Source organism: Nicoliella sp. ESL1120, assembly GCF_058508515.1.
This window is the reverse complement of sequence record NZ_CP196384.1, coordinates 115,344-230,686: the sequence shown is the minus strand read 5'-3', so window position 1 is coordinate 230,686 and position 115,343 is coordinate 115,344. Positions and strand designations below refer to the sequence as shown.

Annotated in this window: 115 protein-coding genes, 5 tRNA genes and 4 riboswitches (2 of these 124 cut by a window edge); of the genes, 88 read left to right on the top strand and 32 right to left on the bottom strand. The window is 37.6% G+C overall.

All coding sequences use genetic code 11. The features are described 5' to 3' along the window. The 6 genes from ACSYTE_RS08030 to ACSYTE_RS08005 all read left to right on the top strand — a co-directional run. Positions 1-4,430, top strand: partial view of a DUF5776 domain-containing protein gene (locus ACSYTE_RS08030; protein WP_491717536.1) — the 3' end only. Its footprint begins 11,296 nt before the window's first position; only the last 4,430 of its 15,726 coding nucleotides appear in the window; its start codon lies beyond the left edge, outside the window; its stop codon occupies positions 4,428-4,430. A 109-nt stretch (positions 4,431-4,539) separates the two neighbouring features. Then, positions 4,540-4,860: a hypothetical protein gene (locus ACSYTE_RS08025; protein ID WP_491717535.1), complete on the top strand. Its 321-nt coding sequence runs from the start codon at positions 4,540-4,542 to the stop codon at positions 4,858-4,860. Continuing rightward, the gene (locus tag ACSYTE_RS08020) at positions 4,835-5,167 is read left to right on the top strand and encodes a DUF5776 domain-containing protein (RefSeq protein WP_491717674.1); all 333 of its coding nucleotides are present in this window, start codon (positions 4,835-4,837) and stop codon (positions 5,165-5,167) included. Before ACSYTE_RS08025 ends, ACSYTE_RS08020 begins: the two co-directional genes overlap by 26 nt. Positions 5,168-5,185: 18 nt before the next feature. Next, entirely contained in the window at positions 5,186-5,542 is a 357-nt protein-coding gene (locus ACSYTE_RS08015; protein WP_491717534.1) for a hypothetical protein, read from the top strand. 102 nt (positions 5,543-5,644) lie between these two features. Continuing rightward, complete coding sequence (locus tag ACSYTE_RS08010) at positions 5,645-6,484, top strand: hypothetical protein (protein WP_491717533.1); 840 nt, start codon at positions 5,645-5,647, stop codon at positions 6,482-6,484. Positions 6,485-6,637: 153 nt separating this feature from the next. Next, positions 6,638-7,126, top strand: a complete 489-nt coding sequence (locus ACSYTE_RS08005) for a hypothetical protein (RefSeq protein ID WP_491717532.1) — start codon at positions 6,638-6,640, stop codon at positions 7,124-7,126. Positions 7,127-7,275: 149 nt separating this feature from the next. Here the strand turns inward: ACSYTE_RS08005 and ACSYTE_RS08000 are convergent, their stop codons facing one another. Then, a complete protein-coding gene (locus ACSYTE_RS08000; protein WP_491717531.1) occupies positions 7,276-7,698 on the bottom strand; it encodes a MerR family transcriptional regulator in 423 nt (140 codons plus the stop codon). Between the two features lie 146 nt (positions 7,699-7,844). Between ACSYTE_RS08000 and ACSYTE_RS07995 the strand changes: the two genes are divergently transcribed. Together ACSYTE_RS07995 and ACSYTE_RS07990 are read left to right on the top strand one after the other, a co-directional pair. Next, positions 7,845-8,381 (top strand): NAD(P)H-dependent oxidoreductase, encoded by a 537-nt coding sequence (locus tag ACSYTE_RS07995; protein ID WP_491717530.1) that lies wholly within the window; start codon positions 7,845-7,847, stop codon positions 8,379-8,381. Between the two features lie 2 nt (positions 8,382-8,383). Beyond that, a complete protein-coding gene (locus tag ACSYTE_RS07990; RefSeq protein ID WP_491717529.1) occupies positions 8,384-8,668 on the top strand; it encodes a YciI family protein in 285 nt (94 codons plus the stop codon). Between the two features lie 51 nt (positions 8,669-8,719). On the opposite strand, the gene ACSYTE_RS07985 is transcribed toward ACSYTE_RS07990, so the two are convergent. Further along, positions 8,720-9,607: a hypothetical protein gene (locus tag ACSYTE_RS07985; protein ID WP_491717528.1), complete on the bottom strand. Its 888-nt coding sequence runs from the start codon at positions 9,605-9,607 to the stop codon at positions 8,720-8,722. Positions 9,608-9,748: 141 nt separating this feature from the next. Next, the gene (locus ACSYTE_RS07980) at positions 9,749-10,102 is read right to left on the bottom strand and encodes a LysR family transcriptional regulator substrate-binding protein (protein WP_491717673.1); all 354 of its coding nucleotides are present in this window, start codon (positions 10,100-10,102) and stop codon (positions 9,749-9,751) included. On the opposite strand from ACSYTE_RS07980, the gene ACSYTE_RS07975 reads away from it, so the two are divergent. Next, complete coding sequence (locus ACSYTE_RS07975; RefSeq protein ID WP_491717527.1) at positions 10,038-10,232, top strand: hypothetical protein; 195 nt, start codon at positions 10,038-10,040, stop codon at positions 10,230-10,232. The two genes, ACSYTE_RS07980 and ACSYTE_RS07975, sit on opposite strands and share 65 nt — an antisense overlap. 53 nt (positions 10,233-10,285) lie before the next feature. Here the strand turns inward: ACSYTE_RS07975 and ACSYTE_RS07970 are convergent, their stop codons facing one another. Then, positions 10,286-11,851 carry a PucR family transcriptional regulator gene (locus ACSYTE_RS07970; protein ID WP_491717526.1) on the bottom strand — a complete coding sequence of 522 codons (1,566 nt, stop codon included), beginning with the start codon at positions 11,849-11,851 and terminating at the stop codon, positions 10,286-10,288. Positions 11,852-11,996: 145 nt separating this feature from the next. On the opposite strand from ACSYTE_RS07970, the gene ACSYTE_RS07965 reads away from it, so the two are divergent. The 7 genes from ACSYTE_RS07965 (at position 11,997) to ACSYTE_RS07935 (ending at position 20,110) form a co-directional block, all read left to right on the top strand. Further along, the gene (locus tag ACSYTE_RS07965; RefSeq protein WP_491717525.1) at positions 11,997-13,211 is read left to right on the top strand and encodes a M20 family metallo-hydrolase; all 1,215 of its coding nucleotides are present in this window, start codon (positions 11,997-11,999) and stop codon (positions 13,209-13,211) included. Between the two features lie 12 nt (positions 13,212-13,223). After that, entirely contained in the window at positions 13,224-14,432 is a 1,209-nt protein-coding gene (locus tag ACSYTE_RS07960; RefSeq protein WP_491717524.1) for a pyridoxal-phosphate-dependent aminotransferase family protein, read from the top strand. A 187-nt stretch (positions 14,433-14,619) separates the two neighbouring features. After that, a complete protein-coding gene (gene allB, locus ACSYTE_RS07955; protein ID WP_491717523.1) occupies positions 14,620-16,008 on the top strand; it encodes an allantoinase AllB in 1,389 nt (462 codons plus the stop codon). Between the two features lie 16 nt (positions 16,009-16,024). Continuing rightward, complete coding sequence (locus ACSYTE_RS07950; protein ID WP_491717522.1) at positions 16,025-17,386, top strand: NCS1 family transporter; 1,362 nt, start codon at positions 16,025-16,027, stop codon at positions 17,384-17,386. Between the two features lie 209 nt (positions 17,387-17,595). Further along, positions 17,596-18,072, top strand: a complete 477-nt coding sequence (locus ACSYTE_RS07945; protein WP_491717521.1) for an FMN-binding protein — start codon at positions 17,596-17,598, stop codon at positions 18,070-18,072. Positions 18,073-18,075: 3 nt separating this feature from the next. After that, positions 18,076-18,852, top strand: a complete 777-nt coding sequence (locus ACSYTE_RS07940; RefSeq protein ID WP_491717520.1) for an FAD:protein FMN transferase — start codon at positions 18,076-18,078, stop codon at positions 18,850-18,852. Next, on the top strand, positions 18,839-20,110 hold the full coding sequence (locus ACSYTE_RS07935) for a ferric reductase-like transmembrane domain-containing protein (RefSeq protein ID WP_491717519.1): 1,272 nt from the start codon (positions 18,839-18,841) through the stop codon (positions 20,108-20,110). Before ACSYTE_RS07940 ends, ACSYTE_RS07935 begins: the two co-directional genes overlap by 14 nt. A gap of 56 nt (positions 20,111-20,166) precedes the next feature. On the opposite strand, the gene ACSYTE_RS07930 is transcribed toward ACSYTE_RS07935, so the two are convergent. Beyond that, complete coding sequence (locus tag ACSYTE_RS07930) at positions 20,167-20,703, bottom strand: NAD(P)H-dependent oxidoreductase (protein WP_491717518.1); 537 nt, start codon at positions 20,701-20,703, stop codon at positions 20,167-20,169. A gap of 149 nt (positions 20,704-20,852) precedes the next feature. On the opposite strand from ACSYTE_RS07930, the gene ACSYTE_RS07925 reads away from it, so the two are divergent. From ACSYTE_RS07925 to ACSYTE_RS07915, 3 genes are all read left to right on the top strand, one after another. Then, positions 20,853-21,329, top strand: a complete 477-nt coding sequence (locus ACSYTE_RS07925; protein WP_491717517.1) for a hypothetical protein — start codon at positions 20,853-20,855, stop codon at positions 21,327-21,329. A 17-nt stretch (positions 21,330-21,346) separates the two neighbouring features. Further along, positions 21,347-21,613, top strand: a complete 267-nt coding sequence (locus tag ACSYTE_RS07920; RefSeq protein WP_491717516.1) for a hypothetical protein — start codon at positions 21,347-21,349, stop codon at positions 21,611-21,613. A gap of 97 nt (positions 21,614-21,710) precedes the next feature. Next, positions 21,711-22,748 (top strand): zinc-binding dehydrogenase, encoded by a 1,038-nt coding sequence (locus ACSYTE_RS07915; RefSeq protein WP_491717515.1) that lies wholly within the window; start codon positions 21,711-21,713, stop codon positions 22,746-22,748. A 50-nt stretch (positions 22,749-22,798) separates the two neighbouring features. Here ACSYTE_RS07915 and lepA read toward each other — a convergent pair whose 3' ends face one another. The 3 genes from lepA to ACSYTE_RS07900 form a co-directional block, all read right to left on the bottom strand. Beyond that, positions 22,799-24,592 carry a translation elongation factor 4 gene (gene lepA, locus ACSYTE_RS07910; protein ID WP_491717514.1) on the bottom strand — a complete coding sequence of 598 codons (1,794 nt, stop codon included), beginning with the start codon at positions 24,590-24,592 and terminating at the stop codon, positions 22,799-22,801. Positions 24,593-24,902: 310 nt separating this feature from the next. Beyond that, a complete protein-coding gene (gene glyA / locus ACSYTE_RS07905) occupies positions 24,903-26,177 on the bottom strand; it encodes a serine hydroxymethyltransferase (protein ID WP_491717513.1) in 1,275 nt (424 codons plus the stop codon). A 334-nt stretch (positions 26,178-26,511) separates the two neighbouring features. Beyond that, positions 26,512-27,186: a YoaK family protein gene (locus tag ACSYTE_RS07900; RefSeq protein WP_491717512.1), complete on the bottom strand. Its 675-nt coding sequence runs from the start codon at positions 27,184-27,186 to the stop codon at positions 26,512-26,514. Between the two features lie 239 nt (positions 27,187-27,425). Between ACSYTE_RS07900 and ACSYTE_RS07895 the strand changes: the two genes are divergently transcribed. From ACSYTE_RS07895 to ACSYTE_RS07885, 3 genes are read left to right on the top strand one after another with little or no spacing between them, the layout of a single operon-like run. Continuing rightward, positions 27,426-28,184 carry a hypothetical protein gene (locus tag ACSYTE_RS07895; protein WP_491717511.1) on the top strand — a complete coding sequence of 253 codons (759 nt, stop codon included), beginning with the start codon at positions 27,426-27,428 and terminating at the stop codon, positions 28,182-28,184. 43 nt (positions 28,185-28,227) lie between these two features. Next, the gene (locus tag ACSYTE_RS07890; protein WP_491717510.1) at positions 28,228-29,082 is read left to right on the top strand and encodes a hypothetical protein; all 855 of its coding nucleotides are present in this window, start codon (positions 28,228-28,230) and stop codon (positions 29,080-29,082) included. A gap of 14 nt (positions 29,083-29,096) precedes the next feature. Further along, the gene (locus ACSYTE_RS07885) at positions 29,097-29,354 is read left to right on the top strand and encodes a hypothetical protein (RefSeq protein WP_491717509.1); all 258 of its coding nucleotides are present in this window, start codon (positions 29,097-29,099) and stop codon (positions 29,352-29,354) included. An 89-nt stretch (positions 29,355-29,443) separates the two neighbouring features. Here the strand turns inward: ACSYTE_RS07885 and ACSYTE_RS07880 are convergent, their stop codons facing one another. Then, on the bottom strand, positions 29,444-31,774 hold the full coding sequence (locus ACSYTE_RS07880; protein ID WP_491717508.1) for an MMPL family transporter: 2,331 nt from the start codon (positions 31,772-31,774) through the stop codon (positions 29,444-29,446). 123 nt (positions 31,775-31,897) lie between these two features. Here ACSYTE_RS07880 and ACSYTE_RS07875 point away from each other — a divergent pair, with 123 nt between their 5' ends. From ACSYTE_RS07875 to ACSYTE_RS07835, 9 genes are all read left to right on the top strand, one after another. Continuing rightward, entirely contained in the window at positions 31,898-32,416 is a 519-nt protein-coding gene (locus tag ACSYTE_RS07875; RefSeq protein WP_491717507.1) for a TetR/AcrR family transcriptional regulator, read from the top strand. 93 nt (positions 32,417-32,509) lie between these two features. Beyond that, positions 32,510-33,679, top strand: a complete 1,170-nt coding sequence (locus tag ACSYTE_RS07870; RefSeq protein ID WP_491717506.1) for an aminotransferase class I/II-fold pyridoxal phosphate-dependent enzyme — start codon at positions 32,510-32,512, stop codon at positions 33,677-33,679. Between the two features lie 257 nt (positions 33,680-33,936). Further along, positions 33,937-35,376 (top strand): amino acid ABC transporter substrate-binding protein/permease, encoded by a 1,440-nt coding sequence (locus tag ACSYTE_RS07865; protein ID WP_491717505.1) that lies wholly within the window; start codon positions 33,937-33,939, stop codon positions 35,374-35,376. After that, the gene (locus tag ACSYTE_RS07860; protein WP_491717504.1) at positions 35,373-36,101 is read left to right on the top strand and encodes an amino acid ABC transporter ATP-binding protein; all 729 of its coding nucleotides are present in this window, start codon (positions 35,373-35,375) and stop codon (positions 36,099-36,101) included. The genes ACSYTE_RS07865 and ACSYTE_RS07860 overlap by 4 nt, the downstream gene beginning before the upstream one ends. 228 nt (positions 36,102-36,329) lie before the next feature. Continuing rightward, positions 36,330-36,436: riboswitch (TPP riboswitch) on the top strand. A 105-nt stretch (positions 36,437-36,541) separates the two neighbouring features. Beyond that, entirely contained in the window at positions 36,542-37,846 is a 1,305-nt protein-coding gene (locus ACSYTE_RS07855; RefSeq protein ID WP_491717503.1) for a uracil-xanthine permease family protein, read from the top strand. 2 nt (positions 37,847-37,848) lie between these two features. After that, the gene (locus ACSYTE_RS07850; protein WP_491717502.1) at positions 37,849-38,982 is read left to right on the top strand and encodes a LuxE/PaaK family acyltransferase; all 1,134 of its coding nucleotides are present in this window, start codon (positions 37,849-37,851) and stop codon (positions 38,980-38,982) included. Next, on the top strand, positions 38,975-40,447 hold the full coding sequence (locus tag ACSYTE_RS07845) for an acyl-CoA reductase (protein WP_491717501.1): 1,473 nt from the start codon (positions 38,975-38,977) through the stop codon (positions 40,445-40,447). Before ACSYTE_RS07850 ends, ACSYTE_RS07845 begins: the two co-directional genes overlap by 8 nt. A gap of 14 nt (positions 40,448-40,461) precedes the next feature. Further along, positions 40,462-41,223, top strand: coding sequence for an SDR family oxidoreductase (locus ACSYTE_RS07840; RefSeq protein ID WP_491717500.1), 762 nt, complete (start codon positions 40,462-40,464; stop codon positions 41,221-41,223). 205 nt (positions 41,224-41,428) lie between these two features. Continuing rightward, positions 41,429-42,307 (top strand): DMT family transporter, encoded by an 879-nt coding sequence (locus ACSYTE_RS07835; protein WP_491717499.1) that lies wholly within the window; start codon positions 41,429-41,431, stop codon positions 42,305-42,307. 41 nt (positions 42,308-42,348) lie between these two features. On the opposite strand, the gene ACSYTE_RS07830 is transcribed toward ACSYTE_RS07835, so the two are convergent. From ACSYTE_RS07830 to ACSYTE_RS07820, 3 genes are all read right to left on the bottom strand, one after another. Then, positions 42,349-43,200, bottom strand: a complete 852-nt coding sequence (locus tag ACSYTE_RS07830; protein ID WP_491717498.1) for an aldo/keto reductase — start codon at positions 43,198-43,200, stop codon at positions 42,349-42,351. A gap of 17 nt (positions 43,201-43,217) precedes the next feature. Then, a complete protein-coding gene (locus ACSYTE_RS07825) occupies positions 43,218-43,637 on the bottom strand; it encodes a flavodoxin family protein (RefSeq protein ID WP_491717497.1) in 420 nt (139 codons plus the stop codon). A gap of 79 nt (positions 43,638-43,716) precedes the next feature. After that, positions 43,717-44,103 carry a MerR family transcriptional regulator gene (locus ACSYTE_RS07820; RefSeq protein WP_491717496.1) on the bottom strand — a complete coding sequence of 129 codons (387 nt, stop codon included), beginning with the start codon at positions 44,101-44,103 and terminating at the stop codon, positions 43,717-43,719. 148 nt (positions 44,104-44,251) lie between these two features. Between ACSYTE_RS07820 and ACSYTE_RS07815 the strand changes: the two genes are divergently transcribed. The 3 genes from ACSYTE_RS07815 (at position 44,252) to ACSYTE_RS07805 (ending at position 47,714) form a co-directional block, all read left to right on the top strand. Beyond that, positions 44,252-45,580 carry an MFS transporter gene (locus ACSYTE_RS07815; protein ID WP_491717495.1) on the top strand — a complete coding sequence of 443 codons (1,329 nt, stop codon included), beginning with the start codon at positions 44,252-44,254 and terminating at the stop codon, positions 45,578-45,580. A gap of 53 nt (positions 45,581-45,633) precedes the next feature. Next, on the top strand, positions 45,634-46,233 hold the full coding sequence (locus ACSYTE_RS07810; protein ID WP_491717494.1) for an NAD(P)H-binding protein: 600 nt from the start codon (positions 45,634-45,636) through the stop codon (positions 46,231-46,233). Between the two features lie 110 nt (positions 46,234-46,343). Next, entirely contained in the window at positions 46,344-47,714 is a 1,371-nt protein-coding gene (locus ACSYTE_RS07805) for a pectate lyase family protein (RefSeq protein WP_491717493.1), read from the top strand. Between the two features lie 78 nt (positions 47,715-47,792). Here the strand turns inward: ACSYTE_RS07805 and ACSYTE_RS07800 are convergent, their stop codons facing one another. Then, entirely contained in the window at positions 47,793-48,200 is a 408-nt protein-coding gene (locus ACSYTE_RS07800; protein ID WP_491717492.1) for a MerR family transcriptional regulator, read from the bottom strand. 262 nt (positions 48,201-48,462) lie between these two features. Between ACSYTE_RS07800 and ACSYTE_RS07795 the strand changes: the two genes are divergently transcribed. The 7 genes from ACSYTE_RS07795 to ACSYTE_RS07765 all read left to right on the top strand — a co-directional run bounded on the left by ACSYTE_RS07795 (position 48,463) and on the right by ACSYTE_RS07765 (position 56,524). Further along, on the top strand, positions 48,463-50,193 hold the full coding sequence (locus ACSYTE_RS07795; RefSeq protein ID WP_491717491.1) for a glycosyltransferase family 2 protein: 1,731 nt from the start codon (positions 48,463-48,465) through the stop codon (positions 50,191-50,193). 87 nt (positions 50,194-50,280) lie between these two features. Further along, positions 50,281-50,568: a putative quinol monooxygenase gene (locus ACSYTE_RS07790; protein WP_491717490.1), complete on the top strand. Its 288-nt coding sequence runs from the start codon at positions 50,281-50,283 to the stop codon at positions 50,566-50,568. 99 nt (positions 50,569-50,667) lie between these two features. Beyond that, positions 50,668-51,966 (top strand): Y-family DNA polymerase, encoded by a 1,299-nt coding sequence (locus tag ACSYTE_RS07785; RefSeq protein ID WP_491717489.1) that lies wholly within the window; start codon positions 50,668-50,670, stop codon positions 51,964-51,966. 13 nt (positions 51,967-51,979) lie between these two features. Further along, positions 51,980-52,357, top strand: coding sequence for a hypothetical protein (locus tag ACSYTE_RS07780; protein ID WP_491717488.1), 378 nt, complete (start codon positions 51,980-51,982; stop codon positions 52,355-52,357). 555 nt (positions 52,358-52,912) lie between these two features. Beyond that, positions 52,913-53,137 carry a transcriptional regulator gene (locus ACSYTE_RS07775; RefSeq protein ID WP_491717487.1) on the top strand — a complete coding sequence of 75 codons (225 nt, stop codon included), beginning with the start codon at positions 52,913-52,915 and terminating at the stop codon, positions 53,135-53,137. A 65-nt stretch (positions 53,138-53,202) separates the two neighbouring features. Beyond that, positions 53,203-55,332 (top strand): AAA family ATPase, encoded by a 2,130-nt coding sequence (locus ACSYTE_RS07770; protein WP_491717486.1) that lies wholly within the window; start codon positions 53,203-53,205, stop codon positions 55,330-55,332. Positions 55,333-55,474: 142 nt separating this feature from the next. Beyond that, positions 55,475-56,524 carry a hypothetical protein gene (locus ACSYTE_RS07765; RefSeq protein ID WP_491717485.1) on the top strand — a complete coding sequence of 350 codons (1,050 nt, stop codon included), beginning with the start codon at positions 55,475-55,477 and terminating at the stop codon, positions 56,522-56,524. Here the strand turns inward: ACSYTE_RS07765 and ACSYTE_RS07760 are convergent. Next, a complete protein-coding gene (locus ACSYTE_RS07760) occupies positions 56,521-56,970 on the bottom strand; it encodes a hypothetical protein (protein WP_491717484.1) in 450 nt (149 codons plus the stop codon). The genes ACSYTE_RS07765 and ACSYTE_RS07760 overlap by 4 nt on opposite strands. A gap of 238 nt (positions 56,971-57,208) precedes the next feature. Here ACSYTE_RS07760 and ACSYTE_RS07755 point away from each other — a divergent pair, with 238 nt between their 5' ends. Further along, positions 57,209-57,814 carry a zinc-ribbon domain-containing protein gene (locus ACSYTE_RS07755; RefSeq protein ID WP_491717483.1) on the top strand — a complete coding sequence of 202 codons (606 nt, stop codon included), beginning with the start codon at positions 57,209-57,211 and terminating at the stop codon, positions 57,812-57,814. Positions 57,815-57,863: 49 nt separating this feature from the next. On the opposite strand, the gene ACSYTE_RS07750 is transcribed toward ACSYTE_RS07755, so the two are convergent. After that, positions 57,864-59,264, bottom strand: a complete 1,401-nt coding sequence (locus ACSYTE_RS07750) for an FAD-binding oxidoreductase (protein ID WP_491717482.1) — start codon at positions 59,262-59,264, stop codon at positions 57,864-57,866. A 155-nt stretch (positions 59,265-59,419) separates the two neighbouring features. Between ACSYTE_RS07750 and ACSYTE_RS07745 the strand changes: the two genes are divergently transcribed. Next, a complete protein-coding gene (locus tag ACSYTE_RS07745) occupies positions 59,420-60,784 on the top strand; it encodes a glutamate--cysteine ligase (RefSeq protein ID WP_491717672.1) in 1,365 nt (454 codons plus the stop codon). A 50-nt stretch (positions 60,785-60,834) separates the two neighbouring features. Here the strand turns inward: ACSYTE_RS07745 and ACSYTE_RS07740 are convergent, their stop codons facing one another. Next, on the bottom strand, positions 60,835-61,758 hold the full coding sequence (locus tag ACSYTE_RS07740) for an AEC family transporter (protein ID WP_491717481.1): 924 nt from the start codon (positions 61,756-61,758) through the stop codon (positions 60,835-60,837). A 46-nt stretch (positions 61,759-61,804) separates the two neighbouring features. Further along, positions 61,805-62,785 (bottom strand): ketopantoate reductase family protein, encoded by a 981-nt coding sequence (locus ACSYTE_RS07735; protein WP_491717480.1) that lies wholly within the window; start codon positions 62,783-62,785, stop codon positions 61,805-61,807. 115 nt (positions 62,786-62,900) lie between these two features. On the opposite strand from ACSYTE_RS07735, the gene ACSYTE_RS07730 reads away from it, so the two are divergent. From ACSYTE_RS07730 to ACSYTE_RS07710, 5 genes are all read left to right on the top strand, one after another. Beyond that, on the top strand, positions 62,901-63,548 hold the full coding sequence (locus ACSYTE_RS07730) for a DNA-3-methyladenine glycosylase (RefSeq protein WP_491717479.1): 648 nt from the start codon (positions 62,901-62,903) through the stop codon (positions 63,546-63,548). An 18-nt stretch (positions 63,549-63,566) separates the two neighbouring features. Beyond that, on the top strand, positions 63,567-64,706 hold the full coding sequence (locus ACSYTE_RS07725; protein WP_491717478.1) for an exonuclease SbcCD subunit D: 1,140 nt from the start codon (positions 63,567-63,569) through the stop codon (positions 64,704-64,706). Next, positions 64,703-67,834, top strand: coding sequence for an AAA family ATPase (locus tag ACSYTE_RS07720; RefSeq protein ID WP_491717477.1), 3,132 nt, complete (start codon positions 64,703-64,705; stop codon positions 67,832-67,834). Before ACSYTE_RS07725 ends, ACSYTE_RS07720 begins: the two co-directional genes overlap by 4 nt. Positions 67,835-67,838: 4 nt before the next feature. Further along, a complete protein-coding gene (locus tag ACSYTE_RS07715) occupies positions 67,839-67,985 on the top strand; it encodes a hypothetical protein (protein WP_491717476.1) in 147 nt (48 codons plus the stop codon). 74 nt (positions 67,986-68,059) lie between these two features. Continuing rightward, positions 68,060-68,587 carry a hypothetical protein gene (locus ACSYTE_RS07710; RefSeq protein ID WP_491717475.1) on the top strand — a complete coding sequence of 176 codons (528 nt, stop codon included), beginning with the start codon at positions 68,060-68,062 and terminating at the stop codon, positions 68,585-68,587. A gap of 147 nt (positions 68,588-68,734) precedes the next feature. Here ACSYTE_RS07710 and ACSYTE_RS07705 read toward each other — a convergent pair whose 3' ends face one another. Then, on the bottom strand, positions 68,735-69,055 hold the full coding sequence (locus ACSYTE_RS07705) for a hypothetical protein (RefSeq protein WP_491717474.1): 321 nt from the start codon (positions 69,053-69,055) through the stop codon (positions 68,735-68,737). Between the two features lie 250 nt (positions 69,056-69,305). Between ACSYTE_RS07705 and ACSYTE_RS07700 the strand changes: the two genes are divergently transcribed. The 7 genes from ACSYTE_RS07700 (at position 69,306) to thiW (ending at position 75,921) form a co-directional block, all read left to right on the top strand. Continuing rightward, positions 69,306-70,979: a hypothetical protein gene (locus ACSYTE_RS07700; protein WP_491717473.1), complete on the top strand. Its 1,674-nt coding sequence runs from the start codon at positions 69,306-69,308 to the stop codon at positions 70,977-70,979. A 92-nt stretch (positions 70,980-71,071) separates the two neighbouring features. Further along, positions 71,072-71,365, top strand: a complete 294-nt coding sequence (locus ACSYTE_RS07695) for a hypothetical protein (RefSeq protein ID WP_491717472.1) — start codon at positions 71,072-71,074, stop codon at positions 71,363-71,365. Positions 71,366-71,476: 111 nt separating this feature from the next. Then, positions 71,477-72,664 carry an MFS transporter gene (locus tag ACSYTE_RS07690; protein ID WP_491717471.1) on the top strand — a complete coding sequence of 396 codons (1,188 nt, stop codon included), beginning with the start codon at positions 71,477-71,479 and terminating at the stop codon, positions 72,662-72,664. Between the two features lie 237 nt (positions 72,665-72,901). After that, positions 72,902-74,146 carry a M20/M25/M40 family metallo-hydrolase gene (locus tag ACSYTE_RS07685; protein WP_491717470.1) on the top strand — a complete coding sequence of 415 codons (1,245 nt, stop codon included), beginning with the start codon at positions 72,902-72,904 and terminating at the stop codon, positions 74,144-74,146. Positions 74,147-74,183: 37 nt separating this feature from the next. Beyond that, complete coding sequence (locus ACSYTE_RS07680) at positions 74,184-74,489, top strand: acetyl-CoA carboxylase (protein ID WP_491717469.1); 306 nt, start codon at positions 74,184-74,186, stop codon at positions 74,487-74,489. Between the two features lie 57 nt (positions 74,490-74,546). Beyond that, positions 74,547-75,176, top strand: a complete 630-nt coding sequence (locus ACSYTE_RS07675; protein WP_491717468.1) for a deoxynucleoside kinase — start codon at positions 74,547-74,549, stop codon at positions 75,174-75,176. Positions 75,177-75,237: 61 nt separating this feature from the next. Next, positions 75,238-75,330, top strand: a riboswitch (TPP riboswitch). A gap of 78 nt (positions 75,331-75,408) precedes the next feature. Then, complete coding sequence (thiW, locus tag ACSYTE_RS07670; RefSeq protein WP_491717467.1) at positions 75,409-75,921, top strand: energy coupling factor transporter S component ThiW; 513 nt, start codon at positions 75,409-75,411, stop codon at positions 75,919-75,921. Between the two features lie 76 nt (positions 75,922-75,997). On the opposite strand, the gene ACSYTE_RS07665 is transcribed toward thiW, so the two are convergent. Then, positions 75,998-77,698, bottom strand: a complete 1,701-nt coding sequence (locus ACSYTE_RS07665; protein ID WP_491717466.1) for a NosD domain-containing protein — start codon at positions 77,696-77,698, stop codon at positions 75,998-76,000. A gap of 361 nt (positions 77,699-78,059) precedes the next feature. On the opposite strand from ACSYTE_RS07665, the gene ACSYTE_RS07660 reads away from it, so the two are divergent. The 9 genes from ACSYTE_RS07660 (at position 78,060) to ACSYTE_RS07620 (ending at position 86,980) form a co-directional block, all read left to right on the top strand. After that, positions 78,060-79,145 carry an ABC transporter ATP-binding protein gene (locus tag ACSYTE_RS07660; protein ID WP_491717465.1) on the top strand — a complete coding sequence of 362 codons (1,086 nt, stop codon included), beginning with the start codon at positions 78,060-78,062 and terminating at the stop codon, positions 79,143-79,145. Then, positions 79,138-80,100, top strand: a complete 963-nt coding sequence (locus ACSYTE_RS07655) for a carbohydrate ABC transporter permease (protein ID WP_491717464.1) — start codon at positions 79,138-79,140, stop codon at positions 80,098-80,100. Before ACSYTE_RS07660 ends, ACSYTE_RS07655 begins: the two co-directional genes overlap by 8 nt. Next, positions 80,100-80,948, top strand: coding sequence for a carbohydrate ABC transporter permease (locus ACSYTE_RS07650; protein ID WP_491717463.1), 849 nt, complete (start codon positions 80,100-80,102; stop codon positions 80,946-80,948). The genes ACSYTE_RS07655 and ACSYTE_RS07650 overlap by 1 nt, the downstream gene beginning before the upstream one ends. 11 nt (positions 80,949-80,959) lie before the next feature. Beyond that, positions 80,960-82,324 carry an ABC transporter substrate-binding protein gene (locus ACSYTE_RS07645; protein ID WP_491717462.1) on the top strand — a complete coding sequence of 455 codons (1,365 nt, stop codon included), beginning with the start codon at positions 80,960-80,962 and terminating at the stop codon, positions 82,322-82,324. Between the two features lie 16 nt (positions 82,325-82,340). Next, positions 82,341-83,039: a glycerophosphodiester phosphodiesterase family protein gene (locus tag ACSYTE_RS07640; protein WP_491717461.1), complete on the top strand. Its 699-nt coding sequence runs from the start codon at positions 82,341-82,343 to the stop codon at positions 83,037-83,039. A 141-nt stretch (positions 83,040-83,180) separates the two neighbouring features. After that, positions 83,181-83,864: a C39 family peptidase gene (locus tag ACSYTE_RS07635; protein ID WP_491717460.1), complete on the top strand. Its 684-nt coding sequence runs from the start codon at positions 83,181-83,183 to the stop codon at positions 83,862-83,864. A gap of 190 nt (positions 83,865-84,054) precedes the next feature. After that, a complete protein-coding gene (locus tag ACSYTE_RS07630) occupies positions 84,055-84,552 on the top strand; it encodes a hypothetical protein (protein ID WP_491717459.1) in 498 nt (165 codons plus the stop codon). 208 nt (positions 84,553-84,760) lie between these two features. Continuing rightward, positions 84,761-85,573 (top strand): bifunctional hydroxymethylpyrimidine kinase/phosphomethylpyrimidine kinase, encoded by an 813-nt coding sequence (thiD, locus tag ACSYTE_RS07625; RefSeq protein WP_491717671.1) that lies wholly within the window; start codon positions 84,761-84,763, stop codon positions 85,571-85,573. 81 nt (positions 85,574-85,654) lie between these two features. After that, positions 85,655-86,980 carry an IS3 family transposase gene (locus ACSYTE_RS07620; protein WP_491716077.1) on the top strand — a complete coding sequence of 442 codons (1,326 nt, stop codon included), beginning with the start codon at positions 85,655-85,657 and terminating at the stop codon, positions 86,978-86,980. Between the two features lie 47 nt (positions 86,981-87,027). Here ACSYTE_RS07620 and ACSYTE_RS07615 read toward each other — a convergent pair whose 3' ends face one another. Both ACSYTE_RS07615 and ACSYTE_RS07610 read right to left on the bottom strand, forming a co-directional pair. After that, positions 87,028-87,558: a hypothetical protein gene (locus ACSYTE_RS07615; RefSeq protein WP_491717458.1), complete on the bottom strand. Its 531-nt coding sequence runs from the start codon at positions 87,556-87,558 to the stop codon at positions 87,028-87,030. A 49-nt stretch (positions 87,559-87,607) separates the two neighbouring features. Beyond that, a complete protein-coding gene (locus tag ACSYTE_RS07610; protein WP_491717457.1) occupies positions 87,608-88,057 on the bottom strand; it encodes a hypothetical protein in 450 nt (149 codons plus the stop codon). Positions 88,058-88,365: 308 nt separating this feature from the next. Here ACSYTE_RS07610 and ACSYTE_RS07605 point away from each other — a divergent pair, with 308 nt between their 5' ends. The 4 genes from ACSYTE_RS07605 (at position 88,366) to ACSYTE_RS07590 (ending at position 91,267) form a co-directional block, all read left to right on the top strand. Beyond that, positions 88,366-89,427 (top strand): C39 family peptidase, encoded by a 1,062-nt coding sequence (locus tag ACSYTE_RS07605; protein ID WP_491717456.1) that lies wholly within the window; start codon positions 88,366-88,368, stop codon positions 89,425-89,427. Between the two features lie 135 nt (positions 89,428-89,562). After that, positions 89,563-89,856: an ArsR/SmtB family transcription factor gene (locus tag ACSYTE_RS07600; protein WP_491717455.1), complete on the top strand. Its 294-nt coding sequence runs from the start codon at positions 89,563-89,565 to the stop codon at positions 89,854-89,856. A 324-nt stretch (positions 89,857-90,180) separates the two neighbouring features. After that, positions 90,181-90,612, top strand: a complete 432-nt coding sequence (locus ACSYTE_RS07595; protein ID WP_491717454.1) for a hypothetical protein — start codon at positions 90,181-90,183, stop codon at positions 90,610-90,612. Positions 90,613-90,622: 10 nt separating this feature from the next. Continuing rightward, positions 90,623-91,267 carry a class I SAM-dependent methyltransferase gene (locus ACSYTE_RS07590; protein WP_491717453.1) on the top strand — a complete coding sequence of 215 codons (645 nt, stop codon included), beginning with the start codon at positions 90,623-90,625 and terminating at the stop codon, positions 91,265-91,267. A gap of 27 nt (positions 91,268-91,294) precedes the next feature. On the opposite strand, the gene ACSYTE_RS07585 is transcribed toward ACSYTE_RS07590, so the two are convergent. Further along, positions 91,295-92,095 carry a DUF1003 domain-containing protein gene (locus ACSYTE_RS07585; RefSeq protein ID WP_491717452.1) on the bottom strand — a complete coding sequence of 267 codons (801 nt, stop codon included), beginning with the start codon at positions 92,093-92,095 and terminating at the stop codon, positions 91,295-91,297. A gap of 453 nt (positions 92,096-92,548) precedes the next feature. Between ACSYTE_RS07585 and brnQ the strand changes: the two genes are divergently transcribed. Beyond that, positions 92,549-93,913, top strand: a complete 1,365-nt coding sequence (gene brnQ, locus ACSYTE_RS07580; RefSeq protein ID WP_491717451.1) for a branched-chain amino acid transport system II carrier protein — start codon at positions 92,549-92,551, stop codon at positions 93,911-93,913. 43 nt (positions 93,914-93,956) lie between these two features. Beyond that, positions 93,957-94,439 (top strand): thioredoxin domain-containing protein, encoded by a 483-nt coding sequence (locus ACSYTE_RS07575; protein WP_491717450.1) that lies wholly within the window; start codon positions 93,957-93,959, stop codon positions 94,437-94,439. A gap of 46 nt (positions 94,440-94,485) precedes the next feature. Here the strand turns inward: ACSYTE_RS07575 and ACSYTE_RS07570 are convergent, their stop codons facing one another. Continuing rightward, positions 94,486-95,886, bottom strand: coding sequence for an MFS transporter (locus tag ACSYTE_RS07570; protein ID WP_491717449.1), 1,401 nt, complete (start codon positions 95,884-95,886; stop codon positions 94,486-94,488). A 128-nt stretch (positions 95,887-96,014) separates the two neighbouring features. Between ACSYTE_RS07570 and ACSYTE_RS07565 the strand changes: the two genes are divergently transcribed. The 3 genes from ACSYTE_RS07565 (at position 96,015) to ACSYTE_RS07555 (ending at position 97,702) form a co-directional block, all read left to right on the top strand. Continuing rightward, entirely contained in the window at positions 96,015-96,395 is a 381-nt protein-coding gene (locus tag ACSYTE_RS07565; RefSeq protein WP_491717448.1) for a hypothetical protein, read from the top strand. A gap of 112 nt (positions 96,396-96,507) precedes the next feature. Further along, a complete protein-coding gene (locus ACSYTE_RS07560) occupies positions 96,508-97,170 on the top strand; it encodes a nitroreductase (protein WP_491717447.1) in 663 nt (220 codons plus the stop codon). A gap of 19 nt (positions 97,171-97,189) precedes the next feature. Beyond that, positions 97,190-97,702 carry a type 1 glutamine amidotransferase domain-containing protein gene (locus ACSYTE_RS07555; protein WP_491717446.1) on the top strand — a complete coding sequence of 171 codons (513 nt, stop codon included), beginning with the start codon at positions 97,190-97,192 and terminating at the stop codon, positions 97,700-97,702. Positions 97,703-97,769: 67 nt separating this feature from the next. Here ACSYTE_RS07555 and ACSYTE_RS07550 read toward each other — a convergent pair whose 3' ends face one another. The 3 genes from ACSYTE_RS07550 to ACSYTE_RS07540 all read right to left on the bottom strand — a co-directional run bounded on the left by ACSYTE_RS07550 (position 97,770) and on the right by ACSYTE_RS07540 (position 99,778). After that, complete coding sequence (locus tag ACSYTE_RS07550) at positions 97,770-98,354, bottom strand: ECF transporter S component (protein ID WP_491717445.1); 585 nt, start codon at positions 98,352-98,354, stop codon at positions 97,770-97,772. Then, positions 98,351-99,055, bottom strand: a complete 705-nt coding sequence (locus ACSYTE_RS07545) for a TenA family protein (protein ID WP_491717444.1) — start codon at positions 99,053-99,055, stop codon at positions 98,351-98,353. The genes ACSYTE_RS07550 and ACSYTE_RS07545 overlap by 4 nt, the downstream gene beginning before the upstream one ends. Before the next feature lie 159 nt (positions 99,056-99,214). Continuing rightward, positions 99,215-99,309: riboswitch (TPP riboswitch) on the bottom strand. A gap of 58 nt (positions 99,310-99,367) precedes the next feature. Beyond that, complete coding sequence (locus tag ACSYTE_RS07540) at positions 99,368-99,778, bottom strand: hypothetical protein (protein WP_491717443.1); 411 nt, start codon at positions 99,776-99,778, stop codon at positions 99,368-99,370. Between the two features lie 207 nt (positions 99,779-99,985). Between ACSYTE_RS07540 and ACSYTE_RS07535 the strand changes: the two genes are divergently transcribed. Next, entirely contained in the window at positions 99,986-100,930 is a 945-nt protein-coding gene (locus ACSYTE_RS07535; protein ID WP_491717442.1) for a phosphoglycerate dehydrogenase, read from the top strand. Positions 100,931-101,019: 89 nt separating this feature from the next. Here the strand turns inward: ACSYTE_RS07535 and spxB are convergent, their stop codons facing one another. Next, positions 101,020-102,840: a pyruvate oxidase gene (spxB, locus tag ACSYTE_RS07530; protein WP_491717441.1), complete on the bottom strand. Its 1,821-nt coding sequence runs from the start codon at positions 102,838-102,840 to the stop codon at positions 101,020-101,022. A gap of 131 nt (positions 102,841-102,971) precedes the next feature. On the opposite strand from spxB, the gene ACSYTE_RS07525 reads away from it, so the two are divergent. Then, positions 102,972-103,613 (top strand): HAD family hydrolase, encoded by a 642-nt coding sequence (locus ACSYTE_RS07525; RefSeq protein WP_491717440.1) that lies wholly within the window; start codon positions 102,972-102,974, stop codon positions 103,611-103,613. A gap of 160 nt (positions 103,614-103,773) precedes the next feature. Here ACSYTE_RS07525 and ACSYTE_RS07520 read toward each other — a convergent pair whose 3' ends face one another. Then, complete coding sequence (locus ACSYTE_RS07520) at positions 103,774-104,232, bottom strand: hypothetical protein (protein WP_491717439.1); 459 nt, start codon at positions 104,230-104,232, stop codon at positions 103,774-103,776. 99 nt (positions 104,233-104,331) lie between these two features. Here ACSYTE_RS07520 and ACSYTE_RS07515 point away from each other — a divergent pair, with 99 nt between their 5' ends. From ACSYTE_RS07515 to tenA, 4 genes are all read left to right on the top strand, one after another. After that, positions 104,332-104,745: an acyl-CoA thioesterase gene (locus ACSYTE_RS07515; protein WP_491717438.1), complete on the top strand. Its 414-nt coding sequence runs from the start codon at positions 104,332-104,334 to the stop codon at positions 104,743-104,745. A 15-nt stretch (positions 104,746-104,760) separates the two neighbouring features. Further along, positions 104,761-105,684, top strand: a complete 924-nt coding sequence (locus ACSYTE_RS07510) for a lysylphosphatidylglycerol synthase domain-containing protein (RefSeq protein ID WP_491717670.1) — start codon at positions 104,761-104,763, stop codon at positions 105,682-105,684. A 78-nt stretch (positions 105,685-105,762) separates the two neighbouring features. Next, positions 105,763-105,858: riboswitch (TPP riboswitch) on the top strand. An 84-nt stretch (positions 105,859-105,942) separates the two neighbouring features. Continuing rightward, a complete protein-coding gene (locus ACSYTE_RS07505) occupies positions 105,943-107,220 on the top strand; it encodes an acetylornithine deacetylase (RefSeq protein ID WP_491717437.1) in 1,278 nt (425 codons plus the stop codon). Beyond that, positions 107,220-107,888 carry a thiaminase II gene (gene tenA / locus ACSYTE_RS07500; protein ID WP_491717436.1) on the top strand — a complete coding sequence of 223 codons (669 nt, stop codon included), beginning with the start codon at positions 107,220-107,222 and terminating at the stop codon, positions 107,886-107,888. The genes ACSYTE_RS07505 and tenA overlap by 1 nt, the downstream gene beginning before the upstream one ends. Positions 107,889-107,928: 40 nt before the next feature. Here tenA and ACSYTE_RS07495 read toward each other — a convergent pair whose 3' ends face one another. Continuing rightward, a complete protein-coding gene (locus tag ACSYTE_RS07495) occupies positions 107,929-108,492 on the bottom strand; it encodes a hypothetical protein (RefSeq protein ID WP_491717435.1) in 564 nt (187 codons plus the stop codon). 168 nt (positions 108,493-108,660) lie between these two features. On the opposite strand from ACSYTE_RS07495, the gene ACSYTE_RS07490 reads away from it, so the two are divergent. Next, positions 108,661-109,332 carry a DUF6198 family protein gene (locus ACSYTE_RS07490; protein ID WP_491717434.1) on the top strand — a complete coding sequence of 224 codons (672 nt, stop codon included), beginning with the start codon at positions 108,661-108,663 and terminating at the stop codon, positions 109,330-109,332. A gap of 27 nt (positions 109,333-109,359) precedes the next feature. Here ACSYTE_RS07490 and ACSYTE_RS07485 read toward each other — a convergent pair whose 3' ends face one another. After that, a complete protein-coding gene (locus ACSYTE_RS07485) occupies positions 109,360-109,872 on the bottom strand; it encodes a hypothetical protein (protein WP_491717433.1) in 513 nt (170 codons plus the stop codon). A gap of 173 nt (positions 109,873-110,045) precedes the next feature. On the opposite strand from ACSYTE_RS07485, the gene ACSYTE_RS07480 reads away from it, so the two are divergent. From ACSYTE_RS07480 to ACSYTE_RS07445, 8 genes are all read left to right on the top strand, one after another. Further along, positions 110,046-111,716 (top strand): hypothetical protein, encoded by a 1,671-nt coding sequence (locus ACSYTE_RS07480; RefSeq protein ID WP_491717432.1) that lies wholly within the window; start codon positions 110,046-110,048, stop codon positions 111,714-111,716. Positions 111,717-111,873: 157 nt separating this feature from the next. Continuing rightward, positions 111,874-111,956: transfer RNA gene (locus tag ACSYTE_RS07475), tRNA-Tyr, on the top strand. 7 nt (positions 111,957-111,963) lie between these two features. Further along, positions 111,964-112,034 (top strand) — tRNA-Trp (locus ACSYTE_RS07470). Between the two features lie 16 nt (positions 112,035-112,050). Then, positions 112,051-112,123, top strand: a tRNA-His gene (locus tag ACSYTE_RS07465). Positions 112,124-112,126: 3 nt separating this feature from the next. Further along, positions 112,127-112,198, top strand: a tRNA-Lys gene (locus ACSYTE_RS07460). Between the two features lie 6 nt (positions 112,199-112,204). Beyond that, a tRNA-Gln gene (locus ACSYTE_RS07455) sits at positions 112,205-112,276 on the top strand. Between the two features lie 68 nt (positions 112,277-112,344). Then, positions 112,345-113,085, top strand: a complete 741-nt coding sequence (locus tag ACSYTE_RS07450) for a hypothetical protein (protein ID WP_491717431.1) — start codon at positions 112,345-112,347, stop codon at positions 113,083-113,085. Between the two features lie 105 nt (positions 113,086-113,190). Next, positions 113,191-113,340, top strand: coding sequence for a coiled-coil domain-containing protein (locus ACSYTE_RS07445; RefSeq protein WP_491717430.1), 150 nt, complete (start codon positions 113,191-113,193; stop codon positions 113,338-113,340). Positions 113,341-113,381: 41 nt separating this feature from the next. On the opposite strand, the gene ACSYTE_RS07440 is transcribed toward ACSYTE_RS07445, so the two are convergent. Continuing rightward, positions 113,382-113,951, bottom strand: coding sequence for a hypothetical protein (locus ACSYTE_RS07440; RefSeq protein WP_491717429.1), 570 nt, complete (start codon positions 113,949-113,951; stop codon positions 113,382-113,384). 97 nt (positions 113,952-114,048) lie between these two features. Beyond that, positions 114,049-115,343, bottom strand: the 3' portion of a protein-coding gene (locus ACSYTE_RS07435) for a glutamate--cysteine ligase (protein ID WP_491717428.1). Its footprint extends 61 nt past the window's final position; 1,295 of the gene's 1,356 nt are visible here — the last part of the coding sequence; its start codon lies beyond the right edge, outside the window — the gene reads right to left on this strand; its stop codon occupies positions 114,049-114,051.

Here is a 115,343-nt window from a genome sequence, read left to right as displayed (position 1 = left end):
TAGTTGCAAGTAGTGCGGCTTCGGTTGCTCGTATTGCGTCCAGTGCTGCATCCAATGCTTACTCTAGTAATGATGCACAGGCAGGAAGTAGCTATAGTCGTCAAGCATCCGCTGCTGCCGATGATGCTAAGTCCGCAGTTGATCAAGCCGCTAAAGATTCAGCCCTTGCTAGCTCTGCGGTTACGGCAGCTGCGAGTGCTGCTGGTGATGCTAGTTCTGCATCTAGCATTGCTAGTTCAGCAGCATCGGTTGCTAAGTCAGCATTGGATTCTGCAGCCTCATCATTACCAGTGATCAGTAATGCTGCTTCGATTGCAAAGTCTAATGCCGATATCGCTTCTTCTGCAGTGGCTAGCGTTGCTAACGTCACGAATGCGAATGCCAATAGCGCTGATAGTTATGCTAAGGTCGCTAGTGGTGATAATTCTGGCGCATCGAGCTCTACTAGTGTTGTTAGTGCAGCGAATGGAATCGTTAATAGTTACGCCTCCGTATATCCTGATAATTCTGTTGTTGCTAGCGCCGCTACCACGATTAGTGTTGCTAGTTCAACGGCTGATTCTGCAAGTACGGTAGCATCCAGTGCCAATAGCGTTGCCGCTAGTGCTAAAGCTGATGCTGATTCTGCAGCTAGTGATGTTTCATTGCAAAGTTCAGTGGCTAGTTCCGCTGCTTCTTTAGCAACAGTTGCATCGAGTGCGGCTTCATTTGCTTATGTTACTGGAAACTCGTCAGCTGGAGATAGCTATAGTCGGCAGGCTTCATCTGCTGCAGCAGATGCCAGCTCTGCAGTCGTTCAGGCTAACAAGGACTTTAGTGTTGCTAATTCCGCAACAATCGTGGCATCAAATGCTGCTCAATCAGCCACGAGTGCATCTGGGATCGCTAGTTCTGCTGCATCCGTTGCGAACGATGCATTAAAAGATGCGATTTCCGCATTACCAACTAATAATAGTACGGCAGCTGTTGCGCAATCGAATGCTGCTTCTAACGCTTCCGTTGTTGCTGGTCTAGTTGCTCCAATTACCTCTAATGCAAGTAATGCTGATAGTTATGCAAAAACTGCTAGCGTTGCTAGTTCCGGTGCTGATGCTTCTACCAGTGCAGTTAGTGTCGCTAATGGAAGTGTGAATAGTTATGCTTCTGAATATCCTAATAATTCAGTGGTGGCTAGTGCGTCTTTGACGATCAGTTCTGCTAGCTCCGTTGCTAAATCCGCCAGTGCAATTGCTTTTAGTGCCAATAGCGTTGCTATGGGAGCTAAGAATACTGCTGATTCTGCTGCTAGCGATGTTAATAGTCAAAATGCGATTGCTAGTGCTGCTGCTTCTAAAGCCACTAGTGCATCCAGTGCTGCATCATCTGCCTATGCTGCGGGTGATTCACAGGCTGGTGATAGTTATAGTCGCCAGGCATCAATGGCTGCTGATGATGCCAGCGCAGCTGCGGTTCAAGCAGCGAATGATTCTAGCGTTGCTAGTTCAGCGGTCAATGCGGCATCGAATGCTGCTCAATCAGCCACAAGTGCATCAATCGTAGCCAGTTCTGCAGCTGCGGTTGCTAATGGAGCCTTGAGTTCAGCAGCAGCTTCGCTTCCTGGTAACAATAGTGCTGCTTCCGCTGCTGAATCGGCAGCTAGTGCAACTACAGGGGTTGCTAATGCGACAATATCAAACGCAAGTAATGCTGATAGCTATGCGAAGGTTGCTAGCGTTGCCAATAGTGGAGCTGCAAGTGCTACTAGCGTTGCAAATAATGATAATAGTCAATTAAGTAGTTATGCAACGCAATTCCCAGCTAACTCAGCAGTTGCCAGTGCGTCATCGGTTGTTAGTTCAGCCACTACGGTTGCGAACGTAGCTAATTCAGCTGCATCCAGCGCGAACAACATTGCGGCATCAGCTAAGTCAAATGCTGATTCTGCTGCCAGTGATGCGGTCAGTCAAAGTGCAATTGCATCCAGTGCTGCTTCCATTGCTAACAGTGCTTCCATAGCTGCTGCTTCAGCATATGCAAATGGTAATTCTCAATCTGGTGATAGTTATAGTCACCAAGCTGTTAGTGCTGCCAGTGTTGCTAACGCTGCCTTAGCAAGTGCAACCAGCGACTCGAACGTTGCTAGTTCAGCGGTGTCAGTTGCTTCCAGTGCTGCATTCGTTGCCACAAGTGCATCGGTCGTTGCTAGTTCTGCTGCCAACACTGCTAACTCAGCCGTTGCTAACATTTCAAATGCAAATAACTTTAATAGTGCTGCTTCCATTGCTACCAGTGGTGGAGTTGCTGCTGCGAGTGCCGCTTCCCAATTCGTTAGTCTAGCGAGTTCATCAACGAATCAAATTGCTACGATTGCTTCTCAAGCATCAACAGCTAACGGGCAAGCTAGTGCAGCTGCCTCTGCAGCTCCTGGGAATCCATTTGTTCAATCAGCTGCTGCGCTTGCATCGAGCGCCAATGTGATTGCTAGTTCAGCTTACGCAGGGGCTGTCAGTGCAACTACTAAGGGGCAGTCTGCTAACCAAGTTGCATCCAGTGCCGCTAGTACCGCTGCTTCAGCAAGTACTGCAGTGGTGAGTGCCGCTGTTGTAGCTAGCGTGCAAGCATCGGTTGCAAATAGCTTTGCTAACAACGGCAATTCTGCAGCCTTTATCAGCGCTAATGCGTTGGTTAATAGTGCTAATCAAGTTGCCAGTTCAAATGCGGTAGTTGCACAAAGCGCTTCTGTTGTTGCTGCTAGTGCCAATGCGGTCGCTTCACTTGCTTACGTTAGTGCTGCTAGTTACTTTGCAGTTGCTCAATCAGCTGCACAAACGGTGATTGCTGCCAATTCTGCTGCACAATCAGCAGCCACTGTTAGTGCTGGTGCTGGCTATATCGTAAATCCTACTACGAGTAGTCAAGCTATCTTGGCATCATCATATGCTAGCCAAGCAGCTTCTAATAACACCGTTGTTAATAGTGCAACATCATTAATTATTAGCAATAATAATCAGGCTGCTTACTACTCATCCGTCGCAAGTTCAAGCACTTCACAGGCATCACAAGCGGCTATAACTGCTTATAGTGTTGCTTCTGTTGTTGCTAATGTATATGCAAGTAATGCCAATGCCACTAATAATAGTTATGCGACCCAAGTTAGTTCTGCTACGGTTACAATTGGATCTGCATCTGCTGATGCAATTATGGCAAATAGCGTGGCAGCTAGTGCTTATGCTGCCGCAAGCGTTGCTTCAAGTGCTGCTAATAGTGCCTACGCAGTGGCCAGTGCAGCGAACGTGACTGCTAGTGCTGCATATCAATCTGCATCGGCAGCCTATGCCCGTGGCGATATAGCTGCAGGAGATAGCTACACTTCAGTTGCTGGTTCCGCTGCTAGCGTTGTCTCAGTTGCTGATGGTCAAATTACTTCTGCTAACGCTGCTGCTAGTTTGGCAACATCACAAGCTAGTTCGGCAGCTAATCGGGCCGCCAGTGATTATCAAATAATGATTTTAGCAGCTCGGATCGTCTTTTCTGCAGCCAGTGCTGCCGGAGTAGCAACGCCTGATATTGATCAAATTGGCGGAAGTGGTAATTCTGGATTGATCAATCCAGATGGAACTGCTGCTTCTGGGACCACCGTAGGGAACATTGATAATTACCAACGCGGGTTGGATGATGCTACCGATGGTTATAAGAGTGATCCAATCTACACTAACGATCCAACTTATACGGGGGCCTTTGATGGTTATTCTGACGCATACAATGGGCAGAGTGCCAAAACTGACTTTACTGGGAAGTCAGCTCTTTACCAATCTGATTATGCAAGAGCATATGATGCTGGTAGAACGGCTTACTTACGGGATGTTGCTAGTGGTAAGAAAGCTGCTGATAAGAAGGCTTATGCTGTGGAATCTTTGGATGGACAATCAGCTGGTTATAAGTATGGATATGTGACCGAATTCAACAACAAGTTGAAGAAACATCCACTATATGTATATAACAATCGGGCGCTTTATCTATATGACAGCAAGAACTTTTATGCTGCGGATCGAATCAAGAAGTATAATAAGACCATTCAAAGAAACATTAGTGAATTTAGGATTAATCGAATCGCTGTATCAAGTAGTGGTTTAATTCGTTACTATGTTAAGAGTCATTTAACTAATAATGTTAAGCATGGTTATCTTACTGCTAAGAGTGGCTATTTAGTCAATGCTTACTATCAAACCGCTGATTATAATGCTGCTGGTGAAAAGGTGGTTAAGGTTTTGAATCCACTTGGTGCCCGTGCTCATAGTACTAAGACTTTCAATTCTGATAAGGGTAAGTATTACAAGCCTGGAGCAGAGATTAGAGTTAAGCGAGTTGTGAAATATAAAGGATTAACTAGGTTCTATATTGGAAATGGTAAATATATTACTAGTAACAAGAAACTTGTTAAGTTTATTTAATTAAATAAAGTCAAAAAAACGTCACTTGATGAAGTGGCGTTTTTTTTGTTCTATAAATCGATTTTTAAAATTTAATCATGTATAATTACGAATGAATGGGGGTGAAATGATGCTAAAATGGATTAAAGAGTGGCACCGATTTATGAAATCTGGCGCATATAAAAATGAAAAATACCAAAAGCGTTATCATAAATGGCAGCAGGCAAATCAAAATCGTTATGGGAAGGGTGATCAGTACTATCAATATCATGGGAAACCCACAAATGATTTTCAACGCGGTTATGATCAAGCATGGCATGATAGTATAACCATGGAATATTTAGCACCACATAAGTTGATGACTAAAATTTTTAAATTTTATCAAAACAAACGTTATAAAAGGGGGGTGGAATATAATAGTGGCTATGAATCATTCTTTAATAACGATTAAAACTAATGGAAGTGTGTTACTCAAACGGGTTACTATGATTCTTTCAACAACTGGGTTAGCTATGTTTATGTTTGTTTCACCAGCTGGTGAGGCTAAAACAACTAATGCACCACTGGTTAGAACTTTACATAGGATCAATATCTACAGTCAAAAAAAGTTTAAAGATGCTAAATTACTGGGTTTTTATGCCAAAAACCAAAAAATTCCAATAATGAGGGTGGTTACAATTGGTGGAATGACCAGGTTTCAATTGTTGGATGGAAACTACATTACTGCAAATAAAAAATTTGTGGAATTAGTAAAATAATTTATGAGGAGCTAAAAAATGAATATTACAGATTATTTTCGAATGGGTTCTTCGTCATATCTGGTGTATATGATAGTCTTTGGGGTATTTTTCTGTATTTTTATGTACGGTGCAAGGCATTTGATTTATAGACATCGCAGGATTCAGGTACAAAAAGCAATCAAAGAGGCTCCTGAGATTGCTAATAGCATGACAGCAGGACAAACCGTCGTAAAAAACTTAATTACAATTGATGACGAAAAAATTTCTGAATTTTTAGCACCATTTACTGCTGATAAATTCGATGTTCATATTAGTAATAAACGGATTGGAAACAATGAAAGTAACCATTTAATAACGGTTGTAAAAATTACGAAGAAGGTCCATCCAAGATAAGATTTTATTTAAATCAATTGGCGGTGTTTTTATATACAATTTTAATGCAATGTGTGATAATGAAGTTGTTTTAACTAGGTTGTGACTTGGAGGTCTTTAAATATGAATAAGAATAGATTACATAACTTAAAAAAGAGTAAGAATGGATTGGTTTTAGGAGCGGTCACCTTAGGGGTTTTAACGGTCGGATATATGGATAATCAATATTCAGTGAGTGTCCATGCTGATACTAACAGCGTTGCTAGTAGCAATGCGGGGTTAGCTTCAGTTGCTAGTTATGGACAGGCTAGTTTGGCCGTAGCAGAGGGGGCCTTATCTTCTGCTAGCTCGGTAATCTCGACTGCGCGGAATCAATTTGTTAATAACGCTAGTTCAATGAATGATTATACCGATAAGCTTAGCGATGCATTTGCAAATGCTACTACTGCTAATCAAAATAAGTATGCTAGTTTAGCTAATAGTGCAGTGGAGCTTACCGATTATCAGAATTATACTAGTGAATATACTGATAGCTTTAATAGTGCTACTAGTGAGTATAATGCTGCTAATTCAGCTTTAAAAACGATTGTTGATCAATTTGAACAAATTACTAGCCAATCAAATGCTGCTTCGGTTTCCACTGCCAGCGCTGCTTCAGCTACTAACTCATTAGTTTCTGAGGGTTCAACCCAAGCTAGTGTAATTACTAGTGTGGCAAACTATACTAGTAGCATTGCTAGTCGTGTTCAATCCTATGCTGATGATTATAAAAACACTGTAAAGTCACTATCTAATGATCTAGCTGGTAAGGCTAAAACCAGTAAAAAGAGTGTTACGAATGCTAAAAAGGCCGTTAAAGATGCTAAAGCCCAGGTAAAAAAGGCTAAGGGGACTAAGGCTAAAAAGACTGCTCAAAAGGCATTGAAAAAGGCTGAAGCTGCTCTTAAAAAACTTGAAAAATAATTAATAATAAAAATGACGCTCGGTAATTGCTTCCGAACGTCATTTTTTTGCCTAAGTCAGATAGGTGGGTATTTGTTATAAAGGACGGCATTTCATCAATAATTGCATGGTATAATATGGCTATTAATTTATCCCACAGGAGGAAATCTTCAATTGAGAAAAAAAGCGCTTCACTTCAATGATCAAGATGAGTTCAACATTATCCAAACCCAAATCGCTAAACGGCTGCAGGGCCACTGTGAATCAATATCCGCACGATTTGATCCAAATCAACGAATCGGAGTGATCAACCTATCCGTTTGGAACGATATGGATAATAACTTCGGATTTCAAGAGTCGCTTTCGATGCGGCAAGCAGACGATTTGATCTTATTGACAGATAACGGCGATGCATATTCGATCGTCAGCGATATTTATCGTGATCAACATGGTCATGACGTTGATCCAATCATTGTTAAACGAATCTATAGCAAATCGATCGCTCAGTATCAACAATCAAGTGGTACGCACCCGTACCTTAACGATGACGAAGCAATTCCAGAAATTGTATTTCCGTTTCAGAAGCTCACCGAAGTGGCTGGGGCCTTAGAGCAAATGAACACTGTTTACTTTTTACTTGCCCGTAACACAAGCCAAGCATAAATAATAAAAAAAGAACGTTTTGTGGTGCCGAACGTTCTTTTTTATAACCTAGTTAATATATGGCAAAATTGTAAGAACCATCGGATATTCGTATATAAATCTAGTGTAATTGGCATTAGTAATTAAAAAACAAGCTATACTAGGACTTCCTAGTGCAACTTGTTTTTAATTTCGCGTTCAATTCCATATTCTTCGTAGTAACTACGGTTATTCTTGATTTCCCCACTTGCGTATAAATTAATTTTGTGGCGAAGCCTGTGAATTGATTTATTTAAGTTCGCCCGCTTATCCAGCAGTGCTTGTTCCTGTTCCCGCAGTAATTCCTCTCTTTGCTTTAGGGTGGCATCACCCTTTTTGATCATTGCCACGTATTGCTGAAGGACTTTGACTGCCACTCCTGAATGTCTAAGGCAAACAATCATTTCAAACCATTGTTGTAGATCCGAATCATAATAACGATTACCATGTTCATTTCTAGGGACGTTGGGGATTAGTCCGATGCGCTCGTAGTAGCGAATTGTTTCAACGCTAACCCCATATTTTTGGCATAGTTGTGTAATTGATAGACTCAACTGATCACTTCCTTAGTATTTATTATAGTAGCTGTAGTTAACTACATGTCAATTTATTTATTTATTCATTTGGGGTTGTGCTGGACCTCACTATAGGTGGTTTAATAGATAACGTTAACGATTACCAAAAGGAAGGAATTTCGATATTGAAAACATTAATTTTATTATTCCACCCCGATTTAGCACAATCACGCGTAAACAAAGCGTTAATTAAGGCGATTCGGGACGTAAATGACCCTAACGTTACCATTCGAGATGAGTACGCCGTTTATCCGAATGGCAATATTGACGTTCAAAAAGAACAACAACTTGCTGAGCAACATGACCGAATTGTATTCCAATTTCCAATCTATTGGTACAGCTCACCCAGCTTAATGAAGAAGTGGGAGGACTTGGTATTACTGCACGGTTGGGCATATGGATCAGCTGGAACGGTGTTGCACGGCAAACAACTGTCGTTAGCCGTTTCTACGGGCGCTCCTGCTGAAAATTATCACATTTACGGAGCATTCGGGCATACAATTGACGAAATGCTATCGCCGTTTAAGGCCACTAGCAACTTAATTGGGACCCATTTTACGAAGCCGTTTGTGACACAGGGAGTAATGCAGAGCTTAGACGACCAGCAACTTGCTACGCGGTCGGCAGAATACGCTAAATATATTATCGAAGGAGTGGATTAAAAATGAAGTTTATTGAAATTGCAACACCTAAAGCAGAACCATCTCAGTTGGATAAACAACAAATGAATCAGGTAATTGCTGAACACTTGGCATATCTGCGCAACCAATCCCAAATTGGCAATTTAGTGTTCGCTGGATCAACCATCGATAACGTGGGCGGGCTAATTGTATATCAAGCAGCGGATGAAGCTGCTGTTACTCCGTTAGTCCAAAATGATCCACTGTTTCAAGCAAATGCGATGAATATTCAAGTGCATCCGTTTAAAACGCTATCAGATTTAGAATAAATAAAATGACGTTCGAAAGTTACTTCCGAACGTCATTTTGCTTATTATTAACTATTTTTCAGCCTTTTTGAGGGTTGCCTTAGCTTTCTTAAGGGCCGCTTTAGCATGATCATATTTCTTTTTAGCATTTTGTTTTGCCTTTTTAGACTTATGCTTACTATCCTTTACATCTTGGGATGCTTTTTTAAGTGCCTTTTGAGCAGTTTTTACCTTTTGCTTAGCAGTTGTCACTTTATTACCATTGCTACTGGTTTGACCAGTACTGGAAGTGCTAGTTGATCCCGATGATTGGTCGCTAGAGCTAATTGTGGATGCGGTATCACTACTTGGATTGTCCGTTCGATTATTAATCTTATCAAGCGTTGTTTTAATTTTACTATCTTTTGGAATGATACCAGCTGATTCAAGGGCTAAAGCAGTCTGCATTACCTGAACATCGGCATCTGCATTGGGACTATGGGTACTATTATATTCCTCGATTTGTGAAATATAGTCTGGTAAATTATTAGTACCGTCGGCAACATCTTCTTCACCTAGTGTGCTAATTGTTACAACGTTTAGTGGCTGCATGGAGCTATCCTTTGCGTTGAATGTCATCGTGTCCATTTGGCCTACCCATCCGCCTGAATTAGGGCCAGTTAAATTGACCTGATTTTCATCTCTTATGTAAGGAGCCGTTGTAAATAAGAATTGTTGCTTAATGCTACTAACATTATTATAAACTTGCTGACCAGCATCAGTTAGGACAGCTCCTTCGATTGGATCAGATTGGACGTATTGAGCAGTTTGTGAATCTAGTGGTTTGAGTAAAATCCAAGCACCAGTACCGGCATGAGCAACAGTGGGGCTCAAAAAAGTATCGTTGACGGTATTTACTGCTGCAACTCCACCAGCAGAAAGGGTGGCTAATGTAGCTAGGTATATGATTGTCTTTTTCATTTAAGATCATCCTTTCGTTATTAATCTAAATTAGCATCAAAATTGATAACACACTTTATCTAACTTATTGTACATTATACACTAATCATTCCCAAATTGTTGCACCATAACATCTAATAGGTTGATCAACGGTTTAGTCAGCTAGCTTTCCTTTAGGGATACCAGCCCGATTCTGACTTTTAAAATGAGACTATTAATTTTTAATGGAACGATATTAGAATAATTCTTAGTGGTTAATACTGATTGGGGGATGAGGGCGATTGCGGCATCGTTTTGCTTAACAACGTTGATGCAGCTATCAAAACTACTCAGTTCAAATTGATAATTGGGAAACATTAATTGTTTTTGAAAGTATTGGTTGATTAGCTTTCGAAAGTAGAATGTACCACTGAGGGTGGCGATTTTTAATTTTGCAATCTCAGTCATCGAGATGGATGCATTACTACTGAGCGGACTCCCATCAGCAACTACGGCAATTACTTCATCGCTGAAAATGTATTGCGAAGTTAGTGATGGATCTTCAACTGGTAGAAATGTGACTCCGTTGGTTCAAAATGATCCGTTGTTTAAGGCTGATCTAATGAATATTCAGGTGCATCCATTTTTAAAACACTATCAGATTTAGGTTAAATAAAATGACGCTAGGGCAGGGTTCCCGAGCGTCATTTTTTGGTTAATTTATTGTTTATTTACAATTGAATATAGCTTAATGGCCAATGATAGTCTTTCGACTTCCTCTGGATTTTTAATACTGAGCTTTAATGTTTTTTCGACCTTTTTTAGTCGATAGACAGCGGTATTACGGTGTAAAAATAAGTTATCAGCGGCTTTGGATAGTGATTGATTGGCGATAAAGTACTGTTCTAATAGCTCAAGCAGTTGCTCAGACTCATTGGTCGGTAAGTTAAAAATGCCACTTAGGGTTGATTTAATGAACATATTCACTTCATTTTTAGGGATTAGACTTAAGATATCATCAACGTCATCGGGCCGAAATTCAACTGGGGTATCTGAATGATGACTTTTGGCTAGCTCTAATGCTTCTCTACATTCATTCATTAATTTTTGAAAATTGAATAATTGCTTTTGATAGCTAGTAAAACCGATCCTAATTTTGAAATCACTGAAAGTATCAATAATAAAGTTCTCTAGCTTTTTTAATATTTCAGTTAAGTTACCATCTGTCTTAACTAATACAAAGATTTTAAAATCCCAGTTAATGACAACGATTGGAATTTCGATTTTTTGAAAATACCAATAAATATAGTCAACAATTTTATGCATTGCTGCTTGATGATTTCCGGTATCCACTGAATTAGCTTCATCAATTGCAAACGCTTGGTAGGAGTCATTAATATCCAAGTCTTTAAAGCTCAGGGTATTTTTAAAAACTTCTTTAGACATTTTTTTGGAAAGTAGGGTTTCGAAGAATTCACTTTTTCTTTGCCGTTCATCATTAATGTTAATGCCGACCTGCATGTTTTCCAAACTGAGGAGGTTCACCATATTATCAATTAATAGGTGCTGACCAGATCCATTAATGCTAGTTAAGTTAAAAATGACGAATCGACTCGTTAGTTTATTGACCGTTTTTAACGGGTAAATGACGTAATTATCTAAAACTCGTTTAGAGTTCTTGAGTTTTAATAATTCAATTTTTTCAGAAATGAATTGAAATAGTTGATCATTAACTAAAGCCGCTTTGTTTTTAGCTTTAAGACGACCAAAAGTGTCAATGATGAACACATCACATTTTAATAATTGGGAAATGTGGTCCAAAATCTCGTTATCACTGCGTTCGGCCAAAATATACTTAGAAATGTATAGAGAGTCATTCATAATCTGGGTCAATTCATCGGTTTGTTGCTGTAGAACCGCATGGAGCAAATTTCTTACAACGACTGATAGACTAACGCTGTCTGGTAATAAAAGGATTGGAAAGTGGGCCTGATTGGCAACTTCAATCACACTCTTTGGAATTTCATTGAAGTATCTGCGATCCTTAATGCCAATCGCAGCTGCCCCTCTTTGGCGCATTGCAATAATGAGCTCGTTTAATCCTTGTAGGTTATTAATGAAGTGATACCCAGTCGTTACCAATAACTGTCCCTTGACCACGTAGTCAATAATGTCAGGAGCTTCCATCATGCCCACCGTTGTTAAGTTTGTAGATAGATCCGCATCCGCATTGATTAACTTAATTTTGCTAAATTGCGGACGGGCTAATAGTTCTGCTAGTTTCATATATAATCCCCACTTACATCTTTTAAAGATGAATTTGTATAAATTTACTAAAATCATACATTTAATTAGATGAAAATACAATGATAAAAATACATAAAACTGTAATAATTAACCTCATCAAATATTAAATTGTGAGATGATGTTTATGATTAATTCAGTGAAGAATAGCTCTTTGATGATATTACTAAATCAATTTAGCGAAATTGGTAAGGTATCGACCAATGGAGTTACTAGAAAGGTATATGACAGCCATTGGGTGAATGCCCAACTACAATATGCTAAACGTGCTAAACAGTACGGACTAAAAGTGTTTATGGATCAGATGGGAAACGTATATGCTTCTAATACTGATGATTTAACCAATAAAAAAGTTATCTTAACGGGCTCACATGTTGATACGGTTGAAAATGGCGGACGTTATGACGGAATATATGGTGACCTAGCTAGTCTGGTTTCAACTGGTGAATTATTTTTGAAAAATGGCGAATCACAAGTACCGATTGTTGCGGTATCATTTTCTGAAGAAGAGGGGTCAAGATTCGAAACGACTTTCTCAGGTTCTAAATTTACGACGAATCAATTTAATGAAAATGATTTATTACTTACTGATGAACATGGAATTGATTTTGAGACCGCTAGAAGTAAAGCCGTTTCAACTTTGAATAATTCAATTGATTTAGTGGATACTAAACTGGACATTCAAGAATACTTAGAACTACACGTCGAACAGGGTCCGGTATTGGAAAATCGAGCCGTTAATATTGGAGTTGTTTCTGGAATCACGGGGCAAATTAGATTATTAGTAACCGTTATCGGTAGACCAAACCATGCGGGAACTACCCCGATGGATATGCGAGACGATGCTCTTAGAAGCAGCACTAAATTGATGAGTCAAATTTACGATAGTCTTTCGCAAATTGATAGTCTGAGATTTACAATTGGTAAAATCAATGCTTACCCTAACGTTACGAATGTCATTCCTGGTAAGGTTGTATTTTCAATTGATATGCGTGATTTAGACCAATCCGTTTTAAGTTCAGCATTCCAACGAGTAAGTGATATTTGTAATTCTCAAAACGTAAAGATTGATATAACAACTAACGTAACACCATCAAAGATGGATCCTAAATTGATCGACGCAATCAATAAATCCACCAGTGAATTGAACTTAAGCGACTTATCGATTCCATCAGGAGCAGGGCATGATGCGCAGGTGCTTTCATACAAAGTTCCGACAGGGATGATTTTTGTCCCTAGCGTAAACGGGGTTAGCCATTCACCAGAGGAATTTACTGAGGCGAATGATCTTGAGAATGGATTGAATGTTTTAAAACGAACACTATATAAACTAGCATACTAGGGGGCAATTATTATGACATTAAAAATTACAGATAGATTAATTATGACACCAGGACCAACCATGGTAGACCCAAGGGTTTCCCAGGCAGCATCTAATCAAATTTTAGGGCAGTTTGATCCAGAATTTACTAAAATTATGAATGAAAATATGGAACTGATCAGAAAATCTTTTCAAACTAAGAACACCTGGGCATTTCCAATTGACGGAAGTTCTAGAGCAGGGATCGAAGCGGTTATCAGTTCCTTGGTGCAAAAAGGTGATAAAGTTTTGATTCCACGGTTCGGCAGATTCGGGAACCTAGCAGTCGAACTAGCCCGTAGAGCAGGAGCTGAAATAACCGTTATTGATGCGGAATGGGGACAAGTTTTTGATCAAGACCAAATCATTGAAAAAATGAACGAAGTTAAACCGAAGGCCATCCTGGTGGTTCATGGAGAGACATCAACTGGGAGATTACAACCATTGGATCAGGTAGGTCATGCAGCTAAGCAAGCGGGGGTATTTACCATTGTTGACTGTGTTGCTAGTTACATGGGAGTCAACATTCCAGTTGATGATTGGGAGTTAGATGCCGTAATTGGTGGAGCACAAAAATCATTATCAGCACCAGCGGGAATTACACCAATTACCTTTAACGACCGCTTTGCAGAAGCCATCTTGAAACGAAAACGTGTTGAAGAGGGGGTCGCAGATGACTCCTCAGATAAATCTGAAAACTACATCTTTTCTAACTACTTAGATTTAACCCAACTAATGGACTATTGGTCACCAGCAAGGTTAAACCACCATACTGAATCTACGATCATGAACTACGCTTTACATGAAGCGCTATCGATCGCGGTAAATGAAGAAGGGATTCAGAATCGGTTTGCGAACCAGTTGAAACACCAGACGGTCTTAAAGGAAGCATTACGGAAATTAGGGTTGACCATCTTTGGTGATGAAGAACATGAAATGCCTAACATGGTGGCCGTAGAGATTCCTAGTGGGGTTGATGGGGACCAATTCAGAGCGACCCTATTAGATGATTATGGGGTGGAAATTTCATCAAGCTTTGGGCCAATGAAGGGTAAGATTTGGCGAATTGGTTTGATGGGCTACGTTGCTCAGCAACACTATGTTCTACGTTTCTTGTCGATTTTTACCCACGTTTTAAAGGAATACGGGGTAACGATTGATGAGTCAGCAATGAACGAATACCTAAAACAAGCATATAAATAATTTAATTTGAAGGTGGGCAATCACATGATTGCCCACCTTTTTATATTAGAAAACAATTATAATGTTTGTCATTTTTCATCAAAATAAACGCCAGCTTTGTATTTTATAACGAATAAATATGCATTGAATTAATATATCATGTATATAACATATTAATTTGTTAAAAACTATGAAGGGTGTGCTGTTTATGAAGTACGATACATTAATTTACAACGGTAAGATTGTCACGCCAAACGAAGTGTTCAACGGACAAATTGGGATTAAAGATGGGAAAATCGTAGCGATCGGAAGCGACCTAGATGGTCAAGCGACTGAAAAAATCAATGCTAATAATAACTACGTGCTGCCAGGGATGGTTGATGGCCATGTGCACATTAATGAACCTGGACGAGGAGATTGGGAAGATTATAACACTGGTAGTAAGGCATTAGCAGCTGGTGGGACAACTAGCATGATCGTGATGCCTTTGAATGCACTGCCTGCCAGAACCACTAGTGAAGAATTTAAAACGCATCGTGAGATTGCAGCTGATAAGTCTTACATTGACTTTGCCTTGTACGGTGGATTAGTACCTGGAAATATTGATGAAATTAGTAAGATGGCAAACGATGGGGCTGCATCATTTAAGGCTTTTATGGCAACGACAGGATCTGATATTCCAGGTGAATTTCACAATGTTGATGATTACGAATTATACCGTGGAATGCAAGCAATTCAGAAAACGGGTTTGAAGTTATTATTACATGCGGAAAATCCAGTATTAACCGATCGCTTTGCCGAAGAAAAAATTAGTCAAGGCAAAACACAGATTCAAGATTACGTTGATTCTAGACCACCATTTGTAGAAGTCGAGGCCGTTAAAAGAGCGCTTTACTTCGGTAAATTGACTGGCTGCAAATTACACTTTGTGCACCTCTCAACAGGCGAATCAGTCAGAGAAGTGGTTAAGGCCCAAGAAGCTGGCCAGGATGTCACTTGTGAAACCTGTGTTCATTATTTAGTACTAACCCGTGACGACTTTGAAAAAATTGGTCCGCTTGCTAAGTGTTCGCCAGCATTGCGAAGCCAAGCGGTTCAAGATAGCTTATGGGATGAAGTCTTGAAAGGGCACGTAGATATGGTTACTTCTGATCACTCGCCTGCTCCTGAATCGATGAAGGAAAGCCCTGATAACAATATCTTTGATATTTGGGGTGGCATCAGCGGGGCGCAAAATAACGTTGATTTATTCTATGATATCGCTGTGAACAGTGGCAAGCTAAGCATCACCGAATTCTCTAAGTTGATTTCGGCTAATCCAGCTAAAATATTTGGACTGAAAGATAAGGGTACGATTGAAATTGGCAAGGATGCCGATATCACCTTCCTTGACCCGACTCAATCATATACCTTACAAAAATCAGACCTTTACTACAAAAATAAAATTTCTGCATATGAAGGATTTAAGATCAACTGTCGAATTACTAAAACGCTTCTTAGAGGTAAGACCATCTTTGACCTAGCAAATGGTTTTGATGATCAACCAACTGGTAAATTTTTAACTAATGATAGCGTTTTAAGAAAAGCAACGGAATAAAAAGGAGGAACTGCCAATGCAAAGTGTAGCAATCGAAAAAGAACCGCAACCACAAGCTCAATCAGATATTTCCGCAGATTTATTACCGATTCAAAATAGTAAAAGAAAAATTGGACGGCTGGCTTATATGTCAATGTGGCTAGGGGATGGCTTTAACATCGGAAACATTACCCTAGGTTCATCGATAGTGGTTGCTGGAGTAGCAACGATGAACCTATTTCAAACGTTATTAGCAGCTGCAATTGCAATTGTAATTGTTTCAATTATCTTTGCTTTTAATGATCGCTTTGGGTATCAGACTGGTGCTCCCTATGTAATGCAATTAAGATTATCATTTGGTCGGAATGGTGCTAAATTTTCTAGCTTATTTAGAGGGATTCCAGCGATCGTTTGGTATGGTTTTCAAAGTTGGACAGGGGCGTTAGCGTTAAATGAAATCGCTAAGATCTTAACTGGCAACGAATTCAATAATACTGGGATCTGTTTTGTGGGATTGATGATCGTACAATTAGCGTTATCCCTTCGCGGATTCCAATCAATCAAGACGGTAACTTCCGTGATTTCAGTTATTATGATGATCTCATTGACTGGATTATTCATCGTATTGTTAGCCAACCATGGGAGTATGATTAGCCAGAACTTAGTTCATGCTAAGGGTTCTTGGGGATTAACGTTCTTTGGCTTTATCGTTGCATTCTTAGGTAACTATACAGCGATCTTCGAATCGGCTGCTGATTACTCTAGAGAGTTAAAGCCAGGGCTTAGTAATGGAAAAAGAGGGATTTTATACTTTTTGCCAATTGCATTTTCATATGGGATTACCCTATTAACTGGGGCAATGTTGGCAGCCGTTACTAAAATTTCTAGTCCCGTAAACGCGATGGCACAAATTTTTAATAACAACTTAATCACAATCTTTGTTTCGATCTTCATTGTTTTAGGAGTAATTACAACGAATGCGGTTGCTAATATTATCCCACCAACCTACGTGTTGACTTCCATCTTCAAACTACCTAAGAAATTATCGTTAGCAATCATTACCTTATTATCAGTGTTTACCTTTCCATGGTTGTTGGTTAAGGACTCATCATCAGCTGGTTTAACGATGTTTATCCATGCTTACTCGATTTTCTTAGGACCAATGACAGCGATTATTTTGATCGAATACTATATTGAAAGAAAACAAGTCGTTGATCTCAAGGAATTGTACAGTAATCAATTGAGAAAGAATAACTGGCGTGCATTTGCAGCATTATTTATTGGGGCCATCGTTGCCTTAGTTCAGTTTGATCTTTCATGGTTGATCGGGTTCTTTGTATCAGCATTGGTATACCTATTTCTTAACAGAAATCGCCAGGCAGCTGTTAATAATCAATAGTTAATGATTCAAAAATTAACAATCTGATTGCTCTTACTCATTTTATAATTTGATTAACATATTTAAATCGTAGCTTAAAAAAAACGAACTGTTTTAGACGGTTCGTTTTTTTTTAGTGAAAAGTTATACTTAATTTTAGCAATAATTAACTTTTAAAGATTACAATGTAAGTATTATTAAAATGAAATCTAATTTAGGAGTTGACCGATATGTTAAAAAAAATAAGCGTTTTATTAATATCAATCGCCGTTTTATTGGCGGTAGTGATCGAAGGCTATACCGTCTTTTTCGATAAGAAGAACCAAACAGCGGCTACTAATGGCCAGTCACAAACCGTTAGTCAGAATAACACCAGTAGCCAAAGCGCCGGCAGTGCTAGTAATTCTAGCAGCGCTAACAGTGGGAAGTTCAAAAACGGGACCTACACTGGGGCATCGACCGAAACACAATACGGTGATGTTCAAGTGCAAATTAAGGTGCAAAATGGCAAAATTAGTCAAGTAACCGTCCTAAAGCATCCTGAGGGTGGCAAGTCTAGTGAAATTAATGAACAAGCGATTCCAATCTATACTAAGGAAGCTTTACAACAACAAAGTGCTGAGATTAGTCAGGTCTCTGGGGCAACCGTCACTTACGGTGGCTTCACCGGATCCCTTCAAGACGCAATTACAAAAGCGGAGAAATAAAATATGGAAACTAAGATTAAATCAGTCGTAATTGAATCAATGACGATTCCATTTGTGATTAGCATTGCGGGCAGCGATGAAGCAGTCCTGCAAGCCCAACTTCAAAAGTTAATGCAGCCCGTGAAGTTAGAATTAGAACGGATTAATCAACGTTACTCGACTTACTTAGCAGATTCGTTAGTAAGTAACTTTAGGAATGGTCAAGATGAGCTTTTAAACCAAGATGCAGAGTTTAAGTCTTTTTATGAAGCCTGCCTAAAGGCGCAACGCGACACCAACGGCTACTTTAATCCGTTCGATGATGCTAAGCGCTTCGAACCACTCGGCTACGTTAAGGGGTGGGCGATCGAAATGATATTTCAAAAGTTGATCCGCCCCTGCTTGGATTTACCGACTGTAAGCGGAGTGTGTTTCAACGGCGGTGGGGATTTACAATTTGCCAGTAGCGGTGATTTTAAATGGAATATTGGGATTGAAGATCCTACAGATCTGACAGAGTTAGTTGCTAGTTATCAATTGGCGAATGGTGGGATGGCCACTTCCGGTTACAGTAAACGGGGCCACCATATCCGCATTAACGGAGTGGCTGATTTACTGCAGGTCACCGTATTTGCTGATTCGTTGACCCGTTCTGACGTCTGGGCGACCGCCGGTTTGGCGGCAGGCGCAGCGGCGTTTCGGGAACTAATTCGCAAGCACCGCTTGACGGGCTGTTTTTTAGATCAAGCGCATCACTTAAGTTACTTTAATGGAGGAGAAATAATTGATGTTAAACAATAATCGATACCTGTTAGGGCTATCATGGATGGTAGCCATCGTTTTGATTCCCTTTCCGTTTGTTCAAACGCTGAGTGCGGGACTCCCGGCGTTATATAATCATGATAAAACGATGATCTTATTTGGGACGATCGCTTATTCGTGGATGCTGCTTTCGATGTATATTTCAACGCGGCCCAAGTGGTTGGACCGGTTGATCGGACTCCCCAATGCGTACATGATCCACGGAATCATTAGTTTAGCTGCGATCGTGTTGGCGTACCTGCATAAAAGCAACCTACAATCGGACGGCCTGATCAAATTAACTGGTGATTGGGCGTTATACCTATTCATCGGGTTGGCTATTTACTCAATGGTGTTCATGGCGGGCTGGTTAACCAGTCGGCTGCCGATTCTGTTATGGATCAAAAAGCACTTGGAGCACATTTTCAAACACGAAGTCTCAGTTTTAATCCACCGTTTAAACGTCGTCGCAACTGGGTTGGTATTCATCCACGTCCTTTTGATCCCCTACATTCGCCAGATTGTTCCATTTACGGTGTTATTCGTGGCGGCATCATTATTTGTATTTGGCTCGTATGCAATGACGTTCGTTCATAAAAAACGGGCCACTGCTACTTTGGTTGATAATGTTGAGATTAAGCCGAACGTAAGACAGTTGACGATCCAATCTAAGCACCATTTAAATATTTATCCAGGTGACTTTGTGTTTGCCTCATTTCCAGAAATTCGATTCATGAAGGAACCGCACCCATTTTCGATCGTCAACGCGCCAGATGATAGTAATAAGATTGTTTTAGCCATTCGGGGCGACGGTGATTTTACCCAAGAATTAGCTCAGGTGCCACTGGATGCGAAAGTCGTGATCAACGGCGGTTTTGGGATGTATCAGTCGATTATTAATGAAAACCATCCCGATAACCTGTTGATTGTTGCGGGGGGAATTGGGATCGTACCGTTACTTTCAGTGGTGGATGGGAATCCGAACCTCAATACGACCGTTTTTTACAACGCCAGCCATGAAAATAACCTATTATATCCAGAAAAATTTAAACAATGGCAAAAGCGGAATAATTTCCAATCGTTCCAACAGGTCGGGCGGTTCAACCAGACTGAAATCGCAGCGCATTTACCTAAGGATAAGCATAAAACGGTCGTTTTGATCGGGGGGCCTGATAAGATGGGCAGTTATTGGATTAAGAGTTTGCAGCAGTTAGGGATTCGCCGCTCGAAAATATATTACGAAAAATTTTCATGGTAATAAAACAACCAGCCATAATTGGCTGGTTGTTTTATTATCGTTTGATTTTAGGGACTCTAATTATCCTCATTTTTTACGTATTCAACGTATTCTTTGGCCCGCTTCTCTAATTGATCATCACTCAAGTTTTGCATAACGCCGGTGGTAATGAATGGTTTAGTGAACTTAGCGTCAACGAAATTACTGGTGGCCATAAATGGTGCCAAGATCTCATCGATAGTGTGGCCGAATGCCCCGTATTGATGGTATTTGTCATCTGGGGAACCAGCGGAGACTGCGATCGACATTTGCTTGCCGCGCAGTGAATCGCCATCTGATCCATATGCCCAACCGTATAGAAGGACTAGGTCTTCCCATTTCTTTAGTAGACTGGGCGAGCTATACCAGTATAGTGGGAATTGAAAGATAATGCGGTCGTGTGCTTCGACTAGCTTTTGTTCGTATTCAACGTCAATGTTACCATCTGGATAAACGGCATACTCGTCTCTAACCGTTACGTTCGGCACGTCCTGGGATTTTAGCTCCTCAAGCAACCGTTTATTTACGCGTGATTCTGCAATATTGGGATGAAATAATAGGATTAATGTTTTCATTATTAATCAACCTTTCCAAAAATTTTATTAGCTACCTACTATTAAACCATTGATAGTAGGGTGTAAGGCAAGTAAAATGCATTAAAAATGTTTTTATCCCTAAATCCTGATATGCTAAGGTTAATTAATTAATAAGGGATGACATTAAAATGAAACTATTTATTGCGTGGTTAGGGTTCTTAGGAGACTGGTTGTTATTTGTGTTCCCGCTCTTTCAAGGGATCTTAGACGTCACAGAGGGTAGCGAGATGTTAACAAAGGGTAACGCCACTGGCAAAAAACGGAGTGCACGTTTCGCCAGTCTAATGTGGCTATTGCCACCCATTAAAATTATGCTGGAAAGAAAACGGTTTCGGCAAATTTCCAGGGCGGCTTTGAACCACAATGTAGACTTTGATAAGGTTTATCGGAAACTAAACCTTGCGACCGCATGGGTCTATGTTTCACTAGCTGGGGTGTTAAACGGCGTCGTTGCGACGGAAGATCTGTTAGAACAATACGGCTATGGTGATAATTGGTGGCTTTTGTTAGGCGCTAGTTTCTTGATCATTTTTAGTGGAATCCAAGTTATTAGATACTATGCTAGCCCTGATCGCAAGCAACGCTTTTTTGATGAACTCAATTAATAACGGGGGCTGTACAGATGATCAATTTTTCAAAAACGGAGGCGCTGGTATTAAGCAACGCGTGTCGCGCCTTTAAGCAGACGATGCCAGCTGATAATCAACGGGGCCGTTCCGAGTTAGATCGCATCAGTGATCGGTTACTTGCCAAACAGAATCTCAATTCACTTGGGACGGATTTTACGCTGCTCAAATTGGCGTTAAAAAATTACCGTAAAATCGTTCAATCCACCAACGAATTAACATATATCAATAACCTTATAGTTCGCTTTAAAGACCGTTGTTAAGCGGTTTGTCAGGAGCGATATGTTTGACTTTTGAATAGTGAGCTTATATCCTTTAAAAAGAAACCGAATCTTTTTAAATTTAAAGGGGCCCTAAAATATGAGACAAACTCGATTTGTAAAAGCAGGTAAAGTAGAAGTTAAAGACGTTGAAAAACCGCAAATTGAAAAGGATGACGACGTGATTTTGCACGTTGTACAAGCCTGTGTCTGTGGATCTGATCTGTGGGCATATCGGGGGCTAGATAAAAAAGAACCAAATTCATTGAATGGTGGCCACGAAGCCATCGGAGTCGTAGAATCAGTTGGTAAGGACATCACGACTGTAAAGCCCGGTGATTTTGTGATCGCACCATTTACCCATGGTTGTGGCCACTGTGCTGCCTGTCGGGCCGGCTTTGATGGCAATTGTCAAAACCACGATGATAACTTCAGTCGTGGTTACCAATCCGAATACGTTCGTTACCAACACGCTAACTGGGCGTTGGTAAAGGTCCCTGGCAAGCCAGAAGACTACAGTCAAGGAATGTTGAACTCCTTCTTAGCACTCTCCGATGTAATGGCCACTGGTTTCCACGCAGCTAAGACCGCTAACGTGCAAAAGGGTGATACCGTTGTCGTAGTCGGTGATGGTGCCGTAGGCTTATGTGGTGTCATTTCAGCTCAACTCCTTGGTGCTAAGCGGATCATTGCCATGAGTCGCCATGCTGATCGCCAAGCGCTGGCTAAGGAATTTGGCGCTACCGACGTAGTTGCTGAACGTGGTGATGAAGCCGTGGCTAAGGTCATGGAACTCACCCACAATGCTGGTGCTGATGCCGTGCTTGAATGTGTGGGAAGTGAATTATCCACGAATACCGCATTAAAAGTGGCTCGTCCAGGCGCTCACGTGGGCCGGGTCGGCTTACCACACGGGAACGTAGAATTCCCATTGGCATTTGGGAAGAACGTGGCCCTATCAGGTGGGGTCGCTTCCGTTACCACTTATGACAAGGGTGGCTTATTACAAGCGGTCTTGGATGGGCAGATCAACCCCGGTAAGGTCTTCACTAACAGCTATAATATTGATGACGTTGATGATGCCTATAAGGCAATGGCAGAAAGAAAGGCCATTAAATCAGTTGTGACGACTGATTAATCATCATATATATAATAAAAAGAGGATGCCAGATGGCATCCTCTTTTTAGTTAGTCGTTTAAATTTAAGATACTGTTAAAGACCGACTGTGGTAATTCGATATTGCTTTTGGCAGCTTGACGTTTATTAACGCTTTGCCTCCGCAACAGCGCTTGTTTTTTAGAAACACTGTACTTATTGCCATTCACGGCAGCATTTTTTCTTAACGGTGGAATATCAACGCGGGCAATGACGCGTCCTTCGACAACTGCCTGGGCAGGCATGGGATAGAGGCGTCTTGGAATCGTATACTTTAGTTTATGCACTAATTCCTTGGTTTGAGTGGGTGCATCACTGCGGTGCGTAATAAATGTAAGTGCATCGACCCGTGAGTAGTTAATTTGTACTTCTACTTTCACGATGTCAGCCATTTCATAACCAGCTAGCGTGGTATTGAGGGATGCATAGCCATGGGAGACGGATTTGAGCTTATTAAAGAAATCATAGGCAATCTCAGATAACGGCATTTGATAGCTCAATTCTACTAAGGAGCCTTGGTTACCCATATCAACGAAAACACCCTTATGTTGATCAGCTAGTTTCATGACGGCATTTAATTCCTGCTCGTTAGTCGTGATGACGGCCCTTACAATTGGCTCCTCAACGAATTCGACTTTTTCGAAATCTGGAAACTGGACTGGATTGTCCACGATCATTGGTGCGGCTTGGCCTTTTAAGTGAACCCGATACGTCACGTTTGGCGCAGTGGTTAAAACTGCGATCCCAAATTCATCTTGGAGGCGTTCTCTAATAATTTGGAGGTGAAAGATTCCTAAAAATCCGCCACGAAACCCAGGACCGAGCGCATCAGAAACTTCAGGTGTTAATTGTAATGAAGAATCATTGAGTGCGAGCTTGTTCAGTGCTTCGGCTAGTTCGTTATAATCACCCTGGGGGTAAATCCCGGCGTACACCATTGGTTCGGCAGGTTTATATCCAGGAAGGGGATGGTCAGTGGGCCTTTGTTTATTCGTAAGTGTATCACCAACTCTGACTAGGTGGGGATCCTTGAGGCCAGTCGCGATGTAACCGACATCACCAGCCGATAATTCACGGCTAGCGATTCTGGTGGGTGAAAAGATGCCAATTTCCTTAGCAAGCAAATTTTGATGATTAGCCATTAGGAATAGTGATTGATTAGGTTTAACGCTCCCATCGATAATTCTGATCGATGCAATCACCCCTTTAAAACTATCGTATTCAGAATCAAATACCAACGCCTTAAGCGGTTTATTAATATTCCCATTTGGGGCCGGTAAAAAATGAACAATGGCTTCTAAGACCGCATGGACTCCCTGACCGATTTTAGCGGATATTTGTAAAATTTTGTCGCTAGTGAAGTTTGCATCTAACTCCATTAATTGGTTAGTAGTCATTTCAATTTGTGCATTGGGACTATCGACCTTGTTAATGACAGGTAATATTTTAAGACCCGCTTTAACTGCGAGGTGGTAATTAGCAACCGTTTGCGCTTGAATCCCCTGGGTCGCATCCACTAGTAAGATCACACCGTCACTAGCGGAGAGGCTTTTGGCAACTTCGTAGTTAAAGTCAACGTGTCCAGGGGTATCGATGAAGTTCAGTTCATAATCCTGACCATTATCAGCATGGTATTGATTACGGACGGTTCTTGATTTGACAGTAACACCATGGGCTTGTTCGACCTGCATGTCATCTAACAATTGGTCCTTACGATTTCTAGCAGCCACCGTTTGTGTTAACTCCATGATGCGATCTGCCAGGGTCGATTTACCATGGTCTATATGGGCAATGATTGAAAAGTTTCTAATATTTGATTGTTTCATTATTATTTCTCCATTCTATTTCTTAGTTTCCAGTAATTAGAATGGCTGTATTTTGGATTGGCCATTCAATTAGAATGTCCAACCGACTAGTAAAATTTTACGCATGATTTCACCTCATTAATTATAGTAGTTTTATTCTTAAATCTTATCATAATGGAACTGGATTTACTAACGAATGAGAAGTGAAATGTTAATTTAATTAACAAAAAGGCTTTTATTTACAATTAGTTAGTGGTAAACTTATTTTTGCGAAGAAATAGATATAGTAATAAAAAGCTCCTTCATCATCATTGATGAGGGAGCTTTCTTATTATCGATCAATTGGATGTTCGTCAACCAATTGTTGCACTTGTTTTTGGGCATTACTTAAAATCGATTCATTGTGGGGGTTTTCTAAGATGCTAACGATAATTTTAGCGACCTTAGCAGCATCTGCTTCGTTAAAGTGGCGACTTGTAATGGTTGGCGTTCCGATTCGAATTCCTTCCATAGTATCTCCGGATTCTAATGGGAGAAGTTCCTTGTTGGTTGCAATTCCTGCTTTGTATAGTAATTCAGCAGCTTGATCACCAGTCATGTGGATGGCGTTTAAATCCAGTGTCATTTCATGGTTTTCTGTTCCTCCTGAAACTACTCTGATCAGTTCACTTTGGTTGAATACATCTGCCATTGCTTTGGCGTTCTTAATAATTTGTTTGGCATAGTCTTTGAATTCTGGTTGAAGTGCTTCTTGATAAGCAATTGCCTTTGCAGCAATAACATGCTCTAGTGATCCACTTTGCGAGATTGGAAAGACTGCGTTATCTAATTGATCGGCATACTTAGCCTTAGCTAAGATCATTCCTCCCCTTGGACCACGAAGCGTTTTATGGGTGGTAGAGGTAACTACATCAGCCACTTCAACTGGATTGGGGTGGACACCAGCGGCAACTAATCCGGCAATATGAGCCATATCGACCATTAGGTAGGCACCAACTTCATCAGCAATCTTTCTGAATTGAGTCCAATCAATGATGTGACTGTAAGCAGATGCTCCGGCAATGATTAATTTAGGTTTAACTTCCCGCGCGATTTGTGCGATTTGATCATAGTCAAGTAACTCAGTTTCTGGGTCAACACCGTAGAAGTATGAGTGGTATAACTGTCCTGAAAAATTATGCTTTTGACCATGCGTGAAGTGGCCTCCAGCATGTTCACTCATTGCCAAAATTTTGTCTCCTGGGTTCAAGAATGCTGCATAAACAGCTTGGTTAGCTTGGGTTCCTGAGTGTGGATTAACGTTGGCATATTCTGCATGGAAAAGTTTTTTAGCTCTTTTCCTAGCAACGTTATCAACGATGTCAATTGCTTCGTTACCAGTGTAAACCCGTTTTTGAGGGTATCCAACGGCATACTTATTAGTTAAGATTGAACCTTGCGCTGCTCTTACTGCCTTTGAAGCAATGTTTTCTGAAGCAATCAACTCAATCACGTTGTCTTGACGACGGTTTTCCATTTGAATGGCATTCCAGATTTCTGGATCTTGAGCTGAAAAATCATACATAGTTGCTGAAGCTTCTGGGTCTTTAGTTTTATAATTGAACATAATTATTCCTCCTAAATTAGACAAAAAAGACGTCCTTGTACTTTTGTACAAGGGCGTCTTTAACACTGTTCCACCTTATTTTATATCAAGCTCACACTTGATACCTCTGAGTCTTAATGCGCATTAAGATATCGATTTCTATTCAAGTTAATTCTTGACTGCCTTCACCCAATACCCAGACATTCCATTTCACCTAACTGAATGTTCGCTAAACTGAGCTACTTGAATTACTACTTTCAAGTTGCCATTAGAATAAACCAAAAAAATATGGATGTCAAACATAAATTGAAAAAATATTTGTTCAAAAATTGAATCCTATTTTTATAACAAGGACTTAATCCTTTTCTGGTAAGGATTTATGATCATATATTTTGACGATAATTAAAATTAAAAATAATGGAATTAGGGTAAGCAAAATGGAAAATTGATCAGCCAATCTGGTCATTAGACTCATGGTGATCGCGCCACCAATAAAACTTAAAATAACTATACAGGTATCTAAAAAGAGTTGCTTAGCAGCTGAATCATGGTCCAAGATGGTCAGATATAAAGTGTTAGAAACTTTACTGAGGTTTCCAGTCATCATTAGGGGGTTAAACGCTTTTCCCCGCAACAGTTTAAATTCCTGTAGATGAGCCGCCGCAGACATATCCAATAAACCAATCGTAATTAAATTAGGAACCCAGTGAGCCGTGATTCCGGTAATGAGGAGGAGGACGACCTCATACTGAATAATCAACTTTTTACGATACTTTTCATCTGGAAAGTGTCTTTGAATGAACTTGACAACGATAATGCCAAAGATAAACAAAGCAATTGCAAAGCATAATCTAAATACGGGATAAAAGTTCAACCGGCCTAAATTAATGCTTAACAAGATGATGTTTCCGGTCTGTAAACCAGCAAACACCCCTCCATGCTCAATATAAGTATATGCATCAATGCTGCCACTGATGACAGCTAATAAAGAAGCGATGATGGGAGTCTCGAAACTATTTTTGAATTTCATGATCTCTACTTTCTTTAAATATTTATAATTTCATTTTATCACATAATGGCTTGCTTTTGATGAAGAGTAATTTAATGATTTAAGGTTAGCTTTTTGGAAAAAACCAGTGATAGCAAGTGATTCCACGATTATGACAAATTTAGTGGAGCTAATCGAAAAGCTGGTTAAGAATTGATAGACTGAACATAGTAAATAATTTTGATATTTAATTTGAAAACTTTTCTAGGGGGGACATGCAAATGAAATTAGAATCACAAGACGATATCAATAAGCAGCTCGCTGCTAATAACAAGCAGCTGTTGGACGCTAAAAACTTATTACATCAAAAAATTGCTAAATTATCCCAAAAAGTTGATAACGCCAAAGTTATGAAACAGCGTCTTATTTCTGAAATCAGCAGTACCATCATTAACATCAATGGCGGAAAAATTTTTGCAATTGATAAAGATGGTAATAAATCAGATATTACGGATGCTTTGGCTGATCATGAATCAACACCTGAAAGTCCGAAGGGGATGGTGGTTAAAAATTACGCTGGCAGCGAACTCGTTAAATACTTAGTTAATCAAATACTACTGCGGGCCCGCGGAAATGAGATTCAATTATTGATTAACTATCAACACATTAAGGAATTAGACTCAAAGTATGACAAGCTCTTTAAAGATAGCGTAAAGCAGTTGTACCTAAATGTGAATAAGGATACCGAGAGCGAATATATCGATGATATTTTAGCACCCACGATATTTGATGATCCTAGTTATGAACAGCACATCAAGCCGACATTGAAATATATCTACAAAGTGATGTATAACGAGGCCACGCGCCTACATAACTATGGCAAGGACTTATTATTATCAGGGATTTATTTAGTTAAGGCAAAACACTATGCCCCAGATTACGTGGCTAAGATGTTTCGGACACCATTTTTGCAAAAGCATCCAGAAATTAACATTGCCCAAATTACTAGTGAAGCCCAAGCCTGGTTAGCGATTAAATGATGATTGTAAAAATGAAAAGCAGTAATATTGTGGAGGTGCAATTATGATTGACAATTCGTTCAATTTAATTTTAGATGTTGATTTCAGTTTTCAAATTCCACTAGCGGATTTACCCCGGAATGATAACCAGATCGATTGCGTTTATTTTCAAAATGAGGGGCACGAACAAAGGGTGGCGATTGATCAAGCCGGCAACGGTAAGCTAACGCCATCATTGGCGAGGGCTTTGAATTTAGCTGCCTATTCCCCAATGGTGTTAACGGTAACCAATAGCGGGAAGTTGACCGTTACTAGTGGTGATGGTCAACTAGCTAATGACGTTCAAATGTTAGCGACTAAGTATGGGGTTTCAAATCCGCACCCCACGCACTACTTTACAACGGCAATCGAAGTGGCGTGGTATTTTTTAGGCCGTTCTGAAATGTCATTTTCGAAGTTGACTCTGTTATTGTACCTCTCCTACGCCCACTTTTTAGTTTTGAATAACGAGCCTAACGAGCGGTTATTTAACGTCGCCCTAGTTGCTACGATCAATGGTCCATGGTGTATTGATTATGAATTAAATTCTGCGATCAAGCGGCGTGGTGAAAATTCTGTAATTCATAAGATGGATTTTGAATGTACTGGCGTTCATTTTGATGGAAAGGTGCAAAGGACTTTGGATTTCATTTGGGCGACCTATGGTCAATTTAGTTATAGGCAGCTAAAAGAGCTAGCTTTACGGGATGGGGTTTGTGAATTTGCGTTCAACGATTTAAATGCAAAGGCCTCTGCCCAGGGATTTGAAATTTCTGATGTTGTATTATTGCAAAGGTATCAAAAGGCCCCTTTTTTTGATAAGGACAACATGCCCAAGGATGATTGCTTAAACGGTGATATTACTGATTTATTTTCATAGATGGAGGACAATAAATGATAGAAAAACAGGATTTTAAACGGTTAAAGTTAGAGAATGCATACCTAGTTGAACAAAATAAAAAGTTAATGGAACAAGAAAAGTTATTGAACCAATCAATGATGTCGATCGCTAAGGATGTTTTGCGGATTAAACAAATTAAGGCCCGTTGCAATGGTGAGGTTAGACGTGCGCTAGTAATTTTAAAAAATGATGCAATTGATGATAATGATATCGATGCCTTGGTCACCTATTTGGCAAAGCAGGGCCATTGATCGATTAGGACTAATTAAATAGCAAATTAAAAATCATCCCGAGCGGATTTACGCTGGGGATGATTTTTTAGATTGATTTAATGTTTGAACTACGATTGTTTATTTTGACCGGGAAAGACCCAGTTAGCCTTACCAAATAATTTAATCATGGATGGCACGATGATTAATCTAACCAGGAAGGCATCGAAGAAGATCCCGAACGCCAAAGATAAGCCAAGCGACTTGATCGTGGTATTGCTTGAGAGTGCAAAACTACCAAAGACGGCGATCATGATCAAAGCAGCGGTGATAATTACGGGACCACTGCTCTTTAAGCCGACCATAACTGAATGGGCATTGTCCCCAGTTTTTAGATATTCTTCACGGGTTCTAGAGACCATGAACACCTCGTAATCCATTGCGAGTCCAAATAAGATCCCAATGAAAATGACCGGGAGGAAAGATAGGATCGGCGCCCCCTTACTAATGCCTAGAATCGATTTGAACATCCCTTCTTGAATCGTAAGCGTCGTCAACCCGAACGAAGCTAATAATGAAAGGCCGAAACCAAGCATTGCTACTAACGGAATTAAGAATGATTTGAACATTAACATTAGTAAGATGAAGGCCAAGACGATGACGATGCCTGCAAAAAGCGGGGTCGCAGCGTTTAATCTATCAGTGGTATCAATGTTAACCGCGTTAGTCCCAGTTAGGATGATTTTAGTACCAGCCTCTTTTTGAACGGTCTTTGAATATGCTTTGACCCGATTGGTCAGTGCTTGCGTTTGCACAGCTTCGGCCCCATGCTTTGGAATTAGGATGAACATTGCGTATTTATGGTTCTTGCTAATTTGGGCGGGGATGCGTGCGATTGCCTTCTTTTTAGCCTCAGCTTGAGCCTGTTTTTGGTATTCGGCAGCATATTGTTGAGCTAATTGTTGTTGCTTTGTTTGATCAGTTGCAAGCGTGGGGTCGCTTTGAACGGCAGCTTGCACCTTTGCTTGGACCGCCGCTGTAATTTGTTGTTTGACCTTAGCTTGATAAGCGGGCTGTTTCATCTCGCGGACGGCCTTTTGATTAACAACTGGGACGATCATTTTAGCACCGTCCATTGCTTTGACCTTATTAGTAATTTTCTGAAGCGTTTTTTCCTGTTCGGCCTTAGATTGGTCCTGGTTCAATTCGACCACCCCAATTAATGGGGCGTTGATTCCTTCACCAAATTGATCTGAGATAATGTCATATGCTTGTCTTTGCGTGTTTTGCTTAGGCAGTGAACCGTTATAAGGCATCCCCAGTCGCATGTTGCGAGCGGGGAGGGCCATTGCTACCAAGATGACAATGCTGACCAATGCCGTAACAAGCGGGAATTTAGTAATCATTTTTACAAATATCCCAGGCTGCTCGGATGGTTGTTGACGCTGCGCTGGTGCTGTTTTAATGAACTTGCTGAGCAACGAGATCAAGGCTGGCAAGAACGTAATTGCTGATAAAATAGCGAACGCCACGGCAATTGCTGAGGCCAATCCCATCTGGGTCAAAAAGTCCATTCCAATGATGCTAAGCCCGGCCACGGCAATGATAACGGTCACCCCGGCAAAGATAACGGAGCCACCGGCAGTGGCAATGGCAATCCCCAATGCTTGATCTGGGGCATGCTCCTTTAGTTCATCACGATAACGGTGGACAATAAAGAGGGCGTAATCAATTCCTACTGCTAGACTAAGCATTGTTGCAAGGGTTTGGGCAACGTTGACGATGGTAAAAAACGATGTCCCAATCGTAACAAGCAACACGCCAGAGAGCAAGCCAACAATGGCACTGATAATTGGAAACCCAGCCGTAATAAAGGAGCGAAAGAGGATCAATAAAAGGATAAACGCAATTATAATTCCAATGATTTCTGATGAACCACCAATTTCAAATGGTGTGATCTGCACAGTCCCATCGTATGCGATCTTGGTCTGGGCGTGGTTGCTTACGACTTTGAACTGCTTTTCGACGGCTTTGATCTGAGCTTGGCTAACCAATTTGGCATCTTTATCAAACGTTACCGTTACATAAGTAGTGGATTGGTCCTTACTGACCAATTTGTTAGAATATGGATTTTCGACACTCTTGATGCCCTTTTCAGCTTTTATATTCTTCATTGCAGCTTCAATTTGACGTTTGAGGGACTTTTGATTTACGCCGTGTTTTTGGTCGTTTTTAATTACGACCTTCATAGTACCGGCGTTCACATCTTGGTTGAACTCGTGTTTCAATGTGGATTGTACATTGGTGGATGGCAGTCCCTTGATCGTAAAGTTTTGATTATAATTAGAGCCGAGTTTGCTGACCCCGACGATAAATGCCACTAGCACGAATAGCCATACTAATAGTGACTTGAATTTATTATGGAATGACCATTGGCCCAATTTGTTAAGCTTTTGATTCATTTTAACTACCTCTTTCTCAGATTTAATTGATAAAATAATTATAAGATAGACAAAAGTCATGTAAAATGGACAATATAGTGATAGTGCACAAAAAATAAACACAGGAGTAAAAATGTACAAAACATGGCGGACTTTAGAAAACAACGAACCAATTTAATTATCTTTCAAGCGTTGAATAACATGCTTGAAAACGAATTATTTACTAATATTACGGTTAATCAGATTGCTAAAAATTCATTAATTCATCGCAATACTTTTTATCATCATTTTGAAGATAAATACGATTTATTGCATCAATTTATTTTATTTGCAATTGATAATGCTAGTTCTGGAATTGATCAATCTGGATTTAGTAGCCAACCGTTTCATGTGATTCATGAACTATACATTTACAATGATTCTTACCAGCGATTGTTCAACTTACAAAGTCGCGATGAAGAATTTATGCAGATCTTTTCATCAACGTTCGTTGAAATTTTTGTGCAAGGGCGTAACGACGTTGATAATATTTGGACGATGGGTAAAATTTCGGCGATTATGACTTGGAATCGCTTGAATGGAAACCGTTACAACATGTTTGCTGATTATATTTTATTAGATCAAATTTTTACGACCCACCAATTTCCAAAAATTAGTAATTAAATATTTATACTAATCATTTGAAATCATTAAAATACGATGTTAAAATAATTAGAAAGATTATTAGTATTACTCTAAAACGAGGGGAAAATAATGATGGATTTAAAACAATTTATTAGTAAAAGTGCGAACGGAATTCAGCCAGATTTAATTTCTAGCTTTAATAGCCAAGTTGCTGGAATCAAGGGTTTGATCCCACTTACATTAGGTGAACCAGATTTTAATACTCCAGAACATGTTAAAGAAGCTGCGATTCAAGCGATTGAACAAAATGAAAGTCACTACTCTAATCCGCAGGGGATTTTTGCACTTAGAGAAGCGGCAGCCAATTATGTTCATGATAAATATGGTTTGAATTACGATCCAGAGACTGAGGTACTAGCTACGTCTGGGGTGAGTGAAGCGTTGCTGTGTACCTTTTTAGCAATTATTAACGCTGGCGATGAGGTAATCTTACCAACGCCAGCATTTCCAGTTTATGAATCTGTTATCAAGCTACCAGGTGGAAAGCCAGTCTATGTTGATACCTCTAATGACGGCTTTAAACTAACGCCTGCTAAGTTGGAAAAAATCTTAAAAGAACGTGGTGATAAGGTCAAAGCTCTGTTATTGAATTATCCAAGTAACCCAACGGGGGTTACTTACAGTGAAGATGAACTTAGCGCTTTAGCTGAAGTAATTAAAAAGTATGATATTTTAGTGATCAGTGATGAAATTTATAGTGAGTTAACTTACGACCACGCTCATTTTTCATTCGCTAAACTCCTTCCTGAGCAAACGATTACTTACAATGGCTTGTCTAAGTCCCATGCGATGACAGGTTGGCGAGTTGGGGTAGTGTTTGCAAAGCCCGCAATTTTATCAGAAATATTGAAGATGCACATGTTTGCTAGTTTCTGTCTTACTGCTAATGCTCAATATGCAGCCATCGAGGCATTTAATAATGGACGCGACGATGCTGAACCAATGAAAAAGGTTTATGAACAAAGACGTGATCTAGTTGTCAACGGTCTTAAAGAAGTTGGGATCAATAGTCCCACCCCAGAGGGGGCCTTTTATATCTTCGCTTCAATTCCTGATTCATACAAGAATGATAGTATGCAATTCTGTCTTGACTTAGCGAATGAAGCGCACGTAGGGGTCGTTCCTGGAGTTGGCTTTGGACCTGGTGGTGAAAATAGCTTTAGATTAAGCTATGCTGCTAGTACGGAAGAGCTAGAGGAAGCTGTAAAACGGATTCAGAATTTTGTGAAAAATCATGAATAAACATCAATAAATAAAAAAGTAACCATTTGGGATATTTTGACTAAATGGTTACTTTTTTATAATATTTACAAAAAAATCGTAAAATTTAAAAACCGCGCTAAATCAATGTTGGAAGCGATTTATTTATGCAAAACCACTATTTTTATGTGAGATGATGTAACACGAAATATATACAAATCTTAAAAAAACTGTTAAAATATAATTAATGAAAATTAAAAATGTGTAACCTATGATGGTCACACGAAGGGGATATTGTCATGAAAAAATTAAAGGGGTTCTTCGGTGCAATGGTAATAGCGCTATTTGCGTTATTGATTGGTACTGGCTTTTCAAGTCAGACTGCCCATGCAGAAAAGACCTATCAAATTGGAACGGATGTTACATTTCCTCCGTTTGAATTTGCCAATGATCAAAACAAGTATGTCGGAATCGACATCGATTTGATGAAGGCAATTGCTAAGGATCAGGGTTTTAAGGTAAATATTAAACCAATTGGTTTTAATGCTGCGGTTCAAGCAACCCAGTCAGGACAAATTGATGGTGTGATTGCTGGGATGAATATTACTCCAGAACGTGCACAGACCTTTGATTTTTCCAATCCTTACTACAAGTCTGGTGTTGTAATGGCTGTTAAGCAGGGGGGGAGTGTTAAAGACCTTAATCAACTCCGTGGTAAAAGAGTTGCCGTTAAGACGGGGACTTCTGGAGCTGCATACGCCAACAGCATCAAGAATAAATATGGTTTTAAGGTCGTAACCTTTGATGATTCTAGTAACATGTACCAAGATGTGTTAACTGGTAATTCAGCTGCCTGTTTTGAAGATGAACCAGTTATGAAGTACAGTATCAAGCAAGGTACTAAGTTAGCGATCGTTACTAAGCCTGCTGATAGTGGTTCGTATGGTTTTGCCGTTGATAAGGGTAAGAACAAGGTATTGCTTGCTAAGTTCAACAAGGGACTTGCTAACCTCCAAAAGAACGGTGAATATAAAAAGATTGTTGATCACTACCTAGAAAGCAAGGGAACCAATGCTGGTTCTAGTGACCATACCTTCTTGGGAATCCTTAAGCAAAACAAGGGTTTCCTTTGGAATGGGTTCTTACAAACCCTTTGGTTAAGTATCGTTTCGATTTTCTTTGCAACATTATTTGGAGTAATCGTGGGACTATTGGGTGTATTGCCTTACAAGTTCTTCCAAGACCTATCTAGTACCATTATCTATATTTTCCGTGGGTTACCATTACTAGTGTTGGCACTATTCATTTACACCGGGATTCCAACTTTAACTGGAACTAAGATTCCAGCGTTCATTGCCGGGGTCGTCACCTTAATGTTCAATGAAGGAGCCTATATTGCGGCCTTCGTTCGTGGGGGGATTAATTCCGTTGACAGTGGTCAAATGGAAGCAGCTCGGAGTTTAGGACTGCCATTCTCCAAGTCGATGTTTAAGGTTATTCTTCCACAGGGAATTAAGTTAATCATTCCATCATTCATTAACCAATTTATTATCACTTTGAAGGATACTTCAATCCTATCAATTATTGGAATTCTAGAATTAACCCAAACTGGTAAAATTATTATCGCAAGAAACCTTGAAGGATTTAAGGTCTGGACAATTGTTGCTTTGATTTACTTAATCGTGATCACGCTGTTGACCTGGTTATCTAAATGGGGTGAAAGGAGAACTAGATTATGATTAAAGTAGACGTTAAAAACCTAGTCAAGAACTACGGGAGCAACCACGTTTTAAAGAACGTTGACTTTCAAGTTCAAAAAAACGAAGTGGTCGTAATTATCGGACCATCCGGATCTGGGAAAAGTACGTTATTAAGAACCTTGAATAAGTTGGAAGAACCAACCTCTGGTTCCGTAATCATTGATGGGAAGGACATCGCAGACCCAAAGACCGATATGAATAAGGTTCGTGAAAACATCGGGATGGTGTTCCAACATTTCAACCTCTTTAACAATCTTTCAGTTGGTGACAACATCATGTTAGCACCAGTTGAGTTAAAGAAGGAAACTAAGGAAGAAGCTGCTGAACAAGCCAAGAAACTCTTGGAAGTTGTTAACCTTTCCCAAAAATTTGATGCAAAGGTGCAATCACTTTCTGGTGGTCAAAAACAACGGATCGCCATTGCCCGTGCTTTAGCCATGAAGCCAGACATCATGTTATTTGACGAACCCACCAGTGCCCTTGATCCAGAAATGGTTGGTGATGTTTTGCAAGTAATGAAGCGTTTGGCTAAGGATGGAATGACAATGGTGGTCGTAACCCATGAAATGGGCTTTGCCCGTGAAGTTGCGGACCGCGTGGTCTTTGTTGATGACGGTAAGATTTTGGAATCAGGAACGCCTGAAGAAATCTTTGATCATCCTAAAAATGCCAGATTACAATCATTCTTGGAAAAAGTGCTATAAAAAATAAATAATGAAATAACCATCTTGCGAATTTCGTAAGGTGGTTATTTTTTATGCTTTGATAACAATTTGGATGATGGCTAAATCAACTCTTTAGGAGGCGAATTGGTTGGTTCACTAAAAATAAAATAACTTTTTTGTTACTATAGTATCCACTATTTTTTGAAACATTTATCTAAAAATGTCACTTTTGCTTGTTGTTTGATTATGCTATACTCAAATTACTTAATTAACTGCAAGGGGAGCCGTTCGGCTGAGACTAGGTTAATCAAAACCTTGACCCTAATGAACCTGATCTGGTTAGTACCAGCGTAGGAATGCAGCGGATATTTATGAAAACTATCCAATTCTTTTTATGGTGGGTAAAAACTATCCAATTTTTTGTTGTGAATTGGGTTCTCAGTTTAATTAAGCCAAAATGCTTAAGGAGAGATGTTTTCATGAATAATGAACAGGAAAAGCAAAGTTTGGATCCCGCAAACTTAAAATGGGGGCAAACGTTTCTTGCAAGTATTCAACATATTTTTGTTTCAAATGTATGGTTAGATCCAATTTTTGTGGCTTCAACAGCTGGGTTATCACTGAGCTTATCGACTAATTTAGTTAATGCAATTTTTATTGCATCTGGGTTAGTAACGATTATTCAAGCCACTAAGTTAGTTCGCCTTCCAATTGTGCAGGGACCATCCGCAGCTTTTGATGCGTTGATGATCAATGCTGGAAAAACGGGGACGTTACCCGCAGCTGGCGGATCGATTTTACTAAGTGCGATCTTAGCCTTCTTTTTAGCGGTTACTGGTTTATTGTCCAAGTTAACTAAATGGCTTCGACCAGCAATCACTGGAACGATTATCTTTTTAGTGGGGGTCTCATTAGCTAGTTTTACACTAGCGGAATTTTTAGGTGGGGACCCGACTGCAGCATCATTTGCATCACCCAAGACCTTATTCGTAGCAATTGTAACCGCAGGAATCGTAGTCTTTTTATCGATTTTTGGAAAGGGTGCTTGGCATCGCTATTCATTTTTAATTGCATTGGTAGCTGGTGATCTGATTGCAGGATTGACTGGCATGATCAATCTATCAGCGGTTGGTTCTAAGCCACTGTTCGGTTTACCACACATCCTTCCTTATGGGATGTTGAAGTTTAATTGGACCATCTTCTTAACGTTCTTCATTGCCTACTGTGTGGCGATTATTGAGGCATTGGGAGTATATGAAGCATCGGCTGATGTAACTAATACTAAGGTGGACCAAAAGAGAATGGAAAAGGGAATTGCTGGTGAAGCAGCGGGATCAATCTTGTCATCACTAATTGGTGGGTTCCCAACCACAGCATTTGCTCAAAACTTAGGAGTAATGAAGCTGACTGGCATTCATTCTAGAAAACCAATCCTACTAGCTGGTAGTTTGTTAGTGGTATTAGGCTTTATTCCAAAGCTAGGGGCCTTTTTATCTTTGACTCCCGCTCCAGTAATTGGTGGGATGTTCCTACCAGCAGCGGCCACGTTAATTACAACTGGTTTTAATATTTTAAAACGTGCTGAAAATAATGATACGAATAACTTAATTATTGGTTTATCGATTATGCTTGCAATCGGGATTCCAGCTTATGCTTCTGGCTATAATGGAGCATTAAAGCCATTATTAACTAATAACATTTTATTAGGAGCAATTTCTTCAGTTGTTCTTCACATTATCCTAGTGGCAATTCCTAAAGCATTTAAAAAGCAGGAGGCGGAATAGCAATGGTGCTATCAACAGTTGAAATTCAAAGAGAAGTTTTAGCGTTTATTGATCAATATGCAGTTGCTGATGCGAACGAAAGCGCAGGTGCGTTTAACGAATTAGCGCTTAAAATATTTAACTATCAATTTGAAAATAACTTACCGTTTAAAAAATATGCCAAGAGTCAAAGAAAGACCCCGTTGTTAGTGCGGGATTGGACTGAAATTCCATTGATGCCAATTCAGGGTTATAAACGATTGACCTTATCTGCCACCCCGATTACGGATGATGAACCCGTGTTTATGTCGAGTGGAACGACCGATCCAACCCATCGGAGTCGTAATTATCACCCCACTTTTAAAACTTGGGATGCTTCGATGCGCTTTCCGTTCAAGAAATTTGTAATGCCTGATCATGATAAAATGCGGATCATTGGTCTATTTCCAGGTGAAGATATCAACCCTAATTCTTCACTGTCCAGATACGTTAGTAAGGCAGTCGAATTTTTTGGTGATGAGCAAAGTAAAATCTATGTGGATGAATCACAAATGGATTTTGCTGGCATTATTGCGGCCTTGCAAGCATCAATTAAGGCCAATCAACCAGTAATGTTACTGGGGGCCAGTTTTTCATATGTTCACTTATTAGACTACCTGAAGCAAAACGATTTACATTTCCAGTTACCAACCGATAGTCGGCTGTTTGATACTGGTGGTTTCAAGGGACAGTCCAGAAGTGTCGAATTTCAAACGTTGATGCAAGAAATCGAAGATACGTTTGGCATCGATCGTGATCACTATATTAACATGTACGGAATGACTGAAGTTTGTTCACAATGCTATGACCAAAACATTTATGATTTATATCATGATCAATCAATTAACTACGATAAGGCTGCGCCAGCATGGGTGCGGATCCAAATTTTAGATCCAGATCAATTAACGCCGGTTAAAAATGGTCAGGTCGGGCTAATTGCATATTACGATCTTTCGAATTGGAATTCCTGTGTGGGAATCTTAACCGAAGATATGGGTGTGCAAGATGAAGCAGGCTTTAAATTGTTAGGCCGGGTCAAGGGCGCTGAAGCTAAGGGGTGTTCGATCGCGGTCGACCAACTACTGGCTTCTAATCAAGCTGGTGATCAAATTGACTAAGGATCCCATTCAAATCATCCCGATTGACCTGTTTAGCCTTCCTCGTGAGGTGCAACCAGTTAATTTTAATTACTATTCAATTTCGGATGGTAATACGACATATTCTTTCCGTTATCCTGAGTTGACCGCTGCTGAAATTGCGCAGACTGCTCGGATAATTAAGCACCACCAACATAGTTACCTAACCAAATTAACGCTTGCTGAGATCATTAATGTAATCGATCAGGCGGTGCAAAAATGGACCCACCCAGAATACGAGCAGCGCAAATTGGCAATTAAATTGATTCCCAAAATTACGGGCTATAATCCAGAAACGGTGTTGTTGGAAATTAAGCGCTTTGTTCGGTTGTTTAGGAAAAAGGAGCTTTTGAGATTCGTTGATACTGAGTTAGATCAACCAGGGATTTTAGATGAATTTCATCCCCAAAGAAGCGGTAGCAACACGAAAGCGTTTGGCCCGGACGGCATTTTTCATGTCTTTTCTGGGAACATCCCAGCGCTGCAGTTGTGGCCATTGGTCATGGGGCTCTTAGTTAAATCAGCTAATTTGGGTAAAACGTCGCTTGCCGAACCACTGTTTCCAATCCTGTTCATGCAATCGATTGCTAGTGTTGATGCGCACATGGCTGAATGCACTGCAATCTTGCCATGGCACGGGGGCAACACTCAATTAGAGCAAGCGGCCATCAATAATACGGATGCGACGATCGTTTATGGTTCTAATCAAGCCGTCGATAGTATTCGACAAATGGTGCCGACTGACAAGAAGTTTTTACACTATGGCTATAAGATTAGCTTTTCAATGGTCGGCAAAGAAGCGCTGACTCCTGAATATTATCGCGAGACCGCACACAAGGCCGTCGAAGATGTTGCCGTTTATGATCAACAAAGTTGTCTTTCTGCCCAAACTATTTTTGTGGAAAGCGGCGGGGCAATCAGTCCGCGGTTATTCGCTAGGGTAATTGCCAACGAGTTGGCGGACTATCAACAAAAACGGCCGCGCGCCCAACTAACGAATGAAGAGGCGGCTGCGATCAATCGACTGCGCAATGAGTGTCAAATAACGCAAATTCAAAATGGATCCGTAGAGGTAATTAGTAGTGACCATAGTACCGATTGGACGGTCATATACCACGGGAAACCTGGGTTCGCTAATTCACCATTAAATCGGACGGTGCACATTTTTCAGATCGATGACTTAGCAGCTGTTACTAAGTATTTGGATGGCTACCATTCATTTCTGCAAAGTTGTGGGGTGGCGGTAGCCCCCACGCGCCTTTTTGAAATTGCTGATCAATTAGGCCGAATTGGGGTCGATCGAATTTCAGCACTGGGTGAAATGACTAGAGCTAAGCCTGGTTGGCATCACGATGGCGGCTTTAACCTGTTGAGCCTACTGCATTTCGTGGATATCGAAAGAAGTGCAGAGGACCTAGCAGAACGATACGATCCAGATGTTGAGTAGGGGGAACTTAAATAATGTTACTGAAGAATAAGGTGGCTGTCATAACTGGAAGTAGCCGTGGAATTGGTGCGGCAATTGCCAAACAGTTTGCTGAAGAGGGCGCGATTGTCGTCATCAACTACTTGCATAATCAGCAACGGGCCGAGCAGGTCGTAGCTGATATTAGAGCAAATGGTGGCAACGGCGTCGCAATTCAAGCGGACGTTCGGGATGCTAAATCGGTTGCTGCGATGTTTGCGTTAATTAAAGATCAATTTGATGAGGTTGATATCGTTGTGAATAACGCTTTGAATCACTACGTTTTTAATCCCAAGACCAGAAAGACCAGTGCGTCAATTGATTGGCAGGATTATCAATCGCAAATTGATGGGAGTCTAAAGGGGTCCTTTAATATTTGCCATTCTGCGATTCCGATGATTAGCCATAGTGGCCGCATTATCAATATGGTCAGCAATTTAATTGAATCACCATTGATTCCATATCACGACTATATTACGGCTAAAAGTGCGCTACTGGGCTTCACTAGATCCCTGGCTGCTGAAGTTGGAAACCTTGGAATTTTGGTCAATGCGATTGCGCCCGGGTTGACCTATCCAACTGATTCCAGTATTGAAACGCAAAATGATGTTCGTGAATCGATCATTAACATGACACCGACTGGCAGATTAACAGTACCAAAGGACATTGCAGGAACCGCTACTTTCTTAGCATCTAACTTGGCTAGTAACATAACTGGTCAATGCTTATACGTTGATGGTGGCTTAGTAATGCATTAAAAAGTTAAATAAAACAAGCCCGAGTAATTTTCTACTTGGGCTTGTTTTTTTATGGTCTAACTATTTCAATGTGTCCATATCGATCACAAAACGATATTTAAATTTGCTTTTTAAGATGCAATACTGATTCCACCATTCATGATTTTAACGATTTGGGATATTTTGATATAATAGATTAGGTTAAAACTAAAAATGGAGGGATCAAATGAACAGAAAAAATCTGTTTTTATTAATAATTTCAATTGTGGCCATTTCAGTTGCTGCCATCCTAGTGAAGCTGACCAGTGCACCAGCAACGGTCATTAGTATGTATCGGATGTACTTAGCGTGTCTGTTGTTATTGCCATTCGTGTGGCTTCATCGCAGTGACTTAAAAAAATTATCATTCTTACAATGGCTGTACCTAGCGATTGCGGGGAGTTTTTTGGGGATGCACTTTGGACTGTGGTTTCAGTCGTTAAAGTATACCTCAGTGACAAGTTCAACGATTATTTTATCATTACAACCAATTGTGGCCCTGGTGGGCGGCTTCATTGTTTATAAGGAACGGACGAACTTAAAGACCGTTGGAACGATCGTATTATCAATTATTGGGGTGGTGATCGTTAGTTCCACTGATTTGGGAACCAATAATTCAACCGCTTTAATTGGTGATTTAATGGCGTTCGTTAGTGTGATTGCATTAGTAACTTACTTGTTGATTGGCCAGGCAAAGGTGAAGGGGATTTCGTTTTGGGTTTATAGTTTTATCGTCTTTTTATTTGCCGGAATTGCCTTGAACGGCTTTAATTTGATTGCCAAGGTGCCACTAGTTGGGTATAGTCGATTTGACTGGTTAATGTTTTTATCACTAGCAATCTTCCCAACGGTTGCCCACGTCATCTACAATTACCTTTTGAACTACGTTAATACCACTACGATCTCAATTAGCACCCTTGGTGAGCCAGTTGGGGCGACCATCCTAGCGGTGATCCTTTTAGGCGAGCGGATAACGCTCATTCAAGTGCTTGGTGGCATCATCGTTATCATCGGGGTCTTTTTATTTCTTAAGCAACAAAATAGTCAATCTGAATTAGCAGAATAATAAAAGCAGTTGCCAACTTAACATCGGCAACTGCTTTTTAATTAGCGCTTAAAACTAGCGATTCTTCTAATTTGTTCTGGATCGGCGTGGTCAAAGAATTGACTCACGTTGGTATCTAATTGCTTAATTTGATCCATTTCATCATTACTCAATTCAAAGTCTAAGACGTTGATGTTTTCAGCCATCCGACTGGGTTTAACTGACTTAGCCAATGGGATGATGTTTCTTTGGAATAGCCATCTTAAGACGACCTGCCCGACTGATTTATCGTGGGCAGCCCCGATTGATTGCAAAACGGGGTTTTCAAAGAGGTGGTTGCGGCCTTCAGCAAATGGGGCCCACGCTTCAACTTGAATACCCTCGGATTGTAAGAATGTCACTTGATCATTATTTTGGAAGAACGGGTTAACTTCAACTTGGTTGGCGGCCGGCTTCACATCATTGAATTCGATTAAATTGGTAATCTGGGCGTTATCAAAGTTCGAAACCCCGATATATCTGACCTTACCAGCCTTTTGAGCATCTTCCATTGCCCGCCAAGCAGCAAAGACATCGTTGTATGGTTGGTGGATCAATAGTAAGTCGAGGTAGTCGAGGTTTAACTTCTGCAGGGATTTATCAATCGCACCGGCCGCGCGGTCAACGGTAACGTCTGATACCCATAGTTTGGTGGTAATGAATAACTCATCGCGGGTAACCAATCCAGCATCGATAACTTCCTGGATGGCTTCTCCGACCCCAACTTCATTTTGGTAGGAAGCGGCAGTATCAATTAAGCGGTAGCCAGCCTTTACGGCATCAATCACTGCGGCCTTAGCATCTGATTGGTCTGGGACTTGGAAGACCCCGAACCCTAATTTTGGTATTTCGTTTTGAATTTGCTTTTCTGACATTTTAAAAATTCCTCCTGTTAGTTGTGAGCAACTTGGACTAATTGCATATTAAAGCGTCGAGCAACGTGTTCCCAGACATGTTTGATGTGGGGGATGGCATCTGAAGGCTCCATCCCGTCAATGACGAGTGAGAGTTTTTTACCTGCAAACGGGTTGTTAGGCCCCATTACCTGGGTCATTCGGTCGATTAAAATTTTCATGTACGCCGACATTGACGACCAATAGACGGGGGTACCAACGATGATGGCATCCGCTTTCGCCACTTTTTGGCAAATTTCCTGAAATTGATCGCCAGGTCTTTGTTCCTGACCAAGCGGATAGATCAAGTAATCCACTAGGTTGACGGTTTCATAATTACTAATGTGCAGTTGTTGTTTGACCAGCGTTTCCGTTAAACCATGGGGATCCTTACTGGCGTTAATAAATAGTTGATGCATTGCGAAAACTCCTTTCATTTAGGATAGTTGCTATTTTAAACCTTTAAGTCGACTTGAATGCAAATGATTATACTTAGAATTACTCTAAATGTTTTAAATTATTTTTTTCATACTGCAGCAGGTGGGTACCGTAGCGTTCAATTTTATTGTGTAGGTAGTCACGGGTTTGGGTCAATTCGTTAATTTGTTGGTTGATTTTGTCCTCTTGGGCTTTTAGGATGGCCTTGCGTTTTTCGATCGAGCTATCACCCTTAAGGATCAAGCTGGTGTATTGCTTTAGCGTCGGGATCGAAATGTCCGCCCTTCTTAATGCAATAATAAAGTGAATCCATTCTTCATTGAATTGTGTGAAATTACGGTAACCATTTTGATCTCGTGGTACGGGTGGCATTACCTGTTCTTTTTCCCAGAACCGAATCGTCGCCTTATCAACATGGTACTTTTTACTAACCTCGTTTATGTTCATTCATAACACCTCAATTAAGTTTTAATCTTATTTTATTCCTTAAAGTGAACTTGAATGCAAGGATTTGAAATTAAAAATTAGTGCTTGCATTCAAGCAGACTTTAAGGTTTAAAATGTCCACATACTTAATTGATGGAGGACAATGATAATGAAAACGAAAAGCAAATTTGGCATCACTTTGCCAATTATATTGATTAGCTACTTTTTAATTTTACTTGATAATTCAGTGGTGTTTACAAGTACGGTCAAAATCGCTACTGATTTAAATATGACTAAGGCCGATGTGAGCTGGATCACTAACATCTACGCATTGATGTTTGGGAGTTTGCTACTGTTGGGCGGTCGGTTAGGTGATTTGTACGGTCGGAAGTTACTCCTTATTATCGGGATTGCAATTTTTACCCTCGGGTCGTTACTAGTCGGCAGCGCCACTTCTGGACCAATGATTATTTTAATGCGTGCCTTTCAAGGAATCGGTTCTGCAATTTTAGCACCGACAACGCTTGCGTTGCTGTTGGATAGCTATCAGGGGGAGACACGCCAAAAAGCAATCTCTTATTACGGAGTGACTGCTGGAATTGGTGCTAGTATTGGAATTATTGTTGGTGGGGTAATTACGACGTATATTTCATGGCGCTGGGGCTTTTACATCAACGTGCCAATTGGAATCGCGCTCATTATTTTATCCGTTATTTTTCTACCAAGCAGCACCACTAGGAAAGCGCACTTAGATTACTTAGGCTCATTCCTATCCGTAATTGGGCTATTCTTGTTAGTTTATAGCATTAACGGGGCTAGTTATCGCCTCTTGGCATTTGTTTTTGCAATCGTAGTATTAGCAATGTTTGGCATCGTAGAAAAGCGTAGGGCCAATCCATTACTACCATTTAAACTCTTCCAAGATCCTGAAAGAAGATGGGCCTATACCGCCCGCTTTTTATTTGCAGGGATCGCCATTGCTTATTTCTTCTTGGTGCCGCAAACGCTTCAACAAGTGTACGGCTACACGCCATTAATGTCGGCACTGGCGTTTATGCCCGAAACGATTCCGCAATTTATCGCTGGGTTGTTTCAATCCAAGTTGTCAGAAAACGTTGCTAATAGCACCTTGTTATTGATTGGAGTCACGATTACCGTTTGCGGGGTCATTTTACAACTGTTAATTGGCTTACAACACGGCTACTGGTTAGGAATTGCCGTTCCAATGGTTATTTTTGGAATCGGTCAAGGACTAGCATTTGGTCCGTTAACATCTGCGGGGGTGGCCCATGCTGATGATGAAATTGCTGGTGCAGCTTCGAGTGCGGTCAATGTCTTTCACCAACTAGGTTCATCTGTGATCTTATCATTGGTGGTAGCGTTATCAACGAGTTTATCGACTCCGATTGCACAATATCACCATGAGTTTGTAATGATTAGTTTGATTGGAATTTTAACTTTAATTGCAGCTATTTTCGTTAAAAAAGTAGCGCGTTAAAGTTGACTTAAAGTTCACTTTAACGCCTATAATGTGGTTAATGAGGTGATAAAGTGAAAAAGATACTAATTGTTGGTGCAACGGGTTCACTAGGTCGGACACTAACGAATCAATTAATTAATAATGATGATTATCAACTGACGCTGTTTGCGCGTTCTGCTTCAAGCTTAAAGCTAGCTGCTAGTAATGTTAGGCTAGTCGATGGCGATGTCTTGAACGCCACTGATTTAGAATCGGCATTCAAGGATCAAGATGCTGCTTTCGTGGCGCTAAGTGGTCAGATGGCAAAGCTAGCAACTGCAGTAGTGACAGCAGCTAAAAAGGCGCGGCTTGCCAAATTGATTTTTATTAGTTCGATGGGCATCTATAACGAAATTCCGGCATCCGTTGGGGCAAATGGGAATTTAAAGCACAATCCGTTTTTGCAACAATATCGCGATGCTGCTGATATCGTTGCTGCCAGTGGCTTGAATTACACCGTCATTCGGCCGGGCTGGTTCGATAATGGTCCCGATAACTATGAAGTAACGGCTCAAGACCAACCATTTGGTGGTCACGACGTTTCTAGAAATGCAATTGCTGATTTAGTAAAGCGATTGCTTGATGATTATGAATTATACGCAAGGACTAGTATCGGCATCAATAGGCCTTAATCTAAAGGGGTTCCAGCGAATTTATTTTGCTCGAACCCCTTTATTTTGTTATTGATTGGGCGTATATTTGTAGCGGTAATAAAACAATAAAGTTAGGGAGCGATAAATTTATGCAAAAATTTTCCAAAAAAATGACGGTGCTATTTTCAGCACTCGTCTTAGGTGGTTTCAGTGTTCAACCAATTTTAACGAACGCCAAAACGGTGCATCATCATTCAGTCAAAGTAAAGCACAGTAAGAAACAGGAGCACCATGCTAATAAGAGTAAGGAAAATAAGCATAAATCTAGTCAGAATAAACAAACCAATAAAAAAAGCCAAAAGCAAGCACAAGGACAAAATAATCAAAATGTAAATACCGTTTCGGGTGCAGTGGGCTACGGATCTAAGGCTACTGGGGGTTCAAATGCAACGAGTGCCAATACATTTCACGTAAGTAATATGCAACAACTAAGATCAGCCTTGTCATCTAAGGTTAGTGGCCCTAGAAAAGTCTATATTGATAGCAATATTGACGGGAATAGTGGCAATACAGAAGCTAGTTATGCTCAAGGAACGGGCTATGACTTAAATGCTTACCTAACTGCTTATAATCCAGCTACTTATGGAAAGACCAAGCCATCAGGGACCCAAGAACAAGCCCGCCAAAAGGCCGAAGATAATCAGGGCAAAAACGTTAAGGTAGCTGTTCCTAGCGACACTACGATTATTGGTGCGAATGGGGTCACACTTTCAAACATCAATTTCATGGTCGAAAGTAACAATGTAATCCTCCAAAATCTACACATGATTGCGCCAGTTGACTTCTTCCCTCAATGGGATCCAACTGATGGAAGCACTGGAAATTGGAATTCTCAATATGACGCCGTTTCTTTGAAGGGTGCCACCAATGTTTGGTTGACCCATGATCATTTTGAAGATGGCAGTACTTCCGATGCGACTGCCGCTACTTACTATGGGCGGCAATACCAACAACATGACGGCTTGGTTGACATTACCGATGGTTCAGATTATGTGACTGCGAACTACAATATCTTCGCTGATCACGATAAGACGATGTTGATCGGTAGTTCAGACAGCGATACCAGCGATAGTGGCAAGCTCCATGTAACGATTGCTGATAATTACTTCTTGAACGATATCCAAAGAATGCCACGGGTAAGATATGGAGTAGTGGACGTTGTTAATAATTACTATCAAAATGATGGTTCCAGTGCTTATAAGTTTAGTTATGCCATTGGTTCTGGATATAAGTCCACAATTCTAGCCCGCAATAATGTGGTTGATGCTAGTGGAATTGAAAGTCATCACTTTGTTGAAAATGACGGTGGTAATAATTTAACTAGTATTGGGAACGTCTTTAACGGCCAAACTCTTGCTACGACGCAGGGGAATGATAGTGCTGTTAATGATAATGTGACTGCAATTAGTACAGATCAAGTTAAAAATAACGTTTTGAACAATAGTGGAACTAGTAAATAATAAGGATTAATATTAAATCAAAATAACGGAGCTTAGGAATTCCTAAGCCCCGTTATTTTTGATTTTATAGTCCTAAACTTATTTGTCTTTAGAATTGCTGTTTCTCTCTAATTCCCGAAGCTCTTTTTCGGCCTCAAGCATATGATCATCAAAATGACTGATTTTATATGTTAGGTGATCAATGGCTGCTTGAATGTCATCCCGTTTTTCTTCCATAATCTCTTTTTGTTGCTTTAATAGATTAAGCTGTTCTTGCTCACTATCTTGGACTTGGTCGAATAGGTAAATATAATGCTTTAAAGTATCAATTTCCATTCCAGCGGCCCGCATTGTTTTTGCAAAGTTGATGCGTCGAATTAAGTGTTCATCAAAGTTACGAACTCCTGAATGATTTCGCTCAACTGATGGAATGATATGCTCCTTTTCATAATAACGAATGGTCGATGCTGGCACCTTAGTAATTTCACTTACTTGTTTAATATTCATAATCTGCTTCCTTTCTTTATTGTCAATAATACTCTTTAAACCTAACTTTAAGTCAACTTAAAAACAATGAATACTTTAAAGTGCGTGATTGAACCAATAATAAAAATAAATAATAAAGGCTAATTATTTAACAGTGTTAGCATAAATGATTAAAATTATAATAGTAATTTTTAGTTTGATGGTTCAGCATGATTATATACTACATAAAATAATAATCACCGAATTCAAATATTTATATTAATGATTGGAGGAGGTGCTTTCTTTGAATGAGGCACATTTACCCGTTAAATTAAACTTTAAACGGATTAGTTATGAAGATTTAAGCGGTAAGTTATATTGGACCATTATGACTTCATGGTTATTAATAATGACGGTTTTTGAATACTACACCATTTTAGACGGAATCATTCCTAATTTTAAGAGCCATAAACCCATAATGGCAATGTTATTAATTCTGAATCAAATATTTGTGGCGATTTTCTTTTATTATGGTTTGTCTAATTTATTTTTACCTCTATTTTACATGCGGGTGAAAAGGTTTGCGGTCGATCGCGAAAAGTATATTCAGTCAAAACCATTTCCGAGTGGTTTTAACCCACGGGTCCAGTTATTATACACGACTTATAATGATTTTATTCCATATGCTTTGAATCAATGCCTACAACAGACCTATGAAAATGTTCAGGCGGTCATTTTGGATAATTCGACTGAGCAAAAATACATTGATGAAATCGCTCAATTCGTTAAGGTTCATCCGTATGTTAAATGGGTCCGTGATGTTCCTAATTACCATGCTAAAGCTGGTAACTTGGATAACTATCTTTGCAATGAGGGGAAGGGGACTTATGATTATTTCGTGATTTTAGACAGTGATGAATTACTGGAACCCACCTTTGTAGAAAAGGCGCTTAAGTATTTTTTGTACAATCCCAATTTGGGGGTTCTGCAGGCTAATCACATTAGTGGACGGAATGAAAATAGCTTTATGCGAATGTTTTCTAACTCTGGAAATACTTTTTGGCCCGTTCAGAATACGGTTCGAAGCCTATATTCAGGAGTGAGAACCACTAATATTCAAAGTAAAAAGCGGCAACCAAAAATAGTTAAAAATGGTGATACCGTTTGTATCGAACTGGGTCATGGTGTGATGTTTAGTCGAGAATGCTTTGATGATATTGGTAAAATGCCATTCATGGTGGCAGAGGATCTATGTACGTCTTTTGAGGTGTTGCTTAAGGGATGGGACATTGAATTTGCGATTGCGCTTTATGGGAATGAAGAGTTCCCAGTAAATTCGGCCGCATTAATGGTTAGATCCAGTAAGTTTTGTTCTGCTAATTTCCAATTCATGCGGGTCTATGGGATGCGACTATGGAAGACTAAACTTTTTACGAGGCGTCAGAAATTAGATTTATTAACCTTTACTTTGTCAACGCCGATTTTCGCTTTTGAATACATTAGTTTGATTTTATGTAGTATTATCCTACCACTAGGCCATGCGCAAATGGGGTACCAATCGTTTATGGTAGTTCCAACACTAGTTTGTTATTTTAGTCAGATGTTACCCGATGCGATTTTTGAATTACAAATGGGAATGAAGTTATCCAAGGTTGTTAATTATGAATTTCAAACTGCACTACTATATGGATCAATGTATTATCTTACCGTGCGGTGCACCTATTTAGCATTGATTGGGAAACCCGCAAAGTTTAACGTAACCCCTAAGGAAAATGAACGATTTACACTTTGGGATGCATTAAAATTAAACGGTTCGGGAATGATATTTTCGATTATCACCATCTTAGCTAGCATTCTGTGTTCAAGTAGTTCGTGGGTGTTACTATCCTTTTTGCCAGGTTGTTTGGGTTTTATTATGACAATGAAGTCTAATTACCAAAATAATGATGATAAAAAGAAAATGGCACTTTTAACACGTGCTAACCATGATGCATTGACTGATGGAAGCAAGAAAGCGGTCCCTTGGACAACGTAGTTAAAGGGTTTCAATTGAGCGCTTAATGGTAATTTTGATTAATGAATATTGAATTATGATAAAATGGATTTGAGGAGATGAAGATTAATGATTGTTGTAAACGTTAGAATTACGATTGATCCCGCTAAGCGTGCTGAATACCTAGCCTTTATTAATGATTTGGTTACCAAGTCATTAAATGATGCAGGTAATTTAGCCTATGGGCATTATCAAGATCAAAATGATGAGAATCAGTATTTAATTTTGGAACACTGGCAAGATCAAGCGAGCTTGGATTCTCATTTGAAGACGCCCCATTTAATTAACTTTAAGGATCATATTGCAGAATATGTTACCAAACAACCAGAATTATTATTTTTAAATTCACAACAATAAAAATTTCAACGGTCGCCAGCTTTTTATGGCGGCCGTTTTAATTTTGATTGCGTTTAAGAACATTTGTTCGTATAATATGGATGAAAGGAGGGGAAAGCGATGGACTACAGCAAAGAACCGCATGGTGTTTTTATGGTAATTGATAATAAATCATTCTATGCGAGCGTTGAGAGTGTTAAATTGGGCTTAAATCCAATGAAATCAATATTAGTGGTGTTATCAGAAAATGATAATACCAATGGTGGATTAATTTTAGCAACGTCTCCAATGGCTAAAAAACTATATCACCTTAAAAATGTGGATCGTAAACGTGATTTACCCCATGATAGTCGAATGATTATCGTTCCCCCACGGATGAATTTATATATCGAAAAAAATCTGGCGGTGAATAATATCTTTCAGCGATTTGCAGCAGAACCAGACGTTTACCCCTATTCGATCGATGAGTCTATTATTGATATGACTAAGTCATGGCACTTATTTGGCAAGACCCATCAAGAAGTTGCTAGACGAATTCAGTTAGCGGTTAAGGCTGAATTGGGACTCTATACCACCGTTGGGATTGGTGAAAATCCAATGCAGGCTAAGTTGGCATTGGACATTTTGGCAAAGCATGATTATGAAATGATTGGTGAGTTGAGTTATGAAACATTTGGTCAAATGATTTGGCCGATTAAACAATTAAGTTCTGTGTGGAGCATTGGCAAAAGAACTGCTAAGCATTTAAATGATATTGGAATTGAGTCGATGTATGAACTAGCACACACGGATCCATATTACTTACAACAAGAATTTGGTGTGCTCGGAGGACAGCTATTTGCATTGGCTAACGGAATTGATCGAGCCCAATTAGATCAAATAGTAAAAACAAAGGCTAGTAGTGTTGGAAATTCACAAGTTTTAGCTCACGATTATCATCGCTCCGAAGACATCAAGGTTGTAATTAAGGAAATTGGGGAGCAAGTTGCATCCAGATTACGTCATCAAAAGAAACAGGCAACCAGGGTTTATCTACACGTAGGATTTAGTTATGCCGCCCAAGCAGATGGATTAGGGACTGGGTTTGCGCATTCTCAAAAAATTGATGTGACTGACAATACTAATGAATTAATTGGTTATTTATTACGAATGTTTGATAAGTATTGGAATGGTGAAAGTGTTCGGAATATTGCAATTAATTATGGTGGGTTAGTTGATGGATTTAGTGAACAAATGAACCTATTCGATTCACTAGATTCGCAGGTTAAGCACCATGACTTAGAAAGGGTAGTTGATGATATTCGGGATAAATTTGGAGTGAATTCAATTATGCATCCCTATGATTTAAAACGGGGAGCTACTCGAAAATCAAGAAGTAAACTAGTAGGTGGTCATAATGGTGGTAATGCTTTTAAGTAGGAAGGAGTATTAAATGATTAAGCATCCAGTAAGTGATGAAGTAGCGCAAAAGTTTATTGATAATGATTTTCATGATCGAGGGATGATGAAATGGCAGGGGTTTATGTTGAGTGACCATACTGCCTATATTGAAAATGAAAAGCATTCAAATGCATTGGTAACTCGTCGTCAACAATCAATTAATGTTATTCGAGACTTGATTATAAAATCGATTGATGAACACTTATTAGTAATCATTCAAGTTAACTCCATAGAGAATAGTTCCCCCTTTGAATTTCGGGGTCAAATCAAGGGAGTTCAGTCTGAACAATTGTTTATCCATACTAATAACGGAATTGAATCTTTTGCATTAGAACTAATTCGCAATATTAGGACTAGTTTAAATATGTGATACTTTTTTGAATTTGGTTTACAATTAGATAAGCGGATTAATTCAAAGAGAGGTGAATTTCGATGAGAAGGTATATACTATTGTCAATAGCACTGATTTCACCCTTTGTATCTTTATTTTTATTTTTTACTGCAAGGGTGGATTACAAGAACTATTATTATCTAAAGCATCTATACCCAGGTGATTTAGTGTCCCAAAATATTGGGACTCCATCGGAGAATGTTTTGAAAATGTGGGTGTCATTATTTTTTGCAGTTGTATTAATAATCATCTTTATCGTGTCACTTGTTAAATATTTAAAAATGAATTACGTTAAATAGCCTAATATGACAGTCTTTAATTTGAAGACTGTTTTTTTATTAAAAAAAATCATTTTTATGAGCTTTATATTTGTGTTATACGAAATAAGTGATATATTAGTATATGTAAATTAATTATAAACAAAAGCTAATAAAAAATATAATCAATTTACGAGAAAAAATTTAATAATTGCTGATTTACACTTGTGTTATGTGTGAAATATGTTATTGTATAGTCGAATCGAGGCGGATAATTATGAAAATAAATATCAAAGCATATCTAGACGATAATAAACTATCAATTTACCGGGTTGCAAAAGAGTCCGGCTATGGATACACAACACTGCATAAATCATTTAATAAGCATCAATCAAGTGCAACTTCTATAAATATTAGAGACTTGAATGCAATCGCTAGCGTTCAGCACCTAAAGATGTGGCAAGTTCTCAAAATTCTTGAGGAAAGTTATCTGAAAATGTAATCAGCAATTAAAACATTGTAAATTTAAATTAAAAATTAATTTTATATGAAATGAGGAATGTTTTTATGGCTAGATTTTCAAATGATCCATTCTCAAATGATGGATTTGACGATATTTTCAATCAATTTTTTAACAATCATAATGATGGTGATGTACAACGCCGTTACTCAGTTAATGGACAGGAATTAACTCCTGAACAATTCGCGGAATTACAAAAAAGCGGTCAACTAGGTCAACAACCACAACAAGGTGGTAAAGATTCTAAGGGAAGTATCCTTGATAAATTAGGAACTAACTTAACTCAAGAAGCTCGTGACAAGAAATTAGATCCTGTTATTGGTCGTGAAAAAGAAATTCAAGAAACTGCTGAAGTACTTTCACGTAGAATTAAAAATAACCCTGTACTAGTTGGTGATGCAGGAGTTGGTAAAACTGCGGTGGTTGAAGGATTAGCTCAATCAATTGTTAAGGGTGATGTCCCTGCTGCAATTAAAAATAAGGAAATTATTAGTATTGATATTTCTGGCCTTGAGGCGGGAACTCAATACCGTGGTAGTTTTGAACAAAACATTCAAAACCTAATCAAAGAAGTTAAGGCAAGGGGTAATGTCATCCTATTCTTTGATGAAATCCATCAAATTTTAGGAGCCGGAAATGCTGGAGATGAAAGTGGGTCGAAGGGCTTAGCTGATATTATTAAACCAGCTTTATCTCGTGGTGAAATCTCTATTATTGGGGCAACGACTCAAGATGAATATAGAAACACAATCATGAAGGATGCAGCTTTAGCACGTCGGTTTAATGAAGTACAAGTTAAGGCACCTTCAGATGAAATCACTTTCAGAATTTTGGAAGGAATTCGTCCACTATACGAAAAGCACCACAATGTTGAACTACCAGATAAGGTTTTAAAGGCTGCGATTGACTTTTCTAATCAATACATCCCACAAAGACACTTACCAGATAAGGCGATTGATTTAATTGATATGACTGCTGCTCATTTAGCTGCTCAACACCCAGTGGTTGATCAAAAGCAAATTGAAGCAGATATCAAGAAGGAAACCACCGCTAAACAAGCTGCTGCTGATAAGGAAGACTATGAAGATGCATTGAAACATCAAAATAAGATTGAATCTTTGAAGGAACAACTAGATAATAGTAGTGATGAAAAGAAGGTTACCGCTAGTGTCGATGATGTTGCTAAATCTGTTGAAAGATTAACGGGGATTCCAGTTGCTAAGATGGGTTCAAGCGACATTGAAAGATTAAAGACAATGGATTCTAGACTTCGTGGTAAGGTCATTGGCCAAGATGAAGCCGTTGAAGATGTTGCTCGTGCGATTCGGCGGAATCGGGCTGGATTTGACGAAGGCAATCGGCCAATTGGTAGTTTCTTATTCGTTGGGCCTACTGGTGTTGGTAAGACTGAATTAGCAAAGCAATTAGCTTTAGACATGTTCGGAAATAAGGGTGCAATCATTAGATTGGACATGTCTGAATACTCTGACACTACCGCTGTTTCAAAATTGATCGGTGCTAGTGCTGGGTACGTTGGTTACAATGACAATAATAATACTTTGACCGAAAAGGTACGGAGAAATCCTTATTCCATCGTATTATTAGATGAAATTGAAAAGGCTAATCCACAGGTCTTGACGCTCTTACTTCAAGTACTAGACGATGGGCGTTTGACTGATGCGCAGGGAAACACCGTTAACTTTAAGAATACCGTTATCATTGCTACTTCTAATGCTGGATTCGGAAATGAACAACTTACTGGTGATAAGCAAAAGGATGATGACATCTTAAAGAAGTTAGCACCTTACTTCAGACCAGAGTTCTTGAATAGATTTAATGCTATCGTTGAGTTCTCACACTTAACTAAGGAAGACTTGAAGAAGATCGTTAACTTAATGCTAGATGATGTTAATAAGACCTTGGCTAAGAAGGGAATGGATGTCCATGTTACCGACGATGCTAAGAATCTATTAATTGAACATGGTTATGATGAAGCGATGGGTGCACGTCCACTTCGGCGGGTCGTTGAACAACAAATTAGGGATAACATTACTGATTTTTATCTTGATCACATTGATGTTAAACACCTACTTGCATCCGTTAAAGATGGTAAGCTAGTTATCAGTGAAAGAACTGATGCCCAACCTAAGAAATCAACTGATAAGAATAATAAGTAATTAAGATTTAATTATTTTAAAAGGTACTGACTGTTAGTCAGTACCTTTTTTTACATACTACTGCGCATTTTTAATTAAAATGTAAAATGTTAAATCATTGAAAAGCGTATAATAAAGCGGTATACGTTTGGGAGATGAAGTAATGAAGCATATAAATGTGGGGTTGCTGTTTTTAATTGCAATTACTTTATTTATGGTAATTGATTGTCAGAATGTTTCTGCAATGACGATCCGAAATCAAAAGCAACCCGCTGTAACAAGGACAAACAAAGTAAAGATGGTTGATAATCCTAATATCACAAGGTTAGTCCCTAGGGTCTATTCGAATGGTTATTATCCTAATTCTGGGCGAATCAACCATATGCGAGTTACTGGCGGCGTTAAAAAGGTAACTTTTTCAACTAGCTATTTTTTATCACATAATAATTCATCCACGTGGGCTGCGCCACAAAGTGCTGCTAGGGTAGGGCGGTATGTCTATGTGATGTATAACTATAATGGTAGTCCTGATGATCGACGTGATTTTATCGTAAGGTATGATACTAAAAAAATTAAGCGACATGGAATTCCCTTATCCCATAAAGATTCGAAACTAGATGGTGTAAAAGTAGGTCCAGTATTTAGAGGCGGGCATGGCCAGTCATTAGCTTATAATCCTAAGAATAAGCAGCTATGGTTTATTAACGTTGGGCGGGGCTCTTATTATCATGCGAGTGCAGAGCGATTAAGTATCAAGACCCTACGTCCGAACTACAAAATTAATTTTAAGTTTGCATATAACAGTAGCTTTATTGATAATACGCTTGCCTTTGATAAGCATGGTCGGGCGTATACCTATGTGAGAAGTGGGGGTGGAAACGTTGTGAAGGGAGCATATAAAATTTACTATGGATCCATTTCTACGCACCGCGTTCATTTTCGATTAGCTAGACGTGCGATTCGCCACGCAGCTGGTCCAATTCCACAGGGGATGGGGTATAATCCAAAAAGTAATCGCCTTTATTTTGTATCAGATGGCTGTATTTTATCGATTCCTGCCAATAAAGTTAATACCCTCAAAAGACAAGATATTAAATATGTTCATGTTAAAACTAATCGAGAATTTGAAGGAATTACATTTGATAGAAAAGGGCATGGATTACTATTGGCTATGCGACCAGCTGAATTAATGAAGGTTTCAGGAAGCTTTTAATTATTCTTGAAAATATCACAAATGGTGATGATTAAGTTGGTAGCATCGACAAAAGCGCTTAATTGAATAAAATCTACCCCTGGCAATCCACTTTCTGATTGAATTAGGTAAAGATTTTCTGGAACTAATTCGGTATCCCTAATTTGTTCGGCAACTTCATGGTTTCTTTGAACGTATTGACTTCTGTTTTGTCGATATAGTTCTAAGAAGAATTGATCGTTATTGAGTAACGTAAAATGAACGTTATTTTTATTCTCTTCTTGTTGTTCTGCGATTAGTTTTAATTCAAAGTGGGATTTGGATAACTTACCTTCTAGCGTAATGTTAATTTCGGGATCAGATTTTGATGAGTCGATCTCAATTTCTCTTATTCGAACTAAGCTAAATTTAGTATTCATTTCTGATTGAACGATTTTAGCCATTTCAAATCCAGTGATTTTAGTCATATTGATAAACATTCCTTTTTGAATTGATAAATTGATGTCATGACGTCATAAGCATTATAATAGCTTATAACCATGGGGATTGATGCTCTTTAGAACTGATTAGGTTAATCAAAATAGATGTTAAATCAGGCAAAATGTAAATGGGAAAGGGATTTGACCAGTCCCATTTATTTTATTGTTAGTATCTAGTATGAACATGTTATCATTAAAATAATAATAGTAATAATGAAGGTGAACGATGATGATTAAAAATAAAAGGTGTCCTGAATGTGGGACAACGGTAACGGCTAATGATATGGTCTGCCCTAACTGCGGTTTTAGTTTTAAAGCGGTGAAAGCAATTGGTGCGGGGAGTAATTTTACTAATCATGAAAATAATTACAATCTAAGTGTTAAGCTACCAGAGATTATCTCTAGTAGCTTAGATGAAGATATCCAAGTTGACCAAATTTCATCATATAAGAAGGCCATGGGTTTTTCTGATCGAATTGACAATATTGTTTTCGCTCAAAATTATAATCGAAAACAATCGTTGGCTTTAATATGGGACTTATTAGTTGCTAAGTCATACATATTATCGTTCGAAAAGAATGGCATCTTATTTATAGGCATTGGGGCCTCAGGCCAATTAACTGGAAAGAATGCATATTTAGATGATGCTGAAATTAAAGAATTTGATTTTAGATACGGGTTTGGGAAAAGGGTATTAACAATTCGTTCAACTAGGGGCGTATTAAAAATGACTTGTCCCTTAACGATTAAACACAATACATTTCAAAAGAAAAATTTAGTAAATTTAGCTGAATTAACTGATCAATACAATACTTGGATTGATGAAAAATAACAGGATTATATAATTGAAAAAGCCACGATGATGAAGTGGCTTTTTTAATTTAGTTAATTTTTTGTTTTGGATTTAAAATGTGCATTGGATCTAATAGTGATTTAATCTGTTGTTGAAGGTAGTCAACGTTAGCGCCAAGTTGAATTCGAGTCCATTGATTTTTTAACAATCCCACTGAATATTCCCCAGTAATGGTACCATTTAATTCGATTGTCTTTTGGTAAAGTTTTTCAACCGCCATGATCACTTCATCAGGAATCTTAGGCGCATCTTTAGGCCAACCAATAATCGGATGGACTGTTCCATCACCAGCATATGCCGCTGTAAAAAGATTGACAGATAATTCAGTCCTTAACTTGTTTGCATAATCCATTAGGTTAGTAAATTGGCTTAGTGGGACGGTTAAGTCAGACATAAAAAATTGACTATTTTTATCGGAATAAATTGCCGGGAACATCGCCATCGCTAGTCCAGCAATTTTTTTAGCTTCATTCGGATTAGAACTAACTTGAATTTGTTTACCATCATACTGCTCAAAAATATTTGTGAGCATTTTTTCGGCTTCTTCGTTACTGCCGTCAATTTTAACGATCAACATGGTTTGTCCATCCTTGGTGTATTGGGATCCGTTTAATTTATCCATTGCTGTAAGGATGTTGACATCGAAAGCCTGCATTAATGAAGGATATACGCCTGATTTTCTCACTGCAGTGGCGACTGCATTTAAGGTCGATAGATCCTTGAATACTGCTGAGCCAGCCACTGTTCTTCCCAATGGAATGGGAAATAACTTCACGGTAATCTCAGTTACAATTCCAAGGGTGCCCTCAGAGCCAACGAATAAGTGGGTTAAATCATATCCAAATGAATTTTTATGGGTTTCGGTCCCAACATGAATCTCGCGGCCATCAGCTAATACAACGGTGAGCGCTAATACTGAATCCTTAGTTGTTCCATAGCGAAGGGCACTGGCACCACCTGCATTGGTGTTTGTATTGCCACCAATCGATGAGAACGTCCTTGAACCTGGATCAGGAGCATATAACATTCCGACCTTAGCAGCTTCCTTATTTAATTCATTATTAATTACCCCTGGTTGGACAACTGCAATTTGATCATTTGCATCAACTTTTATAATTTGATTCATCTTAGCAGTTGAGATCATAATTCCGTTTTCAACAGCATTGGAACCAGAAACAACGCTAGAACCAGTGGTCTTTGGGATAACTGGGAGGTGGTACTTTCGAGCAACGCTCAATACGTTTTTGACATCATCTGTACTAGATACGTTCACCAGTGCAATTAAATGATTATTGGTGGATACCAATCCATCAGAATCATTGCTTTGTGCCTTGAGTTTATCTGCATTGGTAATTATTTCAGAATCAGCAACGCTACTTTTTAAATCGTTGATAACATCACTTTTTGAAAAAGCTTTAAAAATTCCCATAATGTTCCTCCTAAAAATTAATTATACTTTAATTTTAATGCTTTTTTGATTTTGCACAATCAATATGCTCACATTGGTAGCTATCAATTGTAAGTCGTTGTTATCTGTTATAAAATTTACCTAATATAGTTATTGGATGAAAGTCGGTGAAGCAAATGTTTAATGAAATTGGAGACGCAATTATTAAAAATCAGTTAGTAGCTGAAGCTGCTAAAATTGGAACCGGAATCGAAGTAGAACGTGATCGAATTGATGAAAATGGTCATCTAAGTCAGGCACCATATCCAAAAAACATTGGAAATGAGGCTAGTAACCCCTGGATCACCAATGATTTTTTGGAAACGATGTCTGAGGTGGTTACGCCACCTGCTAAGGATGATTTAGATACGCTCCACTATTCGTACGCAATTACATTAGTCCTTAGAAAGGCGCTTGCTAAGGGAGAGTTATTGTGGCCATTGTCAATGCCTCCTGTATTGCCTACTGTAAAGGATGAATCATTATTAGCGAAAGCGAGCCCTAAGAAGCGAAAGTATATCGAGGGTTTGTATCATCGTTATGGAGTTTCTAGACAAACGCCCAGTGGTGTTCATATTAACGTAAGTTTAGCTCCGCAATTGCTTGATTTTTTGTTACATCACTTTAGTGACAAGTTTAATAGCAATGTCGATGTTCAAAACTATGTGTATCCAATCGTTGCGCAGGGATTTATTAAATATCGGTGGTTATTGACCTACCTATTTGGGGCTAGCCCAGTTGCTCAAGCCAACTATTTTGAAAATGGTGAGGGGCCTAGTCATCCGATTCGAAGCATTCGGCAAAGTAGTTATGGGTACCCAACTTCTTTTGCGGTTGATTATTCAAGTGTTGAAAAATATGCTGAAAAAATTATGAATGCTGTTAATGATGGTAAGATCATGTCAATTGCTGAATTTTACGGTGCGGTGCGGTTCAAGGGTAGTAAGGACTTGAACGAATTAGTTGAAAAGGGAATTAAATACTTAGAATTAAGAATGTTTGATTTAGACCCCACTACTGATGTTGCTTTGAGAACTACGACGTTGAGGTTTGTTCGACTATTAATGATGTATTTTGTGATGGTCAATCCAGTGAGTGCTGATGCTAACGTTGAAGCCGAATTGAAAAAAGCCCAGTTAATGAACGAGCATGTGGCAACCGAAAATCCTGCTAATAAGTGTGAATATGAAAATGAGGCACGTGAATTTATTGCTAATTTACGCCAATTTGTTAACTACTTGGAATTAGGCCCTGAGTATTTGGAAGTGCTTGATAGTGTGCAAGATAAGATTGATGATCCTAATCATACCCTTAATGGTTACTTAGTTACTAAAATTAAGGACGGATCCTTACTAGATTTTGGAATTCAAAAAGCAAAGCAATACCAAGAAGACGGCCTAGAAGCTGATTATTCCTTCGATGGATTCAAGGGGACTGACGGCAATGTTGATATCCATGAATTAAAACAAGGGTTATTCGATGGAAATTGGCAACCGAAATAAAAAAATCCCACTACTTGATAAAAGTAGTGGGATTTTTAAGCAATTCAGTTTTAGATACCTCTAATTAACATAATTGCTGCTAATGTGAAAATGGAAATAACGGTTGAGAAAAAGAGCGTAGAAACCATTTCTTGTTCAGCAACATGGTATTGATTAGCAAAAGTTGTAATAATTGCAGCACTTGGGATTCCAGTTGTAACTAAAATTTGAGTCATTACTGGTTGATTAGTATTTGTAAGGGTCATTAACAAGAACATGATGATTGGAACAATGATCAACTTTAGAAATACATTTTTAGCAACATTGAACGACATACTTGGCTTGAGTCGTTGTAGAATAATTCCTGATGAGAATAACGCCATACCACTCGTCGTCCCACCAAGAACGGTAAATACCCTAGCCCAGACTGGATCGATAGTAAAGCCTAGTAATACCAAGATAGAAGCAATAATGGGTGCAAAAACAACAGGTTTCTTAAATGCAGCAGCAAAGTGGCTGAGATAGTTAGTATCGCCACTTTTATCCATTGAAATTAAGATGATAGTAACAGGCATTTGAAATAGATTCAAAATAATTCCACCAAATGAGATAATGAGGGCACTTTCCTTTGGAAATACTGCTCCCAAAATGATTGGACCCACATAAACGATTGATGGACCATTAATTGCCAATGCTCTAATCCCAGCAATACTAATTGGTCTTTTAAGTAGATAGTGTGAAATGGCAAATGTGATTATATATCCACCAATCATGGCAACCATTACCCAAAAACCGACTGCAAGGTTATCAATGATTGTAGCACTTTTGATCGAGATGATGCTTCCAAATAAACTGAACGGAAGTGCATAGCCCAATATAAATGAATTGAACTTAGTGGCATCGTTTAAGTCGAATTTTTTTCGATAGGAAGCATAATACCCAACCAATAAGGTTACAATAATAGGACAAAGAGCACTAACTACTTTATTTAACATAATAATTTCCTCCTGTGTTGAACATTAGATTTTTTCAGAATATTAATTAGCTATTCTGGACATGTTCAACATAGGATGCAAGGTCAAAGTTTCCGGCAAATTCTGCAAGGTGAACTAAGTTACGTAAGAAATCATGAGTTGAAGCTTCATAGTGATACTTAACACCTAAATCATAGATGTAACCATTGATGTAATCAACTTCGGTTGGCCGTCCCTTTGAAAAGTCTTGGTACATTGATGGATAGTGAAGGGGATTTCCAACTTCACTAACGTACTTAACCGTTTCCCATTCATCTTCACGAGTCCCTAATAGTTTAATGTTTGCTCTTTCACAAACATCGTATGCTTCGTTAATTAATTGACGGGATAACTTTTCAGCAGTTGGTGATTGAATGAATTCACCCATTGGAATCTTCATCATCGTACAGAGGGTGTTAACAACTGAGTTAAAGATGATCTTTGATAATAAAGTCCCCATAAAGTTAGTGGTTAACGTTGGGTTTAAGTTCGCTTTTTGAAAATCATCCATAATTTGATGGGTAGTATCGTCAGGCTTTTCAGTTTGGTTAGCGAAGTGCATTGAACCCGCACCAGGCTTACCAATAAAGTCAACATCTCCAGGCTTGTTAAGAACGGTTCCGATTAGAGCAGTTCCACCGATCACCTTATCTTCGGCGAAGTATTTATCGAACTTTTCGATATGCCCCATTCCGTTCATTCCACTAACGACGTATTGCTTGTCTGTGAAGAAATGAGCACATCGTTCTAACATCTCAGACAAGCCCATTTGCTTAGTAAATACTATGTATGCATCAGGATTGCCCTTATATTCTTCAGGGAAGTAAATATTAACTGGGACTAAATGGCGGCCTTGACCATCTCTTGAGACATAAACGCCACCTTGTTCCTTAATTTTGTTTACTTCTGGTTCCCAATCATCGACAAAGTCAACTGGGAAACCAGCCTCCTGTAGTAAAACACCGATTCTTAATCCCATGGCTCCAGCGCCTAAAACTGTATATTTCATAAAAGTCACTCCAATCTAATTGATTTTTAATAATTTTATCACTTTCAAATTAAATTGCAACCTTTTTATTAGAATGAACTTTATATATAATAATTAAATAACGGAGGAATTGGTTATGAAATCTAATCAAATTGATTTAGTTAAGCACTTTTTTAGCAATCGGCCGACAGAGGCGATTACTGAAGATTGTCTGGGGCGTAAGTTAATTTATAACGGGCCATTTGGTATTGTTTCCGTATATATTGTTGAAGCTGAGGCGTACCTTGGTGAAAATGATTCTACTGCACACGCTTATCACGGGCGAAGGACGGCTTCTGTTGAACCGCTATATGGTGAGCCTGGAACTGTCTACATTTATTCCATTCACGGACGGTATTTATTTGATGTGGTTACCCAACAAAAGGACGTTCCACAGGGGATTTTGATTCGTGCTGGAGAACCATGTTCTGGGATCGATATTATGAATAAGAATCGAGCTAAACACGGTAAGGAATTAACCAATGGCCCAGGCAAGTTGATGGAAGCATTTGGAATTCAAGATATGAAAATGAACCAGTTATTTTTAAATGATTGTCCCATCAAAATCGATCTAAATGATCGAAAAATGCCACAAAAGATAGGAACGGGTGCTAGAATTGGGGTTAACCAAAATGGTCCATCCGCTAAGTTACCGCTTAGGTTTTATGTCGCTGGTAATTCTTATGTTTCTGGAATGTTAAAGCGGGATGTTTTACCTAATAACGGTTGGCAAAAAAATAAATAAATTAAGGAGAATTGATTAATGCGATTATTACACACTGCAGATTGGCATATCGGAAGGCGCTTGCATGGATTTGATCTAGAAGCAGAACAGCGCAATGCGTTTGCTCAAATTGAACAAATTGCAAGGGATGAGAAAGTTGACGGCATTATAATTGCTGGCGACTTATACGATCGTAGTTTACCATCAGAACAATCAGTTCAATTGTTGAACCAAATGTTGAAAAAGTTGAACCTAACCGATCAGTTTCCGATTTACGCAATTTCAGGAAATCATGATAGTGCAACACGTTTATCGACTGGTAGTGAATGGTTCAGAGATACTAATCTGTATATCAATACTAAGGTGGCTCAGGCTTTTTCACCAATTGAGTTTTCGGACGTGCAGTTATTTTTATTACCCTTTTTTGAACCGTTTGAAGTCCGTCAATATTTTAATGATGATTCAATTCAACATATTGATCAAGCTTTCGCTGCAATTATTGATGAGATGAAAAAAAGTTTTGCGCCTAATAAAAAACACGTCTTAGTTTCCCACTTCTTTGCTGCTGGTAGTGCGACCACTGATTCTGAGACTCGGTTAACCGTGGGGGGCTTAGCAGCAGTTCCGACTGCAATGCTTACCGATTTTGACTATGTAGCATTAGGCCATCTTCATGGGAAGGATGCAATTCATGAAGCACGGATTCAATATAGCGGGTCTCCTGTTAAATTTTCGCTGTCTGAAGCTAATCAACAAAAGGGAATATTTATCGTTGATACAAATGATGTAACCAACCGTCAGTTCTTTCCAATTTCACCATTGCATGATGTTAAACAGTTAACTGAATCTTTTGAAACATTAATGGATCCTAATTACTATCAAGATATAAATCGGGATGATTACATTGGGATTAGCATTACTAATCAAAATCAAATTGCAAATATGATGGCGCAGTTACGGAAAATTTACCCCAAAATTATTGAACTAAAACGTCAAAATGGTTATGAGATGGCCTTTAAATATAGCGGTGAAAGTGCTAAACAGATTAGATCCGCCGATCCGTTAGAATTGATGAAACGATTCTATCGTAAAATAGCTAAGCAGGAATTAACTGAGGATCAGTTGAAGTGGGCCCAAGCGGCCCTTAAGGATGTTCAAAATGGGGGTAAGGATAAATGAAACCATTAACTTTAAGATTAAAAAATTTTGGACCATATGAAGATGAATTGATTGATTTTACCCAACTGAATAAATCATTACTTTTTTTAATCTCGGGACCAACTGGTAGCGGAAAAACGACCATTTTTGATGCAATTACATTTGCACTCTATGGTGCTGGCGCTAGTGATGATCGCTCTGTTGAGCAAATGCGTTCTGATTTTGCTAATCCTAATTTAGAGACTTCTGTTGATTTTAAATTTGAGCATCAAGGAACGGTGTATTTAGTTCATCGCGAACCAAAACAGTTACGAAATAAGAAACGTGGAGACGGACAAAAAGAATACGGAGCGCTGGGGCGCTTAAAAATTTTTGAAAATGGCATTGAAAAAGCCGAGATTACTAAGCTACAACAAATTAACCTCAAATTAAACGACGTATTACAGATTAATCGCCAACAATTCATTCAAATTATTCTATTACCACAAGGAGATTTTAAAAATTTCTTAGATGCTGATAGTGCTGATAAAGAAACCGTCTTACGGCGGATTTTTAAGACGCAATTATATCAAAAATGGGGGGATAATTTAAAAGAACGATTAAAGGTTGAAGCTAATCAGAATAAAGAATGGGAATTAGCGATTGAAAAGGACCTTAGTAGTATTGATTGGCAAACTGCTGATAGTGAATTTCAGGAACTAAGTTTTGGACAAAAAATTGAAATTTTGAAGCAGCAAAGGACATCTGAATTGGGGAAACTTAATGATGATGAAGTTAAAATGCACAATGCGCAGTCGGATTATGATGATTTAAATCAGAAAATAAACGCTGCCCAAAAAATTAATGAACAGATTGAAGAATTAAATGATTATGAACAACAAAGAGTAGCCCTGTATGCTAAAAAAGACACTTTTATGCAAATAGAACAGCAAATTAGTGAATTGGAATGGGCTAAGAATCAACAACCTACCAATCAAAGAATCAAAGAAATGAAAGATCAGATTGATAATTTAAACCTGAAATTGGCTAGCGTAGATCAAGAACTAACAACGAAAAAGCAAGCACTAGTAACTCTTGATTCTGAAAGTCAAGAATTAGCTAATGATTTGCAAGCTCAAAAAAGACGAACTGATCAGCTTTCCATTTATAAACAACAAAGGCCACTTTTTGAAAAGCACCAATTGAAACAAAACGAGTTAAAATCAGCTTTGGCAGAAGCAACAAAAATCCAATCAAAGATTGATGAATTATCCGATCAGCAAAAAGATTTAACTCAAAAAAGGCAAGCTAATGCTGAAAAAACAAGTAAATTAAATACATTAAGGGAAAATCAACTCCGAATTGAAAATCGAATTAACCAATTAAAGCCGCTTGTTCCAAGAGTTGAGCAGTTAAATGCCCAAATTAACGATTTAAATCGTTTACAAAATGAACTCGACCATAATCAATCTCAAATTAAAGTTGCGCATACCAATGTTCAAAATTTAAAAGCCCATTACGAAGCATTGAATAATGATTTTATAACTAATCAAATCTTAGTTCTTTCTAGCAAACTAAAGGATGGGGTTCCCTGTCCAGTTTGTGGTAGTATTCAACATCCTCGTCCCGCTGAAGATGTTGAAAATAAAAATATTACTGAAGAGTTAGTGAATATTGCTAATGATGAGTACCACCAAGCTGAGCAGAAATTGACCGAACTTAAATCTAAGGTAAGCGAGCAAAGTGGTCAGGTTGCTAAGCAAAATGATGCTATTGGAAAAATTAAAAATGGAATAATTAGTGAAACTAGTCGGCTGACTACAATCCAGAATACTATCACTGGAACCGAGTTAGATACTGTAATCAATGAACAATTAAGGACAGCCCAGCAATCCCTTAATACCAATTTTGAACAGATACAGGAATTAGATCAATTAACTAAATTGGATTCTAAAATGCAAATAGAGCTTTTACAATTAAATGATGAGTATGATGAATTTGTGCAATCTAAAAATCAAAGTGATATGGAAATTCAAACTATTCGAACGCAATTAATTGATATTAATAGTAGTATGCCTAATGAAATTAAGGATTTAGATTCATTGGATGCTAAAGTAAGTGAATTAAAAATTTCCATTGATGATTATCAAAACAAAGTTAATCAGCTTAATCAAAGAAAAACTGATAATCGTGAATCAATCGTTTCATTAGAAACACAATTAAAAAAACTGCAAGATGATGTTGATGGTTTAAAAAAGGATTACCAAAGTAAAAAAGCGTATTTGGATGCGCAAATTTTAAAATATTTTAAGGATAATGATTATGACAAATTCATTCATTTGTTAAGCCAGTTAGATGAATTAAGTATGTTACAATCAAGGGTTACCAAATATCACCGTGACGTTGATTTGGTCGAAAATAACATCGTTACTTATCGAAAGCTAGTGGGGAATCAAAAAACCGTTGATTTGATTCAAGCGAATGCAAAGTTGACCCATTTAAATCAGATTGTAGTTGATTTAAAGAATCAATATCAGCAAAAACGGGATGCCTTTAACTTAAATGACACGCTTTTAAATCAAGTTATTAATAGCTATAACCAAATTGGTAGCCAAGCACAAAAACTAAATGAGTTGACCCTTCTTTCCGAAACTGTCAATGGGAAGGGGGATGCTAAGTTAAGCTTAGAACGATATGTATTAAGAGCTCAACTAGTAGAAATTTTATTAGTAGCGAACCAATATCTGGATGAACTAAGCTCGAATCGCTATCGATTAAATTTGCATGAAGGAATCGGTGCTAGTCAAAAAGATACGGGCCTTGAAATTGATGTGTTTGATGATAATGTTGGTCAATCACGTGGGGTTAGTACGTTATCCGGGGGCGAAAGTTTTATTGCGTCTTTGAGTCTGGCATTAGCATTAGGAGAAGTCATTCAAAATGAGTCTGGTGGAATTAGTATTGACACCTTATTTATTGACGAAGGATTTGGTTCTTTGGATCGCGAAACATTGCAGACAGCAATGGAAGCACTTGCAAATATTGAATCTTCAGACAGAACGATTGGGATTATTAGCCACGTTGCCACTCTTCAAGAACAAATTCCAGTTCAACTAAGGGTAACACCGCTAGGTCAGGGACGTAGTAAAACTAACGTTGTTATCCCGTAAGGAGATGAATACTATTAAATTGCTACTTTTCTTTAGGCAACAATTGCATGGCTATACGTTAGATGACCGAACATTATGGTTATTGACGGGGACGATCTTAATTGCTTCGATTGTTACGATCATCATTATTTTATTAAGGAATCGAAAATAGGCATTAATTTGTAACTACATTGAAACACTATTATTTAATGATTAGGATTAGAATATAATGGGGTGATTATATTAATGAAAACTAAATTGGTGTTAACTGTACTTGGAATGTCCATTTTATTAGCAGGATGTTCGAGTGAGAGTAGTGACGGTCAATTTTCTGGCCACTCAAAGGGGATTACAGTTGCAGTTAATCGTTCTAAAAAAGAGGCTAAAAGTCAGTCTGAAAGAAATAATAATATGCTTAGGACTGCTGATTATCAAAAAATTGATTCCGCAACGATTCAAAATGCGTTGAATAAAGATCAAATTGCTAGTGCCAAGGCGCAGATTGCCAATAAAAAATTGATTATCAATGGAGCGGTTAAAACCATTGGTAAGGTTAAGGATAACCAAAAATCAATGGTTATTACTTCTAAAGATCAAACATACCTAGTATATGGAAAACCAGTTGTTTTCAATAAGATTAAGCTAGGTGATCATGTTAAAATTTATGGGAATGGATTAGCTTTAATGAATAGTAAAGCTAGTGAGTTTGGGATTAGCTCTGAAAATATTAATAGTAAGACCCTACTTTTTGATGCTAATCAAATTAATAAATAAGTGATTTTATCTCCACTATTCTATGTATAAAATCCTTAATCCATACTTTGACTTTATGGATTAAGGATTTTTTGGTGAATATTTAATCATATTTTAAATGACTTTGTTCGCATTAACTTTTTTCAACATCAGTGGACCACTGAGAGGTTATTTTTCCTCGTAATTTTTAAATGATAGATACAATTGCATAATTGGGAACTTGATAATCGGAATCCCAACGGTAATTAAAATTATAAACATGCCCTCTAGTAATAATGGCTTATTAGTAAGAAATTTAACATGCACACTCCACAGGGCGATAAAGGCAATCGTTAGGATTAATGTTCCTAATAATTGGGCTTTCCAGAAGATCCAATTAAATTTTTGTATTTGATCAAAGCTATACCAACCGATGATGAGGTGAGAAAAACCAGCAGTTAACCAGATTGCTGAAGCAACAACGCACAGATTGATTATAAACATCCTCATAATCATTCCCCCCTTAAATTTACAATTTTTTTACATTTCATTGATTTAATTATAGTATGGATAATTGTATAATTAAATGATTGAGTTAAAAATAATGAAAGGAATCAATAACTTGCGATTAAAAAGTGGTTATCCATACATAATAATACTAATAATTGCATTAGTGATTTTGTACCCGCAAGTGCATTCACATGCTTTTATTTATGGAGTAGATTCTGCGTTTCATATGAATCGATTCTATGATACAGCAATGCAAATAAAAACGGGTCAATATAGTTATTTTCAATCTTTTTTTGGCTTTCAACAATCTGGTCGTGTTGTCAATGCTCTTTATGGTCCCTTATTTGCTTATTTTAATGGATTGCTATTGTTATTAGCAAAGACTTGGTATCATTACCAAATTTTAAGTTCCTTCCTAGTTTTATTTGTTAGCGGTAGTTTGATGTATCGTTTAGCAGTTAAAAATAATATTAAGAACTATGTTGGGATTTTCATTTCGGTAATTTATATGATGTCTGATCCAGTAATGGCGTGGATCGTTGGACAACAATTTACTGGATGGGGAGCAGCTATTTTGCCGCTATCTTTATTAATGGGCACTGAAATGGTTCGTAAAAGGCGAATATCAGTTATTAGATTAGCAATTGCAATGGCACTTTTATTACAGATCCATGTTATGACATCACTGATGGCAGCGTTAGCCTTGATTCCATTTTTCTTTGCGGCTTTGTATTTATCAACACAGCGCCTAAAGTTGATTTATCAGTTATTGTTATCCATTGGTTTAACACTAATATTAACTGCAAATGTTTGGGGTGGAATGTTAGAATTATCAACCTCTAATAATTTGCTACCAGTTGCACCTGGGATTAATGTAAGTGTTACTGCACCACGGATAGCTGGTCAATCACAGGCAGTATTGGCAAGTGCTGCTAGTACAGGGGTTGGTTCTGGTTTAAATACGCTTGGTGTTAGCGCAGCGTTTTTATTTATTTTAATATCGATTGGTTTATACTTAGTGTTTAATTTTAAGCGGGTGCAGGGCTTAGTATGGTTAGTTACGGGGAATGGAATTTTATTTTTGTGGATCGCTTCAGATTACTTTCCGTGGCACCATTTAGCGGATTGGATTCCTTCTGTTGACTATATCCAATTTCCATCACGATTTTTGGTAGTTGCAACGGTCTTATTATTACTAGCGTTTGGGATGTGCTTATCTAATCTGAATCATTCTATTATCGTTAATTGTGGTAAAGTTATTTTTGCAGTTTTTATTCTTATAACTTTCAATCGAAATGTGAACCATGAAATTCAAAACGGAGTGAATACCTATCGGTCCAAGCAAGTGGTATTGCCAGATCGTAATTTAACGGTTAGCCCCGATAAGCCTGCTAAACTTAGAGCCATGTTTAATGATGATAATTTATCTGATGCCATTAACGCTTTTAATAAACCCACTCCTGATTACCTACCGTTTTTTGTTAAGATTAGTCCAGATCAGTATTGGGTTTACCATCCATATCACCTTTATAAGTCACAAATTTTGACTAATCTATCCGTTCAAGATAAAAAAACTAAACAGAAGATGGCACCCATTAAAAAAACTGTAAACAATAATGCGCTAGATATTTCTTGGACCAATCCACTGGATCATAAGTGGTGGGTTTCCATTCCAGTTATCAAGTATGCTAATACGATAGTAGAAATGAATGGCAAGAAGGTAAGCGTTGATACATCAACGATCGGTAAAATATTTATTGATTCTAAGCCAGGGATTAATCATGCTAAAATTTATTATCAACCAACCACATGGTTCAACATGGCAGTGTTGATGATGGGATTCGGTTGGGTGGTTTTGATCGGCTATCTAATTTTGAATTGGATCAAAAATTATTTAAAAAAAATAAAAATAATTCAAAATTAGATTGATTCTAATCAAAAAATTTTGTAATATATGAAATAAATGAGCCATATTCATTTGAAATGTTACTGACATAGAAAGGTTGGTATTTAATTATGAAGTTAAAGGATTTTAAATCACACATTATTAAAATGATTGGAACCCCTCTCAAATTTAAACGGACCAAGAATAATTTTTTAATTATTTCTACTAATTCTGGAATTATTAACGACAATTCACATACTTTACTTACGATTAACATGAATAAAAAAAATAAATTTACAATTATTGAAAAATTGAGTAATGACATTAGCGAATACATGGCAATTGTTCAATTAGTCGTCATGTTTGCTGATACAGAACCAAGTGATCGAGAAGATGTTACTAAAAATATGAAACTAGTTAATTAGTTCCTAGTGGTTAAATTAAAAGCCAGCCTAACTTAAGGCTGGCTTTTTTAGTTTAAAATAACTGTGATATACTAACTTTCGTTACTTAATTTTAGAAAGCGGGCCTTAATAATGAAAAAAGTCGAATACTGGCGAAGAAATTTAAACGTGTTGTGGTTCGGTAATTTTATTGCTGGTATCGGGTTTAGTTCTATCAGTCCCTTTATTGCACTGTTTATTGGTCAATTGGGGCATTATGGTAATGAACAAGTATCTTTGCTAAGTGGACTGGCTTTTGCAGCCCCATTTATTGTAAAAATGTTTGTGTCTCCGCTGTGGGGAATATTAGCTGATCGGTATGGCAGAAAGCCAATGTTGTTAAGGGCATCATTAGGGATGGCCATTGTGATCGGTTCGATGAGTTTGGTCACTAATGCGTATGAGCTAATTGGTTTAAGGTTGTTACAGGGGGTTTTTGCAGGATTTATTAGTAATGCAATTGCATTAGTTGCCGCAGAAACACCATCTGAGCATATTGGTCAAGCTTCTGGTAAGATATCGACTGGAAATGTATCTGGAACTTTAATTGGACCATTGATTGGTGGTTTGATAGCAACTAGTTTTGGCTATCGATTTACGTTTTTAATTACGGGTCTTGCAATGCTATTAGCATTCTTACTTAGTTTATTTTTGGTGCATGAACATTTTAAACCGATTGCTAAGGGTGCCAATGAGAAAAGTCCTCATTTCTTACAGGGCATTTCAACAGCTAAGGTAATCATTGCGATGTTTTTAACGACCTTATTTGTTCAGGCCACTAATAACTCTATTTCCCCAATTTTAAGCTTGTACGTTAAACAACTACTACCTACTTCCACATCAATAGCCTTATTTGCAGGGGCTATTCAATCAATTAACGGAATTACGATGATCTTAACCGCCCCATTCTTTGGTAGGCTCGGCGATAAAATTGGTGCTAATAAAGTATTGATGTTTGGATTATTCTTTGCCACGGGGGTGTTCTTAGCTACTTCGTTAACCCAAAACATTTGGGAACTAGGCATCTGTCGTCTTTTAGTGGGGGTATCAGATGCCGCATTACTGCCAATGGTTCAAGCAATGTTAGCAAAAAGCAGTCCAAAGGATAGGATCAGTCAGGTATTTAGTTGGAACCAGAGTTTTCAAGCCGCTGGTAACGTGTCTGGACCGATGATTGGTTCTTCAGTAGTATTATTTGGTGGCTATCGAGGTGTTTTTATCGCAACAGCAATCATAGCTAGTGTTAATTTATTAATAGTTCGTAAACTTAGTAATGGTTAAATGGTTATTCAAATTTAATGATAAGTTTTTTTACCTTTAATTTACTAAAAATTTACAATAATTATTGTATAATAATAAATGATTTAATTTAATCCCCTGGGGCGTAGACTTTTTGGTTTACGTCCCCTTTTTGATTGCTAAAGAATTGACATTTAATATAACGAGACTAGAATATTAGCTAATAATTATGCAATATTATGTTTTTTAATCATTATGGATGGAAGGGGTGATGATTGCGTGGAACAAAGAGAGCAACTAGATATTCTTAAACACTTAGTTAACACTAATACCGTTGCTGATAATGAGGCGATGATTGCTAAATATATCAAGGGCATTTTTGATAAGCATGGAATTAAGAACCAATTAGTCGATCAATTTTCTGGGAGAGCGAATTTGGTAGCTGAAATTGGGAATGGCCATGGCCCTAAGTTGGCTTTTGCAGGGCATGAAGATACCGTTCATCAGGGGAACGATAGCGATTGGCAAACGCCACCATTTGACGCAACGGTTAAGGATGGGGTTATATATGGCCGTGGAGTGACTGATATGAAGGGTGGTTTGGCTGCTCAAGTAATTGCAATGGTCATAATTGCAGATTCTAATGTTGAGCTAAATGGTACTTTAAGATTTATGGCAACGATTTCAGAAGAATTGACGCAAGGCGGTGCGCATTTATTAAGTGAAAAGGGGTATGTTGACGATTTAAATGCGATGATAATTGGGGAGCCGACTGGTGTACCAATTAAAGATCTTCACAGCTATTTTAATAGTGGTGGTAATAATACGAACTCTGAAAATCTAAATTTGTTAAGCGGCTCTTCGCATTTTGAACAACACTTTATCGTCGATGCGCATAAGGGAGCATTAATTTATAAAATTGAGAGCTTTGGTAAGGCTGCCCATAGTTCTACTCCTAAGTTAGGAGTTAGTGCAATTGATAATTTATTTGAATATCGTGTTGCTGAACACAAACTATTTGATAGTTTGAAATCGTCAGACGATGATTTAGGATCAACTATATATACTCCAGATATTTTTGTTGGTGGCAAGCAAGTAAATAGTATTCCTGACTATGCTTATCAAGATGTAATGGTTCGGACGATTCCGCAATTATCTAATGATCAGATTATTAGTAAACTAAGAACGTTAGTTAATTTATTTAACCAACAGTTAAATTTCAAATTAAAGTTAACGGTTGAATTTAGTGGCGATCCTGTCAAAAGCAATTCCAATGCTGAGATCATAAAAATTGCAAGGCAATTTGCGAATAATGATTTAGCGGAGCAGTTATCATTACCCTTAATGCAAATTTCAATGGGGACCGATGGCTCTCAATACAAGAAGCGCAACCCACATTTGGACCTAATTGTTTTAGGGCCCGGTAATAACACTGCGCACCAAGCAAATGAATGGATGGATCTAGATTCATATTATCGATTCATTAAATTATATTATGATATTGCTGTAGCATACTTAAAGTAGTTTATGATTGGAAGAAAGTAAATAAGATATGAATGAGATGGAAGCTAAACATCACGCTAACTTAATACTTAAGCGATTGCAACCTTGGTTCAAAGGTCTTTTTAATACTAGATATCGTTTAATTTTGGTAAATGATCAATATGATCGTTGCTATAATTTTTATATGGAAATTAGCCGAAATCAAACGCTTACTAGGGTGGTTCCACTTCATGAAATTGATGATTACGACATGAATGCGTTGTTTTTAATTTTAAGATTTTTAAATCAAGAGTGTCACCTGTCGATTGAGTTTCGTAATTTCACAGCTCAAGAGGTAATCATTTTGAAACACTACTTCCACTAGGATATTATTAAACTGATTTGATATAATGGAAATAACTATTTAATGGGGGTGATCTTAATGATTACATTAGCTGGTACAGTTGGTTCTGGTAAAACATCATTAGCGCAGAAGCTAGCAGAACATTTAGATACGGATGCTTTTTTGGAACCCGTTGAAAGTAATCCAATTTTACCAAAGTTTTATGCAAATCCAAAAAAGTATGGTTTTCTTTTACAAATTTATTTTTTGAATAAACGATTGGAAATGATTAAAAAGGCGCAGACTCATCATAACAATGTTTTAGATCGTTCAATTTATGAAGACTCCGTTTTTACAGATGTTAACTATAAATTGGGTAATATTAACTTAACTGAAAAGAACGTTTATGATAGCCTTTTGAACAATATGATGCAAGAAATACCAAATTCCAACCGTAAGAAAAAACCAGACTTATTGGTTTTCATTGATATTGATATTAATCACCAATTAGAGCATATTAAACGGCGGGGCCGTGAGTTTGAACAGGTTAATAATAATCAACATTTATTGGATTACTATCAAAAATTACAGTTAGCATATCAACGTTGGTATGATAGTTATCGTGAAAGTCCTAAAATGAAGATTAATGGTAATCGTTATGATTATGTTAATAATCCTGATGATTTAACTGAAGTACTTAGACAGATCGAATATCACGTTGTTAAATAATTAGTTTTGACTAATTTTATGCATTATAGTAGTATTGATTACGTTATAATAATTTAAAGTATAAATATTAATGGGGTGCCGATTGTTGGCTGAGATTATACCCATGAACCTGATCCAGGTAATGCTGGCGATAGGGATTAATCATAATTCAACCATAATAATCTCTATCTATTTAGATAGGGATTTTTTATTTTGGGACACTATTATTTATTTATACACAGGAGGATGAAGAATGGGTCAACAAAATCGAATTCAAAAGGTAACGATTTTGGCAATTATGATTGCATTGGATTTTGTGCTATCACCGATTTTCAGAATTGAAGGGATGGCACCAATGTCTAGTGTCTTAAACGTTACTGCTGCAGTAATGATGGGACCAGTTTATGCAACGGTTATGGCAGTCGTGTGTGCATTGATGAGAATGTTATTTTTAGGAATCCCACCATTAGCATTTACTGGGGCTGTCTTTGGAGCATTCTTAGCTGGAATATTATACTTATATAAGCGTAATACCTGGATGGCAATTATTGGGGAAGTAATTGGCACTGGGTTAATTGGCTCACTAGCATCATATCCAGTAATGGTTTGGTATACCGGTACACATAGTCAATTGTTTTGGTTTGTATTTACACCTCGCTTTTTTGGTGGGGCAATTTCAGGATCAATCATTGCATACTTGATTCTCCTTAAGTTAGTAAAAACAAATCAATTTAAAAGGATTCAACGGTTATTCTTCAAAAATTAATTGCATTAAAATTAAAAGCGTAGCTATGTCATTCATAGCTACGCTTTTTTGATGTTATTTAATTTGGTGTCTACCATTAATTGCCAATTGGAATATTGACATTGGTAGGGTTATTACCATTTTGAAATTCATCATTGTTAATTGAATAGAGCACCTTGTTATTACTTGCATTTCCGTTGATAACAACCTTGGAGTTTGATGTAGCTCCGTCAATTGTATCTAATTTAATCGTGTTATTATTGCCCCCCATAATTAACTCACGGGTGGCCTCAGATTCTTGTTCTGAAGTGAGGTGATTTCCTTGAAGGACGTTATTGTTTCCTGAGATGTAAACATCCCCGATTTTTTTATCAAAGCCCTTTGGATTGTCCTTATTACCACGAATATAAATCGAGTTATTAGATAGGGTGTTATAGTTCCCAGTAATATAGATTGCCCGACTATAGTATGATTGAATGTTATTGTTTGAAATCATAACATGATCACCGTTATTAACTTCAACATTGGTGAATCCATCTGGATAAATGTTGTTATTGGAGATATTTGCAGCATATGGATTGTCTAATTTAACAGAAATACCACCAGGTTGAGCACCGATAAAGTTATTAACAATTTTAGCTTGCTGTGACGCTCCTAGCAATTGGACACCATTGGTCAACTCTGAAATCCAGTTATCTCTGATATCTGGAGTATCGGCACCACTTAAGGTAATTCCGTAGGTAGCGTTTTTCATTGCTATATCATGAATTTTTAACCCATCAGAATCTTGTGGACCGCTTATTAGCGTTTGAATGCTGTTAGGATTATTACTACCGATCATATTGAGATGGTCAATTTCGATTCCGCTTATTCGAGGTGACTTGTTAGCAACCCCAATTTGAATCCCCGTCGTGTTACCATCAGCGATGATTAATCGACTACCACCCCCTGTAACCAACGTACCGTTTTGAGAATCAACATTAGAACGTAATCCCGCATTGATTCCTTTGATGCGAACATGGTTACTATCAATAACTACTGGTGTTTTAAGATAAAAGTCACCATTTGGAATTAAAATGGTTCCACCAGAAGATGGCATCTGGGAAATAATCTTGTTAATGATTGCTCCAGAATCAGTATTGGTATCGCAGCTTTTAACGCCGTAATCAGTTAATTTGTAGTAAACATCAGATAGGGCATCTTTACCATTTTGACCAGTATCACCCTTTGGGCCTTGAGCACCAGTGTCACCCTTTGCTCCATTTGCTCCAGTATCTCCCTTTACTCCTGGAGTACTCGTCCCAGCAGCACCGGTGTCCCCCTTAGGACCTTGTAGACCAGTTGCACCGGTGTCCCCCTTAGGACCTTGTAGACCAGTTGCACCGATGTCCCCCTTAGGGCCTTGTAGTCCAGCAGTACCAGTGTCCCCCTTAGGCCCCTGTAGTCCAGTAGCCCCGGTATCACCCTTAGGACCTTGTAGTCCAGCAGCCCCAGTATCACCCTTAGGCCCCTGTTGACCAGTCGCACCAGTGTTACCCTTAGCGCCTTGTTTACCTGTATCTCCCTTAGGTCCCTTCAAAAGTTTGATATTGGGGTGGTTAGGTCGGGCTTTTTTTACCTTCTTTTGCTTATGATTTTTTTTAACAGCTTTTTTAGCTGATTTTTTAGGTTCTTTCTTACTGTTTTTATGGGTTGCAGCATTAACGGAATCACCGTTACTATTTAAAGTGCCTCCAAACATTAAGAATGCAGTGGTTGTTGCTAACAATGTAATTATTTTTTTGACATTATTATTCAATCGCTGTGTTCCTCCATTTTTCATAATTAGTATGTATTGATCAATACATACTAATTATACTATTATTATAATTTAAAAGATATAATTATCTTTAATATTATTTAAAAAATTGCTAACACTGTAGTACAATTTTGGATCAATTTATTAAATAAACAATACTTAATTTAAACTATTATATTAATAATAATTAGACGTTCTTTTACCAAAAATTTACATAATTGGTTCTAAAATTAATTTTTGCGCATTTATTTTTACAAAAAAAACACATTTGTTTTACAACTTATCTAAATTAGAATGTTATTCTTGAAATCGTTAAGAAAAGTTAATGAATTTAACAATTCCATAAGGATAGGTGAGAATATTGTCAATTCAACTAAAGCATCTTGAAAAGAAATACGAAGGATCAGATACACCAGTTTTAGAAAATGTTTCTGCGCACATCGAAGATAATGAATTTTTTGCAATCGTTGGACCATCAGGTTGTGGGAAAAGTACATTACTTAGAATGATTGCGGGAATTATTCCCATCACTTCAGGAAGCCTGTATTTAAACGGTGAAGTCGCAAACGACTTAGAACCAAAGGATCGGAAATTATCAATGGTATTTCAAAGCTATGCTTTATACCCATTTTTATCTGTTTTTGATAACGTTGCGTTTGGCTTGAAGGCACGTAAGCAACCAAAAGAAGAAATTAAAAAACGGGTTGAAAAAGCATTATCATTAGTCAACCTTAATGACTACAAGGATCGTAAGCCAAAGGATCTATCAGGTGGTCAAAGACAACGGGTAGCATTAGCACGTGCAATTGCCAATGAATCTAAAATTTGTTTGATGGATGAACCACTATCAAACCTTGATGCCCAATTAAGAGCTAAGATGAGAATTGAATTGAAAGAACTACAACGGAAATTAGGTTTAACTGTGATTTACGTTACCCATGATCAAGTGGAAGCAATGACGATGGCTGATCATGTAATGGTTCTTAACAACCACCATGTTCAACAAATCGATACACCACTAGGTGTGTACCAACAACCAGCAAATGAATTCGTTGCTTCATTCTTTGGAACGCCACAAATTAACTTAATTAGTGCTACTTATGAAAAGGGTTCCCTTAAGATGGATGAAGACTTCATTTTGGATACTGATGATTCATTAATCGAAGGCCACAAGTACAAGGTTGGAATCAGACCTAACCAAGTTAATATCAAAATTGATGTTAACAATGGAAACGCACAAGTAGTCAATGTATCACAACTTGGTGATCGGACCATGGTCGAAGCATTATTGGGGAACCAACAAGAAATTAGAATCGTTTTAAACGGTCAAGTTGATATTCGCCCACAACAATTTATTCAAATCGAAGGTGCAAATGGATACTTCGTTTTCGATGCTGATGATCGCAGCTTAGTGAGCGTTAAGAAGGGAGTTTTATTAAATGCTTAAGTCGTTTGAAGGAAATAATTTTAATAATGATGATGAAGTTAATAATTCTAAGACTTCCGAAACTTCAACTACTAAAAAAGCATTAAAAAAGCACAGTGATGCTTTATATGCCATCTTATTCTTGGGGCCTTCGATCTTATTGCTAGGGGTATTTGTTTTTTATCCAATGCTCAAGACCTTATATATGAGTTTGTTCTTGACTAATAACTTTGGGCAAACGACTATCTTTGTGGGGTTGAATAATTACATCTCACTACTGAAATCAGCATCATTCATTTCTAGTTTGTTATCAACCTTTGTTTACGTGATTGCTGTCATGATTTTGACCATTGTTTTTGGTTTAGCATTAGCAGTTTTTGCAAATCAAAAGCTTCGTGGGATTCAGTTCTTTAGAACGATTTTTTCATCAACGATGGGGGTTTCAGTTTCCGTTGCAGCGATCTTCTTCCTATTCGTTTTTAACCCCACAAGTGGATTGTTAAATCAATTCGCAGGGTTGGTACATTTACCACAACTAAATTGGATGACAGATCCTAACCTAGCAATGATTACCGTTATTGTTTCTACCGTTTGGATGAACCTTGGATTTACGTTCTTAGTTTTATTTGGAGCTTTACAAGCGGTTCCTCAATCACTTTACGATGCTGCAGATATCGAAGGGGCGTCTAAGCCATACCAATTATTTAAAATTACCATTCCAATGATTTCACCATCACTCTTTTTCGTCGGGATCGTTACGTTGATCGGGGCTTTCAAGAGTTTTGGGTTGATTGATTTAATGACGGCCGGGGGACCTAATAACGCCACTAACCTTTTGGTTTATAGAATCTATCAAGATGCATTCTTAAATGGTAACTATAGCCAAGCAAGTACTGAATCAATCGTATTGACCATTATCATTGCGGTTATGACCATTATTCAATTTAAAGTCTTAGAAAAGCGGGTGAACTACTAATGGATGTTGCAAATAATAGTCAAACAGACAGTAAACGCAAATTTAAGATTAGTAATGTTTTTCAATATTTACTTTTGATTATTTTAGCTTTGATCGTGATTGGGCCATTTCTATTAGGCCTTTGGACTAGTTTTCTACCTACTGATAGTATTACAAAGGGGTCATTAGCTGGTAAATTAACTTTTGATAACTACGCTACTGCGATTAATACAACTCCAGTGCTTAGATACCTATTAAATAGTTTTGTTGTTTCAGTAATTAGAACAATTGGCGAAGTCTTCTTCTGTTCACTAGCTGCATACGCATTTGTGTTTCTTAAATTCAAAGGTCGGAACTTCCTTTTCTTTGTTTTCTTAGCAACCATGATGCTACCGTTTGAAGCTGAAGTAATTCCCAATTTCATGACTGTTAAGTCAATGAACCTATTGAACACTTACTCAGTAATGATCATTCCATTTTTGACATCAGCATTTGGGACCTTTATGTTAAGACAAGCATTCCTCCAAATGCCTAAGGATTTAAAGGAAGAATCAGATATTGAAGGCTTATCACACCTTCAATACTACTGGCACGTTGTATTACCATACTCTAAGATTTCATTATTAACCCTGGCAGCTTATAGCTTCTTATCGAGTTGGAATGAATATCTATGGCCAATGTTAACCACTTTTAGTGATAAATACAGAACCGTTCAAGCTGGTTTGAGACAAATGCAATCCACTGAAACATTTAATAACTGGGGAATGATCATGGCTAGTGCCGTTATCGTAGTTATTCCTACACTTATTATCCTATTCGCTGGTCAACATTTCTTTAAGTCTGGCTTAAACGATGGATCTGTAAAATAAGGAGGATTAACATGAAAAAGCGGTTATGGATCATAGGAGTTATTGGAGTTATTTTACTAGCCATCTTCGGAGTAATGGCTAGTTCCAATTCAAGTGCAGATGAGTCTGCTCAATCTGGAAATAGAACCAAGATTATTTTCTGGCACGAAATGACTGGAGCTGGTGCAGCTCAAATTCAACAATTTGCCGATAATTTTAACAAAAAGCAAACCAAGTATGAAGTTATCCCTGAGTATGAAGGAAGTTATAACCAAGCGATTCAAAAGGTATTACAAACTCACGGTACGAATGCTTCACCTGCAATCTTCCAATCAATGGACGTTTCAACTGGTCAAATGAGAAATGCAAACATCACGACGCCAGTTCAAAAGTTTATTGATCAAGATAAGTATGATATGAGCAAGATTATGCCCGCTGCACGTGCTTTTTACAGTAAGGGTGGCGAACAATTATCAATGCCATTCAATACTTCACAACCAACGTTATTCTATAATAAGGCAGTTTTTCGTAAGTATGGGGTAAAAGACTTACCAGTTGATCCTTCTTACGATGATATTGAAAAAGCGGCTAAAGAACTTACTGAAAAATCTAAGGGGGCCGTTAAAGGGGCAACCGTAGATGCTTATGGTTGGTACTTTGAAGAATTCATGGCTAATAGTGGTCAATCCCTTGCCAATGAAGAAGATGGTCATACTGGTTTCCCAACCAAGGTAAACTTTACGAACCAAGCGACCGTTAATGCAATGAACTGGCTTCAAAGTATGAATAAAAACGGTTCATTCATTAGCTTTGGCTCAGGAAGTACCTCAGCTTCAAACGAAATTGCTTCATTCCTTTCAGGAAAGCTTGGCATTATGCTACAATCTTCTGCATCAATGGGTCAATTACAATCTGCTTCCAAACCTGGTGATTTAGGTGTAACATACTACCCAAGACCAAATGGCCAAAAGGCGAATGGGGTTGCAATTGGTGGTGCTTCGATTTGGATTTCAAATGATAAGGATTCTACTACCCAACAGGGAGCATGGGAATTCATTAAATATCTAATGGAACCTGAAAATCAAGCTGACTGGCAAAAAGCAACTGGTTACATTGCCCTTAACAAGGATTCACAAAATGAACCAGTGTTGAAGGAACTTTATAAGCAACGTCCTGAATCACAAGTTCCAAGCAACCAACTTGCCAGAACTAAGCCTAACGCTACTAACTCAGGAATTTTAATGGAAGGGTTAGTTCAAATGCGGACCATTACGCAAAACGCAATGCAACAAATTTATGCTGGCCGAAATGTTAATGATGCATTGAAAGATGCTGAAAACCAATTTAATTCATATTTAGCACAGCATAATAAGGCTAACGGCTACACTAATAAATAGTAAAGAGGGAATTTAGATGAAAACAATGGTTTTTGCCCATCGTGGAATTCCAGTTCAAGAACCTGAAAACTCATTAAGTGGCTTTAAGTACTGTTTAGAAAACGGTGCGGCTGGTTTAGAGTTTGATATCCATTTAACTAAGGATAATGTTCCGGTCATCATGCATGATGAAAAAATTGATCGAACAACTGACGGTAGTGGATTGATCAATTCATATACCTATGAAGAATTAAGTCAATTTAAGCTTGCAAATGGTGAAAAGGTGCCAACCCTAGATGAATTTATTGAATTAGTTGAAAATAAGGATATCTGGTTGAATCTAGAGTTTAAAACCAATAAGATTCATTACCTGGGGATTGAAAAGATTGTTTTACAAAAGATGAATGCAGCGAAACTTAAGCACCACGTCATCTATTCGTCCTTTAATATTGATAGTCTTCGTATTGCTAGAATGTTAGACGAAGACCAAGACTATAACTTTTTATTTGAAAAGAAGTTGAGTGATCCGCAACTTACCATGAAAAAGGAACATTTGAATGGTTTGCACCCCGGTTATTACATTCCAGGGCTTGAGAAACATGAAAGAATTTGGACGATTGATGATGCCGCTGAACAAGCTAAATTGTTTAAAGCAGGAGTGGCTGGTATCTTTACTAATGATTTTATTAGTGCTGAAGCATTAAAAAAGCAGCTCTTAACTGATTCAGTTCAATAATAGTTTGATTAATAACGATTCCTATTAATTTGGGATCGTTATTTTTTATGATAAAATAATTGCCAATAAATAGATTCCTGATATTACTTGGAGTAGTATAGGAAATACATCGTTCAATAATCTATTAGGTAGGCGTTTATTTTGAAAAAAAAGCAAAAACTATTAATTACATTCGGATTAGTGTTAATTACTGTCATTGCAATAACTAAAACCATCTCAATTAAAAGCAAGGGCCAAATTCCAGGAACTTATGTCAACGAACCATTTGAAATTAATGCCAACTCTGTTCAATTAAATGCTCCATATATCAGTCAAAAGGCGATTAAGGCATGGAATGGATGTGAGGCAGCTAGTTTGTTAGCTGGATTGCAATCCAAGGGCGTCCTTTTAAAAACAGATTTACGAACTTTTTTGAAGCAAATGCCAAGAAGTAAGGACAATAATCCTTATAATGGATATGCAGGATCACCATATATCAAGCTGCAATCCAGCATTTTTCAATCAATCTTTCCCAAAGCACTTGCTAAGTGGGGGAATCGGTACCATTCCGTAAAAGATATTAGTGGTGCTTCTATAAATGAACTTAAGCATCAGGTCAAAATTGGCAATCCAGTCGTAACCTACATTGTTAGTTACTATTTGAAACCTAAGTTTCAGAAGTACTTTTGGGGAACTGGAATTACAAACAGTCACGTAGTATTGTTGGATGGATATGAAAAAGGGTACTATCATGTATCTGATCCAAATCGTGGCAAATATTGGGTTAAGGCTAATTTATTTGAACGCTCATATCAATATAAAAAATATGCTGTTGCAATTCAGTAAGGAATGACTGGGAAAGGTCATTCTTTTTATTTCATTTTTATTAGGCAAACCTAAAAAAATATTATGATATACCTTATATTGTGCCTCGTTTTATGTTATATTATTAGCGGTACCAGATTGTTTCTATCGATAGTTTGCTGATTTGTTAGTTAGCCATCTTGAATGGCTATGGATAGAGAGGATGATTAGAATGACAAAATCAATCTTAGCTGCTTTTGAAGATTGTGTTGATGTTAGTGCGGACGTACGTTCCGGTTTATCTAAAAACGTTTATTCATCAAAGTATTTGGGAATGTTCATGACAATGATCAATGATTTTGATAGTGGATATCGAGTGGTTGGCACTCAGTATTTTTTAGAAGATGTTGCAGCAAGGTACGCGCACAGTGATATCAACAATGAATCTGGAATTCGAAAAGGCTTGCTTGATTTGTTCGATCAATATTTTACTGACCGTCGAATAATCATTTTCGACTTGAATGAACCATTTTTCCAAATGGTTGACCGTTACTATTCTGATAACTTAGGCGGCCATTTTAAGCCTGCTAAGTATCGAAATTACGTTAATGGTTGTTTGCTAACCGATGCAATTAATTCTAATCAAGATCTTGAGTCAGTCATAAATAATTCCATTTTTCATGGAAATGCTAGCTGTCAGGATATTGAGGATCAATTAATTACTAATTAATCGGGGGCTTAAAATAAAAAGCGGGGATAAAACTGATCTATTCATCAGTTTTACCCCTGTTTTTATTATTAATTTAGAATCTTAAGATTATATTTTACGAACTAAAATATAAAATTAGTTTATAAATGAGACGATTGTTCGTATTTATAGTTGTTTAAAACATTTAATTAGCATATAATGTTAATAATTTAATGATAGGGGTGTTTTAATTATGAATCAATATCCACAAGCTTTAACTATTGCTGGTTCAGACAGTGATGGAAGTGCCGGAATGCAAGCAGATTTACACACTTTTCAAGCTTTAAAGGTACATGGAACGTCTGTGATTACAGCATGTGTTGCAGGAAACTCTTATGGAATTCATGATAGTGTTACAATGCCAACTTCATTTATTGCGAATGAATTTAAAGATTTGGCTGATGATTACCAAATTCGAGCATCAAAAACAGGGATGCTGAGTGATAGTGAATTAATCAACACGGTGGTTGAAAATTATACTAAGTATGATTTTGGACCACTGGTTGTTGATCCAGTAATCATTACTAAGCATGGCGCAATGCTTTTAGAACAAGAAGCATTCGATACTTTAAAAGAAAAACTGATTCCATTGGCAACAATAATCACTCCTAACTTTTATGAAGCCCAAAAGTTAGCTGAAATGGAAATTAACAGTAAGGACGACATGCTAACTGCTGCTAAAAAGCTTCGTGAAATGGGTGCTAAGAACGTAATGGTAAAGGGACGTCATGATAGTGACGATCAAGATGAAGTTACTGACTTAGTATTATTAGAAGATGGTAGCCATTTCTGGCTTACAGGGAAGTACTTTTCTACTGATCGTAAGAATGGAACTGGTGATACCCTTTCTGCTGGAATTACTGCAGAATTGGCTAAGGGGACTGCGATCGAAGATGCGATTCGCATTGCTAAAGCATATGTTGATCGTGCGATTCAAAATGAAATTTTAGTAGGTCATAAATATGGTCCAATTAACCATTGGGCAACTGATGATATTAAATAAAAAAAGATGATGACCATTATGGTCATTGAAGAGACCCCCGTATGTTGGACAGAAAATGTTCAGCATACGGGGGTCTTTATTTTGGCAAAATATAGTTATGAATTTAGATTGAAAGTTGTTTTAGAATACCTTTCTGGAGTTGGATCAACTACGTTGAACCATAAATATGGCATTAAGGGTGTTGCAACAATCTACTCGTGGGTAAAGACGTATAAAAAATTTGGTAAAAAAGCGCTTATTGCAAAACATTATAATCAAGAATATTCTTATATGTATAAATTAAAAGTGCTGAAATGGATGCACCTCTACCACAAGTCGTATCCAGAAACAGCACTTCATTTTAATATTGCATCTCCATCGAGCATCTTTACATGGCAACGGAGATTAGAGAATGGAAGCCTATATTTAATGAATAAACGTAAGTCCCATCAAAAGAATGTTCTCACAAATAGCGCTGTAAAGCAAATTAAACTGTTAAAAAAGCAAAATTTAGCTTTATCGATTAAACTATCCTATGAAAAATTACTAAGCACTAATAATCAATACGAAAGTATTGATTTATTAGTGAAAAAATTTAGTGATGTTGCAATTTCTAGAATATTATCATCAATTTCATTCCCTAAAAGTAGTTATTATCATCATAGAAAAGCTTCGCTTTCGAAAATAAATGATGAGTTTGATACTGAGGTGAAAAAGGCTGTTAAGGATCATCCTGCTTATGGTTATAGAAGAATAACAGCATTATTTAACAATAATGGATACCATGTTAATCACAAAAGAGTCCAGAGAATTATGCAAAAATACAGTTTACAGTGCCAACTATTTGGAAAAAGAAAACGTAAATATAACTCTTACCATGGCCAAGTAGGCCATGTTGCTGATAATGTTTTAAATGGTGATTTTTCATCTAATAGTTTTGGAGAGAAGATAACAACAGATGTAAGTGAATTTAGATATGGAAATGAAGATATAAACCATCGGGTTTATCTTTCTCCAGTGATGGATTTATATTCTGATAAAATCATTTCATATGGAATTAGCAGCCATCCAACAGTTGAACTAACATTAAAGCCGTTGAACCAGGCACTAAAAAGAATCCAGAACACTGTTAAGCATTCAATTGTGCATAGTGATCAAGGAATTCAATACCAGAGTCATAGCTGGGTTCAAACACTAAACAAATATGAAGCTATTCAGTCCATGTCCCGTAAGGGGACATGTTTAGATAATGCTCAAATGGAATCATTTTTCCATATCATGAAAATTGAAATGATGAATACGCATTATGATACCAAAAAATCCTTAATCAATGCGATGAAAACATGGATTAAGGATTACAATAACAATAGATTAAAAGAAAAACTAGGATACCAATCACCAAATCAATATTTGGGATTGATATCCTAGCAAAAAGTATTAGTCCAACCTATAGGGGTCAGATCACATCATCTTTTTTATTTAGCAATGGTGGAACTAGGCCGATTACCAAAATCTAGCGAATCGCCAATCCCCATTCCAATTATTGAAACGTTTGTAAGATCTTTTTGAGCATTAACGTTTCCTCTAATTTTTCTTAAATTATCGGAAAGCTTATTTCCATCGTCACACTGGAAACTATGATTAATGTTTTTATAGAAAATACGGTTAAATCTAAGGTAAAACATAGCATTTGCCCTAGCATCATTTGTTGATTTAGCAGCATCACGATCAGAATACACACTAAGTTGACTCCCTAGATCACTTAAAGAGCTAGGTCTACCATCTTTAATTAGTTCATTTATTAAGCTAGTCTTAGTAGATTGATTCAATAGTTTCATGTATTGGTTAACTTGGTAGTTAAAATACTTTTTGTTTTTAACTCCAGCATTATTAGTAACTTTGGCGGTTGCATCAGCACGTCCGTTGATCGTTGGTGATACGAAAAAACTAAATGCGCCAGTCAATAATACGGATGTCAATATAGTTTTGACAAATATTTTTTTCATTTTTAAAACCCCTTTAATTATTTTAGCTTCCGATATTAACATTTAAATTTTAAAAACTAATTATGAAGAAAACAACAATCGAAACGATGACAATAGCAATTGATTTTAAGTTAAAGGTTGCATTATGAACATTTTCCTTAGAAATGTAAGCATTTTGGTAATGATTAACTTTTTTATTATTTTCCTGAATAGCAGTATTTAAGTCACTAGTTTGATCTTCCACTTTTTGCTTTTTATTAATCCATTTACGAAGGGTCGCATCTTTCGAATTTTTTTTATTAAATACTTGCTTGTAGTGATAATTAACAATGATTTTATCGTGTTTTGCAGCAGTTAAAGCCTTAGAGAGATCCTTTTGCTTCTTGAGTAATGGTGGCAATATTTTATTAACAGTTGAATTATTATCCTGATAATTTTGTGAAAGTGCCTGTGAAACAGCATCATAACCGATCCTCGTTGCAAATAATACAATAATAATTAAAACCAATTTAATTAGCATCTTGAATGAAAAGATTGATCGAATGCTTTCATTTTTCATAATTATACCCTCTTGTAATCATTAATTTCAATTCTCAATTATACGCTGAAGTTGAATTAGTTTTAACCAATATGCTCAAAACTAAAGGCTTGCTTAAGCGATTGTTTAGAGTAAAATATAATAAAAGTTATTTACTCTTATTGAGAAACGGAATTTTTCAAATGTTAAGGGTTTATATCATTTACGTTAAGAAAAAGTTAATTACCAGACTTACTTACTTGTTATTAGTATAATAAAGATATTAATTATTAAGGAAAGGGTTTAAAGTTATGAAAAATAAGACCAAAAAGATAATTGGTTCATTGCTTTTCTCAGGGATGCTAAGTTTTATGACGCTATCTGCTCCCTTAAAAACTAACGCAGATAATACTACTTCGGGAAGTAGCGCTGCCTCAAGTGTTATTTCTAGTTCAAGTAGCTCCAGTAGTAGTGGATCAAGTAGTGCAGCTAGCAGTGCTAGTTTTAGTTCAGCTAGTTCTACTTCATCTAGTTCGCAGGCTAGCAGCACTAGTTCTTCATCTAGTAGTACCTCTTCAAGCAGTAATAGTAATAAAGTAACTTACACGGTTAAGACAGTTAATAACTATGTAATGAGAGTTATTAATAATGATTCTGTTAAAATTTGGGATACACCATACACATCTTCAAGTAAGGTAAGCAATCAAACTACTAATTTGAAGGGTAAATTGATTAAAATCATTCAAACAGCCAGTGGTTCTGATGGAAGTCTCTATTACCATATTACTTATCAAGGTCAAGATTTGGGTTGGATTTACAAGAGTTACTTAAGCTACACTGATGATTATGAAATGCCATATGTATATACTAGTCAGCTTTACCCCATTTATGCACCAAGTGGATGTGAAGCGGCAGCTTTGAAGATGGCATTAAGTACCAAGGGTGAAGCACTTAACATCCCACTAGATAAATTCATTAACTTAATTCCAAGAAGTTCTGACCCTAACAAAGGTTATAAAAACGATCCTTTTACTAAGGGTGCTGGAGCAACTATTTACCCTAATGCATTAGCTAATTTTGCTAAAAGATATGCTAGTGGATCAAAAGACATCACGAATACCAGCTTAAGCAATATTATTTCCAATGTTAAGCGGGGCAATCCGGTCGTGTTCGAAGGTTCTTGGAGAATGATCGTTAATTCTAAGTCCGATCACGTATTAGTGATTCTGGGTTACAAACCAGGTAAATTCTTAATCGCAGATCCTTACATGAGAAAGAATTCACCAAACAAGGTATTTTGGACTTCAACTAGTGATTTTCTAAAAATTTGGCATACTTCTAAACGTGGTAGCCGTGCAATGACTGTTATTTAATAATATGTCTTAGTTTATTTTTAGATTTTGTAATAAAATATTTTAAAATTAATAATAAAGAGACCAATAAATCGGTCTCTTTTTCATTTATATGCTAAAATAATATTATTAATATTATTGAAAGAGGGTTGTAGAGTGGATAACGATTATAATCAGAAATTATATCGAATCACTCGGGCGTTAAATCATCCTGTTCGAATTCAAATTTTATATTATCTATCTGAACACGGAAAAAGTAACGTTACGAATTTAGTTAATCAAGTGAATATTTCGCAACCAGCTGTTTCTAGACACTTGAGAATTTTATTTGATTCACAGTTGATTACCAGTAAGCAAAACGGTAAGGAAAAGGTTTATCAATTAACTGATAATCATGTCAAAGAACTGCTCCAAGTTCTTCATAATCATATTGAAGAACAAATTGATTAATCTTTTGCTTGAAAAATATATCAAAGTATGGTTATATATAACTATGATGATTTATTAAATAAAAAAAACTAATTACCAGGGCAATGGTAATTAGTATTATTATCTTGATTATAGTTCTGAAAACCAATTAACTTGCTTTTGGGGGCAGTAATTAAGTTATTTATACAGATGATTAGTTATTACGACAAACCAAGACGGTATTATTATACCATAATTTTATAATATTTACCTAAAAGTCCGCAATTTTGCGGACTTTTTTGTTTTTTCTGATTTTATTATTAAACCATGATATTATTTAAGTAATAAGAATTGGAGGAATTATAAATGAAAATTGATTTTGATCTAAATCGCATAAAAGCACTACTCAATGAGAGTAAAGAATTACATAGTCAAGTTCGGATTTCTGATGATTTGATCGATCCTTTTGATCCTGAGATGCCTCATTTTAGAGTTGATGTTGATGGATGCTCTATTTTTGTTGGTAGTGATGAGGAAGATGAAAGTGTATTTACTTTTAAGGAGTTTGAATACCTTAAATCAATTAATTTTAACTTATTATCCAAAAATACTGAAAAACTTAATTTTGCTAAAAATATCCTTAGTAGTGAATTTGGAATTGAAATCGGTGAATTAAATGATGCTACTAAGTATGTAGATCAATTTAGCGAATCTGATGTTGTTAGTGGAATCTTACAAATGATTGATGGCTTTGACTGGGTTCATCACTATGTAATGGCAAACGAAAAATTAATGTAGGAGCATTTAGATGGCTAGATCAAGAAGGGAACGTAAAAAAGGCAATCAACGATTCTCAGTTTCAGTTAATGTTAATCTACCAACCGTATCATTAGTACTATTGATATTTTCGATAGTTGGTTTTTATATTGCTAATGATAGCTTGTTGATTATTTTAATTAGTTGGGGGATGTTGATCAGTGCCTTGATTTATTTAAATACATTTTGGCTAGGTGCAAAGGAGATTTTTGCTCAGCAGGTCGTTGATTTGAAAGCTAAACCTGATAGTTTAATTTTAATTCTTAATGGTAATTCTGAGCTCTTAATTGATCAAACCATCCAAAAATTAAAACAAAGTAGTATGGTTTCACTAGTTAACGAAAACTTTACGGAGCTACCATATGATAATGAATCATATGACTTTGTAATTGTAAATAATACATTTCAAGATATTAGACCGCACGTGAAAAAAATGAAGGCCCTTCAAGAAGCAGCACGAGTGATAAAAAAAGGGGGACGAATATTGATTATTGAGCGGGGATTGAATTCAAATCAATATCGTAGTTTTTTAAAACAGGCTGGTTTTAGTCGGATTTTAATTAAGAATGTTGGGCCCCTAGGTTGGTGGTCAGGACCTTGGTGTCCGACTAACGCCATTAAAGCTCAAAAATGGTAAAAAAAGGATGCAGATTAATCTGCATCCTTATTTTTTATCCTGGTCATTGTTATTTTGATTAGTGTTTTGATTTAACAGATCATTTTGACGCTTTTCTTCATTGAGCAATTCGATTCGTTCATTGTGAATGATGTCCAATTCATTCCTGATTTCGCCTAAAATTTCTAATTGCAGTTTTTCAATCTCAAAATTATGTGGCATTTGATTTTGATTTAATTGATCAAGTTTAGCATGCAGGATTCTTAATTCATTTTCTGACTTGATATTAACGTGGTAATCGTTATCTGCGCCTAAATGGTCACGGTGACTAGAACGATTTTGGCTCATCATGATGATTGGTGCCTGAATAGCAGAAATACAACTTAGTGCTAAGTTAAGTAAGATGAATGGATATGGATCAAAGTGAGCCCCAAATAGGTGGAACACATTGATGAACATCCAACTTAGTAAAAAGATGATAAAAGTTAGGATAAAGCTCCAGCTTCCCCCGAACTTAGCAACTTGGTCAGCAACTTTTTGCCCAAATGTTTCTGAAGAATTAAGGGCTTTATTAATATCTCTAATTTGATAATCGTTATCACGAATTGTTTTAGTTAATTTACGATCGATTTTTTCATTTCGGTGTTCATCATCGCGAATTAACTGATTCACCATTTCAACTTGGTACTTCAATAAGTGCTGATTACAAATAAAGTCACCATCGCTAGCTTTAGTGTAATCATGCTTAATATGACCAAGAATGGTTGAGTCGAGATCTTTTAGCAAACGCCCCTCATTTGATAGATATTCCTTGTTATCTACTAAACATTTTTTGACATTATTTTTCATTTTTTTCTCACCTAATATTATTGAATTATCACCATTGTAACATACATTAAATCTTTTTATGATTTCATTTTAAATGATTTAAATAAAAATTGTTATTGACATTTGAAATATTTTAAATATAATTAGAAATATAAATTAAAGACCGATTAAAAGACAACGCGTGGAAGAGTAGCGGTTGGAATCAATTAAGTGAACCCTGTTAAGTGCGAAAGGGGATTGACGAATATCGTAAAAGTAATCCACAAGTCATAACCATGAATTAATTAGTGGTTATTGGGAGTGCGCCCATTACAGCAATGAAGTCTTGCTCTTTTTTTGAGCAGTACTTTTGGAGCCTACTACTGTGAGGTAGTGGGGAAAATAGGTGGTACCACGTCTCGAGCGTCCTTAGTAAATATTTACTAAGGGCGTTTTTTTGTTGGTCATTGCATTTTATTCGAGGAGGAAATTAATATGAAAACAGATAAATTAAATGCAAAGCAATACATTATTTTAGCATCATTACTTTTTGGGTTATTCTTTGGGGCTGGGAACTTAATTTTCCCAATCTTCTTAGGACAGGCGAGTAGTACCAGTTGGCTCCCTGCAGCATTTGGCTTTTTAATTTCAGCAATTGTTTTACCGTTATTATCAATTTTAGCAATTAGTTATACTGAAAGTAGTAGTTTATATGACTTAGGGAAACCTGTTGGTCATTGGTTCGCGCTGATCTTTCTAGCAATCGTTCACTTGTCACTAGGGGTTTTGATTGCATCACCAAGAACAGCAACGGTTACTTTCTCAATGGGGGTTCAACCATTTTTGCCAAAGGCTGATTCGCACATTGCTTTGTTCATCTTTTCAATTTTCTTCTTTGGTTTAGCATATGCATTGGCTTATAACCAAACGAAAATTACCGAATACGTTGGAAAAATTTTGAATCCAATTTTCGTTATTATTTTAGCAGGGGTTTTCATCCTTGCATTCTTCATCAAGGGTGATTTAAGTCACATTAATTTATTACCAACCACTAACAACTCCGGAGCTAGCATGATCAATGGCTTCTTACAAGGTTATAATACAATGGATGCCGTTGCTGGACTTGGGTTCGGGGTTACAATTATTGCCGCTCTTAAGCAATTTGGCTTGACCGATAAATTACAACGGTCTAAAGCAGTTGCTAAGGTTGGAGCCTTAACAATGGGCTTTGAAGGGCTTATCTATATTTTCTTAATTGCATTAGGAGCATCAAGCTTATCATACTTAAAGCCAGCAGCAGATGGTGGAACTGCGTTTACCCAAATCATGACCCACTATACTGGACTAGCTGGAGCTGGAATTTTAGCAGCCCTTACATTCTTAGCATGTATTACCACTGAAATTGGTTTGATTACATCCCTGGCTCAAGACTGGGGAGATCGTTTTCCAAAGCTAGGTTACCGTTTCTTCTTAACGATTGCAGCGCTTGGATCGTTCATCATTGCTAACTTTGGACTTGAACAAATTATTTTATATTCATCACCACTACTTAACTTTATCTACCCAATTGCAATCGCAATTATTATTTTAGGGTTACTTAACAAGTGGATTGGTAAGAACAAGATTATTTACAGAACGACGATCATCCTTACATTGATTCCTGCCATTTTAGATTTTATTCATAACTTACCACCATTTTTTGCTAAATTACCATTATTACAAGCAATTAATGGTTGGGCATTGAACACCATCCCACTATATAATGAAGGACTTGACTTTATTCCATTTATTGCGGTTGGCTTAATTTTAAGTATCATCTATGTTCAAATTACAAGCATTAAAGCTACGGAACAATCATAGTTATGTTAATATATAGGCAAATATAGGAATTGGAGTTGAGAATATGAGTTTAGATTTATCAGATAAGGATACGCTTACTTTTGGAGATGTTAACGCCCCCCACGAGGTAACGGTGATTACTAACATGGCATGTCCATTCTGTAGAAAGTGGTATGAAAACAATTTTGATAAATTACAATCTGAAGTTCAATCTGGCAAGCTTCTCGCCCACTTTAAATTTCTAGACAAGGATAAGCTAGATTTACAAGATGGTAATTTAGCACATGAATATATTGATTATTCAAATCCTGATCAAGCAATTGAATTTGTTAAAAAGGCTTTTGACATTCAACCAGAATGGCATCGGTTGCCAAAGGATGATGCGCAAGCATTTCTAACTGATCACTTTGCGATTCAAAAAGTAAATGATGCTGAATTCTTAGCAGCTGTTAAATCAAATATTGAATCAACTGATGTTCCAAGTGTTCCAACCATTATCTATGATGGTGATAAGCACTCTGATAGTAATTTTAATTTGCCTGATTAATATTAGTATATAAAAAGAATCCCGATTTATTTTATTCGGGATTCTTTTATTTTGTGGAGCGATTATTCTTCAATAGCCACCACAACATGATAGTAACGCTACCCATGATAATGGCAGCAATCCAATACGTAAAGTGCATGCCGAAAACGAACCAGTCATCATGACCAAATGGGTATGTTGTGATTTGGTGGTTTGCCTTGAGGCTCATTCCAGAATAGAGCATTGAAGTAGCTAGTGATAGTCCGACCGCAAATCCGATGTTTCGACTGAGGGCTAAAATCGAACCAGCGATTCCCTGTTGATCCTTACTGGCGTGTTCCATCACCATTGGATTGTTTTGGAACAACCCGTTGGCGGTTGCGAATACGATGAATCCAAACAATAGAAACGCTAGTGACCAGGCTGGCTGAATAATTGCAAAAATTATTTCTGCGCCTACGAAAATGATGGATGCTCTAAATGACATGTGCACGGCACCATAGCGATCGCATAGAACGCCCCCTAAATAAGCGGTAAAGACGTTGACAATGGGGAGAATACTCATAATTAAACCCATTTTAGATGGTGAGAACTTAAGGGTGTTTTGGATGTAAAAGGGTAATAAGACGTTATTAAAGTAGATGATAATGTACATGAACATTAATGAAATAATACTAATCGTAAATCCTGGGTTTTTAAATAGTTCAAGGGCCAGAATTGGTTCGGCAACGTGATTTTCGACCCAGATAAAAATGGCGATTAAGATGGCGGTGGTGATAAAGCCTGCGATGATAATGGGTTGGTTAAAACCGCTTTCTTGGCCAATGAATACAGCTAAGAAGAAAATCATAATTAATGTGGCTAAAATCGTGAAGCCTAGCCAATCAATATTGATTTGAGAGGCATGTTTGGTTTGCTTAGGGTATACGAAGTGCCCGAACCCAAATGCAATGATTCCAATTGGGACGTTGAATAAAAAGATCCAATTCCAATTGGCAATTGAGAGGATCAACCCAGCAACTGCGGGTCCTGCAATGTAGCCCAGTTGACCAATCGTGGTATTGATGCCCAGAGCACGCCCACGGATCTCAAAGGGAACTGAACTAGTAATGATACCGAGATTAGTGGCCATCGTCATTGATGCCCCAAGCCCCTGGAGTCCACGGGCAATTAATAAGACGACTAAGTTGGTGCTTAATCCACATAGTAATGAGCTCGCGGTAAATAAGAGGGTCCCGAGTTGAAAGATTTTAACCTTACTAGTTTGATCACCTAACTTACCAAAAAGAATCAACGACATACAGATTAAAATGAGGTAGGCAGAAGAAATCCATTCAGCTTGATTCATTGGAATGGCAAGATCTTTTGATATTTGTGGAAGGGCAGTATTGACGATACTCATATCGACAGTTCCTAAGAATGATACGATTGCAACTGCTAAAATAGTAAATAACGATTTACGGTTCATATAAAAATCCTTTCATTATGTAAAATTAAACCACTTTATATCATATCTAAAATTAGTTAAATTGAAAACTAATTTTTATTTTGGTTTAAAATATTATATTATAGACTTAAATGTCAGGAGTGATAGCTGTGATTCAATGGTACGTGAAGCCATTCAGTGAATTAACGTTAGCAGAAAACCAATCAATTCAAAATTTTATTGCTGTCAATGGTAATAATCTTGTTGATCGTAAAGCATACCATGTGTGGGCATGTGTTAATGGCCAAATGATTTCATATGTTCGGATCTATGATCTAGAGGGTGATTTAACATTCGATCGTTTACGGTTTAACAATTTAGTTGACCCTGAACGATTAGTTTATCGAGTCCTGGAAGTTGGGAGTCGGTTTTTTGATTGTCAATTTGCCAAAGTGGCAAAACCCTTTGATGAAAATCTGCTTAGTGTTTATGATCGAATTGGTTTTAAGGAACAAGATAATGGTTGGTTGAAGATGAGTTATTATCATTAATTTGATTGAAATTGATTTCGATTATTTTCTTCTATAATATAAATAAGCAAATCTTTTGAATTTGGGTTTTTGATGTGTTACTTTTTAGTAGTAAATTAAAGGAGGGATGAAATTGGTTGACGCAAAACAGGCGATTTTAAATCGCCGTGCGGTGAGGGCGTTTAAGCCAACGCCACTTAGTGACGAACAATTAACAGAGATTGTTAAAGTGGCGCAAAAAGCGCCTTCTTGGATTGATTCTCAATCTGGTCGGGTAGTGATTGCGACTGATAATAAATTAGAAGCAATGCGTAAACGGCATCAGGAATTGAATGCTGATCCAAATGTCCACACTAACTCCGATGTTCCATTTATCCCGATTGCTGAGTGGGATGAGGAATCGCAATTCAATATGACCACTCGGGGGGCGACTGGACCTAAGATCTTTGGTCCAGATAAGTGGAATCAAATGAAGAGTAGTCAATCTGCATTGCTTTTCAACGCCCCCGCAGTTGCCTATCTAACGTTGCCAAAACAATACACACCATGGTCATTATATGACTTAGGTGCATTTGGTGAAGCGATAATGGTTGCTGCTCAAGCGCTTGGGATTGATTCCATCCCTGCCTTTGAATTTATTAAATATCCAGACCTTTTACGCGAAGCATTATCGGTTTCAGATGATCGTGATTTTATTGTTGGGATTGGCCTTGGCTATGCCGATGATAATGCCCCCATCAATCGGATCAATGCTCCGCGGATGGATTTAGATCACGTACTAAAAATTATTAAATAATATTTAGGAGGATTTAGTTATGAGTAAAGTTGCTGCAATTGTTACAAGTATGTATGAAGATGTTGAATTAACATCCCCTAAGAAAGCCTTAGAAGATGCTGGTAACCAAGTTGATATTGTTGAAAATGAAGCAAACGGAACCATTGAAGGTAAGCATGGCGACAAGCAAAACGTTGATAAATCAATTGATGATGCTAAAGTCGAAGATTACGATGCATTACTAGTTCCTGGTGGTTTCTCACCTGATCAACTTCGTGCGGATGACCGTTACGTTAATTTTGCTAAAAAGTTCTTATTGAGTGGCAAGCCAGTATTTGCGATTTGCCATGGTCCACAATTATTCATTCAAACGGGCTTAGTAAGTGAATTAACATTGACTGCATATGTTACTGTTATGCCTGATTTATACTATGCAGGTGGTAACGTTAAGGATGAACCCGTAGTGGTTGATGACAAGCATAACTTAATTACTAGTCGGACTCCAGATGATTTAGATTACTTCAATAAAGCAATTGTGGATGCCTTAAAGTAATTAATAATTTAAAATCAAAATGACTGATCAGGATAATTCCTGGTCAGTCATTTTTTAATTGATATAATTAATTGTTTGTTTTAACATCTGATTTTTCAAAAACGCGGTCAAATTGCATCGTAATCAATTTAACTAAGACGCCATCTAATAGGAGGCTTGAAATTGTAGAAACGATAAAAATGGCAATGACCATTGCTGGTTTGTAGCTACTGTATCCTGAAGTGAACAGCATGTATATAAATGCGATAAAGTTTGCACCAAATGCACCTAATAAGCAACTAGTCCATGAAAATCGTTGGTAGTTATGTGGGAAGAAACCAAATTCATTCCCAAGTCCTTGAATCAATCCGAAGAAGATCGTGAGCGCTCCCCATTGTCCACCAAGGAACATTTCAAATGTAGCAGCAATCGTTTCACCGATGATACCAGCTCCCATGACAGGTACGAAATACATACTTAGTGGTGCAGCAATGAACCAAAGCCCTGTGAAAATACTGTCAACAAAGGGGCTTAACCCAACTGGCGTCAATGCCACTTTGGCGAAGTTATAGAGGGAGTTAACACCATAAGCATAGATAGTCCCACAGATAATCCCGACGAGTGTTACGATAATAATTTGTTGTAAATTCCAGTGTGGAGTTCTTAATTTCATAGTAAGTTACCTCGACATTGGTTTTCTAATACGTTTTTGTTCCAATCAGCCCAAGTGGTTTGCTTGAATGAAGCATCAAAGAAGTACCATTCGAACATACAACTTCTTAAGAAGCTTTCCTTGATTTCAGCTAACTTTTCTGGGGAGCATTTTTCAGCTTCGCGGTCCATGACTGCTAAGAAACCATCTGATACTTGTTGATAGTCATCGCCTTCAAGACAGTCTAGCCAGCCATGGAAGGGGTTGTCCTTAGTCACTTTGTTCGTACTAGCAAGGTATTTGATCAATTCTACATATACCCAGACCCCAGCTTCAAATGGTGCTAAAATTTCAATGGCATTTCTAGTTTTGATTGGGTCTAAAAGGTGGTGGGTGTATAAGTATGTGACTGGTTCCATCTTAGCAGTTTTGATGGTATCCCAATCTTCATCGGTCATCCCTTCGAAAACGTCTTCATCGATTCCCAAGTGATCACTCAACAACTTAGCAAAATCTTTTTGATCGGTGAATTGATCGCTATAGATAATTAAGTATGCTTGGACGATCGTTTCAGTGTTACCGTATTGAAGGTCTTGAGAAACATAGTAATCCAATGCCTTTGGATCTAGATTGTTATCCAATACTCCTTGGATAAAATCACACTTTTTGATTGATTCTAGAAATGGTTGTGCTTCTTTGATTAATTCTTGTGAAAATGACATTTTATCAAACTCCCTACATTAATTGATTGTGTTTAACTGACGTTTGAAAATACTATTTTTATTAAATCAAAAAGGACCACTCCTATTCTTTTAATAGTTTGCGGTCCCTAGTCTTTTTAGTAGTAATAAAAATAGTATCTAACACGATTAATCGTGTAGACAATGACTAAGCGGTCTCCCTTCGTCAGTACTAACTGCATCAGGTTCCATGAGTACTTCTCAGCCGAATTTAATCAGCGCCCCAGACCACATATTTAATTTACGAGTTAATGATATTATTAAATGATACGAATGTCAAGATACTTTTTATTTTTATAAGTGTACCGAATCAGTTTCATCCAAGTATTCTTCAACCATATCGTCGATGATTTTGAAAATGATTTCCTTATCTTTAACACTAACTGGAACGATGCGGATATTTTGCACATCATCCTTAGTAATTGATTCCAGGTTAATTGGTTGGTTTTCACTTTCTAAAACGACTTTATATAGTGCTGCTTGATCTTGTGATTTAAATTTTAATGATAAATTGATTTGTTTAAATAGTTTAATTAAATAGTCTGCCGTAGCATAGTGATCATTGATGATATCAACGTAGTTAGTATTCAAAACACCGTGATGATCTGTTTGAAAGTAATTAGCGTAAGCTAAGGCTTCCTTGATATATTCACTTGGTAGCGTGTTATTAGTCAAGTTTGTCTTTAATTGTGTATATTGACTCATAATATTACCTCCCTTTTATTCTATGTATGCTATATGCTAAATTATTTATCCAGTATAGCTCATTCAATTTTAAAATTCAAACATTAAGACGGTTTAAGTTTAAAATTGGTTCGGTCTAATTTGAAATGTGGTTGCATGAAATTGTTTATCGCTGTACTTTTAAACGGTGACTGGATTATACTTTAAACATATGAAAGGATGATTGAAATGACTAAAAAAATATTGATTACACCAGCAATTAATCGTTTTGTGGGTCAAGAAATTAAGGATAAGGGTTTCGAACCAGTCGTTGTTGATGGTCAAGATGCTCAGTTGATTTTAGATAAAGCTAGCGATGTTGATGGAATTATTTTAATGGCAGATCCGTTTCCGAATTCGATGTTCGCTAAAATGCCGAATTTAAAGGTTTTAGCTCGACAAGGCGTGGGGTATGATAATGTTGATGCTAAGTTTGCTGCTGAAAACGGGGTTTGGGTTTCAAATACCCCTGGTGGAAATGCAGTGGAAGTGGCTGAAAATGCGATTGCCGATATGCTAATTTTATCTAAGCATTTATTTACGATCTCCACTAAAATGCGTGAGGGTGATAGCTCTTATGGCGAAAAGCAGATGGCAACACAAATTAGTGGTAAAACCCTTGGGATCGTTGGTTACGGTCATATCGGTCAACAAGTTGCTAAGATGGCAGCTGGATTTGGGATGGACGTATTAATTTATAATCGGACGCCACGGGAAACTAAGTACGGTAAAATGGTTGCTTGGGATGAATTGTTCAAGCAGTCTGACTTTGTGTCACTTCACTTACCAGCAGTTCAGGGAACGATCGGGAGTGTTGCAAAGAAAGAATTTGACATGATGAAAGATTCAGCATACCTAGTTAACCTAGGGCGGGGGCCTTTGACTAACGAGAATGATATGGTCGATGCGCTTAAAAACCATCACATTGCTGGCGCTGCATTGGATGTTTTTGATAAGGAACCATTGCCAATGGATAGTCCCATCCGTCAATTAGACAATGTTTTTATTACACCACATTGTAGTGGGAACTCCGTTGAAGCTTGGAATGAAATGGCTCATGCAGCCTTGAACAATATTTTGAACGTATTTGCCGGTAAGCAACCAAATACACCAGTGAATGAAGTTAAAGATTAAATATATACAACAAAAGAGCTCTATGACGAATGATTATCGTCATAGAGCTCTTTTAAATTGCTATTAATTGTTCAAGAAAATAGCAAGAATTATAGTTCAACGTTAAATTCATCAAAGAATTCGGGTAATGTCTTAAGATTATCGCCGTTGTAACGTTTGAATAATTCCTTTGGTGTATAGTGAACATCCGCAGGTTTATCGTCAAGGTACTTAGGACTAACGGATTCATCTAATTTACCATTAACGATGCTTAATTGAAGATCTTCAACTGGAAGGCCTCTTTGATTGCCAATTTCGACATCAACTAAAAATGGCTTGCCAGCCTTAACTGTGGCAGCTGCTTTTTCAAAAGCTGGTTTTAATTCAGAGACCTTAGTAACGGTTACTGCATCAATCCCAAATCCTTCTGCGACCTTTGCAAAGTCAATTGGTTCCAGATCCAATCCAAAGATTTGCATTGGGGCATCTTCTTGTTCCCCTTCAATAAAGCTGAGGTCATTGTTGGAGGTAACCACATTGATTACTGGAACCTTGTATTTTACAATGGTGGCAAGGTCTTGAAGCACCATTGCTAGGGCTCCATCACCAGCAATATTCCAAGATTGTCTATCTGGATATTCACGTTTAGCAGCGATTGCACCAGGGAGACCACTTCCCATCGTTGCAAAGAGGGCAGAAATCACCCACTTGTTTTGCTTAGTAAGGTCGAGGTATCTAAAGGTATTGATAATGTTATCCCCAACATCAATTGAGAAGGAAGCATTATCATCTGCCACTTCATTGATCGCCTTATACATCTGGCCTGGTAATAATGGCGATGCATCTGAATTTTTCATGATTTCTAGATATTCTTTCCAGTTCTGCATGTCAGCGACAGCAGCCTTAAAGTAGTTCGTGTTAGCGACCTTAGTGCTTCTTTCAATTGCTTTTTCAATAAATTGGGTTGCATCTGACCAGATACCAAGGTCTAAGGTATGATGACGCCCTAACATACTACGATCGTTGTCAACTTGTACATAGGTAAATGGATGGCTAGCGTAGTAGGTGTTGGCAAATGGGAAGTCACCACCAATTGCGATCACAAGGTCTGCAACTGACATAATTTCATCTGCAGCCTTGGAGGCAGCGCGGTTAGCAGTTCCTAATAGGCCTTCATAGTCTCTAGGAACCAGTCCACTTGCTAATCCATCGATGATAATTGGAATTTGTAATTTTTTGGAAAGCTCAACTAACTTTTCGCCGCCATCCTTGATTCCACGACCAGCGTGGAAGACAGGACGTTTAGCTGATTTAACTAACGTCAAGAATTTGTCGACTTCTGAATCGGTTGCTTCAGGTTCTGGAGCAACCTTTTCATCACTTAAACTCGCTGAGGAGTACTTCTTTTCTGGAATCTGTTCATAACCAAAGTTATTAGGAATGACAACCACGGCCACACCATTGTTTTTATAAGCAGATTTGATTGCTTCATCGACCACGTGGGGGAGACTTTCTGGCGTCATCACAATTCGGTCATAGCATGCCACATCCCTAAAAACAGGGGTTTCAGGCATTTCTTGGAAGTAGTCATAGTTCATATTCGTATTAGGAACTTGTCCGACTAGCGCTAAAACGGGAGCATGATCAGCCTTTGCATCGTAAAGTCCGTTCAACAGGTTAACTGCACCAGGACCAGCTGAGCCAAATGCGACCCCAATTTTACCAGTCAATTTAGCATGGGCTGCGGCAGTAAGTGCTGCTACCTGCTCGTGGCGAACTTGAATGAAGTTAATATTTTTTTGTTCAATTTGTAATCCATCTAGTAATGAATTAATTGAACCACCAGGGTATCCATAAACGTCCTTTACGCCCCATGATTCGAGGACCTTTAAAAGGGCCACGCTGGCCTTGATCGTTTTTTTATTTTCCATTAGATAATCCTCCTGATCCGAAATATAGTACAAAATTTTGATATACGTTCATTTTACCACTTTTCAATTTTTTATCATGTTATAACACCTTTTGATTTGTTATAGTATAATAACTAACGGGGTGATTTATGATGAAGTATAAAGCAGTAGTTTTTGATGTAGATGGGACTTTAATTGATAGTTTTCCACGCTATGCAGCAATTATGAAACTGATTACGCCTAAGTATGGAATTAAAGATATATCCGATGCTGAACTGCATGCGACGTTCCCATTAACTGCGGTCCAGACAATCGATTATCTGGGGATTCCCAGTCGATTTAGTAACCAAATGGCAATTGACTATACGATCGCAGCAGCTCAATTGAACCAAAAACCTGTTTTATATCCAGGGTTTGATGAATTTTTCCAACGGCTACAAGATAGTTATCCCGATGTGGCATTGGGAATCGTCACTTCTGGAAGTAATGAAGATATGCAAAGTTTAAAGGATCATTTTGCTTTTATGAAACAGGTATGGGTAATTGTGACATCCGATCGGTTACCTTATCATAAGCCTGCTCCAGAACCATTGTTATTTGCAATCGATCAAATGGGGGTTAGTCGCAACGAAACGTTGTATATTGGTGATTCTTTTACTGACGAGGGATGTGCTAAGAACGCACGGGTCGATTTTGGCTTAGCTGGTTGGGGAGATATTGATCAAGAGCTAAGAAATGGTTATGCAAAGTACGATTTTAAAACTCCTCAAGAAATTTTGAAATATTTTTCCTGAAATGGTTGTAATTAGGACTCACTTCTGATAATATTATTAAGTATTCTTTTGAGTCGGTAGCTCAAGCAGAGCACTCGGTCCTTTTCCGAGAAGATGTTAGTTCAATCCTGGCCCGACTCATAATAAAAGCTGAGACAATTTGTCTCAGCTTTTTTCGTATTTAATTATTATTGTGATACTGTTCCAATAATCTTTTGACCTGGGTCTGGACTAATTTAGCGTCATTGCCAGAAACTTTATGTAATGTGATTTCATGGTTAGCGACCAGGTCTTGAATCTCATCATCATTGAGGGGCTTTTCATCATCACCGAGGGTAATCGAGTATAGTTGATTGCTTTTGGCACTGTCGTTAATTTTATCACGGAGCTGATCAATGATACTGAGTAAGAAATCATCATTATCAAATTGGTTAGCGATCAATTTAAGTCGTTCGCTACTGTTCGGTCCATTACTGTAACGATTATTTAGATCATCATATACATTTTGATCAACTTGATTGGATGTCCATTCCAATTGATTAATAAAATTAAGCGCGTTATCAATATATTTAGAAGCGGTAATTGAATCCATTGCTGTAAAGTCAGCATTAACTTGAAAATTGGGTCTTGGCTCATTCATTGTAAGGACTCCCTTATTGCAATTTAATTTAATTATATCAAGAAATAGCTGGTTTATGATAAAATTACTATGGAATAATTTAGAGAAGAGGATATTAAAATGGTTAATCCATATTTTCATAAGGTACAATACTATGAAACTGATAAAATGAAAATTACTAGTCATACGAATTACATTCGGTTCATGGAAGAAGCGCGTAGTGATTTTTTGGAACAAATTGGGTGGGCCTATGATCAATTTGAAGCTAATCAAATTATATCGCCAGTGTCTAAGGTCGTTGCGGATTATAAAAAGACGACTACCTTTCCTGATGTAATTAAGATTGAGACCCGTGTTGCCAAGGTCAGTAAGCATCGGTTGATATTAAGTTATCTAATGACGGTCAAGGACCAGCTAGTTTGCCGGGCTAGTAGCGAGCACTGCTTTTTAGACATAGATGGTAAGATTATCAACATTCAAAAGCAATTACCCGACTTTTATACTAGGTTAACAGAATTGGTTAATGATAACTAGAAAGTGGTGAGTTAGATTAAAATTATTGATAAGATTGCAGATGCTTTTTCTAGTTACTCTAACATTATTAAACGGATTTATGTAGTGTTGATTTTAGTTTTTGTGGTTTATTCGATCCATTCCATTTTTGAACAAATTTCTTGGCATAAGTTAGTGCATGCTAGTCATTTACTTTCAATCGGCAGTTTAGCTGCATTGATAATCTTAGGAGCGCTTTCGATTGTCCCAATGATGATTTATGATTTTACTTATACTCGCAAGGTCAAAATGGATATTTCAATGCCAGAGTTGATCACCAGTAGTTATGTAATCAATACGTTCACAAACATCGGGGGATCTGGCGGATTGGTCGGGGCGAGCCTTAGGATCTTTTTATTCGGCAGCGTTCAGGAAAATAATAAAGAGACTGCTAAGATCGTTACTCAAATCGCCTTGTTCACGATGACGGGCTTAGTCGTTAATGATATTCTTGCAATACTGCTTAACATTGATCGCTTTGGAATGGAACCACTTTGGATTAAGGCAGTGTGCCTATTGTTCCCGCTTTATTTATTAGTTCCGTTCATTGCCAAAAACGATACATTGAATCGTCGCGATCTATTCCACCTCTTGATTGGCTCAACTTTGGAGTGGGTGTGTTGTTTAGCATTCTTTTTGAGTATCGGTTACTTCATGCACATTCATTTTGATGTACGAGCAGCTTACTTAGGGCTAGTCTTTGCTGGAATTGTGGGAGCGATGTCATTAATTCCTGGTGGAATCGGTTCATTTGAAGTCGCATTAACATTTGGTTTACAAAGAGCGGGGATTTCAACTGATATTATTGTAATTTGGGCCTTGATCTATCGGATCTGTTATTACTTCATCCCGTTTTTAATTGGAATGGTCATGTTGATATTTAAATACTTGAGTAGAAATCGCAACAAACTGATCAATTAGGGTGTCATTTTGATTTGATATTTTAGTTTGATTAAAAAGCAGCTTTAATTTATAATTAAGGCGTTAAAATTAAAAATAAACTGTCACTAGGGGAGCTATTTAGCTGAGAATTAATTTGACCCTTTGAACTTGAATCTGGTTAGCACCAGCGCAAGGAAGTGGCCCTTTGAAATTAGCTAATGGTTTGCGAATTTAGGGGGGATGCTTCTGTTTGAAGTATCTCCTTTTTATTATAGTGACAAATAGGGAGCTATTTTAATGGTAAATGATATTAAGACGTTGATTAACGATGTTGATCAAAATAAAGATCAGTTATTAGCAATATTAAGTAAGCTAGTGGCATTTCCCACTCCCGCTCCACCGGGCAGAAACTCAGATGATGCTCAGGCATTTGTTAGGGACTTTCTTGAACAAAATGGGTTTAATGTTGATCAATGGGATCTTTATCCTCATGATTCAATTGTTGTTGGGACGAAACCAGGATCTGATCAATACCAAAGTTTGATTTTAAATGGGCATATGGATGTAGCCTCAATTCAATCGGATGAAAAATGGCATTCAGATCCGTTCAAGATGGTCATTAAGGATGATATAGTCATCGGTCGCGGGGTAGCAGATATGAAGGGTGCCCTTGCTGCAATGCTAATGGCAATTCAATTGTTGAATAAGTCTGGTCTAGAACTACCTGGTGAATTAAAATTCGAATCAGTTATTGGTGAAGAAAGTGGTGAAGCCGGAACTTGGGATGCAATCAAACATGGTCATAAAGCTGATTTTGCGATCGTCGGTGATATTAGTGATTTTCATATTCAAGGCCAAGGCGGAGTAATTACTGGTTGGATTACGATTAAAAGCGACCAAACGTTTCATGATGCTACTAGACGCCAGATGATGAATGCTGGTGGAAAGCTACGGGCTGCTAGCGCAATTGAAAAGATGGCAAAGGTAATTTCTGGTCTCAACGAGTTAGAAAGAGATTGGGCGGTCAATAAAAGTTATCCTGGAGTAGAACCTGGTTCTGATACGATTAATCCTGCTGTAATTGAAGGGGGTCGCAATGCCGCTTTTATTGCAGATGAATGTAGACTGTGGGTAACGGTTCATTTTTATCCAAATGAGGACTATCGAGATGTAATAAGAGAAGTTGAAGATCACATTGATCAAGTTGCCAAGGCAGACCTTTGGATGAAGGATCACATGCCCATTTATAAGTGGGGTGGCAAGTCAATGGTCGAAGAGCGTGGGGAAGTCTTTCCAGCCCTTGATCTTGATTCTAAATCAAAGCCAGTTGCATTACTAAGAGATGCTCATTATCAAGTAACGAACGAACGACCAATAGTCGACGTTTCGCCAAGTGTTACTGATGGGGGATGGTTCGGTCATGCTAATATTCCAGCTGCTATTTATGGACCAGGCACGATTGATGAAGCTCATTCTGTAGATGAATCACTAGAAATTGATGATTTAGTTCAATATACCAAAGTTTTACTTCAATTTATTTATGAATGGTTAAATACCAAAAAGGAGTCCAATTAATGAAATTTAGTGAACGGTTAGTAACAGAATTAAAACCTGTTTGGGAAGCCAATCATAACCATCCATTCGTAAAAGAACTAGCGGATGGAACATTACCAGTTGATAAGTTTAAATTTTATATGATTCAAGATTACATTTATTTAATTGATTATGCGAAGCTATTTGCCCTAGGAGCGCTCAAAGCTTCTGATTTAAAAGTAGAGGGAAAGTTTGCTGAGTTGCTCAGTTCTACTTTGAACACCGAAATGGGTTTGCATCGTAAATACGCTAGTGAATTTGGCATCAGCGAAGCAGAGTTAGAAAATGCTCAACCGACTCCTGTAACTTTAAGTTATACAAATTATATGCTATCAGTTGGCCAAAGTGGGGGCTTAGATAAGGTCTTAGTTGCATTGTTACCATGTATGTGGAGTTATAATTTAATTGGCAAGCAGCTATTAAATACACCAGCAGCCAGCCATCCACTGTATTCGAATTGGGTATCAATGTATAGCGATGATGAGTACACGAACTTAACTAATTGGACGATTTCCTTATTAGATGAATTGGCATCTGGTAAGTCTGAGTCTGAATTATCAGAACTGAGCCAAATTTTTCTAAATACGACTCGTTATGAATATTTATTTTGGGACATGGCTTATTATCAACGCAATTGGCCAATGGCTTAATAAAAAAATGACTTTGATTAACTTCAAAGTCGTTTTTTATTTAGTGTTTATCTTTTCGCTCTTGATTATCATTTAGGTGGGTTTCCAACCAGTCAATAACCTCGTGGTTATTTTTATGAATCAAGTCTTGGACTTCACCTCGATTTAAATGTTTGTGTTCCCTTATAAAATGATCGGTCTTATCAATTAATTCATTACTTTCGACTGGATGTGCAAATACATAATCGAACCAAGCCCAAAGGCTAAGGTATGCGATGATTGAAAATACGGCAACCAATGCGTGGTTATTATTAATAACCGTTTCTAATGTATAGATCGTACCAATTACCAATAGGATCATTTTAACGTTACGTGTTTTTAAAACTACTGTAATATAACGATGCGCAAATCGGTATGTAAGTAACCAAGTTAAAATCCAAATGATATTGATCACTAATAAATCAATTACTGCCCATAACCCAGGTAGTGATGCGGACTTGCTATTAACTAATCCTGCAATTTTACTAATCAACATTGGCATTAGAATCATGATCTCGACTAGTAAACAAACAACAGTAATTATCTCTGCGCGCCCCTTGGGAATAAAACGTTTTTTATCTTTCATAATATAAGATACCCCTTTGATGTTATCATTTTTATTAAGAATAGCACAAATAATAAAATTGTCCACTTACCATTATTTTTATTATTTATAATTACTAATAAATAACTAATTATAAAATCATAAGATTAATTTCTGGTATAATTGTTACTTATAAATGGGGTGATTGAATTGAATCAAAATTATAATTCTTTTAAATTAAGAATGTTTGCATTGATCTTAGGACTTTTTGTTGATGCCTATGGGAATAGTCTGACGATTATGACTAATAATGGGAATGGAATCTGGACGGCGGTAGCAGTTGATTTTAATCAGTTGTTTGGGCTGTCAGTTGCATGGACGTTATTTATATTTGGAATCATTAATATTGTTTTGAATCAATTTTTAGTTAGGCGTATTGACTGGTGGCGAATCATTAGTGGCCTTATCTACATGGCCTTTTTCAGTTATTTTATTGATATTTTTAATAAATTTAACCTTGCCATGGGAATAACCAATTTGAATAAGTGGCTAAGCCTGTTAATTTCAATTCTAGGAATTATTTTAATCGGGGCAGCGATTTCTGTATATCAACGTGCTAACATTCTCATGCATCCTAATGATGATACTACTAATATCTTACGATTTAAATATTTTCACGGAAGTGCAATTAAAGCTCAGTTTGCAGATATGGGGTTTATTGCAATTATTATTTTCATATGTTCAGTTATTTTAAGAAGCATTGATTCAATCGGTATCATTACAATTATTGGATTCTTTCTTCTTGGCCCGGTTATTCAGGTTTCTGATAAATTGATTTTACCTAGGTTAAAACATAATTTTAGTAAAAATGATCAAATATAAAAGGAATGGATTTATCCATTCCTTTTATTATTTATTGAACCAATGTTGATAAGCAATTGCATTAATGAGAAGGTATAGTTCCATCCAGCTTAATTTATTTGCGTATTCTGGAAGTTCTTTATGCTCGATTAATTTTTTAATCGGTTCATCAATATTGTTAATATCATCAATAACTGCATTAGGAGTAAGTTGGTTATTGAAGTATTGCTGAATTGTTACATATTCTTTTAAGTTCGCTTTATTATCCTTGGGAGTGAGATGGAGTAGATCGGCACTTTGTAAATTTAAATCATCATCAAAGTTATTTAAAGCTGCTTGGTATTCCGAAATAAATTTATTATTTAAAACATTAAGATAATTTTCAATCCTTGATTGATCATCTTCACTAAAGGCATCCCGATTATCTTCTTTTGACCATAGTTCTAGAAAATGAGTGTATAGCAGAACGTCCTCATAATAATAATTTTTTGTTTCATTGTTTTTTTGAGCACTTTCGCTGAGTGATCTAATTTTATTTAAAGCGGTTTGATTTGAATTCAAATTAAAAATCCTTTCGTATTGTATTTAAGTTATGTAGACATATCATAGTTCAACTTGTTTTTATATTATCATATTTTATAAAAATGATTACTATATTTAGCCTTATTCTCAAAAATAAAAAAATAAAATTAGGTAAATTACGAATATATATATTAACGGAGGTGTTAAACAATATGTTTAATAAAAATATAAATGAAAAAAAGAAATTACGAAAGGTAAAGAAGCGCTGGGTGGTATTTACTGTAGCATTAGCTTTTGCAACTACTTGTGGATATTCGATCAATTCAAACCAAACTGCTAATGCTGATTCTGCAAACACTCAAATTGATAATTCGATTGGAAACGCTAAAGATTTTGCGACTGCAATGAACAACGGTTCTCTAAAACAGATTAAGTTGTCAAACGATATCGATCTTAGCGAACTTAACTTAAATCAGCTTGGAAAAGACGGCTATGATGTATCTACTAAGACTAATCGAATTAGAATTCCAGGGCGTGAATTATTAATCGACTTAAATGGGCATCAGCTCAATTTTGGGATGCTTCAATTTAGAGTGAACCTAGAATCTGAAAATACCAATATTTCATTTTTTAATGGTAATTTGTTAGGAACGAATAAAAATGGATTGTTTAGCTTTGATATTATTATGGGGAATGAATTGCAAGTTCATTTAAATAATACTCAACTTTCTGGAACGCGGTTAGTTGAAAATGAAAATAATGAAGCTACATCTGAATCAACAGTGGCTGAGTCATCAGCATCTGCACCAAGCTCATCAAGTAGTGTGGCTGAATCTTCAGTAGCAGGACCAATTGCATCGAGTAGTGCAGTTGAGTCCTCAGTTGCAGAACCGATTGCATCAAGTAGTGCTGCTGAATCGTCAGTGGCAGAACCAATTGTATCGAGTAGTGCGGCTGAATCATCAGTGGCAGAATCAATTGCATCGAGTAGTGCGACTGAATCATCAGTGGCAGAACCAATTGCATCAAGTAGTGCAGTTGAGTCCTCAGTATCAGAACCAATTGCATCGAGTAGTGCAGCTGAATCCTCAGTATCAGGACCAATTGCATCGAGTAGTGCAGTTGAGTCCTCAGTATCAGAACCAATTGCATCGAGTAGTGCAGCTGAATCCTCAGTAGCAGAACCAATTGCATCGAGTAGTGCGGCTGAATCATCAGTGGCAGAATCAATTGCATCAAGCAGTGCAGCTGAATCCTCAGTAGCGGAATCGATTGCATCGATTAGTGCGGCTGAATCCTCAGTAGCAGAATCCAATGCATCGAGTAGTGTTGCCAAACCATCAGTGCTAAATAGCTCACAGAGTAGTGCATCGACACCTTTGACCCCAAATTATTTTTTAAATAATATTCAAAGCGACAGTAACACTGGATATCAAACTAGTCATAGAATAATCAATTCATCCGCAAACAAAAATGATCAATCAAATGCTTCAAAATACAATGAAGATCACTTCCAAAAAGATAATAACTTAGGAAGTGTTAATAATGCGATTAATAATTCACAATCGATTGATAATGATTCAAAAAAGAAAACAGACATAAATAGTCAAAACACTAATCTAAAAAAATCAGAAATTAATAATGTTAAGAAAAATAAAAAAAGTAAAGCCATTAAGTATTTTAAAATTAAACACTTAAAGGCAGTCAAACTTTATAGTAATGCTAGTGGAAAGACGATTAATTTAAAAAATAGTAAGAAATTGAAAGCGAATAAAAAATATAAAATTTTGAAGCAACTAAAGAATCGAAATGGAAAGGTAGTTTATAAAACATCCTTAGGGTATTTGGTAACTAGTGCAAATAATTTAAGGCTAACTAGATAGGGATAAACTCCAGATAAATAGATTATCTGGATACATACAAGTAATTTGTTTGTTTTTACTTTAACTATATAATATATAAAACAAAAAAGGTTGACTAATTAATGAGAATTAGGTATCATATTAATTGTTGTTTTGATATTTATATCAAACAGATTTCGGAGGGGTAGCGAAGTCTGGCTAAACGCGGCGGACTGTAAATCCGCTCCTTCGGGTTCGGTGGTTCGAATCCACTCCCCTCCATAGTTATAGGGATATAGTTCAAAGGTAGAATACCGGTCTCCAAAACCGTTGATGTGGGTTCAATTCCTACTATCCCTGTAATGATGAAGTCTTGGCGGTATTGGTGAAGTGGTTAACACATCGGTTTGTGGATCCGACACGCGTGGGTTCGATTCCCACATACCGCCCTCGAGTTGTTAGCTTAATTGTAAAGCCCTGGACTCTTTATTCAGGAGATGGTGGTTCATATCCATCACAACTCATATTATTGGGCTATAGCCAAGTGGTAAGGCAACGGGTTTTGATCCCGTGATGCGCTGGTTCGAACCCAGCTAGCCCAATCTTAAAAAAGCGACTAACGTAAACGTTAGTCGCTTTTTTCTTGTATAATTTTAGTAGGAGGTAAATTATGAACCCAAAAATAAAGAGAATCATCTTAGATACACTAATATATATTTTCATTTTCGGCATTTTTATTGTTGGACCACTGTTAATTTTACACATGATTTTCCCGAAGGAAACCTCTCCAGATATCTGGTTAACTTTTATCGGGAGTTACCTTGGCTCGATTGTTGCCGTTATCGGTACGGTAATCATTACGCGGATGCAGATCAAAACTGAACGGCTAGATAGCCTAAATAATTCATTATTCATTGAGCATTACCAGATGTTAAATTCATTGTTGAATGACCTTTATCACATTAAGAATGTTTCACTCGATTATGGAAGAAGGGTGAAGGTCATTAACCGCTATTTTGAACAAAACCATAATTTAGTTGAAATTGAGAAATATACCCAGAATTTTATCGATAGCTTCGATTCTAATCAATTTACTAGTTTTTATAGTTTTGCCAGGAATCGATTAATGTCATTAGATATTGATAGTAAAGCAATTGATAGGGTGGACAAAATTGATTCTGCGTTATTCAAAAGTAACCGCGACCTGGTGGTTGCCTACCGTAAAATTAGTAAATTATTCAACGATGCGAAGGATAATCAGCAACTGAGTAATGATCTGATTGCTCAATTTAGCGGTGGTTTGAACGATGAAATCAATGCTCTCCGTGAAATTAAGCAGCTCTTGAATCAACTGGACAAGACGATTCAAGATATTCTAAGGAGTAATCACGACTCGATTATTTCAAAATAATGGGTGGAGCAGGGGAATTAATAGCATCCCTAAACATCCTGTTTCTTTTCTTTCATTTTAATATATACTAAAATAAGACTATTAAATAGATTGGGAGGCTTTAGTATGTGGGGAGTAATAATTACAATTGTCGCAATCATTTGCGCCACTTTAATTATCATTGATAAACATCACAGTAGGGATAATCACGACGATTTACAGCAAAAAGTGGCAAAATTAGAACAAGAAGTAAACGATCTTAAAAATCAAAAATAATCAAAAAATCCTAAACCATAGAATTATGGTTTAGGATTTTTTTAGTTAGAACTGGCGTTACTAGTACTATCTTCATTTTTAAAATCATTATAGGCAGCCAACAGGTTCCCATTTGCAATCTTGTCACGTAGTTCTTGATTATTTGCATTGAACCATTCTGACTGTGCAGCTTGAATATATTGTTGCGGAATTTGATTATTGGTAGCAATCTGATTAAACAACGCTTGGTCATTAGCAGCTTTTTGAAGTTCGCTTAACGGAGTGGTTTGAATAATCTTGATCACCTGAGGTTTGACCTCCGTTGGGACTTTTTGTTCCGCAATTTGTTCTCCCTGCTTTTTGATCACCTTATCCAATGTGGTATCGGTCTTTCGTTGTGTATTGCTGAGTTCATTAATTTGATGGCCAACGTTAAAGATGCCAATGACTATCAACACGGCAATAATTGCAGTGATCCATCTTCCATAGTGATGTTTTCGTTTCTTAGCATTTCGCGGATTACGTTGACGGGTATGGACTTCATCATTACCATCTGAATTGTCGGCTGAAATCGAATGCCGATAATTTCGGTGCAATTGTTCACGGGTTTCTGGTTCATGATTTTGATTCATAGTAGATACTCCCATTGATAAAATTTGCTTACTATAATATCACGATAAATGAATGGTTTGTCGCAAAATTAAGAAATTTTAAATGATATTTTAGAATCTATTTCTGTGGTAACCAAGAACCATTGAATAAACCTTGTCTTAATTCAGCTGCTGAAATGTTGCCATCGTTTTGCTTAAACCCATCATAACTAAAATGTCCAGCTAGCGCATCTTTTTGGAAACGCTGGGCCTGCTTTAATCCGTATTCGAGGAGTGAATTATCCTTAATCTCATTCATTAATCGGCCACTGAGCGTCAAGGTTGGATCTTCGATTTTTGCAGTTACAGCATCGAGAACCTCTAAGTATTCAGGACCAAGGACTAGCTGGTTGGTAAACTTACGCAAACGACTAATCAGTTGACGCGCATCATCAACATATTCACAAACTTGATCTGGCTTTTCCATTGACACTCGTTCATTCATCTGGTCAGCATGGTCAAGTTGCTTGATAATATCACCATTCAACGTTTCACCATCGGTCATCAAGAAGTAGGCAACCAGAAGTCGAATAAACCGCAACGTGGTATCTTTGATTGCAACATCCACGGTGGGGTCAAGATCGAACATTCTTAACTCTAAGTACTTCACACCGTTTGTTTTTAAATCGGGAAGCTGCTTGCCACCACGAAAACGCACGGAACCGTGAAATTCGGATACCCCAGCAATTTTTCCGGACCGAAATGCTTCCATAATGCGATCAACGTAGTTATCAACACTTGAATAGTCAACATCGAATGAATCAATAAATCCAAAGTGACTCTGTCGAATGCTCCGAATCGGATGACTTGGACCATTATTTTGATCAAAGTAGTTCGCTTGAGCAACAGGGCTGGCACCAAATAAATAGGTCAGTAGCCAGCGGTATTTAATAAACCCCTGTGCAATTCGCGGATAAACATGATTACGGACCGTTATAATATTGGCATCCCCGTCATCAACGATACTATTCATCACCTCATCACTAATGCTTAAGTTAATATGCACTCCACAAGGTGCACCACGAGTAATTCCATACCGTTCACAAATGCTTTCAAAGTAGGCTTGCTTTTCTGGTGGTTCAATCGCTAGTAGTGATTTATCCTTTTGCTTTGGTAAAATAGCGGGCATTGAAAGCGGCCATAGTAGCTCACCCGTGGGGAGAACTTTTCTTAATACGTTCGTCAATGCTCCGTCAAATTGTAAGGTGTCATTAAGGTTGGCGGGGGGCGTCACAATTTCAGTCATCGATTCAAGGTAATCCTTGGTAATCCAGGGATTTTTAAACGGACTCCCCGCGCCACTCGGGTGGGTGGTCAGCTTCATATTGCCACTCTCATCACAACGCATTCTCTCAATTTCGATTCCAGTTGAAA

What these genes read in the sequence shown, in the direction of transcription:
- ACSYTE_RS08025 (WP_491717535.1), top strand. Translation starts at nt 4,540, where the DNA reads ATGCTAAAATGGATTAAAGAGTGGCACCGATTTATGAAATCTGGCGCA.
- ACSYTE_RS08020 (WP_491717674.1), top strand. Translation starts at nt 4,835, where the DNA reads ATGAATCATTCTTTAATAACGATTAAAACTAATGGAAGTGTGTTACTC.
- ACSYTE_RS08015 (WP_491717534.1), top strand. Translation starts at nt 5,186, where the DNA reads ATGAATATTACAGATTATTTTCGAATGGGTTCTTCGTCATATCTGGTG.
- ACSYTE_RS08010 (WP_491717533.1), top strand. Translation starts at nt 5,645, where the DNA reads ATGAATAAGAATAGATTACATAACTTAAAAAAGAGTAAGAATGGATTG.
- ACSYTE_RS07990 (WP_491717529.1), top strand. Translation starts at nt 8,384, where the DNA reads ATGAAGTTTATTGAAATTGCAACACCTAAAGCAGAACCATCTCAGTTG.
- ACSYTE_RS07985 (WP_491717528.1), bottom strand. Translation starts at nt 9,607, where the DNA reads ATGAAAAAGACAATCATATACCTAGCTACATTAGCCACCCTTTCTGCT.
- ACSYTE_RS07975 (WP_491717527.1), top strand. Translation starts at nt 10,038, where the DNA reads ATGGATGCATTACTACTGAGCGGACTCCCATCAGCAACTACGGCAATT.
- ACSYTE_RS07970 (WP_491717526.1), bottom strand. Translation starts at nt 11,851, where the DNA reads ATGAAACTAGCAGAACTATTAGCCCGTCCGCAATTTAGCAAAATTAAG.
- ACSYTE_RS07965 (WP_491717525.1), top strand. Translation starts at nt 11,997, where the DNA reads ATGATTAATTCAGTGAAGAATAGCTCTTTGATGATATTACTAAATCAA.
- ACSYTE_RS07960 (WP_491717524.1), top strand. Translation starts at nt 13,224, where the DNA reads ATGACATTAAAAATTACAGATAGATTAATTATGACACCAGGACCAACC.
- allB (WP_491717523.1), top strand. Translation starts at nt 14,620, where the DNA reads ATGAAGTACGATACATTAATTTACAACGGTAAGATTGTCACGCCAAAC.
- ACSYTE_RS07950 (WP_491717522.1), top strand. Translation starts at nt 16,025, where the DNA reads ATGCAAAGTGTAGCAATCGAAAAAGAACCGCAACCACAAGCTCAATCA.
- ACSYTE_RS07945 (WP_491717521.1), top strand. Translation starts at nt 17,596, where the DNA reads ATGTTAAAAAAAATAAGCGTTTTATTAATATCAATCGCCGTTTTATTG.
- ACSYTE_RS07940 (WP_491717520.1), top strand. Translation starts at nt 18,076, where the DNA reads ATGGAAACTAAGATTAAATCAGTCGTAATTGAATCAATGACGATTCCA.
- ACSYTE_RS07935 (WP_491717519.1), top strand. Translation starts at nt 18,839, where the DNA reads ATGTTAAACAATAATCGATACCTGTTAGGGCTATCATGGATGGTAGCC.
- ACSYTE_RS07930 (WP_491717518.1), bottom strand. Translation starts at nt 20,703, where the DNA reads ATGAAAACATTAATCCTATTATTTCATCCCAATATTGCAGAATCACGC.
- ACSYTE_RS07925 (WP_491717517.1), top strand. Translation starts at nt 20,853, where the DNA reads ATGAAACTATTTATTGCGTGGTTAGGGTTCTTAGGAGACTGGTTGTTA.
- ACSYTE_RS07920 (WP_491717516.1), top strand. Translation starts at nt 21,347, where the DNA reads ATGATCAATTTTTCAAAAACGGAGGCGCTGGTATTAAGCAACGCGTGT.
- ACSYTE_RS07915 (WP_491717515.1), top strand. Translation starts at nt 21,711, where the DNA reads ATGAGACAAACTCGATTTGTAAAAGCAGGTAAAGTAGAAGTTAAAGAC.
- lepA (WP_491717514.1), bottom strand. Translation starts at nt 24,592, where the DNA reads ATGAAACAATCAAATATTAGAAACTTTTCAATCATTGCCCATATAGAC.
- glyA (WP_491717513.1), bottom strand. Translation starts at nt 26,177, where the DNA reads ATGTTCAATTATAAAACTAAAGACCCAGAAGCTTCAGCAACTATGTAT.
- ACSYTE_RS07900 (WP_491717512.1), bottom strand. Translation starts at nt 27,186, where the DNA reads ATGAAATTCAAAAATAGTTTCGAGACTCCCATCATCGCTTCTTTATTA.
- ACSYTE_RS07895 (WP_491717511.1), top strand. Translation starts at nt 27,426, where the DNA reads ATGAAATTAGAATCACAAGACGATATCAATAAGCAGCTCGCTGCTAAT.
- ACSYTE_RS07890 (WP_491717510.1), top strand. Translation starts at nt 28,228, where the DNA reads ATGATTGACAATTCGTTCAATTTAATTTTAGATGTTGATTTCAGTTTT.
- ACSYTE_RS07885 (WP_491717509.1), top strand. Translation starts at nt 29,097, where the DNA reads ATGATAGAAAAACAGGATTTTAAACGGTTAAAGTTAGAGAATGCATAC.
- ACSYTE_RS07880 (WP_491717508.1), bottom strand. Translation starts at nt 31,774, where the DNA reads ATGAATCAAAAGCTTAACAAATTGGGCCAATGGTCATTCCATAATAAA.
- ACSYTE_RS07875 (WP_491717507.1), top strand. Translation starts at nt 31,898, where the DNA reads ATGGCGGACTTTAGAAAACAACGAACCAATTTAATTATCTTTCAAGCG.
- ACSYTE_RS07870 (WP_491717506.1), top strand. Translation starts at nt 32,510, where the DNA reads ATGGATTTAAAACAATTTATTAGTAAAAGTGCGAACGGAATTCAGCCA.
- ACSYTE_RS07865 (WP_491717505.1), top strand. Translation starts at nt 33,937, where the DNA reads ATGAAAAAATTAAAGGGGTTCTTCGGTGCAATGGTAATAGCGCTATTT.
- ACSYTE_RS07860 (WP_491717504.1), top strand. Translation starts at nt 35,373, where the DNA reads ATGATTAAAGTAGACGTTAAAAACCTAGTCAAGAACTACGGGAGCAAC.
- ACSYTE_RS07855 (WP_491717503.1), top strand. Translation starts at nt 36,542, where the DNA reads ATGAATAATGAACAGGAAAAGCAAAGTTTGGATCCCGCAAACTTAAAA.
- ACSYTE_RS07850 (WP_491717502.1), top strand. Translation starts at nt 37,849, where the DNA reads ATGGTGCTATCAACAGTTGAAATTCAAAGAGAAGTTTTAGCGTTTATT.
- ACSYTE_RS07840 (WP_491717500.1), top strand. Translation starts at nt 40,462, where the DNA reads ATGTTACTGAAGAATAAGGTGGCTGTCATAACTGGAAGTAGCCGTGGA.
- ACSYTE_RS07835 (WP_491717499.1), top strand. Translation starts at nt 41,429, where the DNA reads ATGAACAGAAAAAATCTGTTTTTATTAATAATTTCAATTGTGGCCATT.
- ACSYTE_RS07830 (WP_491717498.1), bottom strand. Translation starts at nt 43,200, where the DNA reads ATGTCAGAAAAGCAAATTCAAAACGAAATACCAAAATTAGGGTTCGGG.
- ACSYTE_RS07825 (WP_491717497.1), bottom strand. Translation starts at nt 43,637, where the DNA reads ATGCATCAACTATTTATTAACGCCAGTAAGGATCCCCATGGTTTAACG.
- ACSYTE_RS07820 (WP_491717496.1), bottom strand. Translation starts at nt 44,103, where the DNA reads ATGAACATAAACGAGGTTAGTAAAAAGTACCATGTTGATAAGGCGACG.
- ACSYTE_RS07815 (WP_491717495.1), top strand. Translation starts at nt 44,252, where the DNA reads ATGAAAACGAAAAGCAAATTTGGCATCACTTTGCCAATTATATTGATT.
- ACSYTE_RS07805 (WP_491717493.1), top strand. Translation starts at nt 46,344, where the DNA reads ATGCAAAAATTTTCCAAAAAAATGACGGTGCTATTTTCAGCACTCGTC.
- ACSYTE_RS07800 (WP_491717492.1), bottom strand. Translation starts at nt 48,200, where the DNA reads ATGAATATTAAACAAGTAAGTGAAATTACTAAGGTGCCAGCATCGACC.
- ACSYTE_RS07790 (WP_491717490.1), top strand. Translation starts at nt 50,281, where the DNA reads ATGATTGTTGTAAACGTTAGAATTACGATTGATCCCGCTAAGCGTGCT.
- ACSYTE_RS07785 (WP_491717489.1), top strand. Translation starts at nt 50,668, where the DNA reads ATGGACTACAGCAAAGAACCGCATGGTGTTTTTATGGTAATTGATAAT.
- ACSYTE_RS07780 (WP_491717488.1), top strand. Translation starts at nt 51,980, where the DNA reads ATGATTAAGCATCCAGTAAGTGATGAAGTAGCGCAAAAGTTTATTGAT.
- ACSYTE_RS07775 (WP_491717487.1), top strand. Translation starts at nt 52,913, where the DNA reads ATGAAAATAAATATCAAAGCATATCTAGACGATAATAAACTATCAATT.
- ACSYTE_RS07770 (WP_491717486.1), top strand. Translation starts at nt 53,203, where the DNA reads ATGGCTAGATTTTCAAATGATCCATTCTCAAATGATGGATTTGACGAT.
- ACSYTE_RS07765 (WP_491717485.1), top strand. Translation starts at nt 55,475, where the DNA reads ATGAAGCATATAAATGTGGGGTTGCTGTTTTTAATTGCAATTACTTTA.
- ACSYTE_RS07760 (WP_491717484.1), bottom strand. Translation starts at nt 56,970, where the DNA reads ATGACTAAAATCACTGGATTTGAAATGGCTAAAATCGTTCAATCAGAA.
- ACSYTE_RS07755 (WP_491717483.1), top strand. Translation starts at nt 57,209, where the DNA reads ATGATGATTAAAAATAAAAGGTGTCCTGAATGTGGGACAACGGTAACG.
- ACSYTE_RS07750 (WP_491717482.1), bottom strand. Translation starts at nt 59,264, where the DNA reads ATGGGAATTTTTAAAGCTTTTTCAAAAAGTGATGTTATCAACGATTTA.
- ACSYTE_RS07745 (WP_491717672.1), top strand. Translation starts at nt 59,420, where the DNA reads ATGTTTAATGAAATTGGAGACGCAATTATTAAAAATCAGTTAGTAGCT.
- ACSYTE_RS07740 (WP_491717481.1), bottom strand. Translation starts at nt 61,758, where the DNA reads ATGTTAAATAAAGTAGTTAGTGCTCTTTGTCCTATTATTGTAACCTTA.
- ACSYTE_RS07735 (WP_491717480.1), bottom strand. Translation starts at nt 62,785, where the DNA reads ATGAAATATACAGTTTTAGGCGCTGGAGCCATGGGATTAAGAATCGGT.
- ACSYTE_RS07730 (WP_491717479.1), top strand. Translation starts at nt 62,901, where the DNA reads ATGAAATCTAATCAAATTGATTTAGTTAAGCACTTTTTTAGCAATCGG.
- ACSYTE_RS07725 (WP_491717478.1), top strand. Translation starts at nt 63,567, where the DNA reads ATGCGATTATTACACACTGCAGATTGGCATATCGGAAGGCGCTTGCAT.
- ACSYTE_RS07720 (WP_491717477.1), top strand. Translation starts at nt 64,703, where the DNA reads ATGAAACCATTAACTTTAAGATTAAAAAATTTTGGACCATATGAAGAT.
- ACSYTE_RS07715 (WP_491717476.1), top strand. Translation starts at nt 67,839, where the DNA reads ATGAATACTATTAAATTGCTACTTTTCTTTAGGCAACAATTGCATGGC.
- ACSYTE_RS07710 (WP_491717475.1), top strand. Translation starts at nt 68,060, where the DNA reads ATGAAAACTAAATTGGTGTTAACTGTACTTGGAATGTCCATTTTATTA.
- ACSYTE_RS07705 (WP_491717474.1), bottom strand. Translation starts at nt 69,055, where the DNA reads ATGAGGATGTTTATAATCAATCTGTGCGTTGTTGCTTCAGCAATCTGG.
- ACSYTE_RS07700 (WP_491717473.1), top strand. Translation starts at nt 69,306, where the DNA reads ATGCAAATAAAAACGGGTCAATATAGTTATTTTCAATCTTTTTTTGGC.
- ACSYTE_RS07695 (WP_491717472.1), top strand. Translation starts at nt 71,072, where the DNA reads ATGAAGTTAAAGGATTTTAAATCACACATTATTAAAATGATTGGAACC.
- ACSYTE_RS07690 (WP_491717471.1), top strand. Translation starts at nt 71,477, where the DNA reads ATGAAAAAAGTCGAATACTGGCGAAGAAATTTAAACGTGTTGTGGTTC.
- ACSYTE_RS07680 (WP_491717469.1), top strand. Translation starts at nt 74,184, where the DNA reads ATGGAAGCTAAACATCACGCTAACTTAATACTTAAGCGATTGCAACCT.
- ACSYTE_RS07675 (WP_491717468.1), top strand. Translation starts at nt 74,547, where the DNA reads ATGATTACATTAGCTGGTACAGTTGGTTCTGGTAAAACATCATTAGCG.
- thiW (WP_491717467.1), top strand. Translation starts at nt 75,409, where the DNA reads ATGGGTCAACAAAATCGAATTCAAAAGGTAACGATTTTGGCAATTATG.
- ACSYTE_RS07655 (WP_491717464.1), top strand. Translation starts at nt 79,138, where the DNA reads ATGCTTAAGTCGTTTGAAGGAAATAATTTTAATAATGATGATGAAGTT.
- ACSYTE_RS07650 (WP_491717463.1), top strand. Translation starts at nt 80,100, where the DNA reads ATGGATGTTGCAAATAATAGTCAAACAGACAGTAAACGCAAATTTAAG.
- ACSYTE_RS07645 (WP_491717462.1), top strand. Translation starts at nt 80,960, where the DNA reads ATGAAAAAGCGGTTATGGATCATAGGAGTTATTGGAGTTATTTTACTA.
- ACSYTE_RS07640 (WP_491717461.1), top strand. Translation starts at nt 82,341, where the DNA reads ATGAAAACAATGGTTTTTGCCCATCGTGGAATTCCAGTTCAAGAACCT.
- ACSYTE_RS07630 (WP_491717459.1), top strand. Translation starts at nt 84,055, where the DNA reads ATGACAAAATCAATCTTAGCTGCTTTTGAAGATTGTGTTGATGTTAGT.
- ACSYTE_RS07615 (WP_491717458.1), bottom strand. Translation starts at nt 87,558, where the DNA reads ATGAAAAAAATATTTGTCAAAACTATATTGACATCCGTATTATTGACT.
- ACSYTE_RS07610 (WP_491717457.1), bottom strand. Translation starts at nt 88,057, where the DNA reads ATGCTAATTAAATTGGTTTTAATTATTATTGTATTATTTGCAACGAGG.
- ACSYTE_RS07605 (WP_491717456.1), top strand. Translation starts at nt 88,366, where the DNA reads ATGAAAAATAAGACCAAAAAGATAATTGGTTCATTGCTTTTCTCAGGG.
- ACSYTE_RS07595 (WP_491717454.1), top strand. Translation starts at nt 90,181, where the DNA reads ATGAAAATTGATTTTGATCTAAATCGCATAAAAGCACTACTCAATGAG.
- ACSYTE_RS07590 (WP_491717453.1), top strand. Translation starts at nt 90,623, where the DNA reads ATGGCTAGATCAAGAAGGGAACGTAAAAAAGGCAATCAACGATTCTCA.
- ACSYTE_RS07585 (WP_491717452.1), bottom strand. Translation starts at nt 92,095, where the DNA reads ATGAAAAATAATGTCAAAAAATGTTTAGTAGATAACAAGGAATATCTA.
- brnQ (WP_491717451.1), top strand. Translation starts at nt 92,549, where the DNA reads ATGAAAACAGATAAATTAAATGCAAAGCAATACATTATTTTAGCATCA.
- ACSYTE_RS07575 (WP_491717450.1), top strand. Translation starts at nt 93,957, where the DNA reads ATGAGTTTAGATTTATCAGATAAGGATACGCTTACTTTTGGAGATGTT.
- ACSYTE_RS07570 (WP_491717449.1), bottom strand. Translation starts at nt 95,886, where the DNA reads ATGAACCGTAAATCGTTATTTACTATTTTAGCAGTTGCAATCGTATCA.
- ACSYTE_RS07555 (WP_491717446.1), top strand. Translation starts at nt 97,190, where the DNA reads ATGAGTAAAGTTGCTGCAATTGTTACAAGTATGTATGAAGATGTTGAA.
- ACSYTE_RS07550 (WP_491717445.1), bottom strand. Translation starts at nt 98,354, where the DNA reads ATGAAATTAAGAACTCCACACTGGAATTTACAACAAATTATTATCGTA.
- ACSYTE_RS07545 (WP_491717444.1), bottom strand. Translation starts at nt 99,055, where the DNA reads ATGTCATTTTCACAAGAATTAATCAAAGAAGCACAACCATTTCTAGAA.
- ACSYTE_RS07540 (WP_491717443.1), bottom strand. Translation starts at nt 99,778, where the DNA reads ATGAGTCAATATACACAATTAAAGACAAACTTGACTAATAACACGCTA.
- ACSYTE_RS07535 (WP_491717442.1), top strand. Translation starts at nt 99,986, where the DNA reads ATGACTAAAAAAATATTGATTACACCAGCAATTAATCGTTTTGTGGGT.
- spxB (WP_491717441.1), bottom strand. Translation starts at nt 102,840, where the DNA reads ATGGAAAATAAAAAAACGATCAAGGCCAGCGTGGCCCTTTTAAAGGTC.
- ACSYTE_RS07525 (WP_491717440.1), top strand. Translation starts at nt 102,972, where the DNA reads ATGAAGTATAAAGCAGTAGTTTTTGATGTAGATGGGACTTTAATTGAT.
- ACSYTE_RS07520 (WP_491717439.1), bottom strand. Translation starts at nt 104,232, where the DNA reads ATGAATGAGCCAAGACCCAATTTTCAAGTTAATGCTGACTTTACAGCA.
- ACSYTE_RS07515 (WP_491717438.1), top strand. Translation starts at nt 104,332, where the DNA reads ATGGTTAATCCATATTTTCATAAGGTACAATACTATGAAACTGATAAA.
- ACSYTE_RS07505 (WP_491717437.1), top strand. Translation starts at nt 105,943, where the DNA reads ATGGTAAATGATATTAAGACGTTGATTAACGATGTTGATCAAAATAAA.
- tenA (WP_491717436.1), top strand. Translation starts at nt 107,220, where the DNA reads ATGAAATTTAGTGAACGGTTAGTAACAGAATTAAAACCTGTTTGGGAA.
- ACSYTE_RS07495 (WP_491717435.1), bottom strand. Translation starts at nt 108,492, where the DNA reads ATGAAAGATAAAAAACGTTTTATTCCCAAGGGGCGCGCAGAGATAATT.
- ACSYTE_RS07480 (WP_491717432.1), top strand. Translation starts at nt 110,046, where the DNA reads ATGTTTAATAAAAATATAAATGAAAAAAAGAAATTACGAAAGGTAAAG.
- ACSYTE_RS07450 (WP_491717431.1), top strand. Translation starts at nt 112,345, where the DNA reads ATGAACCCAAAAATAAAGAGAATCATCTTAGATACACTAATATATATT.
- ACSYTE_RS07445 (WP_491717430.1), top strand. Translation starts at nt 113,191, where the DNA reads ATGTGGGGAGTAATAATTACAATTGTCGCAATCATTTGCGCCACTTTA.
- ACSYTE_RS07440 (WP_491717429.1), bottom strand. Translation starts at nt 113,951, where the DNA reads ATGAATCAAAATCATGAACCAGAAACCCGTGAACAATTGCACCGAAAT.